Raw genomic sequence first — 112,254 nt, forward strand, 5'->3', positions numbered from 1 at the left:
CCGCGCTGGTGGCCGACAGCTACCGCCGCGCCACCGACTGCGTCGAATCGATCATCCGCGTCGAGCAGATCGACTGCGAATTCGAACGCCTCGACGGCTACCTGTTCAACCCGCACGGCCAGTGGAACGCGGTGCTCGAGAGCGAGTACGCGGTGACGAGCCGCTTCGGCCTCGACGTGCGCCGCTTAGAGCGCGTGCCCGGTCTGCAGTTCGACACCGGCCCGTGCCTGCGCTTTGCGCGCCAGGCCCAGTTCCATCCGCTCAAATACCTGGCCGGCCTGGCGCGCGCGATCATCACGCTCGGCGGGACGATCCACGACCACACCCGCGCGCTCGACGTCGGCGGCGACGCCGTCACGCAGACGGTGCGCTGCAAACAGGGCGCGATCACGGCAGGCGCCGTCGTCATCGCCACCAACGTGCCGTTCATCGACCGCTTCGTCAAGCACGGCATGCAGCAGTCGTACCGCAGCTACGTGCTTGGCCTGCGCGTGCCGAAAGACGCGCTGCCGCGCGCGCTGCTGTGGGATACCGGTAAACCGTACTACTACGTGCGGCTGGCGTCGGCCAGGCCGGACGCCAACTACGAGCTGCTGGTCGTCGGCGGCCAGGACCACCAGGACCCGGCGAGTCCGCCGGCGCAGCAGCGCTACGACGAAATCGAAGCGTGGGCGCGGGCGCGCTTCCCGCTCGCCGGCCAGGTCGACTACGCCTGGTCGGGCCGGGTGATGGAACCGGGCGACGGCATCGCCCTGCTGGGCCGCAATCCGCTCGACGAAGGCAACGTCTTCATCATCACCGGCGACTCCGGCAACGGCATGACCCACTGCACCGCCGGCGCGATCCTCGTCACCGACCAGATCCTCGGGCGCACCAACCGCTGGAGCGAGCTGTATTCGCCCGATCGGGAGCCGTTCCACGGCGGCACGCAACTGCGGTTCGGTACAGGGCCCTGACTACCTCCGCTAGCTACCGCTCGTCTGCCGCGCGGTGATCAAGACGCTTCCTCCTGCAGAGTCATTGCAAACGCATAAGATTGACGATTTAGCCTTAACGAGCAACGAAGCGTATGATTGAGAACAATGGCCAGCATCAATGCTGGCCGGTCTTCATAAGAACTCCGAAAGTGATCGATGCGACTACCAGGCGCTTTGTTCCTAGCGATTTGTTTTCTTCCAGCCGGGCACGCTCACGCCGAGGAATGCGGCATCAACCAAAACACCCTGGACCAGCGCGCTGTCGACCTGGCCAAGCGGCACCCCGGCGGCCGGCTTGACAACCGACATCGCCTGGTCAGCTGGCGCCTGCAAGGTGGCGACGTGCTGTCGGTTCAACACGCCGGCTGCATGGACCTGGTCACCGAGATCCGCGTGACTTTCGGCAGCGGCAAGGCACCGTCCGAATCAGCCGCGATTGCCAGGCTGCTGTCGGCCGTCAAGTCGCGCTGGGATGGCGCCCACGCCGACGCAATCGCGCGGCAAATGTCCGAGGCGGCGCTGGTGCGCACGCAAGTCGGAGCGGGCGCGGTCGAGCTCACGTCCAGCCGGCCGGACGAATCGTCCTATAAGGTAAGGCTGACCGAGCAGTTCGCGGCGGTCAGCTGGCTCGATGGCTGAGCCGATTTCTGCCGCCCTGTCGCGCACCCGCTCTGCTTAAAAAACGGGCAATCGCCGATTTAGTGTATCCTACGTCCATCGCAACAACGGCTCACGCCAACTATGCCAGAGCACCCTAATGACGTCCGCACGGACGCCAAGCAACACCGGTCACTGTTTGAACGCCTGACCGCACTGATCTCCCCAGAGCCCGAAAACCGCGCCGAGCTGCTCGAAGTGCTGCACGACGCCCACGAACGCAGCCTGATCGACGCCGACGCCTTGTCGATGATCGAAGGCGTGTTCCAGGTGTCGGACCTGTCCGCGCGCGACATCATGGTGCCGCGCTCGCAGATGGACGTCATCGACATCAGCAAGCCGATCGAAGAGTGGATGCCCGACGTGCTGCAAACGGCGCACTCGCGCTTTCCCGCCATCGAGGGCGAACGCGACAAGGTCATCGGCATCCTGCTGGCCAAGGACCTGCTGCGCTACTACGCCGAAGAATCGTTCGACGTGCGCGACATGCTGCGCCCTGCCATCTTCATCCCCGAATCGAAGCGCCTCAATGTGCTGCTGCGCGACTTCCGCGCCAACCACAATCACATGGCGATCGTCGTCGACGAATACAGCGGCGTGGCCGGCCTGATCACGATCGAAGATGTGCTCGAGCAGATCGTCGGCGACATCGAAGACGAATACGACTTCGACGAGGAAGAAGACAACGTCCTGTCGATCAAGGAAGGCCAGCTCGGCCCGCGCTGGCGCGTCAAGGCGCTGACCGAACTGGCCCAGTTCAACGAGGAGATCGGCGCCGCGCTGGTCGACGACGACGTCGACACCATCGGCGGCCTGGTCGCCAATCACCTCGGCCGCATGCCGCACAAGGGCGAACTGTTCGACATCGACAACCTGCGCTTCGAAGTGCTGCGCGCCGACGCCCGCCAGATCCACGTGCTGCTGGTCGAACGGCTGCCGCAGGCAGAGGACGAACGCGACTGATGCTGCGCCGGCCACGCGTCTCCGCCCCGAAATACGCCGGAGCGCCGCGCGGCACCGCGTGGCCGATGCTGTGGGCCGCCCTCGCCGGCCTGTGCAGCCTGTTTTCGTTCGCCCCGTTCGGCGCCTGGCCCATCCAGCTGCTGCTGCTCGCCTTCGTGTTCTACCAGGTCGGCATGGATACCTCGGTGCGCCGCGCCACCTGGATCGGCTGGGCCTTCGGGCTCGGTTGGTCGGTCGCCGGCATGCACTGGCTGTACATCGCGATGAACCGCTTCGGCGGGCTGGCCGCGCCACTCGCCGCGCTGGCGATCCTGCTGCTGGCCTCCTACATGGGCCTGTTCGCCGCGTTTGCCACTGGCGCTGCCGCCTGGCTGCGGCGCCGCTGGTCGCTGCCGGTCACCTCGTTCCTGATGCTGGTCCTGCCCGTCACCTGGGCGCTGTCCGAATGGATGCGCGGCTGGGTGTTTACCGGTTTTCCGTGGGCCGCCTCCGGCTACGCCCACAACACCGGTCCACTGTCGGGCTACGCGCCGCTGATCGGCGTGTACGGCATCGGCATGCTCGTCGCCCTGTGCGGCGCCTGCCTGGCGACGCTCACTCAGCGCGCGCGCTGGCCGGCAATGGGCCTGCTGGCAGCGATCATGGCGGCCGGCTTCGGCCTCACCTACATTGAATGGACGCGCCCTCACGGCCAGCCGATCTCGGTGCGCCTGTTGCAGGGTAACGTGGCGCAGGGCGAAAAATTCGAGCCGCAGTACATCAACCGCGCACTGGAGCTGTACCGCTCGATGATCGTCGCCGCGCCGGCCGACCTGATCGCCACGCCGGAAACGGCGATCGTGCTGCCGCCGCAGCAGCTGCCGCCCGGCTACCTCGAAAGCCTCAGGGCATTCGCCCGCGACACCAACAGCAGCCTGCTGTATGGCACGCCGATGGCCGACAGCCCGACCCAGTACGCCAACAGCGTCGCCGGCATCAGCCCGAACGGCCAGGCCTACCGCTTCGACAAGCAGCACCTGGTGCCGTTCGGCGAATTCGTGCCGCCCGGCTTTCGCTGGTTCGTCGACCTGATGCGCATCCCGCTGGGCGACTTCACGCGCGGCGCCAAGATCCAGCCGGCGTTCGCCGTCAAGGACCAGCTGGTGCTGCCGAACGTCTGCTACGAGGACGCCTTTGGCGAAGAAATCGCCGACCAGCTGCGCGCCGCCGCGGCGCCGGCGACGATGCTGCTGAACGTGTCGAACCTGGCCTGGTATGGCGAGTCGGTGGCAATTCCGCAGCACCTGCAGATTTCGCGCATGCGCTCGCTAGAGACGGGACGGCCGATGCTGCGCTCGACCAGCAACGGCGCCACCGCCGTCATCGACGGGCGCGGCAACATCACCGCCGAACTGCCGCCGTTTACCCGCGGCGTGCTCACGGCCAAGGTGCAGGGCATGGCAGGCATGACGCCGTACATTCGCTTCGGTAACCTGGGCTTTCTGTTGCTGGGCGCGCTCGCCCTGGCGGCGGCCTGGCTTTCCGGCCGAAAGTTCCGCAACAACGCTGCCAACGCCGCGTAGTTGCCGCTTAGTTGCCACTTAGTTGCCACTTAGTTGCCACTAAATGATGCCAGTTGTTCTACTTACGTTCCCAGCCGCAGCCCAAAACCGCTAAAATTGGGCGCTTAGCAAACTCACCTACCGTTCGCGCCTGTTGGCGCGGCTTCCAGATCCGATGCTCACATTCCAACAAATTATTCTGACCTTGCAATCCTACTGGGACAAGCAAGGCTGCGCCCTGCTCCAGCCGTACGACCAGGAAGTCGGCGCCGGCACTTTCCACACCGGCACCTTCCTGCGCGCGATCGGCCCGGAGCCGTGGCGCGCCGCGTATGTGCAGCCGTCGCGCCGCCCGAAGGACGGCCGCTACGGCGAGAACCCGAACCGCCTGCAGCACTACTATCAGTACCAGGTGGTGCTCAAGCCGGCGCCGGAAAACATCCTCGACCTGTATCTCGGTTCGCTCGAGGCGCTCGGCCTGGACCTGAAGCAGAACGACGTGCGCTTCGTCGAGGACGACTGGGAAAGCCCGACCCTGGGCGCCTGGGGCCTCGGCTGGGAAGTCTGGCTGAACGGCATGGAGGTCACGCAGTTCACCTACTTCCAGCAGGTCGGCGGCCTCGATTGCAAGCCGGTGCTCGGCGAAATCACCTACGGCATCGAGCGTCTGGCGATGTACCTGCAGGGCGTCGAGAACGTGTATGACCTGGTGTGGACCGAGTGGGAAGAAAATGGCGCTGCCGGCGCTCCGGTGAAAAAGACGCTGTCGTACGGCGACGTCTTCCACCAGAACGAGGTCGAGCAGTCGACCTACAACTTCGAGCACGCCAACACCGAGCTGCTGTTCGCCGCCTTCGCCAACCACGAAGCCGAAGCGAAGCGCCTGGTCGAACTGGCGCTGACCTTGCCGGCCTACGAGCAGATCATGAAGGCGTCGCACAGCTTCAACATGCTCGACGCCCGCGGCGCCATCTCGGTGACCGAGCGCGCCGCCTACATCGGCCGCGTGCGCACCTTGTCGCGCCTGGTCGCGCAGGCCTACTACGATTCGCGCGAAAAGCTGGGATTCCCGATGGCGCAAAGCGCCGCCCGCGAAGCCGCTGAGACCCCGAACACATAAGAAAAGAACCATGAACCAGACCTTACTCGTCGAACTGCTGACCGAAGAACTGCCGCCGAAGGCGCTCGTCAAACTCGGCGCCGCTTTTGCCGCCGGCATCAACGGCGGCCTCGCGTCGCGCGACTTCCTCGACGCCGACAGCGTCGTCACCACCTTCGCCACCCCGCGCCGGCTGGCCGTATCGATCACCGGCGTGCGCGCCACCTCGCCCGACAAGTCGATCCGCGAAAAAGTGCTGCCGGTGTCGGTCGCGCTTGACGCCGACGGCAACCCGACCGCGCCGCTGGCCAAGAAGCTCGCCGCGATGGGACGCGCCGACGTCACCGTTGCCCAGCTGGAGCGCGCCGCCGACGGCAAGGCCGAGAGCTTTTTCTACACCTACACCGCCGAAGGCAGCGCGCTGGCCGGCGGCCTGCAGGCCGCGCTCGATGAAGCGCTGGCCAAGCTGCCGATCCCGAAGCTGATGAGCTATCAGCGGCCCGACGGCGCCACCGTGCAGTTCGTGCGCCCGGCCCATTCGCTGATCGCGCTGCACGGCGAAGAGATCGTTCCCTTGACCGCGCTCGGCCTGGTGGCCGGGCGCACCACGCTCGGCCACCGCTTCCTGTCCGAGGGCCAGCCGATCTCGATCTCGCATCCGGTCAACTACGCCGGCATGCTCGAAAACGAGGGCAAGGTCATCGCCAGCGCCGCCCAGCGCAAGGACGCCATCCGCGCCGCGCTGCTGGAAAAAGCCGGCGCCGACCAGGTGCTGATGCCCGAAGCGCTGCTCGATGAAGTGGCCGCCCTGGTCGAATGGCCAGTGGTGTACGAATGCCGTTTCGAGGACGAATTCCTGGCCGTGCCGCAGGAATGCCTGATCCTGACGATGCAGACCAACCAGAAGTATTTTGCGCTCACCGACAGCGCCGGCAAGCTGCGTTCGCGCTTCCTGATCGTGTCGAACATCGAGACGAGCGACCCGCAGCACATCATCGGCGGCAACGAGCGCGTGGTGCGTCCGCGCCTGTCGGACGCCAAGTTCTTCTTCGAGCAAGACAAGAAGAAGACGCTCGAGTCGCGCCTGCCGATGCTGGCCAACGTGGTCTACCACAACAAGCTGGGCACCCAGGCCGAGCGCACCCAGCGCGTCACGCGCCTGGCCGGCGCGATTGCAAAACGACTCGGCTACGACGTGCTGCTGGCCGAGCGCGGCGCGATGCTGGCCAAGGCCGACCTGCTGACCGACATGGTCGGTGAATTCCCTGAACTGCAAGGCATCATGGGCGCCTACTACGCGCGCCACGACGGCGAGCACGAGGAAGTGGCGCTGGCCGCATCCGAACACTACCAGCCGCGCTTTGCCGGCGACGCGCTGCCGTCGACCGCTACCGGCACCGCCGTGGCGCTGGCCGACAAGCTCGAGACGCTGGTCGGCATCTGGTCGATCGGCCTGCAGCCAACCGGCGACAAGGATCCGTTCGCGCTGCGCCGCCACGCCCTTGGCGTGCTGCGCATGCTGCTCGAAAAGCGCCTGCCGCTGGCGATCAGCGACCTGCTGGCCGACGCGGCTTCAGTGTTCGACTATCGCGCCGCCTTCAAGGATCCGTCCACCGACGTGGCCGCCTTCATCATCGAGCGCCTGCGCGGCATCCTGCGCGAGCGCGGTTTTTCGGCCAACGAAGTCGAAGCGGTGCTGGCGCAGAACCCGGACCGGCTGGACGACATCGTGCAGCGCCTCGATGCCGTCAAGGCCTTCGCCGCGCTGCCCGAGAGCGCGTCGCTGGCCGCGGCCAACAAGCGCATCACGAATATCCTGAAAAAGACCGACGTGGCGATGGGCGCCGTGTCGGCCGAGCTGCTGCAGGTAGAGGCCGAGCGCAAGCTGGCCGCCAGCGTGGCGCGGGTGCGCCCTGAAGTCGACGCGGCGTTCGCCGCCGGCGACTTCACCGGCACGCTCAAGACGCTGGCGCAGCTGCGCGACGACGTCGACGGCTTCTTCAACGACGTCATGGTGATGGACGAGAATCTCGACCTGCGCAACAACCGCCTGGCGCTGCTGTCGCAGCTGCACGCGATGATGAACCGCGTCGCCGACATCTCGAAACTGGCGGCATGAGGAGACTGGCGTGATGAAGATGATCATCCTCGACCGCGATGGCGTCATCAACCACGATTCGCCGGCGTTCATCAAGTCGCCGGCCGAGTGGGTGCCGATTCCGGGCTCGCTCGAAGCGATCGCGCGCCTGAATCAGGCCGGCTACCGGGTGGTGATCGCTTCTAACCAGTCCGGCATCGCGCGCGAGCTGTTCGACATGACCATCCTCAACGCGATCCACCAGAAGCTGCATGCCAATGCGCAGACGGTGGGCGCGACGATCGACGCCATCTTTTTCTGCCCGCACGCGGCGATCGACAACTGCGATTGCAGAAAGCCGAAGGCCGGCATGTTCGAGGAAATCAGCAAGCGCTTCAAGGTCAGCCTGAAGGGCGTGCCGACCGTCGGCGACTCGCTGCGCGACCTGCAGGCAGGCTTCAAGACCGGCTGCGTGCCCTACCTGGTCCTGACCGGCAAAGGCCAGAAGACGTTCGAGACCGGCGGCCTGCCGCCCGGTACCCAGGTATTTGCCGACCTCGCCGCGATGGTCGGCGCGCTGCTCAAGACACCGCTGCCGCCTGCCGGCGGCACCCACTGATTTACCCCCGGAGAAAAGATTTTGTATAAATTTGGCCTGTTCCTGCGTTCCCTGCTGTTTACCGTCGTCATGGTGGTGGCCACCGTCGTCTGGGTCTGCGTGTGCCTGCTGGCCGCGCCGCTGCCCTACAACAAGCGGTTCTGGGTGACGTCGCGCTGGAACGTATTCGTGATCTGGGCCGCCAAGGTAATCTGCGGCATCCACTACCGCTTCAAGGGCCTGGAAAATCAGCCCGACGCCGCAGCCATCGTGCTGTCGAAGCACCAGTCGGCGTGGGAGACCATCTTCCTGCTGCCGAACCTGAAGCGCCCGCTGGTCTACGTCTTCAAGAAAGAAATCCTGTATATCCCGTTCTTCGGCTGGGGCATGGCGCTGCTGCGCATGATCCCGATCGACCGCAAGCAGGGCAAGAACGCCTTCAAGCACGTGGTTGAACAGGGCAAGCGACGTCTGGCCGACGGCCAGTGGATTATCATGTTCCCTGAAGGGACGCGGATCCCGGTCGGCAAGGCAGGAAAATATAAAAGCGGCGGTACGCGCCTGGCCGTGGAAACCAACACGGTGGTGGTGCCGATCGCGCATAATTCAGGTGAGTGCTGGCCTAAAAACTCGTTCCTGAAACGTCCCGGTGTGATCACGGTCTCGATCGGCAAGCCGATATCGCCGCAAAATCATACTCCCGACAGCATGATGCAAGAGGTAGAAAATTGGATAGAATCAGAAATGCGCGTCATTTCGCCCCACGCCTACAGCGCTGGCTGAGCGGGGTCGGCGCACTTATTCGGGCCAATGCGCCGCAACCGAACATGAAGTCACCGAAGATCGACGACCAGCAACTCGAATTATTTGCGCAGGATTTTTTCGCCGCGCTTGAACCGGCCGCGCCGGCACCGCCGCCCCAGGCACTGTTCAAGGCGCCGCCGGCGCCGCCGCGCGTCGTCTTCCCTACCCCGCCGACATCGATCGATACGCCGCTGCGGCGCATCCAGCTCGGCTCCCACGCACTCGACTACCAGCTGCGGCGCTCGACGCGCCGCTCCATCGGTTTCACGATCGACGACGACGGCCTGCGCGTGACCGCGCCCAAACGCGTCACCTTGGCCGAAATAGACAATGCGATCCGCGCCAAGCAGCGCTGGATCCTGACCAAGCTGCATGAACGCGGCGAGCGGCGCGCGCTGCGCCAGCAAAAGCCGCCGGTGCAGTGGATCGACGGCGCACAGCTGCCCTTCATGGGCGGCGACATCACGCTGCGGCTGCAGCCGGCCGAGCGCAGTCACTGCGTGTTCGACGGCGAACTACGCGAGCTGGCCATCGGCGTGGTGCCCGGCTTGTCCGAGTGGCAGCTGCAGGAGCGCGTGCGCCTGTGGCTGCAGTCGGAAGCGACGCGTGTGTTCAGCGAGCGAATGGACCTGTATGCGCCGCGGCTGGGAGTGAGCTACAGCTCGATGACGCTGTCGTCGGCCGGCACCCGCTGGGGCTCCTGCACGGTCGACGGCAGCATCCGGCTGAACTGGCGCCTGATCCACTTTCCGCTGGCGCTGATCGACTACGTGGTGGCGCACGAACTGGCGCACCTGCGCGAGATGAACCACAGCGCGCGCTTCTGGGCGACGGTGGAATCGGTGTATCCGGATTACGACGGCGCCAAGGCGGCGCTGCGCAAGCGCTCGCAGGAACTGCCGGTGCTGTTCCCCGACTGACCGCAGGGATGGTTAGTGCGCCGCTTCCCGCACCCACGCTGCATAGGCGGCCAGGCCGTCGGACTGCTCGCGCGTCAGGCAACGCGCCGGAATCGGCAAGGTGCCGCGCTTTAGCACCATCAGGCGCCCGCGCGCATAGCTGCGGATCGCGCTGACATCTTCCCATCCGATCAAGGTCACGCCGCCAGGTCCGGTGCGCACGATGCCATGCCGGTCGATGGTGAACGCGTAGGTATGGCGCGAGCGCCCTTGGGTGACGAAATGGAAGGCCGACGCCCAGGTGCTTTTGACTAGCATGTACCAGCTGGCGGGCGCGTGGATGCGGCGCCGGCGGATCAGGTGATGCGCGTGCTGCCACATGAAGCTGACGTATTCGAACAAGGAGTAGCGCACCGAAAATTCGAGCGGCATCAGGGCCAGGTCACCGGTGTTATGCAAGGCGGGTATGTCGGCGTGCGGGGTGTCGAGCGTGATCGTATTGCGCTGGTCGTGGTGATGCTGGACCAAAACGGCGATCGGTTTCCGGCTGCCGACCGGCTTTGGATGGTTAAACCGCAGCATGTGACTCCCCGTCAGCCTTCGATGAAGAAGACATGGTAACAAAAATGTTAATAAATCAGGCGCTGTAACAGTTCAAGCGTGCGCGCGGTGGCGCCGCGATGGCGGTTGGCGAAGGCCATGGCGCGCTCGCCCATCGCCTCCCGCACAGCGCCGTCGCGCAGCAGGCTGGCCGCGAGCTTGAGCATGTGATCGGCGTCGTGCACGCGCTGGGCGCCGCCGGCCGCCACCGCTTCGTCGCTGGCCTGTGCAAAGTTGAACGTATGCTCGCCAATGAGGACTGGTTTACCGACCGCGCAGGCTTCGATCAGGTTCTGGCCGCCCAGCGGCAGCAGGCTGCCGCCGATGAAGGCGCAGTCGCTGGCGAAGTAATAGGCGAACATCTCGCCCATCGAGTCGCCCAGCAGGACGTCGACGCCGGGCGCCACCGGTCCCACGTCCGAGCGGCGCGCCAGGGTCAGAGCGCGCGCCTGCGCCAGCCGCGCGACGTCGTCGAAGCGCTGCGGGTGGCGCGGCACGATCAGCAGCAGCATGCCGGGCGGGCGCACCGGCATGCGCTTGAAGGCGTCGAGGATCAGCGCCTCTTCGCCGTCGCGGGTGCTGGCACACAGCAGCACCGGGCGGGCGCCGATGCGCGCGCGCAGCGCTTCGCCGATCGCGTGCGCGCTTGGCGGCACCACCACGTCGAACTTGATGCTGCCGGTGACTTCGACGTTGGCCACGCCGAGCGAGCGCACGCGTTCGGCGTCGGCCTCGGTCTGCGCCGCCACCAGGGAGATCGCGCGCGCGGCATCGGTGAGCAGGCTGCCGAAGCGGCCGGCGCGGCGCAGCGAGCGTTCGGACAAGCGCGCGTTGACCAGCGCCACGCCGACGCCGCGTTCGGCGCACACCGCGATCAGGTTCGGCCACACCTCGGTCTCCATCAGGATGCACACGCGCGGCGTGAAATGGCGCCTGAAGCGGCGCACCATCGACGGCATGTCGTACGGCAGGTAGGACTGCACCAGGCGTTCGCCGTGCCTGGCAAACAGCTCCTTGCCGGTGGCGCGCCCGGTCGGCGTCATGTGGGTCATGACGATGCGGCTGTTCGGGTAGGCCGCCATCAGCGCGTCGACCAGCGGTTCGGCGGCGCGCGTTTCGCCCACCGATACGGCGTGGATCCAGATGGTGTGCCAGCCGGCGCCGAGGTCGCCGTAGTAGCCGAGCCGCTCGCCCCAGTGCTTGCGATAGCCAGGTTCGCGCAGGCCGCGCCACGACAGGCGCGCCAGCACCAGCGGCAGCGTCAGATACCAAAGGGCGGTGTAGGTCGAGCGCTTCATGGCGCCGCCATCAGCCGCGCGGCGGCGGCAGTGACTTCCGGCACCGACGGCGGCGCGCCCTGCTCGCCGAGGTTGACGATGCGCGGCGACCAGTTGCCCTCGGTCTTCCACTTCGGCGAGTCGCAATACAGTTCGATGGTCGGGCGCACGAAGGCGGCGGCGATGTGGGTCAGGCCGGTGTCGACGCCGATTGCCAGCGCGGCGTTGCGCGCCAGCGTCACCGCCTCGTCCATCGACAGTTTCGGCAGCACCACCGCGTTCGGCACGCCGGCGGCGATCAGTTCGGCCTCGCGCTTCTCGCCTTCCGAGCCCCATGCCAGCAGCACCGGCATCGGCGCCAGTGCCAGGCCAGTGGCGATCCAGTTCGCCGCCGGCCACTTCTTGGCCTCGCGCGCGGTACCGTGGAAGAACACCGCGTATGGCGCGGCCGGCATCCATTGCGGGCGGTTCGACAGGTCCGGCGCCGGCAGGCCGAAGTCGGGCGCGCTGTCGACCGGATAGCCAAGCGCGGCGCCGGCCACCAGCCGGCCGCGCGCCACCGCGTGGGTACGCGGATCGAGCTTGATGCTGTCGGTGTGGAAGATGCGCGAGATGCCCTCGTAGCCGGAGCCTTCGCTGCCGTTTGCCAGGCCTACCTTGCGCCCGCCGGGGGCCAGGCGCGCCGCGCCCATGATGATGCCGGTCTTGAGCAGGCCCTGGGTGTCGAACACGTAGTCGTAGCGTTCGGCGCGCAGGGTACGGAAAAAAGCGGCGATTTCGGCGCGCGTGGCTTTGCTGGTGAGGCTCTTGCGCCAGCGCCGCAGCGCGAACGGGATGACCTTGCGCACGTGCGGGTTGAGCCGCACCAGGCTGACGTAGCCCTCTTCCACTACCCAGTCGATCGCCGCGCCCGGATGGCGGCGCAGGATGTCGGCCACCATCGGCAGGTTGTGCAGCACGTCGCCCAGCGACGACACCCGTACCAGCAGGATCTTCAACGGCGTCAAATCGTCAGAACGGCAGTTCGGCGTCGGGCCGCACGGCGACGATCGCGCGCTTGAATTCGGCCTGGATGCGAGCCAGCGATTCGTGCGTCTCGGCCTCGAACCGCATCACCACCACCGGCGTGGTGTTGGACGAACGCGCCAGGCCGAAGCCGTCGGCGTATTCGACGCGCAGGCCGTCGATCGTGATGATCCGCTCGTTGCCCGGGAACGGGTCGGCGCGCAGCTTGTCGATCAGGGCGACGTTCTCGCCTTCGGCCAGCTCCAGGTGCAGCTCAGGGGTGCTAACCGACTGCGGCAAGGCGTTCAGCACGGCCGACGGATCGGCCTCGCGCGTGAGCAGTTCGAGCAGGCGGGCGCCGGAATACAGGCCGTCGTCGAAACCGTACCAGCGGTCGGAGAAGAAGATATGCCCGCTCATTTCGCCGCCCAGCGGGGCGCCGGTCTCGCGCAGCTTGGCCTTGACCAGCGAGTGGCCGGTCTTCCACATCAGCGGCTGGCCGCCATGCCTGGCGATCCATGGCGCCAGGTGGCGCGTGCACTTGACGTCGTACAGGATCTGCGCGCCCGGGTGGCGCGTCAGCACGTCGGCGGCGAACAGCATCATCTGGCGGTCCGGATAGATGATCTGGCCGTCCTTGGTGACGACGCCGAGGCGGTCGCCGTCGCCGTCGAAGGCGATGCCGATTTCGGCGTCGGAATCGCGCAGGCAGCGGATCAGGTCCTGCAGGTTCTCGGGATGGGCCGGATCGGGGTGGTGATTCGGGAACGTGCCGTCGACTTCGCAGAACAGTTCGATGACGTCGCAGCCCATGCCGCGAAACAGGTCGCCGGCGAAGGCGCCGGCCACGCCGTTGCCGCAGTCGACCGCGATCTTGATCGGGCGCGCCAGCTTGACGTCGCCGATGATGCGCTGCAGGTAGTCGGCGCGGATGTCGTGGGTGCTGTAGGCGCCCGGTTCGCCGGCGGCTCCGCTGTCCTCGCGGATGCTGTCGTACAGCGCGGTGATGGTGACGCCGTGAATCGCTTCGCCGGCCAGCACCATCTTGAAGCCGTTGTAGTCGGGCGGATTGTGGCTGCCGGTGACCATGATGCCCGACTGCGCGCCCGTGACCTTGGTGCCGTAGTAGACCATCGGGGTGGCGACCACGCCGAGGTCGATGACGTCGACGCCGGCCGATTGCAGGCCGCGCGCCAGCGCGGCGGCCAGTTCCGGTCCCGACAGGCGGCCGTCGCGGCCGATCACGACACAGCGCTCGCCCTTGGCCAGCACGGCCTGGCCAAAGGCGCGGCCGATCTTGTGCGCCACGCCGGCATCGAGCGTCCTGCCGATCACGCCGCGGATGTCATAGGCCTTGAAAATCGATTTTGAAAGCGCAACCATATTATTGTCTACCTTGAATTAAACGCGGCGTAACGGCAAAAAGCGCGCAGTCCCATAAAACACGGGATCGGCGGCGCCGTCGGGAAGATGGAAGGGTATTGTAGCGGCAAGCGGGGTAGTTGGGAATTGCGTACCCGCCGTTCCTGCCGCTACGGGGCAGCAATTACGTTGAAAACTGCCTGGGCCGGCCGGAATCGGCCTGAAAACGAACTAGACGCGCAGCTTGTCGATCGATTTGCCGCCTTCGACCCATTCCTTGACCCATTTAGGCTGGCGGCCACGGCCGGTCCACTGCTGCGACGAATTGTCCGGATGGCGGAAGCGCACTGCGACCGTTCCGGTCTTGGCGCGGATACCGGCTGCCATCAGGTCTTTCAACGGTACGCCAACACTCTGGGCGATCGCCAGGATTTGCTCGCGTGCTTTCGCCACTTCCAGGTGTTCGCGCTTTTTCATTTCCTGCTTGATCTGATCTTGCAGATTACGCAAATCGCCGACCGACATATTTGACAGATCCATCATCGTTCCTTAAAAGTGGGTTAAACCGGGAATAAGTGAATTCTCACCAATTGTCGCAATATACTACATCCGCGATTAAATGCTAGTCCTTCTTGCGCCAGATAAGCCAGCGTGGCGACTTAAATCGAACGATACGCGCATACAACCACACGTAGCTGACAATAAACAATAAACAGAAAAAAATCAACACGCCGGTATTCCGCCAAAACATCGTCGCCGGAATAACCGCCATCAGCGAGAGCAGCCACAGATACGGCGATGTCAGCGCATTCCGGCGCATCAAGGCGCGCGCTTCCTTGCGCCCCACTGCCCATTGCACGATGCGCCGAAATATCAGGCTGTGCAGGTGAATACCGTCGGGCATCGCGGGCGATTTACCGCGCACGAACATGCGTCGATAAGCCGAGAATACCGTCTCGAATGCGGGATAAATAAGCAGCAGCGCCGCATACCATGTCGATACCTGCGGATTGCGCAACACCAGCAGCAGCGCCAGCTCGGCGAGCATGAAGCCGAGGAAGTAGGCGCCGCCGTCGCCGAGGAATATCAGCCCTACCGGGTAGTTCCAGATCAGGAACCCGGCAGTCGCACCGGCCACCATCAGCGCCGTCACCACGATGAACATATCGCCGACCTGGGCGGCGACATAGGCGAGCGAAATGAGCATGCAGATCGTCACCACGCTGGCCAGCCCATTGAAGCCGTCGATAATATTGACCGCATTGGCAATGCCGGCCACCGCCAGTACCGTCAGCGGCAGCACCAGCCAGGCATACTGGAGCGAAATGGAACCGAACGGCAGATCGATCCGGTCGATTTTCGCTTCGAGCAAGTAATAACCCAGCAGCGCGGCCAGCATGGTTAATATCAGGCGCCGCGTGGCGCTGACATTGCCGGTATAGTCTTCGAGAATCCCGCCGATAAAGGCGATCGACGCGCAGCCCAGCAGCGTTAACATGGACGGGCCCATCGCCGGCACCCGCCAGATCGAAATGAGCGCGCTGATCACCACCGCGACGAAAATCGGCAGGCCGCCAATCCGCGCCACGCTATGCGCGTGGACCCGTTGCACCGCATCGAAATCGGCATCGAGCGCGCGGCCATGCAAACTGACGTGCTTGATTACCAGCAAAGTCAGCAGAGCCGAACAAACAAAGCTCACGAGGAAAGAAAACATTAATTAATCAATATAGGCAAAGACGCGGTCGGATTGCTGTCCCGACCGGAAACGTTGAGGGTCGCTGCTGAAATCGGCAATGCGCGATTGTACCGGATTACGAGTGCCCGTTTAAGCAAGTAATTCAGTGTAAGGGCGCCTCGCCTGGGCAATTTGCGGTAAGTCGGGATTTTCGCGAGGCGGGCATTGCAACGGCGGGGGCCCGCTGCAGGCGCACATTCGGCGCCATTATCCCAGGCACAGCCGCAACGCTTCACGCCAATCGGGTAGCCGGCAAAAGCGCTGCGTGAGGCGTCCGCAGTGCATTACCGAATTGCGCGGGCGGGTCGCCGTCGCCGGCCACTGGTCGCTGGTAATCGGCGCCACCGTGCAATCGATGCCCGCCTCTGCCACGATTGCCTCGGCAAAGCCGTGCCAGCTGGTCTGCCCCGCGCTGGCGACGTGATAGATGCCGCCGTGCTGTTGCCACCAGCCGGGCCCGCCAGCCTGCGCCTGCGCCAGCATCAGCGCGGTGGTGTCGGCGACGCTGCGGCTCCAGGTCGGCGCACCGGCCTGGTCGCTGACGACGCGCAGCGCGGCGCCTTCGGCGGCAAGGCGCAGCATCGTCGTCAGGAAATTGTCGCCGCGGGTGCCGTAGACCCAGCTGGTGCGCAGAATCAGGTGGGCGCCGCCGCCGGCCGCGACGGCCTGCTCGCCGGCAAGCTTGCTCTGTCCATACACATTCAGCGGATTGGCCGCGTCGGTCTCGACGTAGGCGCCCGACTTGTGGCCGTCGAATACGTAGTCGGTCGAATAATGCACCATCGGCGCGCCGAGCGCGGCTGCCTCGCGCGCCAGCAGCCCGGGCGCCTCGGCGTTGATGCGAAACGCCAGCGCCGGCTCGCGCTCGGCGCGGTCGACCGCGGTGTAGCCGGCGGCATTGACGACCATTCCCGGGCGCAGCGTGCGCATGACGTCACGCACCTGGCCGAGGTCCGACAGATCCATCTGCGCGCGCGTGACGGCGACCACCTCGCCCAGAGCCTGCAGGCTGCGCTCGAGCTGGTAACCGACCTGGCCGCTGGCGCCGGTCAGCAGGATTTTCATCGGAACACGTCGGCGTCGGCCAGCAGGCAGCCGGCGCTGTCCTTGGCCGAGACGATCGGCGCGCCGCTGATGGGCCAGTCGATCGCCAGCGCGGCATCGCTCCACAGGATCGAGCGTTCATGCTCGGGCGCCCAGTAATCGGTGGTCTTGTACAGGCACTCGGCGCTGTCGCTGGTGACGACGAAGCCGTGCGCGAATCCCGGCGGCACCCAGACCTGGCGGCGGTTCTCGGCCGACAGCTCGACCCCGACCCAGCGGCCGAAAAACGGCGATTGCGCGCGCAGGTCGACGACGACGTCGAACACGGCGCCGGCGATCACGCGCACCAGCTTGCCCTGCGGCTGGTCGATCTGGTAATGCAGGCCGCGCAACACGTTGCGGGCCGAACGGGTGTGGTTATCCTGGATAAAATTGACGCGCTGCCCCGTCAGTTCATGGAACCGGCGGGCATTGAAGCTTTCAAAGAAGAAGCCGCGGTCGTCGCCGTACACCTGCGGCTCGAATACCAGCACTTCGGGTATGGCGGTGGGCGTCACTTTCATCTCAATACCTCTTCCTGTAGAGCCTGCGGCAGATCGTGACCTGGCGTCGAAGTCGCCAAAAGTGGTCGAAACCGTAATTCTATGTGAAACTTGCGGCCCGACCGCCATTAAAATCGCCAACGCCATGAAAACCTACGCCATCGGCGACCTGCAGGGCTGCGCCCACGAAGCCCAGGTGCTGCTCAACCGAATTGCCGACGACGCCGGCTTTGACGCCGGCGTCGTCTTCGTCGGCGACCTGGTCAACCGCGGGCCGGCCTCGCTGGAGGCGCTGCGCCGAGTGATGGCGCTGTGCGAGGCGAGCGGCGGGCGGATCGAGGCGGTGCTCGGCAACCACGACCTGCACCTGCTGGCGGTCGCCTGCGGCGCCCAGGCGCTGTCGAAATCGGACACCCTCGACGAGATCCTCGCCGCGCCCGACCGCGAACGCCTGGTCGAGTGGCTGCGCCGGCGTCCGCTGGCGCTGCTGGCCGGCGGCCACCTGCTGGTGCACGCCGGCGTCTGTCCGCAATGGAGCTCGGCGCGCACCATCGAGCTGGCCGCCGAAGTGGCGGCGGTACTGCGCGGACCGGACTGGATCGCCTTCCTCGGCCAGATGTACGGCAACGCACCAAACCGCTGGGACGACAGCCTGACCGGCGCCGCGCGCCTGCGCTGCATCGTCAATACACTGACGCGCATGCGCTTCTGCCAGAGCGATGGCACGATGGAGTTCGGTATCAAGGACAGCGGCGGCGCACCGGAAGGATCCGGCCTGCTACCCTGGTTCGACCTGCCGGACCGGCGCACCCGCGGCGAAGTGACGGTGGTGTTCGGCCACTGGTCGGCGATGGGATTGCTGTTGCGTGACGACGTGGTGGGGCTCGACAGCGGCTGCGTGTGGGGCGGCAAACTGTCCGCCGTGTGCCTGGACGATCGTTCGCTGCTGCAGGTGGACTGCCCCGAGTACAAGCCGCACAGCGGCAAGCAGAAAACCTAGGCCAGCGCCCCGGCGATGGCCTGTTGCGCGCCGGCGGCCAGCTCGCGCCGATGGGCGCCGCTGGCGTCGAACGGCGCCAGGCACACCAGGCGCGCGCGCACGGCGCTGCCCGACAGAATCGCCATGATGCTTTGGGCGAAGGTCATGTCGCCGATGAACTCGACCGATGGATGCAGCGCGCCGCCGGCGTCGAGGTATTCGAGCGCGTACGGCTGCACCATCACGCCGGCGTCGATCGCCGCTTCGAACAGGTTGGCGTGAAACGGCAGCAAGGCGCCCTGCAAGGCGGTGGTCCCTTCGGGGAAAAACGCTACCCGCTCGCCCAGGCCAAGACTGGCGACGATACCCTTGAAGGTATGGCGCAGGTCGCGCCGGCTGCCGCGCGCGATGAACACGGTGCCGGCCTGCGCCACCAGCCAGCCGAGCACCGGCCAGGCGCGGATCTCGGACTTGGCGACGAAGCGGCAGGGATACAGCGAGTTGATGACGAAGATGTCGAGCCAGGAGACGTGGTTGGCCACCACCAGCGCATGCTCGAGCGCGGCGCCTTGCTGCTCCAGGCTGACGCCGCAAATAGCAAGCAGGCGGCGCGACCAGACGCGGATGCGCGCTTGCCGGCGCGCGCTGCCGACCCAGGGGAACACCAGAGCGCAAACGGCCAGGCCCTCGGTCAGGTGGAGAAAAATGCGGAACAGGCGAACGGCAGGCTTGAGTTTCAAATGGCACCAATGGGAACAGCTGGTGCAGTCATCGCGCTGCGCAGCAGCGAGGATTCTACCGTCATGCGCGGCGGCGCGCGAATAAAACCGCCGCGCGCCGCCCGCAACTGTGGTGTTTAGCGCTGGTTTGCCAGTTTGCGCTGGTAAGCGACGCGGCCGGCGACGATGGTCGTCATCACCTGCCCCTGCAGCTCGTAGCCGACGAACGGCGTGTGCTTGCCCTGGCTGGCCAGCGCCTTCGCATCGACCGTCCAGCGCGCGGCCGGATCGAACAGCACGATGTCGGCCGGCGCGCCGACGCCCAGCTGGCCGGCCGGGAGGCCCGCCACGCGCGCGGGATCGGCGGTTACTTTGGCCACCGCGCGCGACAGCGCATTGGCGCCGCCCTGCTGCGAGCTGGCGTAGTCGTCGGCCCATTTGAGCGCCAGCGACAGCAGCAGTTCGAGGCCGGTGGCGCCGGGCGAGGCTTCGCCGAACGGCAGCAGCTTCTCGTCGTCGTCGACCGGCGTGTGGTCCGAGCAGATGGCGTCGATGACGCCGTCGTACAGGCCGGCGCGGATCGCCTCGCGGTCGCGCTGGCTGCGAAACGGCGGCGTGACGCGCGCGTTCGAATCGAAAAAGCCGATGTCGGCGTCGGTCAGGTGGATGTGGTGGGCGCCGACGTCGCAGCTGACCGGCAGGCCTTCCTTCTTGGCCGCGCGCACCAGCTCGAGGCCGGCCGCCGACGACATGCGGCACAGGTGGACGCGGGCGCCGGTGGCGCGCACCAGTTCGAAAATCGTGTGCAGCGCGATCGTTTCGGACATCACCGGCACGCCGGCCAAGCCGAGGCGCGAGGCCAGCGGTCCGCTGTGAGCAATGCCGCCGCGGCCGATGTGCGCATCCTGCGGGCGCAGCCAGACGGTGTAGTCGAACGTCTTGGCGTACTGCAGCGCGCGCAGCAGCACATTGGTGTCCTCGACCGGCATCTCGGCCTGGGCGAAGCCGATGCAGCCCGCTTCGGTCAGTTCGGCCATCTCGGTCAGCGCCTGGCCCTTGAGGCCCATCGTCAGCGCGCCGAGCGGATGCACGTGGGCCTGGTTCAGGCCGCGCGCGCGGTGCTTGAGCATCTCGACCAGGCCCGGCTCGTCGAGCACCGGATCGGTGTCGGGCGGGCACACCAGGCTGGTCACACCGCCCTGCATCGCCGCCTGCATTTCCGATTCCAGCGTGGCCTTGTATTCGTAGCCAGGTTCACGCAATCGCGCCGACAGGTCGACCAGTCCGGGCGCGACCACCAGGCCATCGGCGTCGATGCTGCGGTCGGCAGCAAAGCCGACCGGCGCGGCGCCGACGGCCGCCACTTTGCCGCCGTCGATATACAGGTCGCACAGCGCGTCGATGCCGTTGGCCGGGTCGATCAGCCGGCCGTTCTTGATATGTAGTTTCATCCGTGGGTTCCCGCCAAAATGCTCATCACCGCCATGCGGACCGCAATGCCGAACGTCACCTGCGGCAGGATCACCGCCTGCGCGCCGTCGGCCACCGCCGAGTCGATCTCGACGCCGCGGTTCATCGGGCCCGGATGCATGACGATGGCGTCCGGCTTGGCCAGCGCCAGGCGTTCCGGCGTCAGGCCGTAGCTCTTGAAGTATTCCTGCGCCGACGGCAGCAAGGCGCCGGTCATGCGCTCGCTTTGCAGGCGCAGCATGATGATGACGTCGACACCCTTCAGGCCCTCGTCCATGTTGGTAAACACCCGCACGCCCATCTGTTCGAGGCCGCCCGGCAGCAAGGTGTGCGGGCCGATCGCGCGCACTTCCGGCACGCCCAGCGTGGTCAATGCGTGAATGTCCGAGCGCGCCACCCGGCTGTGCAGGATGTCGCCGACGATCGCCACCGTCAGGTTGGTGAAGTCCTTCTTGTAGTGGCGGATGGTGTACATGTCGAGCAGGCCCTGGGTCGGGTGCGCGTGGCGGCCGTCGCCGGCGTTGACCACGTGGACGTGCGACTGGCGCGTGTCGATCAGGTGCTTGGCGATCAGGTAGGGTGCGCCCGACTGCGCGTGGCGCACGACGAACATATCGGCGTGCATGGCCGCCAGGTTGTCGATCGTGTCGAGCAGCGACTCGCCCTTGCTGGCCGACGACGCCGAGATGTTCAGGTTGATGACGTCGGCCGACAGGCGCTTGGAGGCGATCTCGAAGGTGGTACGGGTGCGGGTGCTGTTTTCGAAGAACAGGTTGAACACGCTTTTGCCGCGCATCAGCGGCACCTTCTTGACCTCGCGGTCGGAGATGCCGACGAACGAGGACGCCGTGTCGAGAATGTGGTTGACGATGGACTTCGGCAGTCCTTCGATGGTAAGCAGGTGCTGCAGCTCGCCGTTCTTGTTCAGTTGCGGATTAAGCATTGTCGTCTTCTATGGTGAGCGAGAGTGTGCCTTCGGCGCTGCGCTGCAGGACCAGCGACTGCCGGGCATCGAGCGGAGTTTCGTCGTCGACCCGGACGGCGACGAAATCGGCCGCCACCGGCAGCTCGCGCCCGGCGCGGTCGGCCAGCGCCGCCAGCAGGATGCGCGCCGGGCGGCCGTAGTCGAACAGCACGTTGATCGCCGCGCGCGTGGTGCGCCCGGTGTAGAGCACATCGTCGACCAGCACGATGGTGGCGCGGTCGACGTTAAAGCCGATCTGGGTCGGCTTGACGTCCGGGTGCAGGCCTTTTTTTGCGTAGTCGTCGCGGTAGAACGAGACGTCGATGAAGCCGAGCCGGCCGCGCAGATCGAGGTCGGCGGCGAGCCGTTCGGCCAGCCAGGCGCCGCCGGAGTGAATGCCGACGATGGCGACGTCGGCCGCGCCGGCCACGCCGTCCTTCACCTGGCGCAGCAGGTCCTGGTAGAGGGACTCGGCGTCGAACTGTCTATTGGATGTTGGCATGGTCGTCGAAGTATTGTTGCAAAATGATGGCGGCCGCCTTGGCGTCGATAACGTCGCCGCGTTTGGCGGGGATCACGGCCGACGAGTAGCGCTCGTCGACCAGTTGCACCGGCAGGTTGAAGCGGCCATGCAGCTGATTGGCGAAGCGCCGGCAGCGCAAGGTCATCTCGTGTTCGGCGCCGTCGGGATGGAACGGTTCGCCGACGATCAGGCGGGCCGGGTTCCATTCGGCGATCAGGGCGCCGATCTGGGAAAAGCGGGCGGCGTTGTCGATGGCCTTGACCACCGCCAGCGGCTGCGCCTGGGCGGTCAGGGAGTTTCCCATTGCGATGCCGATACGCTTGATGCCGAAGTCGAAGCCGAAAACTAATTCAACCATCAGGCGTGGCCGGCCTCGAGGGCGAGCATCATCGGGTCGATGCCAAGCAGTTTGATGGCGGCGTTGTAGCGTTCTTCGATCGGCAGGTCGAACAGCACGTGGGCGTCGGCGCCGACCGTGAGCCAGCCGTTGCGGCAGATCTCGTCTTCGAGCTGGCCCGGACTCCAGCCGGCGTAGCCGATCGACACGAGCATGCGCTGCGGGCCGTCGCCGGCGGCGACCGCCTCGAGCACGTCGATCGAGGTGGTAAACGCCACTTCGTCGGTGACCTTCAGCGACGACGAATAGCGCGCGCCAGGCGTGTGCAGCACGAAGCCGCGGTCGTCCTGCACCGGGCCGCCGAACATGATCGGCTCGTTGACGACGGTGGTGCGCAGGCCTTCGGTGAGCTTCAGGTCGATCCGCTCGAACAGGATTTCCATCGTCATGTCGGTCGGCTTGTTGATCACCACGCCGAGCACGCCGTTGTCGTTGTGCTCGCAGATGTAGACCACCGTGCCGCCAAATATTGGATCCTGCATCGAAGGCATTGCGATGAGGAAATGGTTCGCCAGGTTGAATGTCGATGAAGAAGGCGCGCTACTGCTGCCTGGCTCGCCGTTGTGATCGTGCGGCATGCCTGGCATCGGTAGAGTCTTGTCGACTTTGCTTTTCTTCATACGCGTCACTCTCTCTCGGCTCGCTCTCTTGACGTACCTGCTAGTATCCGGATAACAACTGGACTTTTCGATAGTTTACACTGATTTGGCGACGCCACCATTGGAACCATGTTGCCGCGCGCATCTAATACGATGGTAGCGAGCATAATTTCACCCCGGCTTGACCTTGCACACGAGAATGACACCCAACACCACCCTAGTCTGGTTCCGCCGCGACCTGCGCGCATTCGACCATGCGGCACTGCACCACGCCCTGCTTTCCTCGCGTACCGTCTACTGCGCGTTCATCTTCGACGACGACATCCTGGCGCCCCTGCCGCGGCGCGACCGCCGCGTCGAATTCATCCACGCCAGCGTCGCCGAACTCGATGCCGAACTGCACCAGCTTGGCGGTCACCTGATCGTGCGCCGCGGACCGGCGTTGGAGACTATCGCCGCCCTTGCCTGCGAACTGGATGCCGACGCGGTGTTCGCCAACGAGGACTACGAGCCGCAGGCGACTTCGCGCGACGCCGGCGTGGCGGCGGCACTGGCGCGCGACGGCCGCCAGTTCCGCAGCTTCAAGGACCAGGTCATCTTCGAGAAGAATGAAGTACTGACCCTGGCCGGCCAGCCGTTCTCCGTCTTCACGCCGTACAAGAACGCCTGGATCAAGCGCATGGCGGCAGAGCCGCAAAGCCTGGCGCCGTGGCCGATCGAGCCGCACGCGGCGCGCCTGGCGCCGGCGCCGACCGGCCACGCGCTGCCCAGTCTCGCCGACATCGGCTTCGAGCCGACCAACCTGCGCGCGCTTGGCATCACGCCGGGCATGGCGGGCGGCGCGGCGCTGCTGGAAGATTTCATCGGCCGCATCGCCGACTACAACGACACGCGCAACTACCCGGCGGTCAAGGGGCCGTCCTACCTGTCGGTGCACCTGCGCTTTGGCACCGTGTCGATCCGCCACCTGGTACGCACCGTCAACCAGCTCGTCGCCGCCGGCGCCGGCGGGGCCGGTGCGCCAGTGTGGCTGTCGGAGCTGATCTGGCGCGAGTTCTACGCGATGATCCTGTTCCAGCATCCGCGCGTGGTGACGCAGGCATTCAAGCCGGCGTTCGACGCCATCGGTTGGGAAGCCGGTCCGCAAGCCGAGGAAGCATTTGCCGCCTGGTGCGAAGGGCGCACCGGCTATCCGCTGGTCGACGCGGCGATGGTGCAGCTGAATCAGACCGGCTACCAGCACAACCGGCTGCGCATGGTGACCGCGTCGTTCCTGGTCAAGGACCTGGGCATCGACTGGCGCTGGGGCGAACGCTATTTCGCGCTGCAGCTGAACGACTACGACCTGGCGTCGAACAACGGCGGCTGGCAGTGGGCGGCGTCGACCGGCTGCGACGCCCAGCCGTGGTTCCGCATCTTCAATCCGATCACGCAGTCGGAAAAATTCGATCCGCAGGGCCGCTTCATACGGCGCTACCTGCCGCAACTGGCGGGCATGAACGACAAGCAGATTCACGCGCCGTGGCTGGCGGCGCAGCGGCCGGCCGGCTATCCGGCGCCGATCGTCGACCACGCCGAAGCGCGCGCCCGCACGCTGGCGCGCTTCGCCGTCGTCAAGCAGGAACCGAAAGCGGTGGAACCCGGTGCGGGTGCACCGGGGCAGGACTAGGCCGGCATCTCGCGATTGAGCAGGCCGGCGACGGCCGCCAGCAAAATCTCTTCCTGGAACGGCTTGCCGAAGTAGGCATTCACACCCAGGTCGAGCGCATAGTTGCGGTGCTTGTCGGCGGTGCGCGAGGTGATCATGATGATCGGCACCGCCTTGGTGCTGGCGTTGCCGCGGATGTTGCGCGTCAGGTCGAAGCCATCCATGCGCGGCATCTCGATATCGACCAGCATCAGGTCGGGGATGGTCTCCTGCAGGTGTTCGAGCGCATCGACACCGTCCTTGGCCAGGATGACCCGGTAGCCTTCCCGTTCGAGCAGGCGCTGGGTGACCTTGCGAACGGTGAGCGAATCGTCGACGACCATGATGACGGCGGCGCGTGCGGCCGGCACGCTCGGCTCCGGCGTGGCTTCTGGCTGCACGCCATGCTGGTGCGCCTGCTGCGCCCCGTGCAGCGACAACGCCACCGGGTTGAGGATCAGGACGATCTCGCCGGAACCGAGCACGGTCGCTCCCGAGATGCCGATCATGCGCGACAGCTGCGGCCCGATATTCTTGATGACGACTTCACGGTTGCCCAGCACGTCGTCGATCTGCACGGCGAGTCGGTCGACGCCGCTCTTGAGGATCATCACCGGGGACGAACGCTGCGCCGGCGGGCGCGCCGACGCGTCGCCGAGCAGCGAAGGCAGGTAGTGCAGCGCGACCTTCTGGCCCTGGAACTGCACCGAGCCGGCGGCCTGCGCCTCGGCCAGCGCCGCTTCCTTCACCTGCAGCACCTGTTCGACCAGGATCGACGGCAGCGCGTAGGTCTTGCCGCCGCTGGAGGTCAGCACCACCTGGGTCACGGCCAGGGTCAGCGGCAGGTGAATCGTGAAGCGCGCGCCCTTGCCCGCCTCGGAGGCGATCGCCACGCGCCCGCCCAGTGCCTGCGCTTCCGAGCGCACCACGTCCATGCCGACGCCGCGGCCGGCCAGTTCGGTCAGCGTGTCGGCGGTCGAAAATCCCGGTTCGAAAATCAGGTCGGACGCCTCGTGGTCGGAAATGTCGATGCCGTCGGCGAGCAGGCCGGCCGCGCGCGCCTTGGCGCGAATCTTGGCCAGATCCAGGCCGGCGCCATCGTCGGCAAACTGGATCACCACTTCGTTACCCTGCTGGCTGACCTGCACCAGCAATTCGCCCGTTTCGGCCTTGCCGCAGGCGCCGCGCCGCTTGCGCGACTCGATGCCGTGCACGATGGCGTTGCGCAGCAGGTGCTCGAAGGGTGCTGCCATCTGTTCGAGCACGCTGCGGTCGATCTCCACCGAGCTGCCGCGAATGTCGAGGTTGACCCGCTTGTCGAGTTCCTTCGCGCTCTGGCGGGCGACCCGGAACAGGCGCTCGGACAGGCTGGCAAACGGCACCATCCGCACCCGCATCAGGTCGCGCTGCAGGTCGCGCGTCAGGCGCGACTGCTGCACCAGGTCGGCGCTGGCCGCGTCCACCGTGCGGCTCAGGCTTTCGTGGAAGGAGGCGACGTCGTTGACGCTTTCGGCCATCATGCGCGTCAGTTCCTGCAGCCGGGTGAAGCGGTCGAATTCGAGCGGGTCGAACTCGCGCTCGCTGGAAATCGACATGCGCGAGGCGATCTGCGATTCGGCCTGCATCTCGACCTCGCGCAGCTGGCGCGACAAGCGCGCCAGGTTGTCCGAGAAGTCGTGCAGCGACGACTTCAGCGTGCCGACCTGGTTCTCCAGCTTGGAGCGCGTGATCGACACTTCGCCGGCCTGGTTGACCAAGCGATCGAGGATATCGGCGCGCACGCGCACCAGCGCGGTACGGGCCGGCGCGGGGCCGGCGGCAGCGGCAGCCGGGGCGTTCGCCAGCGGCGCCGCCGCAGGCGCGCCGGGAGCCGGCGCCGGCTGCTGCAATTGCTCGAGCAGCAGCAGTGCGTGGTCGTAGTTGGCCAGCAGATCGTCAAAGGCGGCCGGGGTAGAAGTCCCGGCGTGCACCATGTTTTCGATCTGGGTCTCGATGTCGTGGGTGTGCTGGCCGAGGCGCATGGCGCCGGCCATGCGCGCGCTGCCCTTGACGGTATGCAGGATGCGCAGCAAGTTCTGCGCCGGACCGGTATCGGCCGGATTTTGCTGCCACTTGCGCAGGCCGTCGCCGATGGCCGGCATCAGGTCGGCCGCCTCTTCGAGAAATACCGGCAGCAGGTCGGCGTCGAGATCGTCGCTGTAGACCGTTTCCATCGGCGCCGTTATGACGTCCAGCGCGGCCACCGGCGCGGGCGCCGCTGACGGTACGGCGATGACGGGCGCCGCTTGCGGTTCGAGCGCGGATTCCGGCCCGTTCCCGGAGATCAGTTCAGGCGCCAGTTCGGGCTCGTCGCCGGCGTCGTCGTCCACCGGCATCGACAAGGCGCCATCAGGCGCGGCCTGCAGCAGCATCGGCTCGTCGAAGCTGTCGTCGAAGCCGGGGTCGAACAAATGGTCGACCGCTTCGATCGCGGGATCGGCCGGCCGATGCTCGCCGGCCTCTGGTTCCAGGTAGAGCGCGTCGCCGAACCGGTCGGACGCGTCGACCAGCGTGCCGAGCTGCTCGCGCAGTTCGACCAGCTGGGCCACCAGGTCCGGCTGGGCCGGCGGCAGTTCGCCAAGCGCGAAGCGCTGCAGCATCTGGCGGCAGCTTTCGAGCGTGACGTCGAGCAGGTCGCGCTGGGCGTCGTCGAGCTGGGGAGCGGAGCCGACCAGCGTCAGCAGCGCCATCTCGAGGGCGTAGGCGACTTCGCGCAACGCCTTGAAGCCCACCGTGGCCGAGGTACCGGCCAGCGTGTGCGACGCCTTCAGCGCCGCCGGCGAGACCGGCCGCCGCTCATGGCGCCATTCGCCAAAGTCCTGCGTCAGTACCCGCATCAGTTCATCGGTTTCGGCCAGGTAGATGTTATACAGCGGCAGCGGAATTTCGAGGTCGCCGAAGCGGCGGATATTGTCCTCGGCCGGCACGCTGTGGCGCGCCGTGCCAGGAAATTCGATCACCTGGCCGGACGCCGCCGACAGTTCCGCCGCGCTCTCCGGTGCCGGCTCGACGAGGCCGAACGGCTCGTCCGGTTCGTCCGGCTCAGCGGGCAAGGTCATGTCGATGACTTCCGGCTCCTGCTCCTGCTCCGGCTCCTGATGTTGTTGCTGTTCCTGCTGCTGCGCAGCGCCAGGCAGCGCGAATGCGCCGCCGCCCTGCACCGCCGCGGCGGCGGCGACCAGCGCCTCGCTGGAACGCACAGAAGCGCCGCTCGAGGCCAGCTCGTCGACCCAGGCGGCCATGTCGGCGGCGGCAAATTGCAGCAGCGCCAGCAAGTCCGGGCTGGCGGCGCGCGACTCGGACAGCCACGCGTTCATCACCTTTTCCATCGCTGCGCCGCCATCGGCGAACGCGTTCAGGCCGACCATCCGGCCGCTGCCTTTGAGGGTATGGAAGGAGCGCCGCAGCATCGTCAGCGTTTCCTGGTTCGACGGTTCGGCAATCGCGGCCGGCAGCGTCGAGGCGACAAACGCCAGCACCTCCTGCGCTTCCGAAATGAAGATCTCCAGCAGTTCGGCTTCGATCGCCGCTTCGCCTTGCGCCATCGGCGCTGCCGGCGGCGCCGCTTCGGCTGGCGCCGGCGCTGCCGCCTGCTGCGCTTCCGGCTCGACGTCGAACGGCGTGTCGCCAGAGGCCATCTTCTCGAACGGGACTTCGCGGAACATGCCCTCGAGCTGGTCGAAGGTGAAGCGGTTCTTGGCGGCGTCGAAATTTTGCGCCAGCATGTCGATGAAGAAGCCGAGCGCACCGACGTTCTGCGCGATGTTCTGCAGCGCGCCGGCATCGTGTTCGGGCGTGCCTTCGGCGGCGGCGAGCGCGCGCACCGCCTCCTTGACATGCTGGGCGGCGCGCATCGCCTGATCCTGGTCGAGGATCGCCAGCGCGCCTTGCAGCTGGTGCAGCACCGGATCGATCTGCGTCAGCGCCGGACGCCGGCTGGCGTCCGCGTAGTAATCGTCAAGTACCTTCTCGACCTGGCGCAGTCCGGTCTTCATTTCGCCGGCCAGCACTGCCACGGTCTGGCCCTGCTGGATCTGGCGCGACAGGTCGCCCTGCCACTGCGGCGCGTCCGGCGGCGTCTCGCCGGCGGCCAGCGCCAGCAAGCGCGCGCCGACAACTTCGGCGTGCTCTTCGAAATCGGCGGGCAGCTGACGCACCTGGTCGAGGCCATGCTCGACAAACAGCATCGCGGTGGCCATCTCCATGCTGAACTGGTCGCTGCGGCCGGACGCGATCGAGTCGCTGGCGGCGCGGCCAAGTTCGCGCAACAGTTGCGCCAGTGCGGGCGCGCCCAGCTGGTCGCTGGCGCCGGCCAAGGTGGCGAGCGCCTGGTTGAAACTTTGTTCGAGCTTGACGTCGGTCTCCGACGAGACCCGGTCCCAGCCGGATTTGGTCTCGGCCAGTGCGTCCTTGGCAGCCTTCAGCGCCTGCGGATCGATGCGGCCGTAGCGGCGGCTGTCGTAATCGGCCGGCACCACGCCGGCCAGTCCGTAGGCGCGCCGCAGCAGCTGGGCACCCGGGCCCGGCTTGCTGGCGGCGGCGATGAAGAACAGCGCGTCGCGCAGCATCGCTTCGGGCAGGCCGCCCTGCCCTTGCGACAGGCGGCGGATCTGCAGGTTGATCAGGCCGAACAGCTGCTTGACATACAGGTCGCTGGAGAGCTGGCCGTCGGCCACCAGTTCGGCGAAGCTGCGCATGGCCAGCCAGAAGGTGCGCGCCGGCGCATCTTGCTGCGCCTGTTCGACCAGCGCGATCGCGTCGACCAGCGCCAGCGCATGGACGCGCTGCGCTTCGGGGTCGGCGCTTTTCAGGAACGGCAGCAGCGATTTTTCGAAGCGCGTGCGGCATGCCGCGTAGTCCGGCGCCTCCGGCGCGTGGTGCGGCGGCAGCGCGACGCTGACCGACAGGTCGACGAACAGCAGGTCGGACGGATGGATGCGCGCGGCGCCCAGCACTTCCTGCAGCGCGCGGTAATACGGAAACAGGCGCGCCGGCTGCGGCGCGGCGCCGGCAAGGAGTTCGTCGAGGTATTCGACGACGGCCTGGTAGCCTTCGGCCACGGCGGCGCAACTGGCGCCGTTGCAATCGAGGCTGCCGTCGCGCATGCGCTCGAGTGCCTGCTCGGCCGCTTGCGTCATCAGGCCGACGCCTTCGACGTCGACCATCTGCAGCGCGCCATGGGCCTGGTGCAGATGGGTTTTCGCATGCTGCAGCGAAGTGGCGCGGGCATCGGCGCCCTGCGCGGCCGCCTCGTCGAGCGCGGCGCGGGACCGGCCCAGCGCCTCGCGGATCTCACCGATCACCCAGGACAGCGGCCCGGTATCGAATTGCGCTGCGTGCGAAAAATCAGTCATGGTCAGGCGGTCTTTCAGGCGACGACGCGGAAGCGCGACACCGAGTTTTTCAGTTCCTGCGCCAGCATCGTCAGCTGGCGAATCGATTGGGCAGTCTGCATCGTGCCGTCCTGGGTATGTTCGGTCACCGACAGGATGTGCTGGATGTTATGCGCCACCCCGTTGGCCGACGTGGCCTGCAGTTCGGTGGCGAACGAGATTCCCTGGATCAGCTCGGCGAGGCGGTTCGACACGCCCGAGATGTCCGTCAGCGCGGCGCCGGCGGCGTCCGACAGCCTGGCTCCCTCGACCACGCCCTGAGTCGACTTCTCCATTGCGGCCACGGCGTCGTGGGTATCGGTCTGAATGGTGCGCACCAGCGCGCCGATCTGCTTGGCCGCTTCGGCCGAGCGTTCCGCGAGGCGCTGCACCTCTTCGGCCACCACCGAGAAGCCGCGTCCCGCTTCGCCGGCCGATGCGGCCTGGATCGCCGCGTTCAGCGCCAGCACGTTGGTCTGCTCGGTAATGTCGGAAATGAGCTCGGTGATCTCGCCAATCTCCTGCGACGATTCGCCCAGGCGCTTGATGCGCTTCGACGTTTCCTGGATCTGCTCGCGAATCTCGTGCATGCCCTTGATGGCGTTTTCCACCGCGGTCGAACCCTGGTGCGCCGCTGCCACCGACTGGCGCGCCACTTCGGCCGACTCGTTGGCCGACTTCGACACGTCGTTGATCTCGGAAGCCATCTTCAGCACCGTGGCCGACGCGTCCTGAATTTCACGCGACTGCTGCTGGGTCGCGGTGAGCAGGTCGCTTGAAATGTTCTGGGCGTTGGTCGACGCCGACGTCACCTGCTCGGCGGTGGTGGTGACCCGTTCGACCAGCCCGCGCAGCTCCTCGACGGTGTAGTTGACCGAGTCGGCGATGGCGCCGGTGATGTCTTCGGACACCGTTGCGTGCACCGTCAGGTCGCCGTCCGCCACTTCCTGCAGCTCGTTCATCAGGCGCAAAATGGCGGCCTGGTTCTGGTCGTTGGTGGCCTTCGCTTCTTCTTCCTTGGTTTGCGAGAGCAGGCGCAGCGCCTCGGCTTCTTCGCGCCGGCTGTCGGCGCCGCGGGTGCGGTTGCGCGAATCCTGCAGCATCACGCGGCTGATACTGCCGGCAGTGGCGAGCGTGAAGATCGACGACACCACCATCAGCCAGAACCACGCGTCGGTCGAATCCTGGTTGTTGCGGTAGCTCACCTGCACGCCAGAGAGCAGCTTCTTGATTTCTTCGTTCTCGAAGAAGATCGACTGCTCGGCGCCCTTGGCGGCGGTAAAGCGCGGCAGGTTGTCGAGGATCGAGGCGACCAGCTTCTGGTAGGTGTCGAAGCGCGACTTGATGGCGACCAGTTTTTCGCGCATGTCGGGATCGGTGACGGCAGCCAGGCCGAGCGTCGCGCTGCCGGTCAGGAAGCCGTCGATGGTGGCGCGCACGGTGCCGGTATCGCGGCCAAGCTGGAAGGCGGTGTCGGAGCGGATGCGCCCGGAGGTGAGAAATTCGCTGGCGCTGCGCGACAGGCGCTGGGTCAGCATCATCATGCGGCCGATCGCGGCCAGTTCGCGCGCGCTGCCGCCGCGCTGCACTTTCTGGGTCAGCAGCTCGTCGGTCATGGACAGCAGTTCGGGCGACAGCGTATCGAGCTGCCGCAGCGTGCTCTTGAAGCCGATCAGCTCAGGCTTCATCTTGAGGATGGTGCCGGCGGCGTTGTCGGAGCTGACCCACTTGGCGCGCGCTTCGGCCAGCGACCTGGCCATGGCGGCCGACGGCGCCGGGATGCGCTGGCCGGACGAATCGCCGCCGCGCGCGAGCAGATTGAGGTCGCTGGTGAGTTGCAGGCGGCTCTCGTCGAGCTGGGCGAACGCTTCCGGATTGCCCTGGATGGCATTCGGCGCCGCCTTGCCGACCCGCTGCGAGTGCATCAGCGCGTCACTGGCGATCTGCGTCTGGGCCGAGGCGACGACGTTGGAGGCGGAGTTCTGCCACAGCGCGACGATGGTGAGCAGGATGCCGACGACGAAGGCGACCAGCAGGATGCGCAGCTGGCGGGCCAGCGACAGGTGGCCAATGAGCGGCAGCTGCAGGTCCTGCGCCGCTTCGGTCGGCGTACTGGCGGCGCGCTTGCGGCGCATGATGCCGCCCAGGCTGAGCGGACGGGCGGGATCTTCGGCGGGCGCCGCGGCGCCCGCCGGCGCCGGCTCGGCGCGCAGCGGCATTGGCGACGCCACCGGCTGCGGGCCGAACTGGGTATCGGGCGAAGTCAGCGCGACCTCGTGCTCGGGTTTGCCCTTCGGCGAAAATCCCATTGACAGTTTCGACGCGAATCCCATACCAGCTCCCAGTCCCTAAGGTGTGACCACTACATGTAATTAGTTAGATACCGACGTGCAGAAAGCGTTCGTCGCCGACCAGTGCGGCCAGGTCGAGGGCGGTCCAGTCATTGCCGTCGGTGTCACGAAGGCAGTCGCCGGCCGCCTGCATGCCGGCGGCGTGGCGCAGGCCGTACACCCGACCCACCAGCAGGCCGCAGTTAAATCCAAGCGTGCCGGCGAAGGTGACGATGCGGCTGTCGGCGCCGACCTGCGTGTCGCCCAGGCCGAGGTAGCGCGCCAGGTCGATGATGCCGACCAGGTTACCGCGGATGTTGGCCAGGCCCAGGTACCAGGGCTGCGTCAGCGGCACGACGGTGACCGGCGGCAGCGGCACGATTTCGCCGGCCTGGGTCAGGTCGAGCAGGTAGCGGTCGGCGCCAATTTGCACGCCGAGCTGGTTGACGCTGGCGCCGGTGTTGGCGCGCGCGGCCTGCATCCGTTCGAGCAGCTGCACCTGGTACTGGCGCAGGCGGGTGCGGCGCCCGGCCGCGTCAAGCCGGGCCGGCGCGGCAACGCCGTTGTCGCTGGCGGTCATTTCAGGCGGCACCGAGCGTGGCGATCTTGTCGAGCAGCGCCTGCGGATCGACCGGCTTGACGAGGTAGCCGCGCGCGCCCTGGCGCAGGCCCCAGATGCGGTCGGTCTCCTGGTTCTTGCTGCTGCAGATGATGATCGGGACGTTGGCCAGTTCCGGGTCGCGCGCGATCGAGCGCGTCACCTGGAAGCCGTTCGCGCCGGGCATGACCACATCCATCAGGATCAGCTGCGGCTTTTGCGCCTTGATCTGGGCCAGCGCCTCCTCGCCGTTTTCGGCGGTGGTGACGGTGAAGCCGTTCTTGACCAGGATGTCGGTCAGGTAGTAGCGCTCGGTCGGGGAGTCGTCGACGATAAGGATGTTTTGAATGGCCACGTGGCGCTCCTGTTGGTGTCTGGTCAGGCCAAATTGGCCGTATGTTCGCGCACGGCCGCCAGCAAGCTGTCCTTGCTGAACGGTTTGGTGAGGTATGCCGCGGAGCCGACCATGGCGCCGCGCGCACGGTCGAACAGGCCGTCCTTGGACGACAGCATCAGCACGGGGGTGGTGTGAAAGCGCGCGCTTTTCTTGATCAGGGCGCAGGTCTGGTAGCCGTCGAGACGCGGCATCAGGATGTCGCAAAATACCAACGCCGGATGGTGGTCGTTGATCTTTGCCAGCGCATCGAAGCCGTCGTCGGCCAGCACTACCTGGTAGCCGGCCTGGGTCAGGAAGATCTCGGCGGAGCGGCGAATGGTGCTGCTGTCGTCGATCACCATGATCTTCAAGCCGGAGGGTTGCTGCGAGTTCGTCATAGTTAGGTCACTTCAGCATGAATCAGCACGATACCATAGGGCAAGACTTCTGTGCGTTAAATGTTGCAGTGAATCAACTACGACGTCAACTCTTATTTTTGCGCTGTTAGATAACGATCATTAGATCGCCGTCATTTCGAAATCGTCCTTGCGGGCGCCGCATTCCGGGCACGTCCAGTTCATCGGCACGTCGGCCCAGCGGGTGCCGGGCGCGAGGCCTTCGTCGGGCAGGCCGGCCGCTTCATCGTAGACCCAGCCGCAGATCAGGCACATCCAGGTTTGAAATGGCACCGCTGCCGCCTGCGTTGTTTCATTGCTACTCACGTTGAGGATCCTTGTATCTAGTAAAATGCCGAATCAGGTATCTTAATCTACCCGCCGTGCAAATCCAAACAACTCCCCTCATATTAACGTTCGGCGTGTCCGACCCGGTCGGCGCCACCGGCATCCAGGCCGACCTCGCGGTGTTTTCCGCGCTTGGCTGCCACGGCCTGTCGGCCATCACCGGCCTGTTGATCGCCGATACCGCGCGCGTCGAGGACATCGACGAGACCGACGCCGACTGGGTAATCGACCAGGCCCGCGTGCTGCTCGAAGACATGCCGGTGGCCGCCTTCAAGGTCGGCGCCCTGACCAGCATCGAACAGGCGTCGGCGATCGCCGAAATCGTCTCCGACTATCCGGACGTGCCGCTGATCGTCGACCCGTTCCTGTCCAGCCTTCCCGATTCGGGTCTGGCCGACGACGACATGCTGATGGCGATCCGCCAGATCCTGGTGCCGCAGGCGAGCGTGCTGCTGCTGTCGCAGGTCGAACTGGCGCGCATGGCCGAGACGTGGCGCGAAGGCGGCAGCGGCGACATGCTGGCGCAAGACGTCGCCGAACTGACCGGCATGGGCTGCGCCCTGGTACTGGTCACCTGCACCGGTGCCGCCGGCAAAGGAGACAGCGCGACCATCTCGAACACGCTGTTCGACGAAAACGGCGTGGTCGACACCTTCAGCTTCCCGCACTTTGCCGGCCCGTTTGTCGGCGCCGGCAGCACCATGTCGGCGGCGCTGGCAGCGCTGATGGCGCAGGGCCTGGCGCCGCTGGCGGCGGTGCGCGCGGCGCAGGAGTACACGCACGGCGCGCTGGCCCACGCGCAGCGCTTCGGCATGGGCAAGCTGGTGCCGAACAAATTCTTTCGGGCCGCGCCGTTCAGCGCCGCCTGAGCCCTACTTTTCTCTCACGCTTGAATCGTTCAATCATGACTACTGCTTCCACTTCCCAAAACGACATCCTGTTCGAGCGCGCGCAGCTCACCACCCCGGGCGGCGTCAACTCGCCCGTGCGCGCCTTCAAATCGGTCGGCGGCACGCCGCGCTTCATCACGCGCGCAGAAGGCCCGTACTTCTGGGACGCCGACGGCAAGCGCTACATCGACTACATCGGCTCGTGGGGTCCGGCGATCGTCGGCCACGCGCACCCGCAGGTGGTCAAGGCGGTGCAGGACGCAGCCGCGCGCGGCCTGTCGTTCGGCGCGCCGACGCTGGGCGAAATCGAAATGGCCGAGGAAATCTGCAAGCTGGTGCCGTCGATCGAGCAGGTGCGGCTGGTGTCGTCCGGGACCGAAGCGACCATGAGCGCGCTGCGCCTGGCGCGCGGCGCCACCGGGCGCGACAAGATCGTCAAGTTCGAGGGCTGCTACCACGGCCACGCCGATTCGCTGCTGGTCAAAGCCGGCAGCGGCCTGCTCACGTTCGGCAATCCGACGTCGGCCGGCGTGCCGGAGGACTTCGTCAAGCACACCTTGGTGCTTGACTATAACAACGTCGCGCAGCTGGAAGACGCGTTCGAATCGATGGGCGACACCATCGCCTGCGTCATCGTCGAACCGGTGGCCGGCAACATGAACCTGATCCGCGCCACGCCCGAGTTCCTCGGCGCGATGCGCAGGCTGTGCACCGAGCATGGCGCGGTGCTCATTTTCGACGAAGTGATGTGCGGATTCCGCGTCGGCCTGGGCGGCGCCCAGGAACTGTATGGCATCACACCGGACCTGACAGCGCTGGGCAAGGTGATCGGCGGCGGCATGCCGGTGGCGGCCTTCGGCGGCAGCGCGCAGCTGATGCACAACATGGCGCCGATCGGCGCGGTCTACCAGGCCGGCACCTTGTCGGGCAACCCGGTAGCGGTGGCGGCCGGCATGGCGACGCTGGCGCTGGTGCAGCAGCCGGGGTTCTATGAAAAGCTGTCGGCGCAGGCGGGCAAGCTGGTGGCGGGGTTGACGGCGGCGGCGAAGGAAGCCGGCGTGACGTTCTGCGCCGATTCGGTCGGCGGCATGTTCGGCATGTACTTCAGCCAGAATGTGCCGGCCAGTTACGGCCAGATGATGGCGGGCGATAAGACGCGCTTCAATGCGTTCTTCCACGGCATGCTCGATGAAGGCGTGTACTTCGCGCCGGCGGCGTTCGAGGCGGGGTTTGTCTCGGCGATGCACGATGATGCGGTGATCGAGGAGACCTTGGCGGCGGCTCGCAAGGTGTTTGCGCGGCTGGCTTGAGCGGCGGTAGAAGTCGCGGAAGCGGATCACACCACCATAAGAATTAACGTCATCCCCGCGCAGGCGGGGATCCACGCCATCTTTGATCAGACGTGGTAGGAGTTCGCGCCTGCGCGGGAAGTCGGGTCCGCCAATGGCGGGCACGACGGTCTTGGAGCTAACTGCACCGGGGTCTGACCCAGAAAGCGGGTCAGACCCCTTTGGTCAGGCCCTCTTGTCAGCCGACTTTATTTGAGCCAGCCGCGGCGGCGGAAGTACCAGAACGGGGCGATTGCGCTGGTCAGCATCAGCGCGATGGCGAACGGGTAGCCGAAAGGCCATTCCAACTCCGGGAACCACTTGAAGTTCATGCCGTAGATGCTGGCGATCAGCGTCGGCGGCAGGAAGGCAACCGAGGCCACCGAGAACATCTTGATGATCTTGTTCTGGTTGATGTTGATGAAACCGACGGTGGCGGCCATCAGGAAGTTGATCTTATCGAACAGGAACGAGGTGTGGCCGTCGAGCGACTCGATGTCGCGCAGGATCTGGCGCGCCTCTTCGAACTGCTCGGCGTTGAGCAGCCGGCCGCGCATCAGGAAGCTGACCGCGCGCCGCGTATCCATCATGTTGCGGCGGATCCGGCCGTTCAAGTCCTCTTCATGGGCGATCGCGCTCAGCGCCGCGGCGGCGTCTTCGTCGGTGAACTGTTCCTGCAGCACGCGCCCCGAGACTTCTTCGAGATTCTGGTAGATGCCCTCGAGCGCATCGGCCGAATATTCGGCGTCGGTGGCGTACAGGTCGAGCAGCACGTCCATGTAGTCTTCGATCGAGCCGGGCCGCGAGCGGGCGCGCATGCGCACCAGGCGAAACACCGGCAGGTCGTCGGTGTGCACCGAGAACAGCATCTTGCGCGCCAGGATGAAGGCGACGGTGACGACGCGCGACGGGCCGTCGTCTTCCTCGAGCAGAAAATCGGTGCGCAGGTGCAGGTCGCCGTTCTCCGCTTCGTAATAGCGGGCCGACGCCTCGATGTCCTTGACCTCGTCTTCGCCCGGCAGGATCACGCCATAGATGGCCTTGACCCACGCGCGCTCGTCGTCGTTGGGGTCGGTCAGGTCGACCCAGACCGGCTCGACGTTTTCGAGATCCGCGCGCGAAGCGATGGGAACCTGGTTGAGCCGGCCATTCTGTAGGACAAATACATTGATCATGCGAATTCTCGGCCGGATTCAAAACAGCGCAAGTGTACCCGCAAGCATATGTTTAAGTCACCCGGAAACAACAATTTCCCCTTAGCGCAACTGTTTTTCGATGATTTTGTCGATCGCCGGGTCGGACGTCGGCGCGGCGGCCTCTTTCGCCGGCACTTTCGGCGCCTCGAAGCCGCGCGTGTCGGTGATGCGGATCGTCTTGCTGGTCTTGTTGGTGTCGAGGCAATCGGTGTTGGAAATGACGGTCTTGCCGTCGATGACGCACTTGCGCATGGCGCCGGAAGGCGTGCCGGCGACCGTCTGGCGGGCGGCGTCGATGACAGCGGCGGCCTGGCGCGCGGGCGCGGTACCGGTCACCGCGGCGACGCCTTCGGCGAACAGGTTGCGTTCGTGACGCATCGACCAGATCGCCGCCATCGCCACCGCCGCCACCACGGCCGACACAATGGCTACCGATACCAGATTGAGTTCACCGCGCTGGTGCTTGTTCATCGTTGTTTTTCCTTGTTATGGCAGCTCGGCCGAATTCATCCGCATCATGATCAGGGTGGTGCGGCGCGACAGGTAATTGGTGTCGCGGTGGCGGTCGTAATAGCGCGGGTTGGGCAGCATTACCGCCAGCCGCGCCGCCTGCGCCGCCGACAGGCTGGCCGCCGGCACGCCGTAATAGTGGCGCGCGGCCGCCTCGGCGCCGAACACGCCGCGGCCAAACTCGACCACGTTGAGGTAGATCTCGAGGATGCGCTCCTTGCTCATGACCGTTTCGAGCATGAACGCGATGACCATCTCCTGGGCCTTGCGCAGGTAACTGCGCGAGCCGGACAGGAACAGGTTCTTGGCCAGTTGCTGGGTGATGGTGGAACCGCCGCCGACCACTTTCTGCTTCTTGTTATTCTTGGCGTAGGCTTTTTCCAGCGCCAGCCAGTCGACGCCGTCGTGGACGATGAAGTTGGCGTCTTCAGATGCGATCACAGCGCGCTTGAGGTTGGCGGAGATGGCGCGGTACGGCACCCACCTGTGTTCCAGCGCAGCTTTCGGATTTTTCACGCGCAGTGCATCGAGTTGCGCCGACATGAAGCTCGTCATCGATGGATTGAAGCGGGTCCACCAGCAGATCTGCGCAAAAAAAACCAGCTGCAACAGCAGCACCAGCAGCAGCGGGCCGAGCACGATCCACTTGAGCCAGCCGCGGCGTTTGCGCGCGCGCGTCATGCCGCGCGCATCGCCGCGAGCAAGGCTGAAGTTTGGGGGCGTATCCCGCGCCAGACGAAAAACGCTTCGGCGGCCTGTTCGACCAGCATGCCGAGGCCGTCGCGCGCGGTGGCGCCGAGGTCGCCGGCGAAGCGCATGAACGGCGTCGGATCGGCCGCGTACATCATGTCGAGCGCCAGCGTGCCGGCGCCGAACAAGGCCGGCGGCAGCGGCGGCAAGGCGCCGGCCAGGCTGGCCGACGTGGCGTTGACGACGATGTCGAAGCGGCCATCGACGGCGGTGAAGGCGGACGCCGACACCGGCACGCCGTGGCCGCCGAAGGTGGCGGCGAGGTGCTCGGCGGTGGCGACGGTGCGGTTGGCGATGACCAGCTGCGCCGGGCGCTGTTCGAGCAGCGGCAGGATCGCGCCGCGGGCAGCGCCGCCGGCGCCGAGCAGCAGCACGCGCGCGCCCTCGATGGCGAAGCCGGCGTTGCACAAGATGTCGTTGACCATGCCGGCGCCGTCGGTGTTGTCGCCGGCGATGCCGGCATCGGTGAAGCTGAGCGTGTTGACGGCGCCGGCGGCGCTGGCGCGCGCGCTGAGCGTATCGGCAAGGCCGGCCGCGTCGAGCTTGAACGGCAAGGTCACGTTGGCGCCGCGATAGCCGGCGTCACGCAGCGCGCGCACGGTGGCGGCGAACGCGTCGAGCGGGGCCAGGCAGGTTTCGTACGCAAGCTGCTGGCCGGTCTGGCGGGCGAACTCGGCGTGGATGGCCGGCGACCTGCTGTGCGCCACCGGGTTGCCGATCAAACAATAGCGGTCCGTCACTGCGCGGCTCCGACATTGGTGCGCAGCACTTCTTCGCGGGTGAAATTGAAGCGCGTGATGACGATCCAGACGTCGTCCTTGTCGGACGACAGCATGTTTGGCGGGAACTTGCCGAACGGCGCCGAGCGGCGCACGATGGCCAGCGCCGCCTTGTCGAGCGCCGGATTGCCGGAGCTCTTCTTGACCATGACGCCGCCATCCTTGACGTAGATGGTGCCATCCTGGAAAACCGGAATTTCCAGGATCATTTCGCCGTACATCTTGCGCCCGTTCACCTGCGGGAAGTTCAGCGTGCCGATTTCCTCGACGCGCTTTTGCATTGCCTTGTAATACATCGCGTAGCCGACTTCCTGGGTGCTTGGCGAAATGAAGGTCTTCTTCGGCCGCTTGTTCTGTTCGTCGATGACGGTGCTGATCTCGGCGGTTGCGCGGGCGATCGCCTTGCTCGACTCGAGCAGGTCGTTGCCGTTGCGGGCCGGATCGGGCTTGTCCTTTTCGGTGACCGGCGGCGCCCGGTAATTGGTGTTGCGCGCGCGCGTGAGCAGGTTTTGCTGCACCGCCTCGTACTCGGCGATTTTTTTCTGCATCGCCTTCAGGCTGTCGCCGTCCTCGCTCTTGCGCATATCGGGCAGGGGCGACTTCGAGCGGCCGGCATCGGCCTGGCCGCCGCCGTCGAGGTTGGCCTGGGCGATGGCGTCGGCCTTGATCGGCCGGTTGGCGTGCTTGGCGTTGACCAGGATCACCTCGAGGCCGGGGTCGGCCGGCTGCAGCTTGAAGGCATCGGGCGCGACGAACCGCACCGCGAGCAGTGCCGCGTGCGCCAGCACCGAGAAGGTGATGGCGATGACCATGGAACGGTTTTCTAGTAAAGACTTCACGCGGTACCGGGCTTCGAATCTATTGAACTACAGAATGTTGAATTCTAACCCGTCGCCCCGCGGTCAGTGCCGACATTCGGACATTTTGTCGCCCAGCAAGTACAAACGCTGGGGTCAGGTCTGACATTCGGACATCTGGCTGGGGTCAGGTCTGACATTCGGACATTGGGCTGGCTAAAAACGCACATTCTTTGCTCTTAGTCACGGGCGCCCATACTCGACAGAAATTCGTTACTCGTGTTCGCTAAGTCGACTGGCAAATTTGTCCGAATGTCAGACCTGACCCCAGCAATTTGTCCGAATGTCAGACCTGACCCCAGCAATTTGTCCGAATGTCAGACCTGACCCCAGCGTTGTACAGCAGTGTTTTCAGCTTGCCTCGGGCTCGGGCGTGACGACCGCGACGATGCCTTCGGCTTCGACCGCCTCGGTGACCGCGGCCTGGCCGCTGTCTTCTTCTTCGCCGTAGTCGAGCTCGGCATCGGCCGGAATCTCGGCGGCGACTGGAATGTCCAGCAGCCGCGCTTCGATCGTCAGGTCGACTTCGTCCCAGCGCAAAATGTCGAGCTTGACCTGGGCGCCGCGCGCCACCGACGGCATGCCGGGCAGGCGCACGATCAGCGGAATGTCGACCAGCCGCAGCACTTCATCCTTGAGCACGACGGCATCGACCTGGCGCGCCTCCTGCTGGCCGAGCCAGCGCAGGCACCAGTAGCGTTCCATGTTCTGCTGGTGCTCGTTGTAGGCGGCGTACGCGGCGTCGAAGGCGGAGACAATGGCGAACAGGTTGGCGTCGCGCGGCTTGAACGGGGCCACCAGCGGCGCCGTCACGCCGTGCTCGGCGCAGGCGAGGATCTGCCACTGGTTGACCAGGTCGGTATAGCGGCGCAGCGGCGACGTGCTCCACGCGTACTGGTCGACGCCGAGACCCTGGTGCGGCGCGGCATGGGTGACCATGCGCACCTGTAACTTTGCCCCCCAGCCGGCGCCGCCGCCAGTGCCCTGCGAACGGTAGATGCCGGGCACGCCGCTGTCGTGCATCAGCTTGCCCCAAGTGCTGTTGGCAAAGATCATCAGCTCGGCGACGATCTTGTCGAGCGGCGCGCCGCGCTTGCGCCGCACCACCGAGACGACGTCGTCATCGACGTAAAAATTGAAGTCGACCCGGTTGTTCTGCTCGGGCTTCAGGCCAAACGCCTCGCGCTTGAGCATGCGCCCCGCTTCCAGCTGCAGCGCCCACTTCCACAGCAACGCCATCTCGGCCTTGTGCGGATAGTCGCCCTCGCCGCTGGCCAGCGTTTCCTCGTTGACCAGGTCGTCGAGGTCGTTGTGGCGCAGGTTGCTCTTGATGGGCACCATCTCGGCGCGCGTGACGGTCGACACGACGGACCAGTCGGCCGGGTCGAGCGTGGCGTACAGCGACAGCGCCGGGCACGTCTTGCCCTCGGCCAGCGTGAATGCTTCGACAACATCGTCGGGCAGCATGGTGATCTTGTCGCCCGGCATATACACGGTCGACATGCGGCCGCGCGCCAGCTTGTCGACCGGATCGTCCGGGCGCACCGCCAGCGCCGGCGCGGCGATGTGGATGCCGACGCGCACCATGCCGTCGTCTTGCAGCGTGACCGAAAAGGCATCGTCGATTTCGGTGGTGGTAACGTCGTCGATCGAGAACGCGGCGACGGCGGCGGCCGGCAAACCGCTCGGCGTGGCCGGCACCGGCACGCTGGCAAAGCCGGCGCCGCGCGGAAAGTTTTCGAACAGGAAGCGAGCCATGTGAAGCTCTTTCGCCGACTTGATGCCGCCGGTGGTCAGCATCAGCCGCTGCGGCGTCGTGTGCAGCTCGTCGCAAGCGGCCTCCAGCGCCTTGTATTCGATCGAATTCTTGTCGGGCTTGAACAGCAGTTGCTGCACCAGCGGCTGCAGCGCAGGCGGCAGTCGCCCGGCCTTCATCTCTTCGACGTAGGCGGCCTGGATCAGCCCCTGCTGCTTCTTCTTTTCGATGCCGGCCTGGGCCGCGCGCAGCGATTGCTCGGGCGCCGCCTTGTAACGCCCGCGCCCCTTCTTGTAGAAATAGATCGGCGCGCCGTGCAGCGCCAGCACCAGGCCGGCCGCTTCCGGCGCCAGCGGCGCGTGGCCGAAATATTCGGCGCCCAGCTCGGCAAAACCGAACTCTTCCTGGCCGGCCACTTCCCACAGGAATTCGAGGTCGACATCGGCGGCGATCGCCTTGGCGGCGTCCAGCAACTCGGCCGGACCCGGCTTTTCGTACTGCAGCAGCACGTCCTTGACCTTGACCTTGGTGCGTTTGCCGCTTGGCATTTCAACCTGGTAGGCCTCGCCAGCTTGCGACAACACGGTGCCGACCTTGAAATCGCCGGATTCTTCAAAAAATAGATTCATTAGTCAGTTCAGGTTCGTTGTTGATGGCGCTGCAATCAGATCAATTACCGCAGGCAAGAATACTTCGGTGACCAGCAGCGTGCCTTGATGGCGCCGGTACAGGCAGCGGCGCGCATAGTAAACAGTGTCGGGTGTGGCGTCGCCCAGCGCGGCGCGGGCGCGGCGCGCCAGCGGATGGCCGGCGCGCAAGCGCGCAAATTCGAGCTCGCCGCGGCGCACCAGCGGATCGCGGAACAAGGTCGTGCCAAGCGAGCGCTCGCCGAGCCGGCCGAACAGCGGCCAGTCGGTCGCCGTTGCCGACATCGGCACCACCGTATGGGCAAATACCACCGGCTTGCCGTCGCAGCGCAGCAGCACTTCGCGCTCCCACACGCGGCCAGGGCGCGCCATGCCGATCGGGCGCGCTTCGTCGGCCAGGCACAGCGCCACGCGCTGGTGCAGGCGCTGCACGCGAAACGCGCTGCTGAGCGCCGTCAGGCGCGCCGTCAGCGAGCCGCCGGTCGCCAGCCAGCCGCGCATCGCCGGCGCCGGGGCGACGGCGTTGACGTGGCGGTGCCACAGCGCCTGGCGCAGCGACGCGCCTCTCACCGCGCCGCTTCCGGCGTGCAGAAAGCGAGCACGTTGTCGACGTAATCGGCAAATTCGGAAATGGCATGGTCGCTGCCTTCGATCACCTGTTGGCGCGCGCCAGAGTAGTGCGCCACCATGTCGCGGTAGTCGAGCACTTCGTCGCCGGTGGCCGCAATCAGGAAATAGCGCTCCGGGCGGGTAATCTTGTCAACTTTCAGCGCGCGCAGCTCGTCGATGTACTCGCGCCTGAACTCGAACGGCTGGTCCGAATGCCAGGCGGTGGTGACGCCGACGTGCGAGTCGAGGTCTTTCAGCGGCACGATCGCCGGATTGAGCAGTACCGCGCGGCAGCCGAGCCGTTCGGCCAGCCAGGTGGCGTAGTAGCCCCCCAGCGACGAGCCGACGATGGCCAGCTGGCCGGCCGGCACGCCGTCGACCAGCGACAAGGCCAGGTCCATCGCCTGCCGCGGCGAAGCCGGCAGCTGCGGACAGACCAGCTCGCCGGCGCGGCCGAGTGCTTCCATCCTGCCTGCCACCACGCGCGCCTTGTACGACGCCGGCGACGAACGGAAGCCGTGCAAATACAGAATCATTTCGCCAGCGCCTCGAGCAGCCGCTGGTGCACGCCACCGAAGCCGCCGTTGCTCATCACCAGGATATGGTCGCCCGGCTGGGCGGCCTGGACGATGGCGTTGACGAGGAAGTCGAGCTGATCGAAGCTGTGGGCGATCGCGCCGAGCGGCTTGAGCGCGTCGGCCAGGCTCCAGCCGAGCGCCTGCTGGCTGCCGAAGCCGAACACCAGGTCGGCTTCCTTCAGGCTGCCGGGCAGCGCGTCTTTCATGGCGCCCAGTTTCATTGTGTTCGAGCGCGGCTCGAGCACGGCGAGGATGCGGCCTTCCTGGCCAATCTTCTGGCGCAGGCCGCCGACGGTGGTGGCGATCGCCGTCGGGTGGTGGGCAAAGTCGTCGTAGACGGTGACGCCGTTGACGACGCCGCGCACTTCCATGCGCCGCTTGACGTTGTCGAAGCGGGTCAGCGATTCGGCCGCCTGTGCCACCGGCACGCCGACGTGGCGCGCCGCCGCGATCGCGGCCAGCGCATTGGAGCGGTTGTGGCGCCCGGTCAGGCCCCACTGCACGGTGCCGACTGGCTCGCCATTGAAGACAACGTCGAAGTTGCCGTCCTGGTGCTCGAGCATGCTCCAGTTGACCTGGTCGCTGGCGCCGAAGCTTTCGTGCTCGCTCCAGCAGCCGCGCTTCATCACGCGCTTGAGCGATGCTTCGTCGCCGTTGACGACCAGCCGGCCGACGCCGGGGACGGTGCGCACCAGGTGGTGAAACTGGGTTTCGATGGCGCCGATGTCGGGAAAGATGTCGGCGTGATCATATTCGAGATTGTTCATGACCGCCGTCTTGGCGTGGTAATGGACGAACTTGCTGCGCTTGTCGAAGAACGCGGTGTCGTATTCGTCCGCCTCGATGACGAAGAAATCCGAATCGGTGGCGCCCGACAGGCGCGCCGACACGCCGAAGTTGAGCGGCACGCCGCCGATCAGGAAGCCGGGCGAATAGCCGGCGTCTTCGAGGATCCAGGCCAGCATCGCCGAGGTGGTGGTCTTGCCGTGCGTGCCGGCCACGGCCAGCACCCACTTGTTGCGCAGGATGTGCTCGCCGATCCACTGCGGGCCCGACATGTACGGCAGGCTGCGGTTGAGGATTTCCTCGACCAGCGGATTGCCGCGCGAAACCACGTTGCCGATCACATACAGGTCGGGATTGAGGGCGATCTGCTCCGGGCCGAAGCCCTGGATCAGTTCGATGCCCTGTGCTTCGAGCTGGGTGCTCATCGGCGGGTAGACGTTGGCGTCGCAGCCAGTGACGCGGTGGCCGGCTTCCTTGGCCAGGACCGCAAGGCCGCCCATGAAGGTACCGCAAATGCCGAGGATATGAATATGCATGGTGAGGGCGGCGCCAGGGAGCCTGGTCGCTCAGAAAAGTCGAATACGCGATTTTACCTGACCCGCCGGCATTTCCCGTTCCAGAGTATCATCTCCCTCATGACGCCCGCCCCGAACCACGACCAGAATCTTGCTCTGCTGCGCGCCGAAATAGCCGCGCGGGCAGCGCGCCTGATCGCCGAGGACGGCGCCGACTACGCCACCGCCAAGCGCAAGGCGGCGCGTCTGGTCGCCGGCGACGACCCGGCGCGCCCCAACCTGCTGCCCGATAACGCCGAGATCGAGGAAGAAGTGCGCAAGTACCAGGCACTGTTCCTTGGCGCCAGCCAGCCGGCCCAGCTGCGCCGGCTGCGCGCCCTCGCCCTGGAGGTGATGGAGCAGCTCGAACAGTTTCGCCCCTATCTCACCGGCGCGGCGATGAACGGCACCGCCGGCGAGCACGACGACGTGCACCTGCAGCTGTTTGCCGACAGCGCCAAGGACGTCATCATTTTCCTGCTCGATCGCGATGTTAATATAGAGATCTCGGAGACGCCGCATTTCAAGGGCGGCCGCCACGACCCGGTGGAAACGGTAAGTTTTCACTGGCGCAAGCAGCAGGTGCATGCCGAGTTGTACGAAATGAATGACCTGCGCGGCGCGCTCAAGCCGCGCGCCGATGGCCGGCCGCAGCGCGCCGACATCGACGCGGTGCGCGCCATGCTGGCCGACGCCTCCAACGACGACCCAACCGAGAACTGAAACAGCATGAACAAGAGCAATGTCCTTTTGATTGGCGCCGTTGCGCTCGCATTCGGCGTCATCGGCGCCATGGTCGGCATCAACCGCCAGCCGCCGGCGCCGGTGACCCAGGTGGCCGAGCCGACCGCGGACGGCTCGCCGCACGGCGCCGTCGGCGCGCTGTATGCACAGACGATGAACGACGCGGCCGGCGCGCCGCAGTCCTTGTCGAAATGGAAAGGCCAGGCGATGATCGTCAACTTCTGGGCGCCATGGTGTGCGCCATGCGTGAAAGAAATGCCGGAGCTGGCCGAACTGGCCACAGAACTAAGCAAGAAGAATGTCGCGGTGATCGGCATCGGCATCGATTCGCCCGCCAACATCGCCACGTTTGCCGCCAAAGTGCCGGTGTCGTATCCACTGTACGTGGCGGGCATGAGCGGCACCGACCTGTCGCGCCAGTTCGGCAACACGGCCGGCGGCCTGCCGTATACGGTGCTGATCGGCGCCGATGGCCAGGTGCGCAAAACCTATCTCGGCCAGCTCAAGTTCGACGAATTGCGCGCCGACCTGGCCAAGCTGTAGGCTTGCGAACGGTCTTCCTTTTATGTGAGGGAAATTTAATCCCTTGCCAATCCACGATGTTGGCGGCAAAATGCCTGACTTTCGCGTCATTCTCTACCGTCAACCATGGTAAAAAAGCTCCTGCTGCTCAATGGCCCGAACCTCAATTTGCTGGGGACCCGCGAGCCTGCGGTGTATGGCGCCGAGACGCTCGCCGACGTTGAACTTGCCGCAACCGCCCAGGCAGCCGCGGCCGGCGCGACCCTGGCCTGCTTCCAGAGCAACCATGAGGGCGCGCTGATTGACCGCATCCACGCCGCCAAGGCCGAGGGCGTCGACGCGATCGTCATCAATCCGGCGGCACTGACGCACACCAGTGTCGGTCTGCGCGACGCCTTCTCTGCCGTTGAGATACCGTTCGTGGAAGTACACATCTCGAATATCTTTAAGCGTGAAGAGTTCCGCCATCATTCCTACCTGTCCGCGATCGCCATCGGCACCATTTGCGGACTGGGGACTGACGGGTATCGTTTTGCCATCGACTTCGCGCTCAAAAAGCGTTAATCTTCGTCAATTTCATGCATCTGCGCGGTTCGCCACTATCCGGGCGCGCCGCTTACCTTTAAAACCACAATAATTCCAAGGGGTTTCACATGGATCTACGAAAACTCAAGACTTTAATCGACCTGGTCGCCGAATCGGACATCGCTGAACTCGAAGTGACCGAAGGCGAAAGCAAGGTTCGGATCGTCAAATCCTCCGCAATGCCCCAAGGCCAGATGATGATGATGCAGCCGCAAGGCATGCAGCAGCACTACGCCGCACCGAACCACGCCAGCGCCCCGGCCGCCGAACCGGTCGCCGTCGCCGCCGAGCCGACCGGCCACGTCGTCAAGTCGCCGATGGTCGGCACGTTCTATCGTTCGTCCGCGCCAGGTTCGCCGGCGTTCGTCGAAGTGGGCTCTTCCATCAAGGAAGGCGACACCCTGTGCATCATCGAAGCGATGAAGCTGCTCAACGAAATCGATTCGGAAGTGTCCGGCATCGTGACCAAAATCCTGGTTGAAAACGGCCAGCCGGTCGAATTCGGTCAACCATTGTTCGTGATCGGCTAAGCACCCTCGCACCAGCGCTGCCCGCAAGCGGCCGGCGCGCGCGGCGATCCTGACTCTTATATGCTGTTCCCGGCTCGCGCCGGACTTCACAGAAACACCGAACCTACCATGTTTGAAAAAATTCTCATCGCCAACCGAGGTGAAATCGCGCTGCGGATCCAGCGCGCGTGCCGCGAAATGGGCATCAAGACGGTCGTCGTGCACTCCGAAGCGGACAAGGACGCCAAGTACGTCAAGCTGGCCGACGAGTCGGTCTGCATCGGCCCGGCGGCGTCCTCGCTCAGCTACCTGAACATGCCGGCGATCATCAGCGCCGCCGAAGTGACCGATGCCGAAGCGATCCACCCCGGCTACGGCTTCCTGTCGGAGAACGCCGACTTCGCCGAACGGGTCGAAAAATCGGGCTTCGTCTTCATTGGCCCGCGCTCCGAGTCGATCCGCCTGATGGGCGACAAGGTGTCGGCCAAGCAGGCCATGATCCGCGCCGGCGTGCCATGCGTGCCGGGCTCGGAAGGCGCGTTGACGGACGATCCGAAAGAAATCATCCAGACCGGGCGCAAAGTCGGCTATCCGGTCATCATCAAGGCGGCCGGCGGCGGCGGCGGGCGCGGCATGCGCGTGGTGCATACCGAGGCGGCGCTGCTCAACGCGGTGGCGATGACGAAGACGGAAGCCGGCACCGCGTTCGGCAATCCGGAAGTGTATATGGAGAAGTACCTGGAAAATCCGCGCCACGTGGAAATCCAGATCCTCGCCGACGAACACAAGAACGCCGTCTGGCTGGGCGAACGCGACTGCTCGATGCAGCGCCGCCACCAGAAGGTGATCGAGGAAGCGCCGGCGCCGGGCATCCCGCGCAAACTGATCGAAAAGATCGGCGACCGCTGCGCCGAAGCGTGCCGCAAGATCGGCTACCGCGGCGCCGGCACGTTCGAGTTCCTGTATGAAAATGGCGAGTTCTATTTCATCGAGATGAACACGCGCGTGCAGGTCGAGCATCCGGTCACCGAAATGATCACCGGCATCGACATCGTGCAGGAGCAGATCCGCATTGCCTGCGGCGAAAAGCTGCGTTTCCGCCAGCGCGACATCATGCTGTCGGGCCACGCGGTCGAGTGCCGCATCAATGCCGAAGACCCGTTCAAGTTCACCCCGTCGCCAGGGCGCATCACCGGCTGGCACGTGCCGGGCGGCCCGGGCATCCGCGTCGATTCGCACGCGTACGCCGGCTATTACGTGCCGCCGCATTACGATTCGATGATCGGCAAGGTCATCGCCTATGGCGCCACGCGCGACCAGGCGATCCGCCGCATGCAGATTGCGCTGTCGGAAATGGTGGTTGAAGGTATCCTCACCAATATTCCGCTGCACCGCGAGCTGATGGTCGATGCCCGCTTCATCGAAGGCGGCACCAACATCCACTACCTCGAGCAGAAGCTGGCCAACAAGCCGGACCTGCCGAAGGAAAAGGCGCTGGGCAGCAAGTCGGAAGCCAAGGTAGAACAATGAGCTGGACCGAAGTCGTCATCGAAATCGCGCGCGATAACGCCGAGGCCCTGTCGGATGCCTTGATGGAAGCGGGCGCGCTGTCGGTGTCGGTGGAAGACGCCGACGAAGGCACCGACCAGGAAAAGCCGCTGTTCGGCGAGCCTGGCATGGAGCCGACCGAAGCGGCGTGGGAACACAGCCGCGTCGTCGCGCTGACCGATGTCGACGCCGACCAGGCCGCCATCGTCGCGGAAGCTGCCGCCAGCATCGGCATGGCCAAGGCGCCGGCGTTTACCACGCGCGCCGTGGCCGACGAAGACTGGGTGCGGCTGACGCAGTCGCAGTTCGCCCCTATTCACATCGGCAAGAACATCTGGGTCGTGCCGAGCTGGCATGAAGCACCCGATCCGGCCGGCCTGATCCTCGAGCTCGATCCCGGCCTGGCGTTCGGCACCGGCAGCCATCCGACCACGCGGCTGTGCATGGAGTGGCTGGAAGCGCATCCGGCGCCGGGCCAGTCGGTACTCGACTACGGTTGCGGCTCCGGCATCCTGGCGATGGTGGCCAAGAAGCTGGGCGCCGGCGACGTCGCCGGTGTCGACATCGATCCGCAGGCGATCGAGTCGGCGCGCGACAATGCCGCGCGCAACAATTGCGAGATCGATTACTACCTGCCGAACAGTTTTGCCGTGGCCGCCAAGCCGCAGCATGCGACCGGCAAGTTCGACATCGTGGTGGCCAACATCCTGTCGAGCCCGCTGAAACTGATGGCGCCGATGCTGTCGGGCCGGGTGGCGCCTGGCGGCGCGCTGATCCTGTCGGGCGTGCTGGCGCGCCAGGCCGAGGAAGTGGCGGCGGCGTATGCCCCGTTCATCAAGCTCGGCGTCTGGGCGGAGCAGGATGGCTGGGTCGCGCTGCACGGCGTGCTCGGCAGCGACAGCGTTCCCACGGCACGCTCGGACAGCGCGCAATAAAGGGATGGCGCTCGCCACTATCTGCCCCCACTGCAACACCATGTTCCGGGTCGCCTCGGATCAGTTGAAGTTACGTGGGGGCATAGTGCGCTGCGGCGCGTGCAACGAAGTATTCGACGGCAACGCCGCGCTGGTCGACGCCGCCGCACGCCAGGCCGACCAGCCGGCGCCTGCTGAAGAACCGGCTCCTCCCGCTCCCCCTGCTGATCCTGCCGAATCATCCGCGAGCGCGGCCTTCGACGCCGAAATCGCCGAGATCGAGGCGAAGGAAACCGAGCAGGTTGAAGAGCCCGTCTTTACGCTCGACTTCGACACCACGTTCGACCCGTTCGGCATTCTGCCGAAACAGGAGCCGGAGCCGGAGCCGGAACCCGAGCCTGAGCCCCAGCCCGAGCCCGAGCCCGCGGTCGACGAAGAAATCGTCGCCCTGCCCGCACCCGACGACGACGAGCCGATCGAGCCCCCCGTTCACGACGACAATCCCGATTCGATCGCGCCATTCCTGATGCGCGCCTCGGCCGCGGCCGAACCAAGCGCGCCGGCCGCGCCGGAGCTGCCGGCCGCCGCATCCACCACCGCGCGCCGCGCCGCCAAGCGCAACAAGGCCGCCCGAGCGGCGCCGCTGGCCGTGCCGGCCGAAGTAGTCGACGCGCGCGATGACGAGCCGGCCAGCGACGAGCCTGAGTTCGTCCGGCGCAGCCGCCTGCAGGAGCAAAGCGGGCGCAACCGACGCATCGTCATGGCGATCGCCTCGGTCGTGCTGCTGCTGGCGCTTGCCGCGCAGGCAGTGACGACGTTTCGCAATGTGCTGGCGGCGCGCTTCCCGCAGACCAAGCCGGTGCTGTCGGCGAGTTGCGCCGTGTTCGGCTGCAAGGTCGAGCTGCCGGCACAGATCGACACCCTGAGCGTCGAGACCGGCGAGCTGCAGTCGCTCGGCGGCAATGCCTTCAGCTACACCACGCTGCTGCGCAATCCCGGCAGCTTGGCGCAGGCCTGGCCGCACATCGAACTGGCGCTGACCGACGCCAACGACAAGCCGCTGGTGCGGCGCGTGTTCACGCCGGCGCAGTATCTGCCGCCGGCGGTTGCCGCGGCAAAGGGTTTCGGCCCGCGCACCGAGCAACCGGTCAAACTGTTTTTCGAGCTGAACCAGATCAAGGCATCCGGCTACCACATCGCCATCTTCTACCCATAAGGCAAAAAAATGAACAAGACTACCCTGATCTGCGGTTCCCTCGCATTCGACAAGATCATGCAATACAACGGCCGCTTCTCCGAGGCGCTGCTGGCCGACCAGCTGCACAAGGTCAACGTCTCGTTCCTGGTGCCGACCTTGCGCACCGAATACGGCGGCTGCTCGGCGAACATTGCCTACAACCTCAACATGCTCGGCGGCGACCCGCTGATCATGGCAACCATCGGCCAGGACGGCGGCGAATACCTCGAGCGCTTCGAGCAGCTCGGCATCGCCACGCGCGCCATCCGCAAGATCGGCCACGCCTACACCGCCCAGTGCTTCGTCACGGCCGACCTCGACAATAACCAGATCAACGCCTTCCACCCGGGCGCGATGCAGTTCTCGCATGAGAACAACGTTGCCGACTGCGGCGCGCTGCGGGTGGCGATCATCGCCCCTGACGGCCGTGACGGCATGCTCAAGCACGCCACCGACTGCGCCACGCAGAATCTGCCGTTCATGTTCGATCCAGGCCAGCAGTTGCCGATGTTCAGCGGCGCCGAGCTGATCGATTTCATCAACAAGGCCAGCTACGTTGCCGCCAACGATTACGAATTCGAGATGCTGATGGACCGCACCGGCCTGACCCTGGCCGACATCGCCTCGCGGCTGGAAGCGCTGATCGTCACGCGCGGCGAGAATGGCTCCGAAATCTACACCGACGGCAAGCGCTTCGATATTCCGTGCGTAAAACCGGCGGCGGTGGTCGACCCGACCGGCTGCGGCGACGCCTACCGCGCCGGCCTGCTGTTCGGCATCGCCAACGACTTCGACTGGGAAACGACCGGCCGCCTGGCCAGCCTGATGGGCGCGTTGAAGATCGCGCACCAGGGCGGCCAGAACCACGTCTTCACCGCTGCCGAAGTGGCCGACCGCTTCGAAAAAGAGTTCGGCTACCGGTTCTAAGCGCAGCCCGCGCCCGAACAGCCGTCGCTTCCGCCATTGGCGGAAATGACGCCTCGCGCAAGCGGGGATGACGGCGCTTGATTGTGCGGTTTTGTCGACTACGGCGCGAGCAGGCGGACGGCATCGTCCACCGTCAACCCGGCAGACTTCACTTCGATCAGCTTGCGTTTATTGGTCAGCCCGTGCGTGATCGTCACCGCACTGCGGGGCACGGACAGCGCCGCGGCCAGGTACTTGACCAGGGCCTCGTTGGCCTTGCCTTCGATCGGCTGCGCCTGCAGCTTGAGCTTGAGGGCGTTGTCGAGCACGCCGACCACTGCCGTCTTCTTCGCGTTCGGCGTGATCTGCACCGCCAGCCTGATGCCGGCCGGCAGCGGCGAACACCAGCCGGGGCTCACCGGAAGCCGAACGCCATGCCCACCAACAGTTGCGCGATCTGCAGCAGGATCAGCGCCACCAGCAGCGACAGGTCGAGCCCGCCGAGCAGCGGCACCACCTTGCGCAGCGGACGCAGCAGCGGGTCGTTGAGGGCCCGTACAAGCGGCGCCAGCGGCGCGTGCGGATTGACCCAGCTGAAGATCGCTTCGACGATCAGCAATGCCATGAAGCCATAGATGATCCAGTTGAGGAAGCGGTACAGCGCCATCAGGAACACGGTCTGTCCCGGCATGCCGGACAGAAACAGCACCGAGGTGGCGAGGCATACCACCAGAAACGCGCCGATCAGGCTGGCCCAGTCGTAACCGCCGACGCCAGGCACGAGGCGGCGCAGCGGGCGCACCAGCCAATCGGAAAGGGTAAAGGTAAATTGCGCCACCGAAGCGGGTGGCCGGACACGAATCGCCTGCATCCAGAAACGAAGCAACAAGACGCCGCCGAGTACGGTAGCGATGGCGTCCACGATCAACTGGAGAATACTGAGCACGACGACTCCTTAAAAAAAAACCGCTGTGTGAAACGTGTCACACAGCGGTATTTTGCCTGATCCAGGCGCAGCTGCCTATTACGGACGGCTGCTGGTCGGGAAAGGCCATGCTGCTGCTGGAGCCAACACGGTTTTCGCTGCCGGCGCCGGCGCTGGAGCTGCTGCGGCTGGTGCCGCCGCTGGAGCTGCTGCTGGTGCTGCTGGCTTCGGCGTTGCTGCCGCCTTCGGTGCTGCCGGCTTTTTAGGCGCAGCCGCTTTTTTCACCGCTGGCTTGGCTGCAGCTGGTGCTGCCGGCGCTGCCATTGGCTTGGCTGCAGGTGCAGCCTTAACGGACTTTTTTGCTGCTGGCTTAGCCGCCACCTTTTTTGCTGCTGGCTTTGCTGCTGCTTTCGCTGCTGGCTTTGCTGCTGCTTTAGTTACTGCTTTAGTTACTGCTTTTTTTGCGACTGGCTTTGCTGCTGCTTTCTTGACGGCTGCCTTTGGGGCGGCTTTCTTCGCTGCTGCTTTTGGTGCTGCTGCTTTTGGTGCTGCTTTTGGTGCGGCTTTCTTTACTGCTGCTTTTGGAGCGGCTTTCTTGACGGCAGCTTTTGGAGCGGCTTTCTTGGCGGCGGCTTTAGGAGCGGCCTTCTTCGCTGCTGGCTTGGCTGCGGCTTTTTTCGCTACTGGCTTCGCTGCTGCTTTTGGAGCTGCTTTCTTGGCGGCTGCTTTTGGAGCGGCTTTCTTGACGGCGGCTTTAGGAGCGGCTTTCTTCGCTGCTGCTTTAGGAGCTGCTTTCTTGGCTGCTGGCTTCGCCGCGGCTTTTTTCGCTACTGGCTTGGCTGCTGCTTTTGGAGCGGCTTTCTTTGCTGCTGGCTTGGCTGCTGCTTTTTTAGCGGCCGGCTTTGCTGCTGGCTTGGCGGCTGCTTTTTTAGCGGCTGGCTTTGCTGCTGGCTTGGCTGCTGCGGTCGCTTTTTTCGCTACCGGTTTGGCGGCTGCTTTCGCGGCTGGCTTGGCGGCGGCTGCCGGTTTCTTTACTGCTGGTTTCTTTGCGGCTGTTGCCATTTGAGTTCTCCTTCATCTGCGATGGGAAAAATACGCTAAGGTTAAAACCCGTCCGACCCGTATAGTGGTCAGGCGAATTATTCATCGGCACAAACGTCCTGCGTGTTTATGCTAATGAATTCGGCACCAGCTGAACTGCTGCATCTCCTCACGATTGCAGCACTTCAGCCATAGTCATCGGATCTTCACGACGACAAAATCGGTGTTACCAGTGCGCTGTTCACATCCCAGAAGCGCCCAACCGCGAAACGAAAAAGCCGCCATGCCTGAACATACAATCAGGCAGGGCGGCTCAGTTTGTGCGATGAGGTCAAGTGCATATCCGTTGAATCAGCGTCCCATTTAGATCGGTTTGTTTGCCGGCGTGCGCGCGAAAAATCGGCGCATTCACGTTTCGACAAATTCAATCACGTAAAGTACACGAAAACCTTGTCAGTGCGCAACTGCCACACTCCTTTTTCGCATCCTTTTTTTAGATGGGAACGCCCGACATGCACGTCGCGCGTTTTAAAAACATCGCCAAGGCGGACCTATTCCCAGTTCAGTGCGCCGCCAGTTTGGTACTCGGTGACGCGCGTCTCGAAGAAGTTTCGTTCCTTCTTCATGTCGATCATTTCGCTCATCCACGGGAACGGATTTTCTTCCTGCGGGAACAGCGGATCGAGGCCGATCTGGACCGAGCGGCGGTTGGCGATAAAGCGCAGGTAACCCTTGAACATCGATGCGTTCAAACCGAGCACGCCGCGCGGCATCGTGTCTTCCGCATACGCGTATTCGAGGTCGACCGCCTTGAGGAACAGCACCTTGATCTCTTCGCGGAAAGCCGGTGTCCACAGCAGCGGATTTTCCATCTTGATCGTGTTGATCAAATCGATCCCGAAATTGCAATGCATTGATTCGTCACGCAAAATGTACTGATACTGTTCCGCCGCACCCATCATTTTGTTCTGCCGGCCGAGCGCCAGGATCTGCGTAAAGCCGACGTAAAAGAACAGCCCTTCCATCAGGCAGGCGAACACGATCAGCGATTTGAGCAAGGTCTGGTCGTTCGCCACGGTGCCGGTGGTGAAGGCCGGATCGGTCAAGGTATTGATGAACGGGATCAGGAATTCGTCCTTGTCGCGGATCGATTTGACCTCGTTATAGGCGTTGAAAATCTCCGCTTCATCGAGTCCGAGCGACTCCACGATGTACTGATAAGCGTGCGTGTGGATCGCCTCTTCGAACGCCTGGCGCAGCAGATATTGGCGGCATTCCGGCGCCGTAATGTGGCGATAAGTACCGAGCACGATGTTGTTGGCGGCGAGCGAATCGGCGGTGACGAAGAAGCCCAGATTTCTTTTCACCAGACGACGCTCGTCATCGGTCAAACCGTTGGGATTTTTCCACAACTCGATGTCGCGCTGCATGTTGACCTCTTGCGGCATCCAGTGATTCGCACAACCGGCCAGGTATTTATCCCATGCCCATTTGTACTTGAATGGCACCAGCTGGTTGACGTCGGTCTTGCCGTTGATGATGCGCTTGTCGTCCGCGTTCACACGCTTGGCGACCAGCTCGGCATCGACCGGCGCTTCCGCCGCTTGCGGCAGACGCGCCGCTGGTGCGCTGGAGGTGTCTTCGTCCCATGACAACATAATGAATTCCTTCTTGATGGTGTGTCGTTCACGCGCTAGAGCGCGTGTGATGTGATTGGTGCTGCCAATTGCCAAACCGGGGGCTCGGCGCCCCCAGACCCGACGCTTACTGGCAGGCTTCGCATTCCTCGAAACCGTCGTCGCCCGGACGCAGGTAGCACGCCGCGCCGTCGGCTTCCGCCGCGGCCGCTGCCGCCGATGCTGCCGCGGCCGCTTCAGCCGCCGCCACCGCGCCCTGGGCGCTGGCCGACATGCCGCCGTCGACCGCCACCGCGTTCAGCGCGCCGGTCTTCGACGTCGACTTCTCCATGTGCGTCGCCGCCATGGTGCGCAGGTAATAGGTGGTCTTGAGGCCGCGCAACCATGCCAGCTTGTACGTCTCGTCGAGCTTCTTGCCCGACGCGCCGGCCATGTAGATGTTCAGCGACTGCGCCTGGTCGATCCACTTCTGGCGGCGCGATGCAGCTTCGACCAGCCAGCTTGGCGATACTTCGAAGGCGGTGGCGTAGATGTCGCGCAGGTCTTGCGGGATGCGGTCGATCTTGGCCAGCGAACCGTCGAAATACTTCAGGTCGGCAATCATGACTTCATCCCACAGGTCGCGCGCCTTCAGGTCGCGCACCAGGTACGCGTTGATCTCTGTAAATTCGCCCGACAGGTTCGATTTCACATACAGGTTCTGGAACGTCGGCTCGATGCAGGCCGACACGCCGATGATGTTCGAAATCGTCGCCGTCGGCGCGATCGCCACGCAGTTCGAGTTGCGCATGCCGAACTGCTTGATGCGATCGCGCACCGGGGTCCAATCCATTGCCGACGAGCTATCGACTTCGAGGTAGCCGCCGCGCTCTTCGGCCAGCAAGGCCACCGAATCCTGCGGCAGGATGCCGCGGTCCCACAGCGAACCTGCGTACGACTCGTAGCGGCCGCGTTCTTCGGCCAGCTCGGTCGAGGCCAGGTAAGCGTAGTAGCACACCGCTTCCATCGACGTATCGGCAAAGGCCACCGCGTCGTTCGAGGCGAACGGAATGCGCATCATGTGCAGGCAATCCTGGAAGCCCATGATACCCATGCCGACCGGGCGATGGCGCATGTTTGAGTTGCGCGCTTTCTCGACGGCGTAGTAGTTGATGTCGATGACGTTGTCGAGCATGCGCATTGCGGTGCGCACGGTCTTCTGCAGCTTGACCTTGTCAAGCTTGCCTTCTTTCATGTGCGCCGGCATGTTTACCGAACCGAGGTTGCAGACGGCAATTTCCGACTCGTTCGTGTTGAGCGTGATCTCGGTGCACAGGTTCGAGCTGTGGACGACGCCGACGTGCGATTGCGGCGAACGGATGTTGCACGGATCCTTGAAGGTGATCCATGGGTGGCCCGTTTCGAACAGCATCGACAGCATCTTGCGCCACAGGTCGAGCGCGGCGATCTTCTTGAACACGCGGATTTCGCCGGCCGCCGCTTTCGCCTCGTATCCGGTGTAGGCCAGTTCGAACGCCTTGCCGACCTTGTCGTGCAGGTCCGGCGCCTCGGATGGCGAGAACAAGGTCCAGTCGCCCTTTTCCATCACGCGCTTCATGAACATGTCCGGAATCCAGTTGGCGGTGTTCATGTCGTGGGTGCGGCGGCGGTCGTCGCCGGTATTCTTGCGCAGGTCGAGGAATTCCTCGATGTCCATGTGCCACGTTTCCAGGTAGGCGCAGACGGCGCCCTTGCGCTTGCCGCCCTGGTTGACCGCGACGGCGGTGTCGTTGACCACTTTCAGGAACGGCACCACGCCTTGCGACTTGCCGTTGGTGCCCTTGATGTGAGCGCCGAGCGCGCGCACCGGGGTCCAGTCATTGCCCAGGCCGCCGGCGTACTTGGCCAGCAGCGCGTTTTCCTTGATGGCGTCGTAGATGCCCTCGAGGTCGTCCGAGACGGTGGTCAGGTAGCAAGACGACAACTGCGAGCGCAAGGTGCCCGAGTTGAACAGGGTCGGTGTCGAGCTCATGAAGTCGAACGACGACAGCAGGTGGTAGAACTCGATGGCGCGCGCTTCGCGGTTTTCTTCGCGCAGCGACAGGCCCATCGCCACGCGCATGTAGAACGCCTGCGGCATTTCGATGCGGACATCGCGCACGTGCAGGAAATAGCGGTCGTACAGGGTCTGCAGGCCGATGTAGCCGAACTGCAAGTCGCGGTCGGCGACCAGCGCCTTGGCCAGCTTGGCCAGGTCATAGGTGGCCAGCACCGGATCGAGCAGCTCGTTGGCGATGCCCTTGGCGATGTATTGCGGGAAGTACTCTATATAGTGCGCCGCCGCTTTTGCCTGCGGCACTTCCTGGCCGAACACTTCCTTGCGAATCGTGTGCAGCAGGATGCGGGCCGTCACTTGCGAGTAGGCTGGGTCCTTTTCCATCAGCGCGCGCGCGGCCAGGATGGCCGACTTGTGCAGCTCTTCGACCGGCACGCCGTCGTACAGGTTGCGCACGGTCTCGGCGAGGATGGCGTCGGCGTCGACGTGCTTTTCCAGGCCGACGCAGGCGGCGTTGATCAGGTCACGGACCTGGTTCAGGTCCAGTGCGCGGCGCTCGCCGTTCTCGAGCACGTGGATCTGCGGCGCGGCGACCTGGGCGGAGGCGCCCTGCGCTTCCTTGGCCAGGCGGCGCTCTTCCATGTGCTTGGCGCGGTACAGCACGTAGGCGCGGGCGACGTCGTGCTCGCCGGAGCGCATCAGCGACAGTTCGACCTGGTCCTGCACGTCTTCGATGTGGAAGGTGCCGCCGCCCGGATGGCGGCGCACCAGGGCGGCGACGACGCTGGCGGTCAGCTGCTCGACCAGGTCGCGCACGCGCGCCGAGGCCGCGCCCTGGCCGCCGGTGACGGCGAGGAACGCCTTGGTCACGGCGATGGCGATCTTCGATGGTTCGAACGCGACGACAGCGCCGTTGCGGCGGATGATGCGGTAGTCGCCATGCGACGCGATCTCGGCCGCTGCCGCGTCTGCGGGAGCCGTCGAACCTGGGGTGACGTGCAGCGAATTGGTGGAATTGTCTTGTGATGTTTGCATTGAAGCTCCCGGGGACGGCATGCAGTCGTGCTGCAGCCTTGTTATCAAGTAGACCGGCGGCGAGGCCGATCGATCAACAAATAAAAAAGCAAAAAAAATACCCTGCCAACCGTTGCGCACTGTTGGCAAACGACGTTAAACATGGGTTGAATACGCTGGTCAGAAACCGGTCCGAGCTGCTGGACGGTGTACAAAACTGTGCCAGGGGAAGATCCCCCTGTACCACTACATCTAGTCATAAGCGCTTGAGTGAGACTAATTGTAGTGCCTGGCCGCACCTCACGCAATACATTTCGGACACCATTGGATACTAAATATTTGATATTTTTTTCGGTGTGGAGGCTTGACATTTTTCGGTGCGGAAAGCACGCCGACCAGCCGGTGAGCGGGCACTAACACTGCATCATTTGCAGGCAGGTTTGCGCCGCGCTGGTGCGCCGGGCGCGCGCGATGGCGCCGGCGTCAGGCGCCGGCCGTCGCATATTGCGCTGGCGAAAAAGCAACAACTTATTGCTCAGGTTCCTGAATGTCGAGCTTTTGCATCTGGTAGCGCAATTGGCGAAAGCTGATGCCGAGCAGTTGCGCGGCCTGGGTGCGGTTGAACTGGGTCTGGGCCAGCGCGCGCAGGATGATGTCGCGCTCGACCTGCACCAGGTAGTCGGGCAGATTGTTCGGCAACGCGTCGGGGCCGAGCGTGGCCGGCGCCGGCGCCGGCGCTGGCGCGGCCACCTGGTTGGGCGCCACCTCCGCCGGCGCGCTGACCTCGGCCACGCGCGCGCTCTTGAGCGACAGGTCGGCCACCTCGATGACGCCGTCGTTGGCAAACGCCAGCGCGCGTTCGAGCACGTTCTCCAGCTCGCGCACGTTGCCGGGGAATGAATAGGCGCACAGCGTGTCGAGCACCTGGGCGCCGAGCGCCGCCTTCGGGCCGCCGCCGGCCAGCCGCGCCAGGATCGCATCGGTGAGCACGCCGAGGTCGGCGAGCCGCTCGCGCAGCGGCGGCAGCGCCAGCTCGATCACGTTGAGCCGATAGAACAGGTCCTGCCTGAACTTGCCCGTTTCGACGCAATGGGCCAGGTCCTGGTGGGTGGCGCTGATGATGCGCACGTCGACCGGCTCCTCGGCGGTGGCGCCGATCTTGCGCACGCGCCGTTCCTGGATCGCGCGCAGCAGCTTGACCTGCATCGCCAGCGGCAGGTCGGCCACTTCGTCGAGCATCAGGGTGCCGCCGTTGGCCGCCTGGAAGAAGCCGTCGCGCTCGTCGGCCGCGCCGGTGAAGGCGCCCTTGCGGTAGCCAAAGAACTCCGCTTCCATCAGCGCTTCCGGAATGGCGCCGCAGTTGACGGCGATGAAGGCACGCGCCGCGCGCGAACTCTGGGCGTGGATCTCACGCGCGGCCAGCTCCTTGCCGCTGCCCGATTCGCCCGTGATGGCAATCGGCGCCATCGAGCGCGCCAGGCGCGCGATCTGCGCGCGCAGCGCCTGCATCGCGGCGGAGGCGCCGATCAGCCGGCTGGGCGCAGCCGCGCCGGCGGCCGGCGGCGCCGATCCCGGGCTGCTCAGGCGCAGCGCCGAGCGCACCATCACGCGCAAATCGTCCAGCACCACCGGCTTGGAGACGTAGTCGAAGGCGCCGGCCTTGAGCGCCACCACCGCGTTGTCGGCGCTGCCGTACGCGGTGACGACGGCGATCGGCGTGCCTTTGCCGCTGGCCGCCACTTCGCGCACCAGCTCGAGGCCAAGGCCGTCGGGCAGGCGCATGTCGGTCAGCACCAGCGCGTACTCGTTGGCGGCAAACAGTGCGCGCGCCTGGCCAAGCGTTTCGGCGCAGTCGACGTCCAGGCCCATCCTGACGAGCGTGATGTCGAGCAGTTCGCGCAGGTCCGCTTCGTCGTCGACGACCAGGATGCGGGGTGAAGTCATGATGTGGCCTTTCGGTTGCTCGGTTTCATACCAGGTGCTTGCATCATACGGCCCACGGCTGCGCGAAGGTGATGACGAACCTGCCGCTGGCCTTGCGCAGGCCGAACGCGCCGGGATCGATGCGGTATTCGTAATCGAGCATGGCGTCGTTGTTCAGGCACAGCTCGCGCGCCAGGTACAGGCCCAGGCCGGTGCCCTTGCTGGAGGTGGTGTAGAACGGCTCAAACAGGTGGGCGCGCACTTCCGGCGTGATGCCGGGGCCGTCGTCCTGCACGTGCAGTTCCATCCGTCCGGGGCCGTCGCCGACGACGAACAGGCGGATCGAGCCTGGCGTGGCGCTGGCGTAGCGGATCGCGTTGGTGAGCAGGTTGACCACCACTTCGCGCAGGTGCAGCGCGTCGAAGCGCACCGGCGACTTGCCGGTGGCGCCGACCCAGATCATATCGTCGGGCAGCGCGTGGGTTTCCTGGAACTCGGCGCGGATCTCGGCGAGGAACGGCGCCAGGTACAGCGGCTCGGAGTGCGGCTGCACCTTGCGCGAGAGCTGCAGGATGTCTTCGACCATGCGGTTGACGCGGGCGACGTTGTCGCCGACGATCTTGAGCAGGCGCGCGTGCGACGGCTCGGACAGGTCTTCGGCCAGCAGCGAGGTGGCGTGGCCGATCGCCGACAGCGGGTTGCGCACCTCGTGGGCGATGCTGGCGGTCAGGCGCCCCATCGACGCGAGTTTCAGTTGCTGCGCCTGGTTTTCGATGGCGGTGACGTCCTGCAGGAAGATGACGCAGCGTTCGGTGGCCTGGTCGGGCGTGTCGACGCGCGCGAAGCGCAGCTTCAGGTGCGCGGCCAGGTCGGGACGCACGCTGCGCAGCAGCGGTCCGGCTTCGGCGCCGGCTTCCTGGCCCGGCTTGACGGTGACGAAGGCGCCGCCGGCCTCGCCGCCGGCCCCTTCCAGCGGCAGCTTGAGCCAGGCGCCGAACGCCTGCGCGATCGGGTCGAGCGGCGCCACTTCGGCCAGGCGGAAGTCGCAGCCTTCGCCGGCCAGCGCCAGCATGCGCTGGGCCGCCGGATTACTGGTAAATACCTGGCCGTCGTGGCCGACGACGAGGATGCCGTCGCCGACATCGGCCATGACGATGCGGTTGATCGCCTGCTGGATCTTCAGGTCGGCGCCGCGGCGCGCCGCCAGGTCTTCCTGGCCGATCAGCTTTGCCGCCAGCCGGCTCACCAGCAGCACCACGGCGAAAAACGCCGCGCCGAACACGCCCGACTGCAGCAGCGGCGTGTCGCCGTCTTTCACATACGTGCTCCAGGCGCTTTCGCCGATCAGGAACAGCGTCACGATCGAAGCGGAAAACAGCGCCAGCACCAGCGGCGCCAGGATGGCGGCGCCGGCCAGCGGAAACAGGTACAGGATCGCCAGGCCGCTGCGCACGCCGCCGCCGCTGACATACAGCAGCGAGATGACGGCCAGGTCGAGCGCGATCTGGGCGCCCAGCTGCAGCATGAAGCGGCGCCGCCAGTAGACCGTCAAGACACCGAACAGGAATGCCGCGGCGAGGTACGCGACGCACGTTTCGGCGTACAGGTGCTGGCCGGCGCGCGTGTCGAAGGAGAGGTACAGCAGCAGCACGATGGCGATGACGATGCGCGTCGCCGTCAGCGTCTGCAGCGAGCGCCAGAAGGTATCGCGCGATTGGACCGACAGCGCCTGCCAGCGTGCCATCGGCTACTTGGCCGGCAGCCGCACGTGGGCCGGGCTGCAGTAGTCGAGGCCATCGGCGCGCACCGCTTCCGATTGCGGGAAATGCACGCCGCAGTGGGCGCAGCTGGTCATCGTCTCGATCGCCGGCGGCGGCGACGGCGCCTTCGGCGGCGTCAGGCCGGCCGAACGGATCTTGCTGCGGATCGCCCAGATCACCAGGATCGCCAGCGCCACCCAGAACAGGAAGCGCATCATGCCAGGCCCCGGTGCAGTACCACTTCGAGCACGAACCGGCTGCCGACGTAGGCCAGCACCAGCGTGGCGAAGCCGGCCAGCGTGAAGCGCAGCGCCGTCTTGCCGCGCCAGCCGCGCCACCTGCGCCCGGTCAGCAGCGCCGCAAACAGCAGCCATGACAGCAGCGCGAAGACGGTCTTGTGATCCCACTTCATGACGGCGCCGAACAGCTGTTCGGAAAACACGATGCCCGACAATACAGTGAGGCTGAGCAGCACGAAGCCGATGCGGATCAGGCGAAACAGCAGCTTTTCCATCGTCAGCAGCGCCGGCAGCTGGTCGAGCGCGCCGCCGAGCCAGTTCGGCGCCGGGCTGCGCGTGTGCAGGCGCGACTCCTGCAGCGCCATCAGCACGGCGTGGAAAGCGGCGATCGTCAAGGTGCTGTAGGCCAGCATCGCGACGGCGATGTGCCAGCCGAACGCCGGCGCCTGGCCCTGCAGCTGGAACACGCTGCCGGGAAACAGCGCCGGCAGCGCGGCGGCGGCGGCCGCGCACGGCATCACCAGGCGGCGCAGGCCGTCGAGCGCGAAGTTGCGGTTCTCCAGCCAGTACGCGGCCACCGACACCCACAGCGCGGCCGACAGCATGATGGCAAAGCCGACGCGCAGGCCGCCCGGCGTGCGCATGTCGAACCACAGCGCGGCGCCGTGCAGCAGCCAGGCGGCCGCGGTAACGGCCGAAATCAAGCCGCCCTGGCGGACCGGCACCAGGGCGCACACCGCGTACAGCAGCATGGCAACTAAAAAGAAATAGGTTTGCATCGGCTAAGTTTACACTATCGGCGCGCCGCCGGTGCCCCAGCCGGAGTCCAACCCGACTATATATACAGGCGCAACGCTGGTGTCAGGTCTGACATTCGGACATTCGCGCGCGAATGTCCGAATGTCAGACCTGACACCAGCGTGTCGGCGCCCGCCGTCCATGAGGTAAAATGCTTCACTTCCGGCGCTACGCCGCCGCTTGCCCACGCTTCGATCCAGGTTTGCCATGCTAGATAACTTAACCCAACGCCTTGCCAAGGTCGTCAAGACCATGCGCGGTGAGGCGCGTCTGACCGAAACCAATACCGCGGAGATGCTGCGCGAAGTGCGCCTGGCCCTGCTCGAGGCCGACGTCGCCTTGCCGGCGGTGCGCGAATTTATCAGCCGCGTCAAGGAAAAGGCGCTCGGCGAAGAAGTCATCGGCTCGCTCAGCCCAGGCCAGGCGCTGGTCGGCGTGGTGCAGAAGGAACTGGCCGCGCTGATGGGCGCCGACCTCGGCCCCGAAGCGTCGCAGCTGAGCTTTGCGCAGCAGCCGCCGGCGATCATCCTGATGGCCGGCCTGCAAGGTGTCGGTAAAACCACCACCGTCGGCAAGCTCGCCAAGTACCTGCGCGAAGAGAAGAAAAAGAAAGTGCTGACCGTCTCGGCCGACGTGTATCGCCCGGCCGCGATCGCCCAGCTCGAATCGGTGACCAAGCAGGTCGGCGCCGACTTCTTCCCGAGTTCGGCCACCGACAAGCCGGTCGACATCGCCCGCGCCGCGCTCGACTGGGCCAAGAAACACTACCACGACGTGCTGATCATCGACACCGCCGGCCGCCTCGGCATCGACGAGGCGATGATGGCCGAGATCGCCGCGTTGCACGCCGCGGTCAAGCCGATCGAAACGCTGTTCGTCGTCGACGCCATGCTCGGCCAGGATGCGATCAACACGGCCAAGGCGTTCAACGACGCGCTGCCGCTGACCGGCATCGTCCTCACCAAGCTCGACGGCGACTCGCGCGGCGGCGCCGCGCTGTCGGTGCGCCACATTACCGGCAAACCGATCAAGTTTGCCGGCGTGTCGGAAAAGCTCGACGGCCTCGAAGCGTTCGACGCCCAGCGCATGGCCAACCGCATCCTCGGCATGGGCGACATCCTGGCGCTGGTGGAAGAAGCGCGCAAGGGCGTCGACACCAAGGCGGCGGCCGACCTGGCCAACAAGATCAAGGTCGGCGGCAAGTTCGACATGAACGACTTCAAGTCGCAGCTGGGCCAGATGAAGAAAATGGGCGGCATGGCCAGCCTGGTCGACAAGCTGCCGGCGCAGTTCCAGCAGGCCGCCGGCGGCGCCAACATGGACCAGGCCGACAAGCAGGTGCGCCGCATGTGCGGCATCATCGACTCGATGACGCCGCAAGAGCGCGCCAAGCCTGAGCTGATCAAGGCCACCCGCAAACGCCGCATCGCCGCCGGCGCCGGCGTCCAGGTGCAGGAAGTAAACCGCATGCTGGCGCAGTTCGACCAGATGCAAAGCATGATGAAAAAGCTCAAGGGCGGCGGCATGATGAAGATGATGCGCGGTATGAAAGGCATGATGCCGGGCATGCGTTAAGCCATTTCAGCCGATAAAAAGCCGGCCGGCGGATCTGTTCCGCGGCCGGCTTTTTTTATTCGATTTCACCTCTGGGAAGCCGGCTTTGCACCAGGGTAGCGCCTGAACCGCGAATTTCGCTTGTATTAGAGTGAAAAATTTCGAAAAACACTTGCAACAACAGTAAAAGCCCACCAATATAAGCCGTGCGATCAATTGCGCAATTTCCCATGTGTTCGTTAAGGAGGCTCGAAGATGGCAACAGCCAAAAAAACCCCAGCAGCAGCTCCAGCAAAAAAAGCGGCAGCCAAGCCAGCAGCAGCGGCAAAGCCAGCGGCTAAAAAAGCAGCTCCAGCAAAGGCCGCGGCGCCAAAAGCAGCCGCAGCGAAGAAAGCACCAGCAGCACCACGCAAGCCTAACGCCGCCTTCATGAAGGCGATGACTCCGTCCGATACGCTGGCCGCAGTGGTTGGCGCGACCCCGCTGCCACGCACCGAAGTCACCAAAAAAGTGTGGGACTATATTAAAAAGCTCGACCTGCAAGACGCTGCAAACCGTCGCATGATCAATGCCGACGACAAGCTCAAAGCGGTCTTTGGCGGCAAAGCCCAGGTCTCCATGTTCGAAATGACGAAACTCATTTCCGATCATCTGAAATAAAAACAGCTTGGTTGTAACGACCGAATTGAAAAAAGGCCCCGGTTGCGACACCGGGGCCTTTTGTTTTTAGATCGTCATCGCAGTTAATTAATACTTGGCTAATTCGAAGTTCACTGCGCCGGAACCGCTACCATTTATGCATCACCGTAATCAGCGAGTAATCAGCGGCGTCGCTGGCGCCATTTCCCACTTCTTCCACGCCGCTAAAACCGCATTCGGATACTGCGGCTTGCCGCGGCTGCCGTTGTAGCGGCCCAGCGCCAGGTACAGGTTGCCCGCCTCCATCTCGATGTACATGCGCAAAATCGCGCAGCCGTAGCGCAGGTTGGTCTGCATGTGGAACAGCTTGCTGCGGTCGCTGTCGCCGATCACCTTGGCCCAGAACGGCATCACCTGCATGTAGCCGCGCGCGCCGACCATCGATACGGCGTACTTGCGATACGCCGATTCGACCTGGATCAGCCCCAGCACCAGCCCCGGATCGAGTCCGGCGCGGGTGGCCTCGTACCAGGCGGTGGCGAGGAATTCGGTACGCAACTGCGCATCGGGCAGCTTGCGCTTGAGGCGGTCGGACATCTGCGCCAGCCATTGCTGGTAGCGCAGCCGCGCCGCCTCGTCGCGAAACACCGGCTGCGGCGGGCGCGCATCCTTGATGGCGTTGGCCAGCGCCAGCCGCACTGAGTCGGCCAGCGCCTCCTCCTTCTGGTTGCCGGCATGCGCGGCGGCGCTCGCGGCCAGGCTGGCCGCGAGCAATACCCTGACCAGCCAAGTCATCCGGCTCACTGGCTCAGCTTGCCCTTGATGAACTCGACCATGCCGGCCACCGGCACGGCGGTCGCCGCGGCATCGCGCCGGCCCTGGTATTCGAGGTTGCCCTCTTTCAGGCCGCGCTCGCCGATGACGACGCGGTGCGGCACGCCGATCAGTTCCCAGTCGGCGAACATGGCGCCCGGACGCAGGCCGCGGTCGTCGACGATGACGTCGACGCCGGCCGCCTGCAAATCGGCGTACAGCTTCTCGACTTCGGTCTTGACCATCTCGCTGCGGTCCATGCCCATCGGGCACAGCACCACTTCGAACGGCGCGATCGCGGTCGGCCAGACGATGCCCTTGTCGTCGTAGTTCTGCTCGATGGCGGCGCCCAGGATGCGCGTCACGCCGATGCCGTAGCAGCCCATCTGCAATGGCGCCGGCTTGCCGTTTTCGTCGAGGAAGGTCGCCTTCATGCTTTCGGAGTAGGCGGTGCCGAGCTGGAACACGTGGCCCACTTCGATGCCGCGCTCGATTGCCAGCACGCCCTTGCCGTCCGGCGAAGCGTCGCCTTCGACGACGTTGCGCAGGTCGGCCACCAGCGGCTCGGCGACATCGCGTCCCCAGTTGGCGCCGATGTAGTGGAAATCCTTGTCGTTGGCGCCGCAGACGAAGTCGGCCATGTTGGCGACGCTGCGGTCGGCAACCACGGTGACCGGCTGCTTGGTGCCGATCGGACCCAGGTAGCCGGGCAAGGTGCCGTAGCACAGCAGGATTTCGGCTTCGGTGGCGAAGCGGTGGTTGGCCAGGCCGGGCACCTTGCCGACCTTCACCTCGTTCATTTCATGGTCGCCGCGCAGCAGCAGCATCCAGTTTTCGGTCGTCTTCTTGCCGTCGACTTCCTTCTCGACCACCAGGGCGATCGTCTTGACGGTCTTCGACAGTTCTATGCCGAGCAACTGCGCCACCTGCTCGCACTTGGTGGTGCCTGGCGTCGACGTCTTGGTCAGTTCCTGGCCTGGGGCCGGACGGCTGGCCGCCAGCGGCATCGCTTCGGCCGCTTCCATGTTGGCGGCAAAGTCGGACGTCGGGCAGTACACCAGGGCGTCTTCGCCGGTGCTGGCGATGACGTGGAATTCGTGCGAACCGGTGCCGCCGATGGCGCCGTTGTCGGCCGCCACGGCGCGGAACTTCAGGCCGAAGCGGGTGAAGATGGCGGTGTAGGCGTCGAACATGACCTTGTAGGACGCTTGCATGCCGGCCAGGTCGCGGTCGAACGAGTAGGCGTCCTTCATGGTGAATTCTCGCCCGCGCATCAGGCCGAAGCGCGGCCGGCGCTCGTCGCGGAACTTGGTCTGGATGTGGTACAAGTTCAGCGGCAGCTGGCGGTACGACTTGATCTCGGTGCGCACGACGTCGGTGATGACTTCCTCGGACGTCGGCTGGATCGCGTATTCGCGGCCGTGGCGGTCTTTGACGCGCATCAGTTCCGGGCCCATCTTGTCCCAGCGGCCGGTCTCCTGCCACAGCTCGGCCGGCTGGACCAGCGGCATCAGCAGTTCGATGCCGCCCGCCTTATTCATCTCGTCGCGAATGATCGCTTCGACCTTGCGGATCACCCGCAGGCCGGTTGGCATATAGGTATAGATGCCCGAACCGAGGCGCTTGATCATCCCGGCGCGCATCATCAGCTGGTGGCTGACGATCTCGGCGTCGGAAGGCGCTTCTTTTTGAGTTGAAATAAAAAATCGGGAGGCACGCATATCGATGAATTCTTTTTAAAAAGAGAGAGTTATAATCAACCTAATTTTAAAGGATTAGCTGGCCGATGCGTCCAATCTTTATACAAATGGGTCCGATTAAGCCGCTCCCGCCGTTTTCGCGCGTCGAAAACCTGGTGGGTGCGGGGATTTGTGGGTAAAAAAATAAGAGGCACGCGCTGAGCAGAAAGTTTCGAGAGGTGCACTATGCTCGACCGTGAAGGGTTTCGGCCCAACGTCGGCATCATCCTGCTGAACGCCCAGAACGAGGTGTGGTGGGGCAAGCGGGTGCGCGAGCACTCGTGGCAATTCCCGCAAGGGGGAATCAAATACGGCGAAACGCCGGAGCAGGCGATGTACCGCGAGCTGGAAGAAGAAATCGGCTTGCGGCAAGAACACGTCAAGATCGTGGGGCGCACCCGCGACTGGCTGCGCTATGAGGTGCCGGATCATTTCATCAAGCGCGAAATTCGCGGGCATTACCGCGGGCAAAAGCAGATCTGGTTCCTGCTGCGCATGGTCGCGCGCGACAACGACGTCAACCTGCGTCTGACCGACCACCCCGAGTTCGACGCCTGGCGCTGGCACGACTACTGGGTGCCGCTCGACTGCGTGATCGAGTTCAAGCGCGACGTCTACCAGCGCGCCTTGCAGGAACTGTCGCGCTTTCTGACGTGGCCGGCTGCGGGCGGCCACACGCACGAGCGGCGCCACACGGCGCGCTACCTGCGCCAGCCGCATGCGCCGCGGCAGGCGGCGCAGCCGGATACGGCTGCCGCCGAGCCCGATTGCGCGCCGGTGCCGCAGCTGGCGCTGGCGCCGGCGAAGGACTAGCCGGCACTTGAAGTCGGCAAAAAGGCGGCGTGTCATCACGCCGCTTTTTTTCGCCCCGGCATTGCAAAGTTGATATTTTTTCCTGAAATGCAAGTTAGAATGCGTGTCTGTTCAACTTGTGCGGGATGACCATGACGATGCGGGCGTTGTGCGCGATGGAGCTGCTGCTGCTGGCAGCGCCGTTTGCCGTTGCTGCGGACACGCCGGCATGCCGCTATGTGCCGGTTGCGACGGTCGAGTTGCGCGGCGACGGCGCGCTCTGGCAACCGTTGGTCGACGGCACGATCAACGGCAAAGCGGCCGTCATGCTGTTCGATACGGGTGCGTACCAAAGCAAGCTGCTCAAGGACTCGGCCGACAAGTTCGGGCTGTCGCTGCTTCAGACACGCGGGTATTCGGTCGGGATCGGTGGCGTGTCGAGCAACTACGTCGCCGAGGTCAAGGACTTCTCGGTTGGCAATGCGCACAGCGGCAAGGTCAACATGAGCGTGCTTGGCAACATGGGCCGGCGCATGCCGTTCGACGCCATCGTCGGCGCCGACTTCGCGCTGCAAATGGACCTGGAGATTTCCCTCGCCGAGCGGAAACTGAAGTTTTACCGTGCGAGCGACTGCGACGACACGTTCCTGGCGTACTGGAGTGCCGACGCGATGGAGATCCCGTTCGGCGGCACCGACACCGGCCACCCGACGCCGCGCATCATCGTCGACGTCAACGGCACCAAGCTCGAGGCCATCATCGACACCGGCGCCAGCGCCACCGGCATGACGCGCGCCGCGGCCGAGCGGGCCGGCATCCGCGTGGGCGATGCGAACGTGCACACGCTCGGCAAATCGGTCGGCGTCGGCGCCAAGCGCATCGACACCTGGCAGGTCGAGGTCGACTTCACGATCGGCAGCGAGACGATCCGCAACGCCAACATCGGCATCCACGACGATCCGCCGCAAGGCAACAACATCGGCATGCCGGACATGCTGATCGGCGCTGATTTCCTGCGCGCGCACCGCGTCCTGATTTCCATGAGCCAGCGGCGCGTGTATGTGTCGTATTTGGGCGGCGAGGTGTTTCGCAAACGGCGCATTCGCTGACCGGCTGCCGGCAGAGCGGGCTGGGAAGCCGGTTTTGGCCGGACACTTATGCAACATTAAAGTTGTTGCGCCGGGCTGAAATTGCCATCCAAACCACCTTCCTGAACACGCCGGCGCAACGGGCGAGCGCGACAAGCGGAAGGCAATGCTGGAAGAGCTGCGCAGCAAGTGCGCCAGGCCGCCGCCTGGAGCGCCTGGTTGGCGCGCGCCAACCGGCACGCGCTACAATGGCGGCTTCGTTCCTGCCCTCACAATCGCCATGTTCAATCCGTCGTCCAATGACGTCCGCCGCTTCTTCTGCGAAGTGTTCCGCAAGCAACGCGCCGGCGAAATCCTTAGCCCGATGGAGGCCATCGCCGGCGACTGGATCGCCGGCCATCCGGAGTATGCCGACGAGTTGTCCGACGCCGACGCCGCCGTTGCGCGCGACTACTCGGTCGAAGGCGGCAAGACCAATCCCTTCCTGCACTTGTCGATGCACCTGTCGATTTCCGAGCAGGTGTCGGTCGACCAGCCGCGCGGCATCCGCGACGCCATCAACGCGCTGATCGGCCGCGTCGGCCAGCACGACGCCCACCACCACATCATGGAATGCCTCGGCGAGATGATCTGGAACTCGCAGCGCGACGGCACGCCGCCCGACGCCGACGCCTATGTCGAGTGCGTGCGCATGCGCTAACCACGCGGTACAACTCCGCCAGGGTCCGCCGGGGTCAGGGTCCGCCGGGGTCAGTGCCGGCAATCGTACACGGCCTCATCTTTTCCAACGGGGTGAGTGCCGGCAACCGTACACGGCCTCATCTTCTCCACCGGCGTCAGTGCCGGCAATCGTACACGGCCTCATCTTAGCGAACGCTTCTATTGCCGAGGCTGTGTACGATTGGCGGCACTGACCCCGTGGCATGGCACTGACCCCGTGGCATTGCCGGCACTGACCCCGTGGCGGGTGGGTATCGCTATTGCCGAGGCTGTGTGCGATTGCCGGCACTGACCCCGCTCGGGGATCAGGCGAAAAAAATCCCTTCGGGCCGGCGACGGCGGAAAGGATTTTTTACGTGCCGTCCGGAGACGGCGGCAATCAGCGGTGGGTGACCAGGCTCGAAGGCAGGCTCGACAGGTAGGCGGCGATGTCGACGATGTCCTTGTCCGACAGCGGCTTGACCTGGCCGGCCATGATCGGGTTGGCGCGACCGTTCGGGCCGTCGCCGCGCTTGTACGTCTTCAGCGCGTGCGCCAGGTAGTCGGCGTGCTGGCCGGCCAGCTTTGGATAGCTCGGGTCGATCGATTTGGTGTAATCGGCGCCGTGGCAGGCTGCGCAGTTGTACTTCTTGGCCAGCGCTTCGCCGTTGGCGATGTTGCCGCCGGCAGCAGCGTTGAACGAGACGACGCAGGCGGCCAGCGCAATAATCAGTTTTTTCATGGTGCTGTCCTTATTTCTGCGCAGTGTTGGAAGGCTGCTGCGCGTAGTACGCGGCAACATCGGCGATGTCCTGGTCAGACATGCTCAGCGCGATACCGCGCATCGTCGGATGCTTGCGCTCACCCTTCTTGTAGCCCTGCAGCGCGTTTTCGATGTACTTGGCGGACTGGCCGCCGATCATCGGTACCCGGAACACTTCCGGGAACGTGGCCTTGTAGCCGGGAATGCCGTGGCAGCCGATACACATTTCAACCTTGGCCGCGCCGGCCTTTGGGTTTCCAACGATGTCCGCCGCTGCGGCGACATTGAAACTGCCGGCGAGCACGAGAAGTGCGAAGATTTTTTTCATGGTTGCAATGGTAAGGGGATAATCGGTTCCGGCCGTGCAAAACGTACAACTTGCACTATCAACCTACAATTTTAACCCAAGACCGCATTGCAGTCCAGATTCAAAGTGTCGCCCTGCCGGCTTCGCGCAGTTGGCTTATACTCGAAACAATTCCATTTTCCGGCATCGACTCCCATGACCGCACATCATCAACCGCTGCCCCGCTTCGAGGGATCCGACAGTTACGTCGCCACTGCCGACCTGAAGCTGGCGGTCAACGCTGCCCTGACCTTGCAGCGCCCATTGCTGATCAAGGGCGAGCCTGGCACCGGCAAGACCATGCTGGCCGAGGAAGTGGCCGCCGCGCTGAACATGCCGCTGATGCAGTGGCACATCAAGTCGACCACCAAGGCGCAGCAGGGCCTGTACGAATATGACGCGGTGTCGCGCCTGCGCGACTCCCAGCTCGGCGACGAACGGGTGCGCGACATCCACAACTACATCGTCAAGGGCGTGCTGTGGCAGGCATTCACGGCGCCCGAGCCGGTGGTGCTGCTGATCGACGAGATCGACAAGGCCGACATCGAGTTCCCCAACGACCTGCTGCGCGAACTGGACCGGATGGAGTTCTACGTCTACGAAACGCGCGAAATGGTGGTGGCGAAACATCGGCCGCTGGTGATCATTACCTCCAACAACGAAAAAGAGTTGCCGGATGCGTTCCTGCGCCGCTGCTTCTTCCACTACATCAAGTTCCCCGACAAGGACACGATGGAGGCAATCGTCAAGGTGCACTACCCGACGCTCAAGCAGGACTTGCTGGCGCAAGCGCTGCAAAGTTTCTATGAGGTGCGCGACGTGCCGGGCCTGAAGAAGAAGCCGTCGACGTCCGAATTTCTCGACTGGCTCAAGCTGCTGCTGGCCGAAGACATCGGCCCGGAGGCGCTGCGCAGCAAGGACACCAAGTCGGTAGTGCCGCCGCTGCACGGCGCGCTGCTCAAGAACGAACAGGACGTGCACCTGTTCGAGCGCCTGGTGTACATGTCGCGCACCAACCGCTGAGCAACATGATCGAGGTTCAAGCAGTCACCCTGAAACTGAACGGCGTTCGCCTCGAGCCGCTGGCGCCGGCGCACGCGCCTGGCCTGCGCGCCGCCGCCGAAGACGGCCAGATCTGGAAGCTGCGCGTGACGTGGGTACCGGGGCCGGAGCAGGTCGACGACTACATCGGCGCCGCGCTGACGATGCCGAACCGGCTGGCGTTCGCCGTGATCGATGACGACAGCGGCGCCGTCATGGGCACCACCAGCTACCACGACATCATGCCAGAGATCGACCGCGTCGAAATCGGCCACACCTGGTATGCCAAGAGCCGCCAGCGCAGCGGCGTCAACACCAGCTGCAAGCTGATGCTGCTGGCGCACGCCTTCAACACGCTTGGCTGCGAAGTGGTCGGCCTGCGCACCGACAACCTGAACCACGCCTCGCAGGCGGCGATCGAGCGGCTCGGCGCGCACAAGGACGGCGTCATCCGCCACCACGCTGCGCGGCGCGACGGCAGCGTGCGCGACACCGTCATCTACAGCATCTTGCGCGGCGAATGGCACGGCATCGAATCGGCGCTGCGCGACCGGCTGCAGCTGCACGCGGGGGCCTAGCATGCTGATCGATTTCTTCTACACGCTGAAGGACGCCAAGATTCCGGTGACGATCAAGGAATTCCTGACCCTGCTCGAGGCGATGGAAAAGAACCTGATCGGCCAGTCGATGGACGACTTCTATTACTTGTCGCGGCTGGCGATGGTCAAGGACGAGGCGCATTTCGACAAGTTCGACCGCGCCTTTGCGCAGTACTTCAAGGGCATCAACGGCGCCTTCGAGAACAACAGCGCGATTCCGCTCGACTGGCTGCTCAAGCGCATGGAGCGCGAGCTCACGCCCGAACAGAAGGCGGCGCTGGAAAAATTCGGCTACGACAAGCTGATGGACCGGCTGAACCAACTGCTGAAGGAGCAGAAAGAGCGCCACGAAGGCGGCAGCAAGTGGATCGGCACCGGCGGCACCTCGCCGTTCGGCAACGGCGGCACCAATCCGGAAGGCATCCGCATCGGCGGCGCCGGCGGCAACCGCACCGCGGTCAAGGTGTGGGAGCAACGCTCGTACAAGGATTACGACGCCGAGCGCGAGCTTGGCACGCGCAACATCAAGGTCGCGCTGCGGCGGCTGCGCAAGTTCGCCCGCGAAGGCGCCGAGGACGAACTGGCGCTGGACGCGACCATCCGTGCCACCGCCAGCAATGCCGGCTGGCTCGACATCAAGATGCAGCCTGAGCGCAAGAACAAGATCAAGGTGCTGATGCTGTTAGATGTCGGCGGCAGCATGGACGACCATATCGAGCGCACCGAGGAACTGTTCTCGGCGGCCAAGACCGAATTCAAGAACATGGAGTTCTACTATTTCCACAACTGCGTCTACGACTATCTGTGGAAGAACAACCGGCGCCGCCAGGCCGAGCGCTTTCCGACCTGGGACATCCTGCGCAAGTATCCGGCCGACACCAAGCTGATCTTCGTCGGCGACGCCACCATGAGTCCGTATGAAGTGCTGCAGCCGGGCGGCTCGGTCGAGTACAACAACGAAGAAGCCGGCGCCGCGTGGCTGGCGCGCTTTTGCAACGCGTTTCCAAAATTCATCTGGCTCAATCCCGAGCCGGAGCCCGTGTGGCAATACCGCCAGTCGATCTCGGTCATCAAGCAAATCATGAACAATCGCATGTTCCCGCTGACCATCGACGGCCTCGAGCGCGGCATGCGCTTGCTGAGCAAGTAACAGCAGGGGTATGACGGGGACGCCGAGTCCCGATTCTTCTTTTAGGGTCAGACCCCGGATTCACTAGCGTCAACTAGGCCCGGGGACAGACCCCCAACTGAACAATCGGGGTCGGTCCCCTCGATCGGCGTCTGATCCCATCAAACGTGCGCACCGTGCGCCTCTTGTAGAATCGCCCAACCGCTTACCACGCGAAGGACCCACATGTCCGATCTGTTGTCGATACTTACCAGCCTGGCCTGGCCGCTCGCTGTCGCCGTGGCCTGGCTCGCCGGTGAATTCGGCCAGCGCTGGACCGGTTTGCCGCGCGTCTCCTTCTACGGCCTGGTCGGCTTCGCACTCGGCGCTGCGCAAATTGGCGTGCTGCCCAAGCCGGAAGGCGGCGCCGTGCTGTTGCTGGCCGACATAGCGTTCGCGCTGATGCTGTTCGAACTGGGCTACCGCATCAACCTGCGCTGGCTGCGCACCAATCCGTGGATCGGCATCACCGGCCTGGTCGAGTCCGCCGCCACCTTCGTTGCCGTCTACTACGTCGCCCTCGCCTTCAGCAGCGCCCAGCTGACGGCGCTGATGCTGGCGTCGCTGTCGATGGCGACGTCGCCGGCTACGCTGGTGCGCGTCATCAACGAGCAGCGCAGCTCCGGCCAGGTCACCGAGCGGGTGATGCACCTGGCCGCGCTCAACTGCGTGCTGTCGGTGTTCGCCTTCAACATCGTGGTCGGCTTCTGGCTGTTTCACAGCTCGGACGACCTCGCCCACGCCACCCTCAACAGCCTGGTCGTGCTGGCGCTGTCGGCACTGACCGGCGCCGCCACCGGCATCGTCGTGCCGGGCTTGCTGCGCGCGCTCGGCAACTTGGCGCAGGACGCCACCGTCGCGTTCGCGCTGTCGGTGATCCTGCTGGTATCGGTCACCTACACCTTTCAGCTCTCGCCCGTGGTCGCCGCGCTGGCGTTCGGCCTGACCGCGCGCCACCGCCGCGTCACGTTCGGCCAGGCGCAGCGCAACTTCGGCGCCCTCGGCGAATTGCTGGCGGTACTGCTGTTCGTGTTCGCCGCCTCCACCCTCGACTGGCGCGACGTGTTGTCCGGCGGCGCGATGGCGCTGGCCATCATCGCCGTGCGGCTGCTGACCAAGACGGCCGGCGTGGCCGCTTTCTCGCACCTGTCGGGCATCTCCTGGCGCAAGGGCGCGCTGACCGGACTCGGCCTGGCGCCGCTGTCGATCTTCGTCGTGCTGCTGCTCGAACACGCACGCCAGGCCGGCATGCTGATGGCCGAGCCGGTGCGCGCGCTGGCCGCCGTCATTTTGCTGCTCGAACTGTGCGCCCCCATCATCTTGCAGCGCGCCCTGATCTGGGCGCGCGAAACACCGGAGCAACACCATGGCTCTTGAACCGTTTGCCAAGTCCGAGGCGCTGACGTTCGGCGTCGAACTCGAGCTGCAGCTGGTGAGCCTGTCGGACTTCGACCTGACCGCCGCCAGTCCCGACCTGCTGCACCTGCTGGGCAAGAAGCCCTTCCCCGGCAATGTCACGCCGGAAATTACCGAGAGCATGATCGAGATTAATTCGAGCGTGCAGGCCAGCCACGGGCCGCTGCTGGACGAACTGCACCTGATCCGCAACACGCTGGTGGCCGCCGCCGACACGCTCAACATCGGCATCTGCGGCGGCGGCACCCATCCTTTTCAGCACTGGTCGCAGCAGAAGATTTATCCGAAGCCGCGCTTCCAGGAACTGTCGTCGCTGTACGGCTACCTGGCCAAGCAGTTCACCATCTTTGGCCAGCACGTGCACATCGGCTGCAGCTCCGGCGACGACGCCATGTTCCTGCTGCACTCGCTGTCGCGCTATGTGCCGCACTTCATCGCACTGTCGGCCTCGTCGCCGTTCGTGCAGGGGCGCGACACGCTGTTCGATTCGGCGCGGCTGAACTCGGTGTTCGCCTTCCCGATGAGCGGGCGGGCGCCGTTCTGCCTGCGCTGGGACGACTTCGCCAACGTCTACTACGCCAAGATGGAAGCAACCGGCATCATCAAGAGCATGAAGGATTTCTATTGGGACATCCGGCCCAAGCCCGAGTACGGCACCATCGAGCTGCGCGTGTGCGACACCCCGCTGACGGTCGAGCGCGCCGCGGCGTTGGCCGGCTACCTGCAGGCGCTGTGCCGCCACCTGCTGCAGCGCATCGAGCCGGCGCCGGTCGAGGATGACTACCTGGTCTACAATTACAACCGGTTCCAGGCGTGCCGCTTCGGGCTCGACGGCGCCATCACGCATCCGAAAACCTACCAGACGATGTCGTTGCGCGAAGACATCTTGAAGACGCTGGCGGCGATGGCGCCGCACGCCGAGGTGCTGGGCAGCACGGTGGCGCTGCGGCACCTGCAGGCTGCGGCCGACGGCGCCAGCGATGCGAATTACCTGCGCCAGCAATATGCGGCGGAAGGCAGCTGCGAGGGGATGGTCGATTCGGCGATCCACCGCTTCCGCGGCTAAGAGGTCTGCCCGCTAGAACCGGGTTTCGCGGGCGGCGCGCAGGAATTCGTCGAGGATCGGCGTGCAGTCGAGCAGCTCCTGGCCGCCGGCGCGGTGGAACTCGGGATGCCATTGCAGCCCCATCACAAAATCGGCGCGCTGGTAGCGGATCGCTTCAACAATGCCGTCCGGATCGGACATTGCCTCGACGACGATGTCGCGCCCGAGCTCCTTCACCGCCTGGTGGTGGATCGAATTGACGACTGGCCGCTGCTGCTTCGGGAACATCTTGCCCAGCGACGAGCCGGGCGGGAACACGATCGAGTGGCGATGGGCATCGTAGTCCGAGTGCACGTGCGCCAGCGCCTCCGGCACGTTGGTGGCGACGTCCTGGTACAGGCTGCCGCCGAAGGCCACGTTGATCAGCTGGCAGCCGCGGCAAATGCCCAGCACCGGCTTGCCCGCCTCGACGAATTCGTGCAGCAGTTCGAGTTCGTACAGGTCGCGCGCGCGGTCGCCGCCCCACTCGGGCCGGGTGGCCGCTTCCGAATAGGTTTGCGGCGAGACGTCGGCGCCGCCCTGCAGCACCAGGCCGTCGAGGTGGCGCGCATAGTGGCGCAAGGTGATGTTGCTGGGATGGAGCAGGCCGTTGGTATTGACCGTCGGGATCATGAACACCAGCACGTCGCGCGACATCACCCACTGGGCGATCGACTCTTCGAGGTATTGCAGGTTCTTCGAACGCAGGCCGGTCGAGCCGGCCTCCGGATGGAAGATGCGCGCCGACACGCCGATGTTGAGGGTGCGGCGCATGAAGTCGCGGCCGAAGCGGTCGCGCATCGAGCGCCAGCGCGACGAGATGACCCGCCCGGCCAGCGCCAGTGGCGTGTCGTGGCTGCGTTGATAAGGCGGGGTGCGCGCACCGCGGCCGATGTCGTGCTCGCGGGCGCGGCGGTCGGGAACGCGTGCCGGCGGGCCGTCCGGTTCAGGATCGGCGCGCCGCTCGGTGATAAGGGGATCGGGCTTGTCGGTGTCTGCCATTCCTCAACTATAGCGCCCCTGCCGCGACGCACGATTTAAATTCGTAACAAAGTCGCGCAGGCAAGTGGCAAACAACTAGGGCAGCGACATCAGCTTCTTGATCGCCGAGCACAGGTGGCGGTCGGCGACCGGCTTGTCGAGCATGCCGCGCACGCCGACTGCGCGGGCGCGCGGCGCGTCGTAGCGGAAGCTGCGCCCGACCAGGAACACCACCGCGGTGCGCTCGGCCGTCGGCAAGCCCTTGACGTCGGCGCACAGCCGGTACGGGTCGACCTGCGGCGTCGAGGTATTGATCATCAACACCGACACCGACGTCTCGTCGCACAGGCGCAGCGCGGTGCCGGCGCTGTCGGTCCATTCGACCGGCAGGCGGCGCGCGCCGAGCACCCTGGCGACGTGGTCGCGGAAGGCGCCGCCCTTGTCGACGATCAGGATGGCGCCGGCCGGCGGTTCCTTGCGTTTTTGCTCGATCAGCGCCGGATCGGTCAGGTCCAAGTCCAGGCGCGGGCGGCGGCGCCGCTCGATCACCACCGGCAGCTGGCCGCGCGCGGTCAGCTGCGCCAGCGTCTGCGCGCGCCTGGCAATCAGGTGCGCCAGCAGCTGGTGCATGCGCACCGTGTCGATCGGCCGGGCCAGCTGGGGGAAGGTGAAGGCGGCCGCGGCCTGGCCGACCAGCAGCGCGGGTGTCAGGTCGGTGGGACTGGCGGCCGACAGGCGGGTCAGCGCCAGCAGGTCGTCGGCGTCGACGATATACAGGTCCGGCTCTTGCAAACTGTCGTCAAGCAGGCAAAAATACGACGGCCCCGCGGCCGGCGCCTGTGCCAGCGCGGCGCGGACCTGGGCGGCCTCTGCTGCATCGAACCCGATCAGGCGCACGGCAAACGGATATTTTGGAGAATGCATTTTTTGCATCGAAAAACACCACTGGGGAGAAGGCTGCGGCCAGCTGGCGCGCCTGCCGTATGAATCTAACCACAATCGCGCGCGCTGGCAAGTGGAATCATTCTCGCCAAGTTCTGCCTTTTCCGCGCGACAAGATAGAATGCGCAGGCATCCGCATAAATGAAAACCAGTATGGCCACTAAAAAACCCGCATCCGACTACAGCGAATCATCGATCCGCGTCCTCAAGGGACTCGAACCTGTCAAACAGCGCCCGGGCATGTACACCCGGACCGAAAATCCGCTGCACATCATCCAGGAAGTGATCGACAACGCCTCCGACGAGGCGCTTGGCGGGCATTGCCACAACATCGGCGTGACGATCAACGTCGACGGCTCGATCACGGTCGAGGACGACGGCCGCGGCATCCCGGTCGGCCTGCACCCGGAAGAAAACGTGCCGACGGTTGAAATCGTCTTTACCCGCCTGCACGCCGGCGGCAAGTTCGACAAGGGTTCGGGCGGCGCCTACGCGTTTTCGGGCGGCCTGCACGGCGTTGGCGTGTCGGTCACCAACGCGCTGTCGTCGCGCCTGGAGATCACTGTCTGGCGCAAGGAGCCCGACGGCAACGGCCTGCACCACCTGGTGTTTGCCGACGGCGACGTCATCGAGCCGCTCAACTCGCGCCCTGCCCCGCGCGACGGCAAGAAGTCCGGCACGCGCGTGACTGCCTGGCCGAATCCGAAATATTTCGACTCGCCGACGATCTCGGCCGTCGAGCTGCAGCGCCTGCTGCGCTCGAAAGCGGTGCTGCTGCCTGGCGTGACCGTCACCTTGACGACGGCCAAGACCGGCGACGTGCAGAGCTGGAAGTACGAGGAAGGCCTGCGCGGCTACCTCAACGAGATGCTGGCGCAAACCACCGGCGGCGGCGAGACCGTCATTCCCGTGTTCGAAGGCGCGCAGTACGCCAGCGCCGAGTCGGAAGGCTTTGCCGAGGGCGAAGGCGCGGCGTGGGTGGTGGCCTGGACCGAGGAAGGCGCGGTGGTGCGCGAATCGTACGTCAACCTGATTCCGACGTCGAACGGCGGCACCCACGAATCGGGTCTGCGCGACGGCCTGTATGGCGCGGTGAAGAACTTCGTCGAGATGCACTCGCTACTGCCGAAAGGGGTCAAGCTGCTGCCCGAAGACGTGTTTGCGCGCGTCTCGTTCGTGCTGTCGGCCAAGGTGCTCGACCCGCAATTCCAGGGCCAGATCAAGGAGCGGCTCAACTCGCGCGACGCGGTGCGGCTAGTATCGACCTTCACCAAGCCGCCGCTCGAAGTGTGGCTGAACCATCACGTCGAATACGGCAAGAAGCTGGCCGAACTGGTCATCAAGCAGGCGCAGTCGCGCCTGCGGTCGCTGCAAAAAGTCGAGAAGAAGAAATCGTCCGGCGTGGCGGTACTGCCCGGCAAGCTGACCGACTGCGAATCGTCCGACATTGCGCGCAACGAGATTTTCCTGGTCGAGGGCGACTCGGCCGGCGGCTCGGCCAAGATGGGGCGCGACAAGGAATTCCAGGCCATTTTGCCGCTGCGCGGCAAGGTGCTCAATTCCTGGGAGACCGACCGCGACCGTCTGTTTGCCAACAACGAGATCCACGACATCGCGGTGGCGATCGGCGTCGACCCGCACAGCCACGGCGACAGCCCCGACCTGTCGGGCCTGCGCTACGGAAAGATCTGCATCCTGTCGGACGCCGACGTCGACGGCTCGCACATCCAGGTGCTGCTGCTCACCTTGTTCTTTAAACATTTCCCGGCCCTCTTCACCAATGGCAACATCTGCATCGCGCGCCCGCCGCTGTTTCGCGTCGATGCGCCGGCGCGCGGCAAGAAGCCGATCCAGAAGCTGTACGCGTTGGATGCCGGCGAGCTGGTGGCGATCGAAGACAAGCTGCGCAAGGATGGCGTGAAAGAAGGCGCGTGGGGCATATCGCGCTTCAAGGGCCTCGGCGAGATGAATGCCGAGCAACTGTGGGAGACGACGATGAACCCCGACACGCGGCGCCTGTTGCCGGTTTCGCTGGGCAGCTTCAACCACGTCGACTCGTCGGCGCGCTTCAACATGCTGATGGGCAAAGGCGAAGCCGCCGCCCGCCGCGCCTGGATCGAAGAGCACGGCAACGAAACCGAAGCCGACATTTAAGCGCCAAAAAAATCGGGGTCAGACCCGTTTGTTCGCCTCCCGATCGTGACGAACACCGAACAACAAACGGGTCTGACCCCGATTTAATTTGCCCAGAATGACACGTGCGGCGCGAGGCAAGGGCCGTTTTTCAAACACCCGAAAAAAATCGGGGTCAGACCCGTTTGTTCGCACGCGCAAAGCGAGAATGGCCGAATAACAAACGGGTCTGACCCCAAATTGAATTGAATAATTATGTCATCACAAGCAACCTTATTTGATGTGCCGCCGGCGCCGCCAGGCGGCGAAGCGCCTCCGCCGCCACCGCCGCCGCACGACCTGGCGCCGCCACCACCGCCGCCACCGGGCGACGATGGCGACTGGCTGACGCTGTCGACCTTCGCCGAGCGCGCCTACCTCGACTACGCCGTGTCGGTCGTCAAGGGCCGCGCGCTGCCGGACGTGTGCGACGGCCAGAAGCCGGTCCAACGCCGCATCCTGTATGCGATGAATGAACTCGGCCTGGGCCCGACCGCCAAGCCGCGCAAGTCGGCGGCCGTGGTCGGCGACGTGCTCGGCAAGCTGCATCCGCACGGCGACCAGTCGGTCTACGACGCGCTGGTGCGCATGGCGCAGGACTTTTCGCTGCGCTATCCGCTGATCGACGGCCAGGGTAACTTCGGCTCGCGCGACGGCGACGGCGCCGCGGCAATGCGCTACACCGAGGCGCGCCTGACACCGATCGCGCGCCTGCTGATGGACGAAATCGACCAGGGCACGGTCGACTTCCAGCCGAACTACGACGGCTCGACGGTCGAACCGAAAACGCTGCCGGCGCGCCTGCCGATGGTGCTGCTCAATGGCGCCTCCGGCATCGCCGTCGGCCTCGCCACCGAGATCCCGTCGCACAACCTGGCCGAAGTGGCCAGGGCGGCGGTGGCGATGATCCGCGACCCGAAGATCACCCACGCCGAGCTGATGGCGATCATCCCCGGCCCGGACTTCCCGGGCGGCGGCCAGATCATCACGCCGGCGGCGCAAATCGCCGAGATGTACGCCACCGGCCGCGGCAGCATGAAGGTGCGCGCGCGCTGGAAGATCGAGGAGCTGGCGCGCGGCCAGTGGCAGGCGGTGGTCACCGAACTGCCGCCGGGGACGTCGTCGCAGAAGGTGCTCGAAGAGATCGAGGAGCTGACCAACCCGAAAATAAGGATGGGCAAGAAGGCGCTGTCGCCTGAACAGCTGACGATGAAGCAGACCATCCTAGGTTCGCTCGACACGATCCGCGACGAATCGGGCCGCGCCGCGCCAGTGCGCCTGGTGTTCGAGCCGAAGTCGAAGAACCAGGACCAGGGCGAGTTCATGCTGATGCTGCTCGCGCATACCTCGCTCGAGTCGTCCAATTCGATCAACCTGGTGATGATCGGCGGCGACGGCCGCCCACGCCAGAAAGGCCTGGGCGACATCCTGCGCGAGTGGGTCGAATTCCGCTTCATCACGGTCAAGCGCCGCACCGAATTCAAGATGGGCAAGGTCGACGACCGCATCCACATCCTCGAAGGGCGCGAGGCGATCCTGCTCAACATCGACAAGGTCATCAAGATCATCCGCAATTCGGACGAGCCGAAGGCGGCGCTGATCGCCGAATTCCGCCTGTCGGACCGCCAGGCCGAGGACATCCTCGAGATCCGCCTGCGCCAGTTGGCGCGCCTGGAAACGATCAAGATCCAGCAGGAGCTGGCCGAACTGCGCAAGGAGAAAGCGACGCTGCAGGACATCCTCGAGAACCCGTCGACGATGAAGCGCGTGATCATCCGCGAAATCGAAGCCGACGCCAAGGCGTTCGGCGACGTGCGCCGCACCCTGATCGAAGAAGCGCAGAGAGCAGTCTCGGAGCAGAAGGTCATCGACGAACCGGTCACCGTGATCGTGTCGGAAAAAGGCTGGGTGCGCGCGCGTACCGGCATCGGCCACGACGCCGCGCAGTTCACCTTCAAGGCGGGCGACGCGATGTACGCCGCGTTCGAGTGCCGCACCGTCGACACGCTGCTCGCCTTCGGCGACAACGGCAAGGTGTATTCGGTGCCGGTGGCGGCGCTGCCTGGCGCGCGCGGCGATGGCGTGCCGATCACCACGCTGGTCGACCTGTCGGGCGGCGCGCGCATCCTGAACTACTTTGCCGGCAGCGCGCAGACGCAGCTGGTGCTGGCGTCGTCCGGCGGCTACGGTTTCGTCTCGAAGGCGGGCGACATGGTCAGCCGCCTGAAAGGCGGCAAATCGTTCCTCACGCTCGACGCCGGCGAAGTGCCGCTGCCGCCGCGCGTGGTCGGCGACAAGGCCACCGCGATCGCCTGCCTGTCCGAAAAGGGACGCGTGCTGGTGTTCGGCATGAACGAGATGAAGGTGCTCACCAACGGCGGGCGCGGCGTGATCCTGATGCACCTCGAGCCGAAAGAGAAACTGCTGGCAGTGCAGCCGATCACGCAGAAAGGCGTCAACGTGATCGGCACCTGGGCCGGCTCGAAGCCGCGCGTGGTGGAGCTGTTCGCATCAAGCCTGGAGCCGCACTTCGGCAAGCGCGCGCTCAAGGGCAAGGCGCTGGTGCAGAAGGTCAAAGCGGTGTCGCTGGCGATGCGAACTACGGAGTCGGACGCGGGCTGATTGCGCCTGCATCGTCGACATGCGGCTGCATGATGTCGGCGATTCTGAGTCGTTCAAGGTAAGCGCGACAGATTGTCGTCGGTGGACCAGAACTACCTGCACGACGGACACCGTCTCGGCAGCAAACACGATGCCGCTATTGGCGCAAAGTCGTTCGGCGCTAGCGGTTTGGGCGGGGGGCGACGCTGAGGCCGCGTCGGCCGACGGTACGCGGTCCGTGGCGCCGGTTCGATCACGGACTTTCCGCCAGTAAAAGCATCGGCGCTGACGGAATTTTCAGGGTGCCGGCTTACAATATCCTCTTCTCAAAAATTCGTAACGAATCGCGTGACAAGCAACCAGGGCTACCAGCTAAGCAGATTCCCGCCGCCACACTGTCGAAAAAATTCCCGCTGCTGACAGCACGTTGTCAGTAGCTCTTCGTCATACTTGCTCGTGCAGCACTTTTTCGACCGTGAATTGGAGAAAACCATTATGCGCGCAATAAACAAGGTAGGCGGCTATATCGAGCTGGCCCCGTTCAAAGCTAAAGATGGCGTGACTGACGCCGCGATCCTCAATGCTGTCGATACCATGCAGGCAACGATGCGAACCTTCTCCGGCTTTTTGCGCCGGGAAACCTTGAAAATGGAGGACGGCAATTGGCTTGACATCGTTCTGTGGCGTGACAAGGTCAGCGTCGAAGCGGCGATGGAACAAATGCATGGTAGCCACGCATGCCAGGATTTTTTTGCATTGATCAACGAGACTGGCGTGCCGATGTCATTTGGCGGTGTAATGCGCTCGCACAACGCGTAAGTAGTCAGGAAAGGAGAGGCGCATGCGCAGGGACGACCGACTGTTCAAGCTGGTGCAAGTCCTACGCTCACGGCGCCTGACTACTGGCACCCAGCTGGCTGAACGTGTGGCCTTGCGCACGGTGTACCGCGACGGCCGTGATCTGCAACTCTCTGGCGCAACGGTAGCTGGAGAGGCGGGCGTGGAATCCACGCTGTCCGAGCGTATCGATATACCGCCGCTGCTGTTTTCGCGCGAAGAGCTTGTGGCCCTGCGCTTCGCGCTTGCGCGTCGTGCAGCAATGGACCGACCAAAAAGGTGCAGATTGCGGCGCAAAGCGCGCTAGAAAAAAGATATGGCTGAACCCTGACCGCCGGGTGCGCGCTGCGGCGAGACTTCCGCGATTTTCGCGTTGGCCGCATCGTCTCTCTCAAGCTCCCGGGTGACGCCTACCTCAGCCAACCCGGTCAAGGAGAAAAGGAAAATGACAAAGAACCCTACTTTGCGCATCCGCGACTTGAAGGGCTTGGGACCGCGCAGCGAAGAGATGTTCGCGCTAGTCGGCATCCGCACGGTGGAGAAATTCCTCGCAACCGATCCATATGTACTGTACGCCAAGCTAAAGCCGGTAGTGCCGGGGCTAAACGTGGTGGCGATCTACGCCTTGATCGGCGCGCAGGAAAACCGCCATTGGCTGGAGGTTAAGCGGGAGCTGCGCGGCGAAATCCTGCTGCGCTTGGACATGATGGGACTGACGTCGAAGAAGCCGTCGCGGCGAAAATAAGATCAGTGCCGTTTGCTCACCAGGCCAAATTCCGCTGGTTTTGGCTCGCAACCCCGATGACGGAAATTTCGGCGGTTCCGCCGGGAGCGCACGGCGCACGCTTCTGGACTGCACGTGAGAATCTGCGCGGTGCTGATGGCCGAGGCCTGCAACACGGGACCGGAGCCGCTGATGCGCGGCGACGTCCCGGCGCTCAAGCGCGAAATGTTGTCCTGGGAGGACCAGAACTACCTGCGCGACCACACCATCACGGCGGCGAACACCATGCTGGTCTCGGCATAGAGCCGTGACCCAAGATATCGGCGGCGCGATCGCCAGATTGTTGAGAGAAAATAGCAGCCGGACCAATAGCTCGCGCGTTGACGCATCCGGCTGCATGTTCCTCTGACCGACTGTCGCTCCGGGCAAAAAAAAAGACAGCTCGCGCTGTCCTTTTTTTACCGCGGGCCGAATTACTTGGCAGCGGCTTTCTTCACGTCAGCAGCTGCTTCAGCTTTCTTTTCGGTGGTCTTGGCGGCGGCGACAGCTTTGTCGGCCTTCGCTTCGACGACAGCTTTTTCAGCTTTTGCGTCGGCTTTGACCATCGTCTTTTCAGCTTTCAGGTCAGCTTTGGCGACTTTGGTGTCGGCCTTGGCTTCTGCTTTCATTTTGTCTTCAGCATCGGCCTTGACGACTTTTGCAGCTGCGTCAGCTTTGGTTTTTTCAGCTTTAGCGGCTGCTTTAGCTTTCTTTTCTTCGGCTTTAGCCAGTGCTTTTGCTGCTTTTTCGTCGGCTTTGGCGACGTCTTTGGCTTCAGCAGCTTCGGCTTTCACAACGGTCTTTTCAGCTTTCACGACAGCTTTGGTCACAGCTGGGGTTGCCGGAGCGGCAGCAGGAGCTTGTGCGTACACCGAAGTAGCGAACAGACCAGCGATCAGGGCAGCGAGTACTTTATTCATGGTGTTTCCTTTAGGTGATGAGTGGGGTTCTGGACGTTGTGGGCCGGGCCTGGTCAGGCGACAGTCCGATCGTCTTCTTTCATTTCTCGTCCGAAACTTTCGCAAGGGAACGAGGCAAGAATATGACGGTTCAACAACATGGTCAGTACGCTACCGTACACACATGACCTCGCTGTTCCCTCCCTAAACGTGGCACAGCGGTAGTCGGTTGACACGCGGCCATATTTACATTGATGCCAGCAATCACCCTACTTTCGACCGCCCGCACGGGCGTAGAGGTCGATAATGGTGCTGATGCCGTCCTGGCAGACGTTACAAAAAGTTTCACTTCGGTCAAACATGATGCACTGCATCTCGGAGCGGTAGTAACCGGTCGCCTCGTAGTTGGCCCCTTCGAAGGCACCGACGGCATGCCGGTGCGGCGCGGGCGAAAACAAGGCGTTGGTGTGCGCCAGGTCTTCGCGAAACAGCGCGCTCATCTCCGACTCCGGCCGGTTCGCCTTGCGCAGCGCCGCCCGGCGTGCCTGGTAGGCGCGCGAGTTTTCCTCGTAGGTCGCTTTCGGCCACGGCGTCGGCAGCGGCGTGCCGGCCTTGACGTGCCGCTTCCATTTCAGCTTGGCCGGGTCGCGCAGCGCCGTCACGTTCGGCTCCCACGGCTCGACGCGGGCGCCGCCCGTTGCGTAGGCTACCGGCGACGTGTAGTACTCGTCGGCCAGGCCGGCGAAATGGTGGCCGAATTCGTGCACGAACAGGTAGTTGGCCCAGTCGTTGCCAGCCGCCGCGGTGCTGAACTGGCCGAAGATGCCGCCGCCGCCGTAGGTGTCGTTGTTGACCAGGATTTCGATGAACTCGTACGGCGCGTGCTGGGCGATGTCGCGCAGCGCGCGGTTGTCGAGCGTGAGCACATAACGCTCGCTGCCGAAAATATCGTAGCGGCTGCCCAGCGCCGACGCGCGGTGCACGCCAGTCGACGGGCGCGACACGCCCGACTCCTGGGTCGGCACCGCCATGCCCCAGACGTTGAAGTCGGCCGCGCGCTCGCGAAACGGCGACACCTTGAACAGGTGATCGGCCAGGCGCCGCGCGTCGGCTTCGAACTTCGGCATGTCGGCGGCGGTGTAGCCGTCGCCGAGGATCAACAGGTCGACCTTGTTCGGCGACGGACCGCTGACCCGGATCGGGATGGTCGGCGCCGGCGCCGGCGCCTGCTTGCGGACTACCTCGGGCGCGGCGCTGTCGACGTCGACGCTCCACACCACCGAGAACTGGTTGCGCTCGTCGCGCTTGAGGATGCGCACCCGCACCGGCTTGTCCTGCTGCGGAAAGCGCACCGACTCGTGGAAGCCGCGGCTCATCCTGATCGCTTCGTCGGTGGTGCGCCACTCGCCGAAGATGGTGGAGAAGCCGCGCGAGTACAGCAGGTCGCCGGTCTTGGCGTCGACCACTTCGACGCGGTTCTGGCCGCGGTCCGTGTTGTCGAGGTTTTGCGCCAGGTTGCCGGGCCATGGCAGCGGTTCGACCAGCACGCGCTCGATGGCGTAGGTGTCGGACAGCGCGTTGCCGCTGTGGAGGTAGTCGACGCGGATGGTGGCCGGCGCCTGCGCGTGGGCCAGGCCGGCGGCAGCCAGCGCCAGCGCGCCAGCCAGGTAACGTAACAGGGACACGGCCATGGGTACTCCTCGCGGGATTAAGAATGAGCAGCATTGTAATCCCGGCCGCGAGGCCATCAACGTATTAGAAACGTAAAACCAGGGAACCTCCGCGGAAACGACGCTGTACGATTAGTCGCGGCCGTTTTGCGCCACGCGGCCGCGCTCCTGCTTGTACTGGTACAGCGGCAGCCGGATCTGGATCGGCCGGATGTCGAGCCTGACGTTGTAGACCGAGTAGGTCTCCGACGCGGCCGACAGGTAGCCGACGCTGTCGCGGTCGCGGCTGAAGCGGAACTCGAAGCCGAGATCGGGCTGCACGCTGCGCGGACTACCGAGCGTGAGGCCGATCGCTTCCGGCTGGTCGCTGTCGATCAGCTTGCCCATCAGGTCGACCACCGTCGTGTTGCCGAGGATGTCGGCATTGAACAGCGGCTCGCGATAATACGGCCTGGCCGGATCGAGCTTGCCGTCGGCTTTATCGGCCGACGGCGTGAACGCGCCGCTGGCGATGTTGAAGCGGTCGCCGCTATCAAGATAGCTCACCTTGGCGTTCGACAGGTTGAACGCGCCCGGCTCGGTGCTGGCCGAGCCCAGGTCGATCAGCAGCGCGCCCTTGTAGCCGATCACCTCGACCTCGCGCGTCGGGCCGACCACCATCGCGGTGTTCTCGTCGATGCCCAGTCCCAGCTTGTAACCCTTCTTGAGCATGGCCGGCAGCATCCGTGCAAAGCGCCCGCGCACCAGCAGGTGCTGGTCGATGAAGACGTCGTCGCCGATGAAGCCGAGTCCCGGCGCAATCTCCTGGCCTTCGGCCACGCCCTGCTTGAGGGTAGCCAGCACCGTCTTCGGCTCGTCGAACATGGTGCTGCTCATGATGGCGGCGCCGGCGCTGGAGCCGGCGATCACGCCGCCCTTGCGGTACATGTCCCACAGCGCTTCGAGCACCAGCGAATTGCTGCCGTCGGGGCGGATCAACGCGCGCGTGATGCGGCCCTGGTCGCCGCCGGCGAAGTAGGCGCCGCCGGCGCTGCGTACCTGCGCGGCGAGCTTCGAATCGTCGGCCGCGGCGAGGTAATCGGTGCCGGCCAGCTTGACCGCGACCGGGATGAAGAAGGCGTCGGCGCCGTAATGGTCGAGCAGCCCCATATTGAATTTGGCGGCCTTTTCGGGACTCGCCGACGCCGACGCGAACACGGCGATGCGGGCCCCTTCGCCGCCGGCCAGCTTGACGATGCGCTCCCAGACAGCGGCGTTGTCGGCACGCAGGGCGCCGCCGATGATCACCAGCGAACCTTTGGGACTGGCCGGCGCCGGCGCCGCCTGCGCGCTGGCGCCAGCGGTCAGGGACATCACCAGCGCGACGCGGCAAAGGAGGGAGAACATGATGCTTCCTTCAAAAAAAAGTGAGCAGTTCGCTCACCCGTCGGCCTCGCAGCTGTCAGCGCCGCGCTGGTGCAGGAGGTGCACTCAGGCGCAGGCGCGGCGGCCACGTTTGTCCGTGTTAGTCGGGTCATAGCCTATTGTGAAATATACACTTCGCCGAAGAAGCACGTCGCCATGCTCAGCACACCTAGGTTACTCGCCGCCATGACCGGCTGTTTGCCACTGCGCAAACCATCCAATAGCGGCCGAGCTATGTAGTTACGTCGCCTCCCGCCGCGCGCGTGCGGCCTTGTCGATCCGCCAAGAGATATGCCACACTGTGCGCTGATCCTTAACACCAGGCACCAGGCACCATCATGCAAGCACACCGACAGCAGATTTCCACCACCGCGGGCGGCGGCAGCTACCAGCTGGCCAGCTTCCACTTCGGCACCCCTGGCCTGGGCAAAAAGGTCTACATCCAGGCGGCGCTGCACGCCGACGAAGTGCCCGGCATGCTGGTGTCGCAATTCTTGCGCACCGAACTGACGGCGCTCGAAGCGCAAGGCAAGGTGCTCGGCGAGATCATCCTGGTGCCGGCGGCCAATCCGCTCGGCCTGGCGCAGGCTATCCATGGCGCGCCGTTCGGCCGCTTCGACTTGTCGACCGGCACCAACTTCAACCGCGCCTACAAGCACGTTGCCGACGACCTGAAGGTGTCGCTTGACGGCGAGCTCGGGCCGGACGCCGCGGCCAACGTCGCGCTGCTGCGCGAACACGCCCGCGCGTCGGTGGCGAACTGGCAGCCGACCACCGATGCCGAAGCGCTCAAGAAGATTTTGCTGGGGATGGCGATCGACGCCGACATCGTGCTCGACCTGCATTGCGATAACGAAGCCGTGGTGCACATCTATACCGGCACGCCGCTGGCCGACGCGGTGGCGCCGCTGTCGGCGCTGATGGGCGCGCACGCGGTGCTGCTCGCGCTCGAAGCGGGCGAAGAGCCGTTCGATGAAGCGTGCAGCCGGCTGTGGTGGGATCTTGCCGCCCACTTCGGCCCGGCGTTCCCGATTCCGCCGGCCTGCCTGTCGACGACGGTCGAACTGCGCGGCGAGATGGATGTCGGCTACCAGCTGGCGCAACAGGATGCGCACGCGCTGCTGCAGTTTCTCGGCCACAGCGGCGTCATCGACATCGCGCTCGAGGCGCTGCCGGCGCCGCTGTGCGCGCCGACGCCGCTTGAAGGCGTCGAGCCGATCGTCGCGCCGCATGCGGGCGTGCTGGTGTTTCTCAAGCAGCTGGGCGACGTCGTCGAAGCGGGCGAGGCCATCGCCGACCTGATCGATCCGGTCAGCGGCGAGGTGAGCACGCTGCGCCCGACGGTGCCTGGCGTGTTCTTTGCCCGCACCGCCCATCGCCACCTGCTGCGCGGCATGGCAGTCGGCAAAATCGCCGGGGCGAAGGCGTTCCGCGCCGGCAAGCTGCTCAGCTCCTGAGCGCTGGCTGGCGGCGCGCTACGACACGTAGATGTTCGGGAAGTAGCGTTCCATCAGCGTTTCCGGCCGCTGCGGCGGGGCGAAGCCGAACTTTTCGTACAGGCCGTGGCAGTCGCCGGTGGCCAGCGTGAAGCGGCGCAAGCCTTGCAGGCTGGGGTGGTTCATCACCGCCTCGAGCAGCTCTTCGGCGAAACCGCGGCCGCGATATTCGGGTATGACGAACATGTCGACCAGGTTGCCGAAGGTGGCGAAATCGGTCACCACCCTGGCGAAGGCGACCTGCCGGCCATCGACATAGCCGCCGAAGCAGAGCGAGTTTTCGATCGCCCGGTCGACGATGGCGCGCGAGATGCCCACCGCCCACGACGACTGCTCGCTGAGGAACCGGTATATCAGCGGAACGTCGAGCTCCGACCGGTCTGTATTGATCTCAAAACTGGACATTAAAGTCATCCTGCAAAAAAACCAATTCTACCGTCGTTTGCGTCGCCCGGATTGGCAGAATAGCGCTTCGCGCAAAAGAAATTCGGCTTCGTTGACGCAGCAGAAGATTCGGTCAGCGGCTTTTCACGTAGCGGGCGCCAGTGGTCCGATCAACGGCGGGGGCCGGTGGCCAAATCAACTTTGGCGACGGCCTTGCGGTGAGCGAGCCTCCACACCCATCCATATTCGGCCATTTCCCCTCGAAAGTCACGCCCAGCCTCCTTCCTTGTTTATAATCAGGTAAATCACATAGGCCTCACATCATGACCGCACAATTCTCCAACAAGGGCGAAGCCTGGTCGGCGCGCTTTTCCGAACCCGTCTCGGACCTCGTCAAACGCTACACCGCCTCGGTATTTTTCGACAAGCGCCTCGCCATGGTCGACATCGAAGGCTCGCTGGCGCACGCCGAAATGCTGGCCGCGCAAGGCATCATCAGCGCTGCCGACCACGCCGAAATCGAGCGCGGCATGGCCCAGATCAAAAGCGAAATCGAAGCCGGCAGTTTCGAATGGTTGCTCGACCTCGAAGACGTCCACCTGAATATCGAAAAGCGCCTGACCGAGCTGGTTGGCGACGCCGGCAAGCGGCTGCACACCGGCCGCTCGCGCAACGACCAGGTCGCAACCGACATCCGCCTGTACGTGCGATCCGCCATCGACGACATCGTCCTGCTGCTGCAGTCGCTGCGCGGCGCCCTGACCGACCTGGCCGAGCAGCACGCCGACACCATCATGCCGGGCTTTACCCACATGCAGGTGGCGCAGCCGATCACCTTCGGCCACCACATGCTGGCCTACGTCGAGATGTTCGGCCGCGACGTCGAGCGCATGCAGGATGCGAGGAAGCGCGTCAACCGCCTGCCGCTCGGCGCCGCCGCGCTGGCCGGCACCACGTTCCCGATCGACCGCGAACGCGTCGCCCGCACGCTCGGCTTCGACGACGTCTGCCACAACTCGCTCGACGCCGTCTCGGACCGCGATTTTGCGATCGAGTTCTGCGCCGCCGGCGCGCTGGTGATGATGCACATCTCGCGCATGTCGGAAGAACTGGTGATCTGGATGAGTCCCCGGGTCGGTTTCATCGACATCGCCGACCGCTTCTGCACCGGCTCGTCGATCATGCCGCAAAAGAAAAACCCGGACGTGCCGGAACTGGCGCGCGGTAAAACCGGCCGCGTCTACGGTGACCTGATGGGTCTCCTGACCCTGATGAAGGGCCAGCCGCTGGCCTACAACAAGGACAACCAGGAAGACAAGGAGCCGCTGTTCGACACTGTCGACACCGTCGTCGACACCTTGCGCATCTTCGCCGACATGGCCGGCGGGATCACCGTCAAGCCGGAAGCGATGCGTGCGGCCGCGCTGCAGGGCTATGCCACCGCGACCGACCTGGCCGACTACCTGGTGAAAAAAGGCCTGCCGTTCCGCGATGCCCACGAAGCGGTGGCGCGCGCGGTGCGCGCCTGCGACGACGCCAAATGCGACCTGTCGGAAATGTCGCTCGAACGGCTGCGCGACTTTTCGCCGCTGATCGGCGACGACGTCTTTGCCGTGCTCACGCTCGAAGGTTCGGTTGCCGCGCGCGACCATGTCGGCGGCACCGCGCCACGCCAGGTACGCGCCGCCATCGCGCGCGTTCGCGGCCAGCTGGCCGACTAACGAAATCAGGAGACGTCCATGTTCATGTCCATCTCGCGCGCGATCGATAAGCTCAACGAAATGATCGCCGGCGCCGTCAGCTGGGCGCTGCTGATCGCGGTGATCATCTGCACCGGCAATGCGCTGGTGCGCTACACCTTCAATTTGAGTTCGAACAGCTGGCTCGAGATCCAGTGGTACCTGTTCGCGGCGGTGTTCATGCTGGCCGCCGCGCACACGCTCAAGCGCGACGAGCATGTGCGCATCGACGTCGTCACCAGCCACTTCTCGAAACGCACCCAGGTCTGGATCGACCTGTTCGGCTACCTGCTGTTCCTGCTGCCGGTGTGCCTGATCGTCATCTACTACGGCATCCCGTTCGCGCGCTACTCGATCAACACCGCCGAGATGTCGAGCAGCGCGGGAGGCCTGATCGTCTGGCCGGTCAAGCTGCTGGTGCCGTTCGGCTTCGTGCTGCTGCTGCTGCAGGCATTCTCCGAGATCATCAAGCGCATCGAGTTTTTGGCCGGCCGCATCGACGGCCACGAATTCGCCAAGCACGTCACCACGCCGGAACAAGAAATCGAAGCGATCAAGTCGGCCAACCAGCTGTAACGCACGATCGCACAATAACAAAGTACCCGGGGACACATGGAACAATTCATCATCGCCAACCTCGCGCCCATCATGTTCGGCGCGCTGGTCATCTTCCTGCTATCGGGCTTTCCGGTTGCGTTTTCGCTGGCCGCCAACGGCCTGTTTTTCGGCTTCGTCGGCATTGAACTGGGCCTGCTCAAGCCGGAACTGCTGCAGGCGCTGCCGAACCGGATCTTCGGCATCATGTCCAATGACACGCTGCTGGCGATCCCGTTCTTCACCTTCATGGGCCTGATCCTCGAGCGATCGGGGATGGCCGAAGACCTGCTCGACACCATCGGCCAGCTGTTCGGCCCGATCCGCGGCGGCGTCGCCTACGCGGTCATTTTCGTCGGCGCCCTGCTCGCCGCCACCACCGGCGTGGTGGCCGCATCGGTCATCTCGATGGGCCTCATTTCGCTGCCGGTGATGCTGCGCTATGGCTATGACAAGCGGCTCGCTTCCGGCGTCATCGCCGCTTCCGGCACGCTCGCGCAGATCATTCCGCCGTCGCTGGTGCTGATCGTCATGGCCGACCAGCTGGGCCGCTCGGTCGGCGACATGTACCGCGCCGCCTTCGTGCCTGGCCTGCTGCTGACCGGGATGTACGCCGGCTATGTGCTAGCGCTGTCGATCCTGCGCCCGACCTACGTGCCGGCGCTGCCGCTCGAAGCGCGCAACCTGCGCGAACCGAATGGCGACAGCGGCGTGCGCTCGCTGCTGGTGCTGGTGACGGCGACGGTGGCGATCGGCTACGGTTTTAATATGTGGTACGGCGCCACGCATCCGACCATGCCGGGCGACGAACTGGGTATCTTTGCCGCCGCCGTGGCGATCGGCGTGGCGTTCGTGTTCGCGCTGGCGAACCGCTACCTGAAGCTGAACCTGTTGTCGCGCATGGCAGAGAAAGTCGTGTTCGTGCTGATTCCGCCGCTGGCGCTGATCTTCCTGGTGCTCGGCACCATCTTCATCGGCATGGCCACGCCGACCGAAGGTGGCGGCATGGGCGCGGCCGGCGCCATGCTGCTGGCCATTGCCAACCGCCGCCTGAACTGGAGCCTGGTGCGCCAGGCGATGCATTCGACGACGCGGCTGTCGGCGTTCGTCATCTTCATCCTGATCGGTTCGACCGTGTTTTCGCTGGTGTTCCGCGGCGTGAACGGCGACCTGTGGGTCGAGCACCTGCTGACCAGCCTGCCGGGCGGGACCACCGGCTTCCTGGTGGTCGTCAATATCATGTTCTTCCTGCTGGCGTTCTTCCTCGACTTCTTCGAGCTGGCATTCATCCTGGTGCCGCTGGTGGGCCCGGTGGCCGAGAAGCTTGGCATCGACCTGATCTGGTTCGGCGTGCTGCTCGGCGTGAACATGCAGACCTCGTTCATGCACCCGCCGTTCGGCTTCGCACTGTTCTACCTGCGCTCGGTGGCGCCGAAGGAAGTGAAGACGTCCGACATCTACTGGGGCGCGATTCCATTCGTGGTCATCCAGATCATCATGGTGACGCTGATCATCGTCTTCCCGCAACTGGTGTCGATCGAGAAGAAGATCGACATGAAGGAGCAGCTCGAGCTGAAGATCGACGTGCCGGTGCAGGAAGAGGCGCCGCCGCCGTCGTACGATCCGGGCGGCTGAAGAATGCGCTCCTGAAATGCAAACTGGCTGCCCGAAGGCAGCCAGTTTTGTTTCAGCGACTGCCTGTGCCGCTTAATTATTCAACAGCACCTGGGCGATGATGCCGGTGGCGATTGCCGCCAGCACGTAGTCGTTGTTCGCCTGCACCCAGTGGTAGCCGCGCGGAGGCGTGCTCAGGTGGCGTCCGCGCCAGTCGTTGACTACGTAGCGGCTTCCGCGGTATTCCTGCGGCAGGTAGGCGCCGCGGCGCATTTCGTGGCGATAACCGTTGTGGCGGGCGCCGTAGTAGGCCTGGTTCGAATGACCGTAGTTGCTGCCGCGATAGCGGTCGTCGCGGTCACGGCGGTCGTTGCGATCGTGGCGGTCATGGCGGTCGCCACGGTCATTACGGTCGCCACGACCCTGGTAACGGTTCTGGTCGTCGCTGCGCTGCACGTGCTGGTTGCGATCGTTGCCGGAGTCGTAGCGCTGCGCGAAAGCGGGAGCACTTGCCATCATGCACACGGCCATCAGGCCCGAGATAACAGTTTTGGTGTTCATAAGGATCCCTTGGTAAGTTAAACGGAGGACATCCGCTTTGCTGCACTAACGAATCCATTAGACCTTTTTATTTGCCGCCGATCTATGGCGTCCTAGTAAGCGACGTTACAAGACGTATCTGACTGTCAAGTCAGTAATTACAACCGTCGTGGCGAGAAGCTGGTGTCTTGATCCCAAAACCCTCCAAAACCCCCGGGGTCAGTGCCGGCAAACGCACACGGGCCCATCAGTTGCCGAGGCGCCGGCGCTTAGCGACGAGTTCGTGTACGAATGCCGGCACTGACCCCGCTGGATAGACGTTGTTGAGAACAGCTATTGCCACGCAGTTTCAGAAAAAAAGCCAGGGTCAAAAGCAAGGGTCAGTGCCGGCAAACGTACACAGGCACATCCGTTGCTGAAGGTACCGGCCCTTAGCGACGAGTCCGTGTACGTTTGCCGGCACTGACCCCGCTGGAGAGTTAGCCTTAGCGACGAGTCCGTGTACGTTTGCCGGCACTGACCCCGCTGGAGCGTTGTGATGAACAGCTATTGCCAGGCCGTTTCGGCGATTACGCCGAGGCCCTGGAAGACCGGCCGGCAGAAGAAGTAGCCTTGCATCAGGTCGATGCCGGCGTCGCGCAGGAAGTCGCGCTCGGCCGCCGTTTCGATGCCTTCGGCCACTATCCGGATGCCCAGCTCGCGGCACATCGCGGTGATCGCCCGCACGATGGCCTGGCGCGGCGCGCTGCTGTCGATGCCGCGCACCAGGTCCATGTCGATCTTGATGATGTCGGGCTGGTAGTCGGCCAGCAGATGCAGCCCGGCATAGCCGGCGCCGAAGTCGTCGATCGCGGTCTGGAAGCCGAATCGCTGGTACTCACGGAAGATGGTCATCAGGTGCGCACGGTCGCGCACCCGCTCGCCCTCGGTCACCTCGAAGATGATCTGCTCGACCGGGAAATTGTGCGCGCGCGCCGCTTCCAGTGTGCTGCGGATGCACACCTCCGGCCGGAATACGGCATTGGCAAGGAAGTTGATCGACAGCCGTTCGCGCATGCCGAGCCGGGCAGCACCGGTAACCGCCTTCACCCGGCACGCCTGGTCGAAGCGGTAGATATTCGCCGGCGTCACCTGCGACAGCACGCTGGCGGCCGATTCACCACTCGGCCCGCGCACCAGCGCCTCGTGGGCGTAGATGGTGCGGCTGGCGCAATCGACGATCGGCTGGTATGCATACTCGAACTCGAACCCGACGGGTTCGCCATCGCGGCAGCCTGAACAAGCAGTTTCCGCAGCCTGCTGTACCAACGCCGGCACGATATGAATCATTCAATGCCTCTTCTTTAACCAACAATGTTAGCGGAGCCGCTACCGAAAGGCGCAAACTATTGTATAGCACACATACTTACAAATTGCCCGTTGGCATCTTGAACGCGTTGATCTACCATTAGTTCAGCTTGCTTACTTCACCAACCTGGGCGCCCCATGGAAGAGATCGAATCGACAACCGAGTCCTTACTCGAGCGCGACAGCGCCGTGCCGGCCCGTGGACTTGCCGCCATTGTCGGCGGCGCCCTGGTCAGCGCCTGCGGCGGCGGCGGCGGCGCTTCCTCGCCGGCGCCGACGCCATCGCCTTCCCCAACACCAGCGCCGACTCCCGTGCCGCCGCCGGCCGAAACCATCACGCCAGCGCAGGCGTCGCGTTTCCTGGCGCAGGCCTCGATGGCCGCGACGCGCGAGCAGATCGCCCGCGTGCAGGCCGTCGGTTACGCCGGCTGGCTCGACGAGCAGTTCGCGCTGGCGCCGTCCGCTTCGCGCTGGGACTGGCTGGTGTCGAAGGGACTCGACGCGCTCACCAACAAGAACGGCGAGGCCGGCGCCGATCCCGTCATCTGGCGCCACATGCTGACGTCGCCCGACACCTTGCGCCAGCGCGTCACGCTGGCGCTGTCGGAAATCCTGGTCGCGTCGGTGTCCGGCTTCAACGGCGGCTGGAAAGCGTTCTCGGCGGCCGCCTACCTCGACCTGCTCGAAGGCCAGGCGTTCGGCAACTACCGCACCTTGTTGCAGCAGGTCTCGACCAGCGCGCCGATGGGCGAATACCTGACCTTCCGCGGCAACCTGAAGGCCAACGCCGGCACCGGCGCGCTGCCCGACGAAAACTATGCGCGCGAAGTGATGCAACTGTTCACTATCGGCCTGGTGCAGCTGAACCTCGACGGCACGGCGAAACTGGTGGCCGGCGCGCAACAGGAAACCTACGGCCTGGACGACATCGGCGGCCTGGCGCGCGTGTTCACCGGCTGGAATTACGATCTGGCCGGCGGCGACACCAACACGCCGGCCTTCAAGAAGCGGCCGATGGCGGTGACCTCCTCGCGCCACGAGACCGGCAGCAAGACCTTTCTCGGCACCACGATTGCGGCCGGCACCAGCGGCGACGACAGCCTGCGCATCGCGCTTGACACTATCTTCGCGCATCCGAACGTGGCGCCGTTCATCGGCCGCCAGCTGATATTGCGGCTGGTGTGCAGCAACCCGAGCCCGGCCTACGTCACGCGCGTGGCGAGCGTGTTCAACAACGATGGCGCCGGCGTCAAGGGCAACCTGAAGGCGGTGGTCAGGGCAATCCTGCTCGACGATGAAGCGCGCAACGCCGCGCGCACGGCCGATCCGGCCTTCGGCAAGCAGCGCGAACCGATCCTGCGGCTGGCGGCCTGGGCACGCGCGTTCAAGGTCACGTCGTCCGGCAACGCCTGGAACATCGGCAACACTTCCGATCCGGCCAGCCGCCTCGGCCAGAGCCCGCTGCGCGCGTCGAGCGTGTTCAACTTTTTCCGGCCGGGCTACATTCCGCCCAATAGCGCGATCGGCAGCGCGGGCCTGGTGGCGCCGGAGTTCCAGATCACCAACGAGTCGAGCGTGGTCGGCTACGTCAACTTCATGCAGAACGCCGTCAGCCGCGGCATCGGCGACGTCAAGGCCGACTACAGCACCTTGATCCCGCTGGCCGACAATCCGCAGGCCCTGCTCGACGAGCTGAACCTGCTGCTGGCGGCCGGCCAGCTGTCGGCCGCAACTGTCGCGCTGATGCGCGGCGCGCTGGCCACCATGGCGTCCGGCACCGATGCGGCACGCCTGAACCGGGTACACGCGGCGCTGGTGCTGGTGCTGGCCGCGCCCGAATTCATCATCCAGAAGTAAGGACACCGCCATGCACAACAATCAATCGCGCCGCGCCTTTCTCAAGCGCGCGTCGGCACTGTCGGTAGCGGGCGTCGCCGCGCCGTGGGCCCTGAACCTGGCGGCGATGGCCGAAGCATCCGCCGCCACGGCGAGCGACTACAAGGCGCTGGTGTGCGTGTTCCTGTACGGCGGCAACGACTACGCCAACACGCTGGTGCCGTACGACGGCGCCAGCTACGCCGCCTACCAGCAGATGCGCCCGAGCTTCGCCTACGCCCACGCGGCGCTGTCGCCAACCGTGCTCAAGCCATCGGCCACGCCGCTCGACTCGTCCGGCACGGCGCACACCTACGCCTTGGCGCCGGAACTGGCACCCTTGCTGCCGCTGTTCGATGCCGGCCGGTTGGGCGTGATCCTCAATGTCGGCACCTTGGTGCAGCCGACCACCAAGCTGCAGTACACCAGCAAGTCGGTGAAGCTGCCGCCAAAACTGTTTTCGCACAACGACCAGCAGTCGGTGTGGCAATCGTCGTCACCGGAAGGGGCCACGTCGGGCTGGGGCGGGCGCATCGGCGACCTGTTCGAAAGCGGCAACGGCAACGCCACCTTCACCTGCGTCAACGTGTCCGGCAATGCCGTCTTCATGTCCGGCAAATCGGCGGTGCAGTACCAAGTGTCGACCGGCGGCTCGGTACCGCTGGCCGGGCTGAAGGCGCCGTTGTTCGGTTCGAGCGCGTGCTCGGAGGCGCTGCGCACGCTGGTCAGCCAGCCGCGCGCGCACTTGCTGGAGCATGAATACAGCCGCGTTACCAAGCGCTCGATCGACGCCGACACCGTGCTGACCGGGGCGCTCGCATCGAGCCCTGCGCTCGCCACCGCCTTCCCGGCCGGCAACAACCTGGCCGACCAGCTGAAGATGGTCGCGCGCATGATCTCGGCCGGCCCGGCATTGGGCGCCAAGCGGCAAGTATTTTTCGTCTCGATGGGCGGCTTCGATACGCATGACGCCATGCTGACAGCGCATCCAGGCTTGCTCGGCGGCGTGGCCGGCGCACTGGCCGCATTCCAGCAGGCGACAGTCGAACTCGGCCTGGCCGACAAGATCACGACGTTTACCGCGTCCGATTTCGGCCGCACGATGAGCGGCAACAACGACGGCTCCGACCACGGCTGGGGGAGCATGCATTTCGTCATGGGTGGCGCGGTCAAGGGCCAGCGCTTCTACGGCACCGCGCCGGTTGTCGCCAATGGCGGGCCGGACGATGTCGGCCAGGGCCGGCTGCTACCGACCACCTCGGTCGACCAGCTGGCGGCCACGCTCGGCAAGTGGATGGGCGTGTCCGACAGCGACCTGCTCGGCATGTTGCCAAGCCTGGTCAACTACAACGCCAGCGCGCGCAATCTCGGTTTCGTCTGACTGTTGCGGTCCCGGTTACAAACCGCGCATATTCACGCCGCAATAAGCGCTACCATCGGCTTGCGAGGGCAACCGCCTTCGCTTTTTTGAGGTCAACATGCCGCTGCCGCGCTACATCGCTCCATTGGTTTTCATGCTGGGCGCCGCGGTGCCGCCTACCGGCGCAACCGCGCAGTCACCCGCCGAACAGGAAGTTTTGCAAGCTGTCGCGCCATTGGCGTCGCGTCAAGGCGCGATGCTGACGCTGAAAATAGCCGGCAACAAGCGCGTCCAGCTACGCTCAAAGAACGGCTGCGACGAAGGTCCCGACGATTGCCTGATCTATGAGCTGCTGGGGCTATCGCCCGATCGGCGGTTTTTTATTGTCGAGATGCGGGCGTACGAATCTGTTACCCAGGTCTGGATCGCCAGGGCAAGCGGCAAGCGGGTCGACGTGTACGCCGAAACGCATGTGTCGCCAGATGGGACGCGCATCGTTACCGCAAATCCATCCGAGTACGGCAGCACGAACGGCGTCTTCCTATGGGACGTTTCCGAACGCGGCCTGACGGAACGATTTCGTTTCGAGCCGGACGAGTACGCGCTGTACAGCTTCGTGCGCTGGAGAAACCGGGATAGCGTCGACCTGATGAAGGTCGCGCACGCCGACGCAACCCTGTGCCCCGCTTCGCAACTGATGGAGTCGCCGGCGCAACTGGTGAGGGTCGGTGGCAAATGGGTGCTACACGATCGCATCGACCGGCAGGCGGTGTCCTGCCAGTGACGCGGTCAGGCTGTTAGCGCAGTCCGCCGGCGCTGACGAAATACTTGCGCGCGTGCGCGAGCAGCTCGCCATTGCTCGGATGATCGACCGTCTCGACAGCCTTGATCTTCTCGGCCAGGGCCGGCATGGTCGCGGTCAGATGGCTGACAAATACGGTTTTTTCCTGGGCAGGGCCAACCACCAGGATCTGCTGTGCGTCCGTCAGGGCAGCGGCGATGTCGTCGAAGAAACGCGTGTTGTCGTCTTCGTTGGCATGGGTGTCGCCGTGGCGCTGGTGCGGATGCGGATGGGTCGAGTGGGTCTTCATCGACTCCGAATCGGCTGCATCGGCGTTGAAATGAATGACTTGCGCTTTGGTATGATCGATCCAGACGACGGCGTTATTGAATGACATGATTTCTTTCGTGGTGTAGCTTGGGGTGTGGTGACGTCGCAGCGGCGTAAAAACAGCCGTGGGAAGAAATGCCGCCCCGCCTGTTCGGCGTAGCGGCAACCCCACCATACTAAGCGCATGCCGCCTTCTGATCCGTTCGGTACCACACACCAGCGTGGCCGAACGGACAACAATTTCTTTGATTGGAGTGATCTTGATGCGCATGCAGAACTTATTCATTGCCGCCCTGCTCGGCTTTTCCACCCTAAGCCAGGCCCAGGCGCAATCGCCGAACAAGCCGACGCCCGAACAGATGCAGACGACGCTGGACGCCGGCATGGTGTCGATGCTGCCGATGCTGGCGCGCATGTCGGAAGTGCAGATGGAGGCACAGGTCAAGTTTGCGGCGCGGCCGGAGACGGCCGAGCGCATCGCCACGTTCAAGAAAAACCTGTTCGACGCGCTGCGCAGCAAAGGCTTTACGGCCGAGCAGGCGATGCAGATCACCAATTCGACGCCGCTGCCGACGATGTCAGCGCTCGGCAAGTAAAGTCGCCCCGTCCTAGCCGAGCGTGTCGTCCCAGATGTTGCGCGCCCAGTTCATCGCATACGTGCCTTCCAGTTCGCTGGCGCCGGCCGACACGCCGCCCGAACCGGGCACCACCAGCAGCGTCTTCCTGGCCGCATCGTAGGCGTGCACCGACGCCACGTGGATCACTTCGCGGTCGTTGACGAAGCTATAGCAGGTATTGGTCAGCATCGGCGCCGGGTTCGGCGCGCGCCCGCTCAGCAAGTCCACCACCGCGCCGGCGCACACCTTGGCGTGCTGGTTCGCCATGTGCGCCGACTTTGGCATCAGCGGCGCGGCCTGGATGGCGTCCCCCAGCACGTGCACGTTTTTTACCTGCGTCGATTCGAACGTCAAGAAGTCGACTTCGCACCAGCGCTTGCCGACGCCGGCGTCGATGGCGATGCTGCCGGCGCGCTGCGGCGGGATCACGTTCAATACGTCCGCGCTGACCTTGTCGCCCAGCTCGGAGATTGCGGTGCCGCTGGCCGCGTCGACGTCGACCGCATGAAAGCTTGGCCGGTATTCGATAATGCCGGCAAAGCGCGTCGCCCAGATTTTCTTGAACAGCGCGCCCTTCGACACCACGTCTTCGTTGGCGTCGAGGATCAGCACCTTCGACTTCGGCTTGGCGACGCTGAAGTAGTGCGCCACCTGGCAGGCCCGCTCGTACGGGCCGGGCGGGCAGCGGTACGGCGCCGGCGGAATCGTCAGCGCGAACACGCCGCCGTCAGGCATCGCCTGCAGTTGCGCGCGCAGCGCCGCGGTCTGGGCGCCGGCCTTCCAGGCGTGCAGCACGCGCTCCTGCGCGCCTTCCTCTTGCATGCCGGGCAGCTGGTCCCACAAAAAATCGACGCCGGGCGAGAGCACCAGCCGGTCGTAGCGCAGCGACTGGCCGCCCGCGAGCAGCACCGATTGTCTGGCGGCGTCGATGCGCTCGGCGCGGTCGCGCACGATGCGCACGCCCTGCGCCGCCAGCGCCCCGTAACCGAGCGTGATGTCGGCCATCGACTTCGAGCCGCCCAGCACCAGGTTCGACAGCGGACACGACACAAAAGCGGCGTTCGGCTCGACCAGGGTGACGTCGATCGCACCTTCGCTCCACAGCCGGATATATCTGGCGGCAGTCGCGCCGCCGTAGCCGCCGCCGACCACCACCACGTGGCGCCGGCCGCCAGCGCCGATGCTGGCGCAGCCGGCCAGCGACACCAGTGCGCCGATGCCGCCGATGAACTGGCGCCGCCTCACTTGCGCCGCTCCGCCGGCTGCGCCGCCAGGTAGGCGGCGATCAGTTCGATCTGTTCGTCGCTGTAGCCCTTGGCAATCTGCTGCATGATGGTCGCATCGCGCGTGCCGGCCTTGAACGCGCGCATGCTGTCGGCCAGCGCGTCCTTCGGCTGCCCGGCCAGCCTTGGCAGCACGCCGCCGCTGCCTGCGCCGGCGGTGCCGTGGCAGGCCGCGCAGCTGGCATACAGCCGCTGCCCATTGCCGGCGGCATGCGACGCCGCGGCGGCAGCGCACAGCATCAGGAACGCGAGTAGTTTCATATCAGGTCCTCCATTACGGCCGCACGCCAGGCGCTTCCAGTTTCATCCCCTTGTCGCGCGCCGCCAGGTACACCTCGAGGTCGACCAGTTCCTGCGCATTGAAGGCGGGGACTTCGGCGCGCACGCCGCTCATGCAGTTGCGCAGCCGCCGCTGCAGCGATCCCATGCCCTGCCATTCGAGCCGGTAGATCGGATAGGCCAGCGCGTGCCCCTGCGGGATGGTGCTGCCGCCCAGGCGGTTGCCCGCATTGCTGTCATGGCACTGCGCGCACGACAGGTTCAGCTGGCCGATGCGCTGGGCGAACAGGCGCTGGCCGCGCTCGCGCGCCGGCTGCAGGCGCGGGTCCGCCGGCGGCGCCTGCGGCATGCCGCGCGACTGCAAGGCGATGTAGCTTTCGATGCCGAGCAGCTCTTCGCTCTCGGCGCGCAGGGGCTCGGCCTGCTGCTGATTGACGCGGCACTGGTTGATCCTCTGCCCCAGGTTGAGCGCCGCCTTCGTGCGCGTGTCGAACGCCGGATAACGCGCCGCCACGCCGCGCATGCTGACCTTGGCGTCGCCATGGCAGCCGGCGCACGACTGCTCGCTGCGGCCGGCCTTGCGCAGCCACAGCGCCTCGCCGCCGCCGACCCACAGCATGGCCGGGTTCTGGGTGTCGTCGCGCTGCATCGCCTGCGTCGACGGGTTCATGAATTCGGCGCCGGACTTGCGCGTGTCGCCGGCATGCACCAGCGCGGCGCACAGCAGCAGGACCATCACACCCAGGCGCGCCGGCATGATTACGCCGCCACCGTGATCGGCATGGTTGCGGTCTGCGCGAAGCCGCGGTCGCCCTCCCATTTGAATTCGAGCGCGCCACTGTCGGTGGCCACCGTGTAAAAGGCGATGTACGGATTGGCCGAGATGGCCGGATGCAGTTCGGCCGCGAAGACAACCTCGCCGTTGTAGCGGCAGGTGAAGCGGCGGATGATGTCGCGCGCCAGCACCTTGCCGTCGGCGCCTGGCCGAAAGCCCGTCTCCATCGGATGGGCGATCAGGACGCGGATCTCGATCACCTCGCCGCGTTTGGCGGTGGCCTGCATGTGGATCAGGGCGCGCGCCATTTATGCCTCGCCTTCGATGCAGGCCGCCAGCGCCACCACCACGTCGGCGCTGTGCATCCAGCAGCTGCCGTCGCTCATGCGCGCCAGGGCCACCAGCTTTTGCGAGGTGGCCATGCGGATGCGGGTGGAAACCTGGGCCCTGCCGGCGCGCGGTCCGAGCGTGAACACCGCCACGCCGGTTTCGGGATTGCGTTCGTTGAAGATCGCGATCGCGGCGACATGGTCGGCGGCGGTCATCGGGCTGTCGACCCGCACCGCGACTGGAACGGTGTTGCCGTTGTCGACCAGGGTGGCGACCTCCAACGTGACCCTGCCGACCTTGGGCGCGGCGCCGCCGGTAAAGGCGTTGATCGCGGCCGCCATTTCTTCCGGCGTGGCGGCGGCCGGACCGACGAGGGCCAGCGCGCCCAAGCCCGCGAGTACCTGGCGGCGGCGCTGGTCGATCATGGCGCCGTCCTCAGGGTTTGCAGGTAAGCGACAACGTCTTCCACCTGCTGGGCCGAGAGGATGGTCTGGTTTTGCAGGGCGGCCGGCGTGCGCGCAGCACTGCCGGGCTTGAAGTACGACGGCATGATGGTCCCCGGATTAAAAGTACTGGCGTCGACCATCCGCATGCGCAGCTGGGCGGCCGACCAGCGCGCGCCGGCGCCGTGCAGCGGCGGCGCCAGGTTGCCCTGGAAGCGCTCCTCCGGAATCGGCCCGCTGTGGCACAGCAGGCACAGGCCCAGCTGGCGGTTGGCGACGATCGCCCGCCCGCGCACCGCGTCGCCAGGTTCGGCGGTGAGCGGCGCGGCGATGCCGCTGGCCTCGGCCCGCACCGAGGCGCAGGCAAACCACAGGCCAGCGAGCACGCGCACGGCTTACGCCTTCAGGCTGTGGTTCTTCAGCGGCAGGTCGCGCACCCGCTTGCCGGTGGCCGCGAAGATCGCATTGAGCACCGCCGGCGCCGCCACGGCGATGGTCGGTTCGCCCACCCCGCCCCAGAAGCCGCCCGACGGCATCACGATCGTCTCGACCTTCGGCATGTCGGCCATCGTCATCACCGGGTAGGTGCTGAAGTTGTCCTGCTCCATGCGGCCGTTCTTCAGCGTGCACTCGCCAAACAGCGCCGCCGACAAGCCGTACGAGAACGATCCCTCGACCTGGTACTCGATCTGCTGCGGATTGACCGCGTGGCCGCAATCGGTGGCCGCGACGATGCGATGAATCTTCAACTTGCCGTCCTTGCTGACCGAGACCTCGGCGCAGGCGGCGACGTAGCTGCCGAAGCCCATCGTCTGCGACAGCCCGCGGAACACGCCCTTGGCTGGCTTCTTGCCCCAGCCGGCGAGCTCGGCGACGGCGTTCAGCACCGCCAGGTGTTTTGGACTATTCGCCATCAACTTGCGGCGCAAGGCCAGCGGATCCTGCCTGGTGGCGTGCGCGATCTCGTCGATGAAGCATTCGAGGTAGACGGCGTTCTGGTTCAGGTTCACGCCGCGCCAGAAGCCGGCCGGCACCGGCGGGTTGCGCATCGCATGGTCGACCAGCAGGTTGGCGAAGGTGTAGCCGATCGACGCTTCCGGCCCCGGCGCATTCAGTCCCTGGAACACGACCGGGTCCTTGCCGTCCTTGATCGACTGCGGCGACACCGACGCCAGGATCGACTGGCCCGAAATGCGCATGTGCAGGCCGGTGATTTCGCCCTTGGCGTCCAGGCCGGCCGTCATCTTGCACTGGGTGACCGGGTGATAGCGGCCATGCAGCATGTCTTCCTCGCGCGACCAGATCAGTTTGACCGGCGTGCCGGGCATCGCCTTGGCGATTTCAACCGCCTGGCGCACCCAGTCGTGCACCGCGCCGCGGCGACCGAAACCACCGCCCAGGTGCAGCTTGTAGACTTCGCACTTGGCCGGCGGCAGGCCGGCCGCTTCGGCCGCCGCTGCCAGCGCGGCTTCGCCGTTCTGGGTCGGCGTCCACACTTCGCAGCGCTCCGGCGTCCAGCGCGCGGTCGCGTTCATCGTCTCCATCGTCGCGTGGTTCTGGTACGGGTACGAATACACCGCTTCGACCTTGCGCACCGAGGCGGCAATCGCCGCGCGCGCGTCGCCATTCTGGTTGCCGACCACCGCGTCGGTCGCGTCCAGCCCGGCCTTCAGGGTGGCGGCGATGTCGGCGCTCGAGAGTTTGGCGTTAGGTCCTTCGTCCCAGACGATCGGCAAGGCCTCGAGCGCGCTGCGTGCACGCCACCAGGTGTCGGCCACCACCACCACGGCGCTGTCGCCGATCTGCAGCACCTTCATGATGCCGGGACGCTTTTCGATCGCGGCGGCGTCGAAGCTTTTTACCTTGCCGCCGAAAACCGGACAGTCCTTGATGGCGGCGTTGAGCATGCCGGGCATCGTCAAGTCCATGCCGTAAATCTGCGAGCCGTTCGTCTTGCTGACGGTGTCGAGCCGCGCCAGGCGCTTGCCGGCCAGCTTCCAGTCCTTCGGGTCCTTCAGCACGATGCCGGCGGCGGCCGGCGGCGCCAGCTTGCCGGCGGCGACGGCGACCTTGCCGTAGCTGGTCTTGCGCCCGGTCGGCGTGTGCGTGATGACGCTGGCGGCGGCGACGCATTCGGACGCCAGCACCTTCCATTCGGCGGCCGCGGCCTGCACCAGCATCGTGCGCGCGGCGGCGCCGCCCTTGCGCACATACTCGTGCGACTCGCGCATGCCGCGGCTGCCGCCGGTCGAAAAGCTGCCCCACACGCGGTTGCGCGCCAGGCTCTGGCCTGGCGTCGGATATTCGGTCGTGACGCGGCTCCAGTCGGCATCGAGCTCCTCGGCCACCAGCTGGGCCAGGCCGGTCAGGGTGCCCTGCCCCATCTCGGAACGGGCGATGCGGATGACGATGGTGTCGTCCGGCTTGACCACCACCCAGGCGTTGACCTCGGGGGCGTCGGCGGTCTGCGCCGAGGCGAACGGGATGTGGAAGGCGAACACCAGGCCGGCCGCGCCGGTGGTCTTCAGGAAGCCGCGGCGGTTCATGCTTTGCTCCCGGCGATACGCTCGATCGCGAGGCCCGCGCTCTTGACGTCGCCGCCCTTGGCGACGACCTTGATGGCGGCGCGCACGCGGTTGTAGGTGCCGCAGCGGCAGATGTTGGTCATCGCGCTGTCGATATCGGCGTCGGTCGGTTTCGGTTTCTGCTTGAGCAGCGCGGCGGCGGCCATGATCATGCCGGACTGGCAGAAGCCGCACTGCGGCACGTCGAGCGCGGCCCAGGCCTTCTGCACGGGATGCGAGCCGTCCTTCGACAGGCCTTCGATGGTGACGATTTTTTGCGCGGCGGTGACGGTCGACACCGGCCGCACGCAGGTGCGGGTCGGCTCGCCGTCGATGTGCACGGTGCAGGCGCCGCACTGGGCGATGCCGCAGCCGTATTTGGTGCCGGTCAGGCCAAGCTGCTCGCGCAGCACCCACAGCAGCGGCGTGTCGTCCTCCGCCTCGAATTCACGCACCGTACCGTTGACGTTCAGCTTCGCCATGCCACGCTCCTGTTGGAATTATATTTGGGGACAACCGTTCGGATACTACACGGGTTTTTTGGCGTATGCACGAGCTCGATGCGGCGGTATTTACACGTCGCGCGTTAGCCGTCGATCAGCCAGTCGCACGGCTTTCCCACGCCGCCGCGCGGCAAGATGCTGCGGATCAGGACCGACTGGCGGTCGACGCCGCACTGCCCGACCGGGAACCCAGGTCGACCCAGTCGCAAGGAGTTCTCCGGATCACGAGCCTAGGACAAATATAGAAGACTGGCATTTTTCATTTATGGCTATCGGCAACAGCCGGGGCAGACATCACCCCTGCCGGTTGCGCCGACGGTGTGCGGAGAAGGCGCACCGAGTAGCCGTTTCTGCCAGCTTCCTTGGCCGCGTACAAGGCCTTGTCCGCTTCCTCCATGAAATCGCCGACCGCGCCAACGCTCCCCATGTCGACCGCAATGCCGACGCTGGACGTGACCGTCAGCACGAGGCCGCCGACAAGAAAATCGGGACGAATGGCGTCCAGCATCTTCGTCGCCAGGCCGGCAGCCTCATCGTGGCTGCCGAGATGCTCGAAAATAACCACGAACTCGTCTCCCGCCAGGCGTGCCACTGCGTCGGTAATCCTCACGCAATTTTTGAGCCGCTTCGCAAACTCGACCAGCACCTGGTCGCCGACGCCGTGGCCGTAGGTATCGTTGATCTGCTTGAAACGGTCGATGTCGAGGTACGCAAGGCCAAGGCCGCGCCGGCTCCTGCGCGCCCGTTCCAGCGCCGCCGCAAAAATCTCGTCGAACATGCGGCGGTTGTGAATGTCCGTCAGCGGATCGGTGCGGGTTAGTTTCACCAGGTTGTTTTCTGCGTCGCGCCGCTGTTGCGAAAGATTGAAAAAAGCGCGACTCAGTTCACCGAATTCATCCTTGCGTGCGACATCGAAAACGTCGATGTCCTTGCTTCCTTCGGCGATACGCGCAACGTGCTTGCGCAGGGCGCCGAGCGGTCGCAGCAAGCGCAGGATAGCCAGCCACCCAATTAGCCCGGCGGCGGCGGCGACCGCCGCCGACGCGACCATCGCGTTCTTGCGCATGTCGATCAACGGTGCAAACGCTTCGTCGACTGGATACACCGCGCCGATGATCCAGTCGGTTTGGCGCAAACGTTTGTACGTAATCAGGGAAACTATGCCGCGCTTGGACTTGCCATCGAGGGTGCCTTCGAAACCGTTCATAGCAGCCAGCGTCGACGGCACGACGCCTCCGGCCTCGTCCTTGACGTTGTTCAGAATGCGCTGTTTGTCCGGATGATGAATAATCGTACCGGTTGTCGTCAACATGAACAGATAACCGGTGCGACCCGATTTGAGCGCTTCGAGCTGGCCGAAGAAGCGTGGCCGCTGCAGGTCGATCGCGCCGCCGATAACGAACAACAGCTTTCCGGCCGCGTCATACACCGGCTCGGTAACCACCACCACCGGCTTACCGGACAGCGTGCTCCTGAACGGGTGCGAGACCAATCCCTCATGAGCGGCCACCGTGTCGATGAAATAGTCGCGCTTGCTGAAATCCCCGACGGCGCGGCGATCGTTGAGATTGGCAATCAGTTTTCCCGACTTGTCGAGCGCGATTACATTGAAAAATTCATCGCGCAGACTGCCGTGCGCTTCAAGAAACCCCTGGATAGCCGACGGTGCGCCGATATCGGCGTAAACCAGTTGCTCGCGCAAGGCCGCCAACAAGCTTTTCTTGGACACCAGGTCCTCGTCAATGTAGGCCGCTGCGCTCGACAGCAATGCAAACTGCTGGTCTCCCACAACCGACCGCATCTGGCGTTCCGCCAGGTGCAGAGAGACGTAAGTGACCAATCCTGCCGCCAGCAGGACAAGGAACACTACTACGACGGTGATTCGAGCTTTGAGCGAACCAATACTGGCGAACGTCTTGATCATCGAGCCATCATACTCGCTTCATCACGAGGGTCAGGATGTCGTAGCTGGCCACCAGTTCGTCGTTCTGGTTGGTGACCTGCACGTCCCACGCCACCACGCCCTGGCCGACGCCTTTTTCGTCGGTGCGGTTGCGGTCGACCTTGCGCTTGCAGGTCAGGCGCGCGCGGATGGTATCGCCGATCGCAACAGGCGTAATGAAGCGCAGGTTGTCGAGGCCATAGTTGGCAAGCACGGGACCGGGCGCCGGCGAGACGAACAGCCCGGCCGCCGCCGACAGCACGAAGTAGCCGTGCGCGATGCGTTTGCCGAACTGCGAGTCCTTCGCCGCGATGTCGTCGAAGTGCATGTAGAAGAAGTCGCCCGAGATGCCGCCGAAGGCGACGATGTCCGCTTCGGTGACGGTGCGCCGGTGCGTCAGCAGCGAGTCGCCCATCTTCAGGTCTTCGAAATACTTGCGGAACGGGTGCAGGTCGCTTTCCTGTACCGCGGCGCCGCGCACGTATTCGCCCGTGACGGCGGCGAGCATCGTCGGCGAGCCTTGCAGCGCGGCGCGCTGCAGGAAGTGGCGCACCGCGCGGATGCCGCCGAGCTCCTCGCCGCCGCCGGCGCGTCCCGGACCGCCGTGCTTGAGCTGCGGCAGCGGCGAGCCGTGGCCGGTCGAATCGACCGCCGCCTCGCGCTCGAGCACAAGCACGCGGCCGTGGTACGCCGCCAGGCCCGGCACCGCGCGCGCGGCGATCATCGGATCCTTGGTGCACAAGGTCGACACCAGGCTGCCCTTGCCGCGCGCGGCCAGCGCCACCGCTTCCTCGATGCCCGAATAGGTCATCATCGTGCTGACCGGGCCGAACGCCTCGACGTCGTGCACCGCATTGTTGACCATCGCGTTACGGCACAGCAGCAAGGTCGGCGCGAAGAAGGCGCCGCCGGCGCTGCCCTCGCCGACCGGCGCAAAGCCATGGCTGGCGTCGAAGATGACTTCATTGCCCTCGGCGAGCATGGCGACACGCTCGCCGACGTCGCGGTGCTGGTCCATCGACGCCAGCGCGCCCATGCGCACGCCTTCGACCTTCGGGTCGCCGACGACGATTTTCGACAGCCGCTCGCGCAGCCGCTCGGCGACCGCGTCGACCCGGTTTTCCGGCACGATGATGCGGCGGATCGCGGTGCACTTCTGGCCGGCCTTGCCGGTCATCTCGCGCGCCACTTCCTTGACGAACAGGTCGAATTCGGGATCGTCGGGCGTCACGTCCGGGCCCAGGATGGCGCAGTTGAGCGAATCCGCTTCGGCGGTGAACGGCACCGAGTTGGCCAGCAGGTTCTTGTTCGAGCGCAGCATCATGGCCGTATCGGCCGAACCGGTGAAGGTGACGACGTCGGCGCCATTCAAGCGGTCGAGCAGGTCGCCGGTGCTGCCGATGACGAGCTGGATGCTGCCGTCGGGCAGAAGGCCCGATTCGTGCATCATGCGCACCACCGCCTCGGTCAGGTAGCTCGTCGCGGTGGCCGGCTTGCCGATGCACGGCATCGCGGCGAGAAAACTCGGCGCGAATTTTTCGAGCAGGCCCCAGATCGGGAAATTGAACGCGTTGATGTGCACCGCCAGGCCGCCGCGCGGCACCAGGATGTGGGTGCCGGCGAAGCCGCCGCGCTTGCCCAGCGCGATGGCCGGGCCTTCGTGCAGCACGTTCGACGACGGCAGCTCGCGGCTGCCCATGCTGGCAAAGGCGAACAGCGTGCCGATGCCGCCTTCGACGTCGACCCAGCTGTCGGGACGCGTGGCGCCGGTGTGGTGCGAGATTTCGTACAGCTCTTCCTTGCGGCCCATCAGGTAGGTCGCCAGCGCCTTCAGGCGTGCCGCGCGGGTCTGGAAGTCGAGCGCCATCAAGGACGGCACGCCGGTCTTGCGG

Annotated in this window: 108 protein-coding genes and 1 pseudogene (2 of these 109 running past the window's edge); 47 read left to right on the forward strand and 62 right to left on the reverse strand. The window is 65.0% G+C overall.

The genetic code is table 11. The features are described from left to right. Positions 1–956, forward strand: the 3' portion of a protein-coding gene (locus tag CR105_RS03335; RefSeq protein WP_229413602.1) for an NAD(P)/FAD-dependent oxidoreductase. 280 nt of this gene lie to the left of the window's left edge; 956 of the gene's 1,236 nt are visible here — the last part of the coding sequence; its start codon lies beyond the left edge, outside the window; it ends in the stop codon at positions 954–956. Positions 957–1,157: 201 nt separating this feature from the next. Here the strand turns inward: CR105_RS03335 and CR105_RS28185 are convergent, their stop codons facing one another. Next, a complete protein-coding gene (locus CR105_RS28185; RefSeq protein WP_180288073.1) occupies positions 1,158–1,334 on the reverse strand; it encodes a hypothetical protein in 177 nt (58 codons plus the stop codon). On the opposite strand from CR105_RS28185, the gene CR105_RS27710 reads away from it, so the two are divergent. The 8 genes from CR105_RS27710 (at position 1,320) to CR105_RS03375 (ending at position 9,636) form a co-directional block, all read left to right on the forward strand. Continuing rightward, the gene (locus CR105_RS27710) at positions 1,320–1,616 is read left to right on the forward strand and encodes a hypothetical protein (RefSeq protein WP_131021607.1); all 297 of its coding nucleotides are present in this window, start codon (positions 1,320–1,322) and stop codon (positions 1,614–1,616) included. The genes CR105_RS28185 and CR105_RS27710 overlap by 15 nt on opposite strands. Before the next feature lie 102 nt (positions 1,617–1,718). Then, positions 1,719–2,597 carry a CorC family transporter gene (locus CR105_RS03345; protein WP_099787027.1) on the forward strand — a complete coding sequence of 293 codons (879 nt, stop codon included), beginning with the start codon at positions 1,719–1,721 and terminating at the stop codon, positions 2,595–2,597. Further along, the gene (gene lnt / locus CR105_RS03350; RefSeq protein WP_099787028.1) at positions 2,597–4,159 is read left to right on the forward strand and encodes an apolipoprotein N-acyltransferase; all 1,563 of its coding nucleotides are present in this window, start codon (positions 2,597–2,599) and stop codon (positions 4,157–4,159) included. The genes CR105_RS03345 and lnt overlap by 1 nt, the downstream gene beginning before the upstream one ends. A gap of 154 nt (positions 4,160–4,313) precedes the next feature. Then, positions 4,314–5,258 carry a glycine--tRNA ligase subunit alpha gene (glyQ, locus tag CR105_RS03355; RefSeq protein ID WP_099787029.1) on the forward strand — a complete coding sequence of 315 codons (945 nt, stop codon included), beginning with the start codon at positions 4,314–4,316 and terminating at the stop codon, positions 5,256–5,258. Positions 5,259–5,268: 10 nt separating this feature from the next. Further along, on the forward strand, positions 5,269–7,356 hold the full coding sequence (gene glyS / locus CR105_RS03360; RefSeq protein ID WP_099787030.1) for a glycine--tRNA ligase subunit beta: 2,088 nt from the start codon (positions 5,269–5,271) through the stop codon (positions 7,354–7,356). A 13-nt stretch (positions 7,357–7,369) separates the two neighbouring features. Beyond that, complete coding sequence (gene gmhB / locus CR105_RS03365; protein ID WP_099787031.1) at positions 7,370–7,933, forward strand: D-glycero-beta-D-manno-heptose 1,7-bisphosphate 7-phosphatase; 564 nt, start codon at positions 7,370–7,372, stop codon at positions 7,931–7,933. Between the two features lie 21 nt (positions 7,934–7,954). Further along, positions 7,955–8,695, forward strand: coding sequence for a lysophospholipid acyltransferase family protein (locus tag CR105_RS03370; protein WP_229413604.1), 741 nt, complete (start codon positions 7,955–7,957; stop codon positions 8,693–8,695). A 44-nt stretch (positions 8,696–8,739) separates the two neighbouring features. Then, the gene (locus CR105_RS03375; protein WP_099787032.1) at positions 8,740–9,636 is read left to right on the forward strand and encodes a M48 family metallopeptidase; all 897 of its coding nucleotides are present in this window, start codon (positions 8,740–8,742) and stop codon (positions 9,634–9,636) included. Positions 9,637–9,648: 12 nt separating this feature from the next. Here the strand turns inward: CR105_RS03375 and CR105_RS03380 are convergent, their stop codons facing one another. The 8 genes from CR105_RS03380 to rfbC all read right to left on the reverse strand — a co-directional run bounded on the left by CR105_RS03380 (position 9,649) and on the right by rfbC (position 17,204). Next, positions 9,649–10,197 (reverse strand): YcxB family protein, encoded by a 549-nt coding sequence (locus CR105_RS03380; protein WP_229413606.1) that lies wholly within the window; start codon positions 10,195–10,197, stop codon positions 9,649–9,651. A gap of 47 nt (positions 10,198–10,244) precedes the next feature. Further along, the gene (gene waaA, locus CR105_RS03385) at positions 10,245–11,513 is read right to left on the reverse strand and encodes a lipid IV(A) 3-deoxy-D-manno-octulosonic acid transferase (RefSeq protein WP_099787033.1); all 1,269 of its coding nucleotides are present in this window, start codon (positions 11,511–11,513) and stop codon (positions 10,245–10,247) included. After that, positions 11,510–12,490 (reverse strand): lipopolysaccharide heptosyltransferase I, encoded by a 981-nt coding sequence (gene waaC / locus CR105_RS03390; RefSeq protein ID WP_099787034.1) that lies wholly within the window; start codon positions 12,488–12,490, stop codon positions 11,510–11,512. The genes waaA and waaC overlap by 4 nt, the downstream gene beginning before the upstream one ends. A gap of 13 nt (positions 12,491–12,503) precedes the next feature. Further along, entirely contained in the window at positions 12,504–13,880 is a 1,377-nt protein-coding gene (locus CR105_RS03395; RefSeq protein ID WP_099787035.1) for a phosphomannomutase/phosphoglucomutase, read from the reverse strand. Between the two features lie 210 nt (positions 13,881–14,090). Continuing rightward, a complete protein-coding gene (locus CR105_RS03400) occupies positions 14,091–14,399 on the reverse strand; it encodes an H-NS histone family protein (RefSeq protein ID WP_099787036.1) in 309 nt (102 codons plus the stop codon). Between the two features lie 82 nt (positions 14,400–14,481). Continuing rightward, positions 14,482–15,576: an MraY family glycosyltransferase gene (locus CR105_RS03405; protein WP_099787037.1), complete on the reverse strand. Its 1,095-nt coding sequence runs from the start codon at positions 15,574–15,576 to the stop codon at positions 14,482–14,484. A gap of 228 nt (positions 15,577–15,804) precedes the next feature. After that, on the reverse strand, positions 15,805–16,662 hold the full coding sequence (gene rfbD / locus CR105_RS03410) for a dTDP-4-dehydrorhamnose reductase (protein ID WP_099787038.1): 858 nt from the start codon (positions 16,660–16,662) through the stop codon (positions 15,805–15,807). Next, on the reverse strand, positions 16,659–17,204 hold the full coding sequence (gene rfbC, locus CR105_RS03415; RefSeq protein WP_370660665.1) for a dTDP-4-dehydrorhamnose 3,5-epimerase: 546 nt from the start codon (positions 17,202–17,204) through the stop codon (positions 16,659–16,661). Before rfbC ends, rfbD begins: the two co-directional genes overlap by 4 nt. A 124-nt stretch (positions 17,205–17,328) precedes the next feature. Between rfbC and CR105_RS03420 the strand changes: the two genes are divergently transcribed. Next, complete coding sequence (locus CR105_RS03420; RefSeq protein WP_099787039.1) at positions 17,329–18,183, forward strand: symmetrical bis(5'-nucleosyl)-tetraphosphatase; 855 nt, start codon at positions 17,329–17,331, stop codon at positions 18,181–18,183. Here CR105_RS03420 and CR105_RS03425 read toward each other — a convergent pair. From CR105_RS03425 to CR105_RS03450, 6 genes are all read right to left on the reverse strand, one after another. Beyond that, positions 18,180–18,902 carry a lysophospholipid acyltransferase family protein gene (locus tag CR105_RS03425; RefSeq protein ID WP_099787040.1) on the reverse strand — a complete coding sequence of 241 codons (723 nt, stop codon included), beginning with the start codon at positions 18,900–18,902 and terminating at the stop codon, positions 18,180–18,182. The two genes, CR105_RS03420 and CR105_RS03425, sit on opposite strands and share 4 nt — an antisense overlap. 116 nt (positions 18,903–19,018) lie before the next feature. Continuing rightward, positions 19,019–20,332 carry a dihydroorotase gene (locus CR105_RS03430; RefSeq protein ID WP_099787041.1) on the reverse strand — a complete coding sequence of 438 codons (1,314 nt, stop codon included), beginning with the start codon at positions 20,330–20,332 and terminating at the stop codon, positions 19,019–19,021. Next, positions 20,329–21,294: an aspartate carbamoyltransferase catalytic subunit gene (locus tag CR105_RS03435; protein ID WP_099787042.1), complete on the reverse strand. Its 966-nt coding sequence runs from the start codon at positions 21,292–21,294 to the stop codon at positions 20,329–20,331. Before CR105_RS03435 ends, CR105_RS03430 begins: the two co-directional genes overlap by 4 nt. Continuing rightward, positions 21,287–21,817 (reverse strand): bifunctional pyr operon transcriptional regulator/uracil phosphoribosyltransferase PyrR, encoded by a 531-nt coding sequence (gene pyrR / locus CR105_RS03440; protein WP_099787043.1) that lies wholly within the window; start codon positions 21,815–21,817, stop codon positions 21,287–21,289. Before pyrR ends, CR105_RS03435 begins: the two co-directional genes overlap by 8 nt. After that, positions 21,801–22,196, reverse strand: a complete 396-nt coding sequence (gene ruvX / locus CR105_RS03445) for a Holliday junction resolvase RuvX (protein ID WP_099787044.1) — start codon at positions 22,194–22,196, stop codon at positions 21,801–21,803. Before ruvX ends, pyrR begins: the two co-directional genes overlap by 17 nt. After that, positions 22,196–22,855: a YqgE/AlgH family protein gene (locus CR105_RS03450; protein ID WP_099787045.1), complete on the reverse strand. Its 660-nt coding sequence runs from the start codon at positions 22,853–22,855 to the stop codon at positions 22,196–22,198. Before CR105_RS03450 ends, ruvX begins: the two co-directional genes overlap by 1 nt. Before the next feature lie 178 nt (positions 22,856–23,033). Here CR105_RS03450 and CR105_RS03455 point away from each other — a divergent pair, with 178 nt between their 5' ends. Next, positions 23,034–24,503, forward strand: coding sequence for a cryptochrome/photolyase family protein (locus CR105_RS03455; RefSeq protein ID WP_099787046.1), 1,470 nt, complete (start codon positions 23,034–23,036; stop codon positions 24,501–24,503). On the opposite strand, the gene CR105_RS03460 is transcribed toward CR105_RS03455, so the two are convergent. From CR105_RS03460 to CR105_RS03485, 6 genes are all read right to left on the reverse strand, one after another. Continuing rightward, a complete protein-coding gene (locus CR105_RS03460; RefSeq protein WP_099787047.1) occupies positions 24,500–29,914 on the reverse strand; it encodes a hybrid sensor histidine kinase/response regulator in 5,415 nt (1,804 codons plus the stop codon). The two genes, CR105_RS03455 and CR105_RS03460, sit on opposite strands and share 4 nt — an antisense overlap. Positions 29,915–29,928: 14 nt before the next feature. Then, positions 29,929–32,241: a methyl-accepting chemotaxis protein gene (locus CR105_RS03465; protein WP_099787432.1), complete on the reverse strand. Its 2,313-nt coding sequence runs from the start codon at positions 32,239–32,241 to the stop codon at positions 29,929–29,931. 67 nt (positions 32,242–32,308) lie between these two features. Next, entirely contained in the window at positions 32,309–32,842 is a 534-nt protein-coding gene (locus CR105_RS03470; RefSeq protein ID WP_099787048.1) for a chemotaxis protein CheW, read from the reverse strand. Between the two features lies 1 nt (position 32,843). Next, positions 32,844–33,215 carry a response regulator gene (locus CR105_RS03475; protein ID WP_099787049.1) on the reverse strand — a complete coding sequence of 124 codons (372 nt, stop codon included), beginning with the start codon at positions 33,213–33,215 and terminating at the stop codon, positions 32,844–32,846. Between the two features lie 23 nt (positions 33,216–33,238). After that, positions 33,239–33,634: a response regulator gene (locus CR105_RS03480; RefSeq protein WP_099787050.1), complete on the reverse strand. Its 396-nt coding sequence runs from the start codon at positions 33,632–33,634 to the stop codon at positions 33,239–33,241. Between the two features lie 120 nt (positions 33,635–33,754). Further along, positions 33,755–33,958 carry a rubredoxin gene (locus CR105_RS03485; protein ID WP_370660666.1) on the reverse strand — a complete coding sequence of 68 codons (204 nt, stop codon included), beginning with the start codon at positions 33,956–33,958 and terminating at the stop codon, positions 33,755–33,757. 56 nt (positions 33,959–34,014) lie between these two features. Here CR105_RS03485 and thiD point away from each other — a divergent pair, with 56 nt between their 5' ends. Together thiD and hemL are read left to right on the forward strand one after the other, a co-directional pair. Further along, positions 34,015–34,848 carry a bifunctional hydroxymethylpyrimidine kinase/phosphomethylpyrimidine kinase gene (thiD, locus tag CR105_RS03490; RefSeq protein ID WP_099787052.1) on the forward strand — a complete coding sequence of 278 codons (834 nt, stop codon included), beginning with the start codon at positions 34,015–34,017 and terminating at the stop codon, positions 34,846–34,848. Between the two features lie 35 nt (positions 34,849–34,883). Beyond that, positions 34,884–36,179: a glutamate-1-semialdehyde 2,1-aminomutase gene (hemL, locus tag CR105_RS03495; protein WP_099787053.1), complete on the forward strand. Its 1,296-nt coding sequence runs from the start codon at positions 34,884–34,886 to the stop codon at positions 36,177–36,179. Between the two features lie 227 nt (positions 36,180–36,406). On the opposite strand, the gene corA is transcribed toward hemL, so the two are convergent. The 9 genes from corA to mpl form a co-directional block, all read right to left on the reverse strand. Then, positions 36,407–37,372, reverse strand: a complete 966-nt coding sequence (gene corA, locus CR105_RS03500; protein WP_099787054.1) for a magnesium/cobalt transporter CorA — start codon at positions 37,370–37,372, stop codon at positions 36,407–36,409. A gap of 81 nt (positions 37,373–37,453) precedes the next feature. After that, entirely contained in the window at positions 37,454–37,864 is a 411-nt protein-coding gene (locus CR105_RS03505) for a DUF4124 domain-containing protein (protein ID WP_229413608.1), read from the reverse strand. A gap of 15 nt (positions 37,865–37,879) precedes the next feature. Next, positions 37,880–38,584 carry a monofunctional biosynthetic peptidoglycan transglycosylase gene (gene mtgA / locus CR105_RS03510; RefSeq protein ID WP_099787055.1) on the reverse strand — a complete coding sequence of 235 codons (705 nt, stop codon included), beginning with the start codon at positions 38,582–38,584 and terminating at the stop codon, positions 37,880–37,882. Then, the gene (gene aroE / locus CR105_RS03515; RefSeq protein WP_099787056.1) at positions 38,581–39,393 is read right to left on the reverse strand and encodes a shikimate dehydrogenase; all 813 of its coding nucleotides are present in this window, start codon (positions 39,391–39,393) and stop codon (positions 38,581–38,583) included. The genes mtgA and aroE overlap by 4 nt, the downstream gene beginning before the upstream one ends. Beyond that, complete coding sequence (locus tag CR105_RS03520; protein ID WP_099787057.1) at positions 39,390–40,244, reverse strand: energy transducer TonB family protein; 855 nt, start codon at positions 40,242–40,244, stop codon at positions 39,390–39,392. The genes aroE and CR105_RS03520 overlap by 4 nt, the downstream gene beginning before the upstream one ends. Before the next feature lie 396 nt (positions 40,245–40,640). Next, positions 40,641–42,674: a ribonuclease catalytic domain-containing protein gene (locus tag CR105_RS03525; RefSeq protein WP_099787058.1), complete on the reverse strand. Its 2,034-nt coding sequence runs from the start codon at positions 42,672–42,674 to the stop codon at positions 40,641–40,643. Positions 42,675–42,677: 3 nt separating this feature from the next. After that, positions 42,678–43,262 carry a chorismate--pyruvate lyase family protein gene (locus tag CR105_RS03530; RefSeq protein ID WP_099787059.1) on the reverse strand — a complete coding sequence of 195 codons (585 nt, stop codon included), beginning with the start codon at positions 43,260–43,262 and terminating at the stop codon, positions 42,678–42,680. Then, a complete protein-coding gene (locus tag CR105_RS03535) occupies positions 43,259–43,837 on the reverse strand; it encodes a YqiA/YcfP family alpha/beta fold hydrolase (RefSeq protein ID WP_099787060.1) in 579 nt (192 codons plus the stop codon). The genes CR105_RS03530 and CR105_RS03535 overlap by 4 nt, the downstream gene beginning before the upstream one ends. Then, entirely contained in the window at positions 43,834–45,201 is a 1,368-nt protein-coding gene (mpl, locus tag CR105_RS03540; RefSeq protein WP_099787061.1) for a UDP-N-acetylmuramate:L-alanyl-gamma-D-glutamyl-meso-diaminopimelate ligase, read from the reverse strand. Before mpl ends, CR105_RS03535 begins: the two co-directional genes overlap by 4 nt. Positions 45,202–45,300: 99 nt before the next feature. Between mpl and CR105_RS03545 the strand changes: the two genes are divergently transcribed. The 8 genes from CR105_RS03545 to CR105_RS03580 all read left to right on the forward strand — a co-directional run bounded on the left by CR105_RS03545 (position 45,301) and on the right by CR105_RS03580 (position 52,205). Beyond that, positions 45,301–45,942, forward strand: coding sequence for a hypothetical protein (locus CR105_RS03545; RefSeq protein WP_099787062.1), 642 nt, complete (start codon positions 45,301–45,303; stop codon positions 45,940–45,942). Positions 45,943–45,948: 6 nt separating this feature from the next. After that, entirely contained in the window at positions 45,949–46,506 is a 558-nt protein-coding gene (locus tag CR105_RS03550; RefSeq protein ID WP_099787063.1) for a TlpA family protein disulfide reductase, read from the forward strand. 105 nt (positions 46,507–46,611) lie between these two features. Further along, the gene (gene aroQ, locus CR105_RS03555) at positions 46,612–47,049 is read left to right on the forward strand and encodes a type II 3-dehydroquinate dehydratase (RefSeq protein ID WP_099787064.1); all 438 of its coding nucleotides are present in this window, start codon (positions 46,612–46,614) and stop codon (positions 47,047–47,049) included. Positions 47,050–47,138: 89 nt separating this feature from the next. Continuing rightward, entirely contained in the window at positions 47,139–47,600 is a 462-nt protein-coding gene (accB, locus tag CR105_RS03560; RefSeq protein ID WP_099787065.1) for an acetyl-CoA carboxylase biotin carboxyl carrier protein, read from the forward strand. A gap of 108 nt (positions 47,601–47,708) precedes the next feature. Next, entirely contained in the window at positions 47,709–49,109 is a 1,401-nt protein-coding gene (gene accC / locus CR105_RS03565) for an acetyl-CoA carboxylase biotin carboxylase subunit (protein WP_099787066.1), read from the forward strand. Further along, positions 49,106–50,062, forward strand: coding sequence for a 50S ribosomal protein L11 methyltransferase (gene prmA / locus CR105_RS03570; RefSeq protein ID WP_099787067.1), 957 nt, complete (start codon positions 49,106–49,108; stop codon positions 50,060–50,062). The genes accC and prmA overlap by 4 nt, the downstream gene beginning before the upstream one ends. Positions 50,063–50,066: 4 nt before the next feature. After that, positions 50,067–51,257, forward strand: a complete 1,191-nt coding sequence (locus CR105_RS03575; RefSeq protein ID WP_099787068.1) for a DUF3426 domain-containing protein — start codon at positions 50,067–50,069, stop codon at positions 51,255–51,257. A gap of 9 nt (positions 51,258–51,266) precedes the next feature. Next, complete coding sequence (locus tag CR105_RS03580; protein WP_099787069.1) at positions 51,267–52,205, forward strand: carbohydrate kinase family protein; 939 nt, start codon at positions 51,267–51,269, stop codon at positions 52,203–52,205. Between the two features lie 98 nt (positions 52,206–52,303). Here CR105_RS03580 and CR105_RS28790 read toward each other — a convergent pair whose 3' ends face one another. Both CR105_RS28790 and CR105_RS28795 read right to left on the reverse strand, forming a co-directional pair. Further along, entirely contained in the window at positions 52,304–52,603 is a 300-nt protein-coding gene (locus CR105_RS28790; protein WP_099787070.1) for a DUF167 domain-containing protein, read from the reverse strand. Continuing rightward, on the reverse strand, positions 52,600–53,130 hold the full coding sequence (locus CR105_RS28795; protein WP_267873878.1) for a YggT family protein: 531 nt from the start codon (positions 53,128–53,130) through the stop codon (positions 52,600–52,602). The genes CR105_RS28790 and CR105_RS28795 overlap by 4 nt, the downstream gene beginning before the upstream one ends. A 107-nt stretch (positions 53,131–53,237) precedes the next feature. Between CR105_RS28795 and CR105_RS28190 the strand changes: the two genes are divergently transcribed. Both CR105_RS28190 and CR105_RS28195 read left to right on the forward strand, forming a co-directional pair. After that, on the forward strand, positions 53,238–53,375 hold the full coding sequence (locus tag CR105_RS28190) for a hypothetical protein (RefSeq protein WP_180288074.1): 138 nt from the start codon (positions 53,238–53,240) through the stop codon (positions 53,373–53,375). A 62-nt stretch (positions 53,376–53,437) separates the two neighbouring features. Continuing rightward, positions 53,438–54,175, forward strand: coding sequence for a hypothetical protein (locus CR105_RS28195; protein WP_180288075.1), 738 nt, complete (start codon positions 53,438–53,440; stop codon positions 54,173–54,175). Positions 54,176–54,701: 526 nt separating this feature from the next. On the opposite strand, the gene CR105_RS03600 is transcribed toward CR105_RS28195, so the two are convergent. The 6 genes from CR105_RS03600 to CR105_RS03625 form a co-directional block, all read right to left on the reverse strand. Next, complete coding sequence (locus CR105_RS03600) at positions 54,702–55,808, reverse strand: ribonucleotide-diphosphate reductase subunit beta (RefSeq protein ID WP_180288076.1); 1,107 nt, start codon at positions 55,806–55,808, stop codon at positions 54,702–54,704. Positions 55,809–55,914: 106 nt separating this feature from the next. After that, positions 55,915–58,857 (reverse strand): ribonucleoside-diphosphate reductase subunit alpha, encoded by a 2,943-nt coding sequence (locus tag CR105_RS03605; RefSeq protein WP_099787073.1) that lies wholly within the window; start codon positions 58,855–58,857, stop codon positions 55,915–55,917. A 507-nt stretch (positions 58,858–59,364) separates the two neighbouring features. Then, complete coding sequence (locus CR105_RS03610) at positions 59,365–60,780, reverse strand: sigma-54-dependent transcriptional regulator (RefSeq protein ID WP_099787074.1); 1,416 nt, start codon at positions 60,778–60,780, stop codon at positions 59,365–59,367. A gap of 43 nt (positions 60,781–60,823) precedes the next feature. Continuing rightward, entirely contained in the window at positions 60,824–62,503 is a 1,680-nt protein-coding gene (locus CR105_RS03615) for a sensor histidine kinase (RefSeq protein ID WP_099787075.1), read from the reverse strand. A 3-nt stretch (positions 62,504–62,506) separates the two neighbouring features. Further along, positions 62,507–62,737, reverse strand: a complete 231-nt coding sequence (locus tag CR105_RS03620) for a PP0621 family protein (RefSeq protein ID WP_099787076.1) — start codon at positions 62,735–62,737, stop codon at positions 62,507–62,509. Then, positions 62,734–63,537: a cytochrome C assembly family protein gene (locus CR105_RS03625; RefSeq protein ID WP_099787077.1), complete on the reverse strand. Its 804-nt coding sequence runs from the start codon at positions 63,535–63,537 to the stop codon at positions 62,734–62,736. The genes CR105_RS03620 and CR105_RS03625 overlap by 4 nt, the downstream gene beginning before the upstream one ends. Before the next feature lie 226 nt (positions 63,538–63,763). Here CR105_RS03625 and ffh point away from each other — a divergent pair, with 226 nt between their 5' ends. Together ffh and CR105_RS03635 are read left to right on the forward strand one after the other, a co-directional pair. Beyond that, positions 63,764–65,131, forward strand: coding sequence for a signal recognition particle protein (gene ffh, locus CR105_RS03630; protein ID WP_099787078.1), 1,368 nt, complete (start codon positions 63,764–63,766; stop codon positions 65,129–65,131). A gap of 234 nt (positions 65,132–65,365) precedes the next feature. Further along, a complete protein-coding gene (locus tag CR105_RS03635; protein ID WP_099787079.1) occupies positions 65,366–65,770 on the forward strand; it encodes an SWIB/MDM2 domain-containing protein in 405 nt (134 codons plus the stop codon). Positions 65,771–65,920: 150 nt separating this feature from the next. Here CR105_RS03635 and CR105_RS03640 read toward each other — a convergent pair whose 3' ends face one another. Both CR105_RS03640 and CR105_RS03645 read right to left on the reverse strand, forming a co-directional pair. Next, positions 65,921–66,544: a lytic transglycosylase domain-containing protein gene (locus tag CR105_RS03640; RefSeq protein ID WP_099787080.1), complete on the reverse strand. Its 624-nt coding sequence runs from the start codon at positions 66,542–66,544 to the stop codon at positions 65,921–65,923. A 5-nt stretch (positions 66,545–66,549) separates the two neighbouring features. After that, positions 66,550–68,283: a proline--tRNA ligase gene (locus tag CR105_RS03645; protein WP_099787081.1), complete on the reverse strand. Its 1,734-nt coding sequence runs from the start codon at positions 68,281–68,283 to the stop codon at positions 66,550–66,552. Positions 68,284–68,487: 204 nt separating this feature from the next. On the opposite strand from CR105_RS03645, the gene CR105_RS03650 reads away from it, so the two are divergent. The 3 genes from CR105_RS03650 to CR105_RS03660 all read left to right on the forward strand — a co-directional run bounded on the left by CR105_RS03650 (position 68,488) and on the right by CR105_RS03660 (position 70,881). After that, a complete protein-coding gene (locus tag CR105_RS03650) occupies positions 68,488–69,114 on the forward strand; it encodes an RNA pyrophosphohydrolase (protein ID WP_099787082.1) in 627 nt (208 codons plus the stop codon). Positions 69,115–69,245: 131 nt separating this feature from the next. Beyond that, positions 69,246–70,202: a retroviral-like aspartic protease family protein gene (locus CR105_RS03655; protein WP_180288077.1), complete on the forward strand. Its 957-nt coding sequence runs from the start codon at positions 69,246–69,248 to the stop codon at positions 70,200–70,202. A gap of 259 nt (positions 70,203–70,461) precedes the next feature. Next, the gene (locus CR105_RS03660; RefSeq protein WP_099787435.1) at positions 70,462–70,881 is read left to right on the forward strand and encodes a DUF1841 family protein; all 420 of its coding nucleotides are present in this window, start codon (positions 70,462–70,464) and stop codon (positions 70,879–70,881) included. A gap of 399 nt (positions 70,882–71,280) precedes the next feature. Here the strand turns inward: CR105_RS03660 and CR105_RS03665 are convergent, their stop codons facing one another. Both CR105_RS03665 and CR105_RS03670 read right to left on the reverse strand, forming a co-directional pair. Continuing rightward, on the reverse strand, positions 71,281–71,622 hold the full coding sequence (locus tag CR105_RS03665; protein ID WP_099787084.1) for a c-type cytochrome: 342 nt from the start codon (positions 71,620–71,622) through the stop codon (positions 71,281–71,283). A 10-nt stretch (positions 71,623–71,632) separates the two neighbouring features. Then, a complete protein-coding gene (locus CR105_RS03670; protein ID WP_099787085.1) occupies positions 71,633–71,971 on the reverse strand; it encodes a c-type cytochrome in 339 nt (112 codons plus the stop codon). A 174-nt stretch (positions 71,972–72,145) separates the two neighbouring features. Here CR105_RS03670 and CR105_RS03675 point away from each other — a divergent pair, with 174 nt between their 5' ends. The 5 genes from CR105_RS03675 (at position 72,146) to CR105_RS03695 (ending at position 77,279) form a co-directional block, all read left to right on the forward strand. Beyond that, the gene (locus CR105_RS03675; protein ID WP_099787086.1) at positions 72,146–73,012 is read left to right on the forward strand and encodes an AAA family ATPase; all 867 of its coding nucleotides are present in this window, start codon (positions 72,146–72,148) and stop codon (positions 73,010–73,012) included. Positions 73,013–73,017: 5 nt separating this feature from the next. Further along, positions 73,018–73,608 (forward strand): GNAT family N-acetyltransferase, encoded by a 591-nt coding sequence (locus CR105_RS03680; RefSeq protein WP_099787087.1) that lies wholly within the window; start codon positions 73,018–73,020, stop codon positions 73,606–73,608. Position 73,609: 1 nt separating this feature from the next. Continuing rightward, on the forward strand, positions 73,610–74,779 hold the full coding sequence (locus tag CR105_RS03685; RefSeq protein WP_099787088.1) for a vWA domain-containing protein: 1,170 nt from the start codon (positions 73,610–73,612) through the stop codon (positions 74,777–74,779). A 204-nt stretch (positions 74,780–74,983) separates the two neighbouring features. Then, positions 74,984–76,174 (forward strand): cation:proton antiporter, encoded by a 1,191-nt coding sequence (locus CR105_RS03690; protein ID WP_099787089.1) that lies wholly within the window; start codon positions 74,984–74,986, stop codon positions 76,172–76,174. Beyond that, the gene (locus tag CR105_RS03695; protein ID WP_099787090.1) at positions 76,164–77,279 is read left to right on the forward strand and encodes a YbdK family carboxylate-amine ligase; all 1,116 of its coding nucleotides are present in this window, start codon (positions 76,164–76,166) and stop codon (positions 77,277–77,279) included. The genes CR105_RS03690 and CR105_RS03695 overlap by 11 nt, the downstream gene beginning before the upstream one ends. A 12-nt stretch (positions 77,280–77,291) precedes the next feature. Here the strand turns inward: CR105_RS03695 and CR105_RS03700 are convergent, their stop codons facing one another. Beyond that, the gene (locus tag CR105_RS03700) at positions 77,292–78,299 is read right to left on the reverse strand and encodes a gamma-glutamyl-gamma-aminobutyrate hydrolase family protein (RefSeq protein ID WP_099787091.1); all 1,008 of its coding nucleotides are present in this window, start codon (positions 78,297–78,299) and stop codon (positions 77,292–77,294) included. A 75-nt stretch (positions 78,300–78,374) separates the two neighbouring features. Continuing rightward, the gene (locus CR105_RS03705) at positions 78,375–79,202 is read right to left on the reverse strand and encodes a response regulator (protein WP_099787092.1); all 828 of its coding nucleotides are present in this window, start codon (positions 79,200–79,202) and stop codon (positions 78,375–78,377) included. A 171-nt stretch (positions 79,203–79,373) separates the two neighbouring features. Between CR105_RS03705 and CR105_RS03710 the strand changes: the two genes are divergently transcribed. From CR105_RS03710 to CR105_RS03735, 6 genes and pseudogenes are all read left to right on the forward strand, one after another. Next, a complete protein-coding gene (locus tag CR105_RS03710; RefSeq protein WP_099787093.1) occupies positions 79,374–81,374 on the forward strand; it encodes a DNA topoisomerase IV subunit B in 2,001 nt (666 codons plus the stop codon). 234 nt (positions 81,375–81,608) lie between these two features. Next, positions 81,609–84,014 carry a DNA topoisomerase IV subunit A gene (parC, locus tag CR105_RS03715; RefSeq protein WP_099787094.1) on the forward strand — a complete coding sequence of 802 codons (2,406 nt, stop codon included), beginning with the start codon at positions 81,609–81,611 and terminating at the stop codon, positions 84,012–84,014. 474 nt (positions 84,015–84,488) lie between these two features. Further along, positions 84,489–84,812 (forward strand): hypothetical protein, encoded by a 324-nt coding sequence (locus CR105_RS03720; protein WP_131021606.1) that lies wholly within the window; start codon positions 84,489–84,491, stop codon positions 84,810–84,812. Between the two features lie 22 nt (positions 84,813–84,834). Next, entirely contained in the window at positions 84,835–85,137 is a 303-nt protein-coding gene (locus CR105_RS03725) for a hypothetical protein (protein ID WP_099787096.1), read from the forward strand. Between the two features lie 138 nt (positions 85,138–85,275). After that, positions 85,276–85,575, forward strand: a complete 300-nt coding sequence (locus CR105_RS03730; protein ID WP_180288078.1) for a TfoX/Sxy family DNA transformation protein — start codon at positions 85,276–85,278, stop codon at positions 85,573–85,575. Positions 85,576–85,659: 84 nt separating this feature from the next. Further along, positions 85,660–85,854 (forward strand): annotated as a pseudogene (locus tag CR105_RS03735) (Tn3 family transposase); the annotation flags it as partial. Between the two features lie 173 nt (positions 85,855–86,027). Here CR105_RS03735 and CR105_RS03740 read toward each other — a convergent pair. From CR105_RS03740 to CR105_RS03750, 3 genes are all read right to left on the reverse strand, one after another. After that, positions 86,028–86,513, reverse strand: coding sequence for a hypothetical protein (locus CR105_RS03740; RefSeq protein WP_099787098.1), 486 nt, complete (start codon positions 86,511–86,513; stop codon positions 86,028–86,030). Positions 86,514–86,761: 248 nt separating this feature from the next. Continuing rightward, entirely contained in the window at positions 86,762–88,183 is a 1,422-nt protein-coding gene (locus CR105_RS03745; protein ID WP_099787099.1) for an IgA Peptidase M64, read from the reverse strand. Positions 88,184–88,294: 111 nt separating this feature from the next. Beyond that, positions 88,295–89,548 carry a cyanophycinase gene (locus CR105_RS03750; RefSeq protein ID WP_229413610.1) on the reverse strand — a complete coding sequence of 418 codons (1,254 nt, stop codon included), beginning with the start codon at positions 89,546–89,548 and terminating at the stop codon, positions 88,295–88,297. Positions 89,549–89,904: 356 nt separating this feature from the next. Here CR105_RS03750 and CR105_RS03755 point away from each other — a divergent pair, with 356 nt between their 5' ends. Beyond that, on the forward strand, positions 89,905–91,023 hold the full coding sequence (locus CR105_RS03755) for a succinylglutamate desuccinylase/aspartoacylase family protein (protein WP_099787100.1): 1,119 nt from the start codon (positions 89,905–89,907) through the stop codon (positions 91,021–91,023). Positions 91,024–91,041: 18 nt separating this feature from the next. Here CR105_RS03755 and CR105_RS03760 read toward each other — a convergent pair whose 3' ends face one another. Continuing rightward, entirely contained in the window at positions 91,042–91,467 is a 426-nt protein-coding gene (locus CR105_RS03760) for a GNAT family N-acetyltransferase (RefSeq protein ID WP_229413612.1), read from the reverse strand. Positions 91,468–91,769: 302 nt separating this feature from the next. On the opposite strand from CR105_RS03760, the gene argH reads away from it, so the two are divergent. From argH to CR105_RS03775, 3 genes are read left to right on the forward strand one after another with little or no spacing between them, the layout of a single operon-like run. Further along, positions 91,770–93,167, forward strand: a complete 1,398-nt coding sequence (gene argH, locus CR105_RS03765; protein ID WP_099787102.1) for an argininosuccinate lyase — start codon at positions 91,770–91,772, stop codon at positions 93,165–93,167. Between the two features lie 18 nt (positions 93,168–93,185). Continuing rightward, a complete protein-coding gene (locus tag CR105_RS03770; RefSeq protein ID WP_229413614.1) occupies positions 93,186–93,761 on the forward strand; it encodes a TRAP transporter small permease subunit in 576 nt (191 codons plus the stop codon). 36 nt (positions 93,762–93,797) lie between these two features. Next, a complete protein-coding gene (locus CR105_RS03775) occupies positions 93,798–95,414 on the forward strand; it encodes a TRAP transporter large permease (protein ID WP_099787103.1) in 1,617 nt (538 codons plus the stop codon). Positions 95,415–95,486: 72 nt separating this feature from the next. Here the strand turns inward: CR105_RS03775 and CR105_RS03780 are convergent, their stop codons facing one another. Continuing rightward, entirely contained in the window at positions 95,487–95,954 is a 468-nt protein-coding gene (locus tag CR105_RS03780) for an RcnB family protein (RefSeq protein ID WP_131021605.1), read from the reverse strand. A gap of 525 nt (positions 95,955–96,479) precedes the next feature. Beyond that, a complete protein-coding gene (locus CR105_RS03785; RefSeq protein WP_099787105.1) occupies positions 96,480–97,262 on the reverse strand; it encodes an EAL domain-containing protein in 783 nt (260 codons plus the stop codon). 156 nt (positions 97,263–97,418) lie between these two features. Between CR105_RS03785 and CR105_RS03790 the strand changes: the two genes are divergently transcribed. From CR105_RS03790 to CR105_RS03800, 3 genes are all read left to right on the forward strand, one after another. Next, positions 97,419–99,137, forward strand: a complete 1,719-nt coding sequence (locus CR105_RS03790) for a DUF1800 domain-containing protein (RefSeq protein WP_099787106.1) — start codon at positions 97,419–97,421, stop codon at positions 99,135–99,137. A 10-nt stretch (positions 99,138–99,147) separates the two neighbouring features. Beyond that, on the forward strand, positions 99,148–100,536 hold the full coding sequence (locus CR105_RS03795) for a DUF1501 domain-containing protein (protein WP_099787107.1): 1,389 nt from the start codon (positions 99,148–99,150) through the stop codon (positions 100,534–100,536). Between the two features lie 97 nt (positions 100,537–100,633). Further along, positions 100,634–101,299 (forward strand): TolB-like translocation protein, encoded by a 666-nt coding sequence (locus tag CR105_RS03800; protein ID WP_099787108.1) that lies wholly within the window; start codon positions 100,634–100,636, stop codon positions 101,297–101,299. A gap of 13 nt (positions 101,300–101,312) precedes the next feature. Here CR105_RS03800 and CR105_RS03805 read toward each other — a convergent pair whose 3' ends face one another. Further along, positions 101,313–101,897, reverse strand: coding sequence for a hypothetical protein (locus tag CR105_RS03805; RefSeq protein ID WP_229413616.1), 585 nt, complete (start codon positions 101,895–101,897; stop codon positions 101,313–101,315). Here CR105_RS03805 and CR105_RS03810 point away from each other — a divergent pair. Continuing rightward, positions 101,896–102,222, forward strand: coding sequence for a hypothetical protein (locus CR105_RS03810; protein ID WP_131021604.1), 327 nt, complete (start codon positions 101,896–101,898; stop codon positions 102,220–102,222). The genes CR105_RS03805 and CR105_RS03810 overlap by 2 nt on opposite strands. Positions 102,223–102,234: 12 nt before the next feature. Here CR105_RS03810 and CR105_RS03815 read toward each other — a convergent pair whose 3' ends face one another. The 11 genes from CR105_RS03815 to paaZ form a co-directional block, all read right to left on the reverse strand. Next, on the reverse strand, positions 102,235–103,488 hold the full coding sequence (locus CR105_RS03815; RefSeq protein ID WP_099787111.1) for an NAD(P)/FAD-dependent oxidoreductase: 1,254 nt from the start codon (positions 103,486–103,488) through the stop codon (positions 102,235–102,237). Then, positions 103,485–103,787: a c-type cytochrome gene (locus CR105_RS03820; RefSeq protein WP_099787112.1), complete on the reverse strand. Its 303-nt coding sequence runs from the start codon at positions 103,785–103,787 to the stop codon at positions 103,485–103,487. Before CR105_RS03820 ends, CR105_RS03815 begins: the two co-directional genes overlap by 4 nt. A 13-nt stretch (positions 103,788–103,800) precedes the next feature. Further along, complete coding sequence (soxA, locus tag CR105_RS03825; protein ID WP_099787113.1) at positions 103,801–104,562, reverse strand: sulfur oxidation c-type cytochrome SoxA; 762 nt, start codon at positions 104,560–104,562, stop codon at positions 103,801–103,803. Between the two features lie 2 nt (positions 104,563–104,564). After that, the gene (gene soxZ, locus CR105_RS03830) at positions 104,565–104,888 is read right to left on the reverse strand and encodes a thiosulfate oxidation carrier complex protein SoxZ (protein ID WP_099787114.1); all 324 of its coding nucleotides are present in this window, start codon (positions 104,886–104,888) and stop codon (positions 104,565–104,567) included. Then, positions 104,889–105,335 (reverse strand): SoxY-related AACIE arm protein, encoded by a 447-nt coding sequence (locus CR105_RS03835; protein WP_099787115.1) that lies wholly within the window; start codon positions 105,333–105,335, stop codon positions 104,889–104,891. It lies immediately after the preceding gene. After that, positions 105,332–105,745 carry a sulfur oxidation c-type cytochrome SoxX gene (soxX, locus tag CR105_RS03840; protein ID WP_099787116.1) on the reverse strand — a complete coding sequence of 138 codons (414 nt, stop codon included), beginning with the start codon at positions 105,743–105,745 and terminating at the stop codon, positions 105,332–105,334. The genes CR105_RS03835 and soxX overlap by 4 nt, the downstream gene beginning before the upstream one ends. 3 nt (positions 105,746–105,748) lie before the next feature. Next, entirely contained in the window at positions 105,749–107,899 is a 2,151-nt protein-coding gene (locus tag CR105_RS03845; protein ID WP_099787117.1) for a xanthine dehydrogenase family protein molybdopterin-binding subunit, read from the reverse strand. Further along, the gene (locus tag CR105_RS03850) at positions 107,896–108,399 is read right to left on the reverse strand and encodes a (2Fe-2S)-binding protein (protein WP_099787118.1); all 504 of its coding nucleotides are present in this window, start codon (positions 108,397–108,399) and stop codon (positions 107,896–107,898) included. The genes CR105_RS03845 and CR105_RS03850 overlap by 4 nt, the downstream gene beginning before the upstream one ends. A 104-nt stretch (positions 108,400–108,503) precedes the next feature. Beyond that, positions 108,504–108,629, reverse strand: a complete 126-nt coding sequence (locus CR105_RS29220; RefSeq protein ID WP_267873879.1) for a hypothetical protein — start codon at positions 108,627–108,629, stop codon at positions 108,504–108,506. Positions 108,630–108,679: 50 nt separating this feature from the next. Continuing rightward, a complete protein-coding gene (locus tag CR105_RS03855) occupies positions 108,680–110,344 on the reverse strand; it encodes a diguanylate cyclase domain-containing protein (RefSeq protein ID WP_099787119.1) in 1,665 nt (554 codons plus the stop codon). Between the two features lie 7 nt (positions 110,345–110,351). Further along, positions 110,352–112,254, reverse strand: partial view of a phenylacetic acid degradation bifunctional protein PaaZ gene (gene paaZ, locus CR105_RS03860; protein ID WP_099787120.1) — the 3' portion only. It continues 149 nt past the right edge of the window; 1,903 of the gene's 2,052 nt are visible here — the last part of the coding sequence; its start codon lies off the right edge, out of view — the gene reads right to left on this strand; its stop codon occupies positions 110,352–110,354.

This window comes from Massilia eurypsychrophila (assembly GCF_002760655.1).
Lineage (GTDB): Bacteria > Pseudomonadota > Gammaproteobacteria > Burkholderiales > Burkholderiaceae_D > JAFCUW01.

What these genes read in the sequence shown, in the direction of transcription:
- CR105_RS03740 (WP_099787098.1), bottom strand. Translation starts at nt 86,513, where the DNA reads ATGAATAAAGTACTCGCTGCCCTGATCGCTGGTCTGTTCGCTACTTCG.
- CR105_RS03405 (WP_099787037.1), bottom strand. Translation starts at nt 15,576, where the DNA reads ATGTTTTCTTTCCTCGTGAGCTTTGTTTGTTCGGCTCTGCTGACTTTG.
- CR105_RS03430 (WP_099787041.1), bottom strand. Translation starts at nt 20,332, where the DNA reads ATGAAACTACATATCAAGAACGGCCGGCTGATCGACCCGGCCAACGGC.
- CR105_RS03725 (WP_099787096.1), top strand. Translation starts at nt 84,835, where the DNA reads ATGCGCAGGGACGACCGACTGTTCAAGCTGGTGCAAGTCCTACGCTCA.
- CR105_RS03685 (WP_099787088.1), top strand. Translation starts at nt 73,610, where the DNA reads ATGCTGATCGATTTCTTCTACACGCTGAAGGACGCCAAGATTCCGGTG.
- CR105_RS03820 (WP_099787112.1), bottom strand. Translation starts at nt 103,787, where the DNA reads ATGAAACTACTCGCGTTCCTGATGCTGTGCGCTGCCGCCGCGGCGTCG.
- CR105_RS03465 (WP_099787432.1), bottom strand. Translation starts at nt 32,241, where the DNA reads ATGGGATTTTCGCCGAAGGGCAAACCCGAGCACGAGGTCGCGCTGACT.
- CR105_RS03640 (WP_099787080.1), bottom strand. Translation starts at nt 66,544, where the DNA reads ATGACTTGGCTGGTCAGGGTATTGCTCGCGGCCAGCCTGGCCGCGAGC.
- gmhB (WP_099787031.1), top strand. Translation starts at nt 7,370, where the DNA reads ATGAAGATGATCATCCTCGACCGCGATGGCGTCATCAACCACGATTCG.
- CR105_RS03635 (WP_099787079.1), top strand. Translation starts at nt 65,366, where the DNA reads ATGGCAACAGCCAAAAAAACCCCAGCAGCAGCTCCAGCAAAAAAAGCG.
- corA (WP_099787054.1), bottom strand. Translation starts at nt 37,372, where the DNA reads ATGATCAATGTATTTGTCCTACAGAATGGCCGGCTCAACCAGGTTCCC.
- CR105_RS03810 (WP_131021604.1), top strand. Translation starts at nt 101,896, where the DNA reads ATGCAGAACTTATTCATTGCCGCCCTGCTCGGCTTTTCCACCCTAAGC.
- mtgA (WP_099787055.1), bottom strand. Translation starts at nt 38,584, where the DNA reads ATGACGCGCGCGCGCAAACGCCGCGGCTGGCTCAAGTGGATCGTGCTC.
- CR105_RS03650 (WP_099787082.1), top strand. Translation starts at nt 68,488, where the DNA reads ATGCTCGACCGTGAAGGGTTTCGGCCCAACGTCGGCATCATCCTGCTG.
- lnt (WP_099787028.1), top strand. Translation starts at nt 2,597, where the DNA reads ATGCTGCGCCGGCCACGCGTCTCCGCCCCGAAATACGCCGGAGCGCCG.
- CR105_RS03700 (WP_099787091.1), bottom strand. Translation starts at nt 78,299, where the DNA reads ATGGCAGACACCGACAAGCCCGATCCCCTTATCACCGAGCGGCGCGCC.
- CR105_RS03580 (WP_099787069.1), top strand. Translation starts at nt 51,267, where the DNA reads ATGAACAAGACTACCCTGATCTGCGGTTCCCTCGCATTCGACAAGATC.
- CR105_RS03345 (WP_099787027.1), top strand. Translation starts at nt 1,719, where the DNA reads ATGCCAGAGCACCCTAATGACGTCCGCACGGACGCCAAGCAACACCGG.
- CR105_RS03525 (WP_099787058.1), bottom strand. Translation starts at nt 42,674, where the DNA reads ATGAATCTATTTTTTGAAGAATCCGGCGATTTCAAGGTCGGCACCGTG.
- CR105_RS03535 (WP_099787060.1), bottom strand. Translation starts at nt 43,837, where the DNA reads ATGATTCTGTATTTGCACGGCTTCCGTTCGTCGCCGGCGTCGTACAAG.
- accC (WP_099787066.1), top strand. Translation starts at nt 47,709, where the DNA reads ATGTTTGAAAAAATTCTCATCGCCAACCGAGGTGAAATCGCGCTGCGG.
- CR105_RS03705 (WP_099787092.1), bottom strand. Translation starts at nt 79,202, where the DNA reads ATGCATTCTCCAAAATATCCGTTTGCCGTGCGCCTGATCGGGTTCGAT.
- CR105_RS03470 (WP_099787048.1), bottom strand. Translation starts at nt 32,842, where the DNA reads ATGACCGCCAGCGACAACGGCGTTGCCGCGCCGGCCCGGCTTGACGCG.
- hemL (WP_099787053.1), top strand. Translation starts at nt 34,884, where the DNA reads ATGACTACTGCTTCCACTTCCCAAAACGACATCCTGTTCGAGCGCGCG.
- CR105_RS03730 (WP_180288078.1), top strand. Translation starts at nt 85,276, where the DNA reads ATGACAAAGAACCCTACTTTGCGCATCCGCGACTTGAAGGGCTTGGGA.
- CR105_RS03780 (WP_131021605.1), bottom strand. Translation starts at nt 95,954, where the DNA reads ATGAACACCAAAACTGTTATCTCGGGCCTGATGGCCGTGTGCATGATG.
- CR105_RS03550 (WP_099787063.1), top strand. Translation starts at nt 45,949, where the DNA reads ATGAACAAGAGCAATGTCCTTTTGATTGGCGCCGTTGCGCTCGCATTC.
- parC (WP_099787094.1), top strand. Translation starts at nt 81,609, where the DNA reads ATGTCATCACAAGCAACCTTATTTGATGTGCCGCCGGCGCCGCCAGGC.
- CR105_RS03610 (WP_099787074.1), bottom strand. Translation starts at nt 60,780, where the DNA reads ATGACTTCACCCCGCATCCTGGTCGTCGACGACGAAGCGGACCTGCGC.
- glyQ (WP_099787029.1), top strand. Translation starts at nt 4,314, where the DNA reads ATGCTCACATTCCAACAAATTATTCTGACCTTGCAATCCTACTGGGAC.
- ffh (WP_099787078.1), top strand. Translation starts at nt 63,764, where the DNA reads ATGCTAGATAACTTAACCCAACGCCTTGCCAAGGTCGTCAAGACCATG.
- CR105_RS03600 (WP_180288076.1), bottom strand. Translation starts at nt 55,808, where the DNA reads ATGTTGTCATGGGACGAAGACACCTCCAGCGCACCAGCGGCGCGTCTG.
- CR105_RS03455 (WP_099787046.1), top strand. Translation starts at nt 23,034, where the DNA reads ATGACACCCAACACCACCCTAGTCTGGTTCCGCCGCGACCTGCGCGCA.
- CR105_RS03665 (WP_099787084.1), bottom strand. Translation starts at nt 71,622, where the DNA reads ATGAAAAAACTGATTATTGCGCTGGCCGCCTGCGTCGTCTCGTTCAAC.
- CR105_RS03460 (WP_099787047.1), bottom strand. Translation starts at nt 29,914, where the DNA reads ATGACTGATTTTTCGCACGCAGCGCAATTCGATACCGGGCCGCTGTCC.
- CR105_RS28190 (WP_180288074.1), top strand. Translation starts at nt 53,238, where the DNA reads ATGCTGCTGCTGGAGCCAACACGGTTTTCGCTGCCGGCGCCGGCGCTG.
- CR105_RS03395 (WP_099787035.1), bottom strand. Translation starts at nt 13,880, where the DNA reads ATGGTTGCGCTTTCAAAATCGATTTTCAAGGCCTATGACATCCGCGGC.
- CR105_RS03375 (WP_099787032.1), top strand. Translation starts at nt 8,740, where the DNA reads ATGAAGTCACCGAAGATCGACGACCAGCAACTCGAATTATTTGCGCAG.
- CR105_RS03785 (WP_099787105.1), bottom strand. Translation starts at nt 97,262, where the DNA reads ATGATTCATATCGTGCCGGCGTTGGTACAGCAGGCTGCGGAAACTGCT.
- CR105_RS03800 (WP_099787108.1), top strand. Translation starts at nt 100,634, where the DNA reads ATGCCGCTGCCGCGCTACATCGCTCCATTGGTTTTCATGCTGGGCGCC.
- CR105_RS03520 (WP_099787057.1), bottom strand. Translation starts at nt 40,244, where the DNA reads ATGGTCATCGCCATCACCTTCTCGGTGCTGGCGCACGCGGCACTGCTC.
- CR105_RS03655 (WP_180288077.1), top strand. Translation starts at nt 69,246, where the DNA reads ATGACGATGCGGGCGTTGTGCGCGATGGAGCTGCTGCTGCTGGCAGCG.
- CR105_RS03675 (WP_099787086.1), top strand. Translation starts at nt 72,146, where the DNA reads ATGACCGCACATCATCAACCGCTGCCCCGCTTCGAGGGATCCGACAGT.
- soxZ (WP_099787114.1), bottom strand. Translation starts at nt 104,888, where the DNA reads ATGGCGCGCGCCCTGATCCACATGCAGGCCACCGCCAAACGCGGCGAG.
- CR105_RS03400 (WP_099787036.1), bottom strand. Translation starts at nt 14,399, where the DNA reads ATGGATCTGTCAAATATGTCGGTCGGCGATTTGCGTAATCTGCAAGAT.
- CR105_RS03380 (WP_229413606.1), bottom strand. Translation starts at nt 10,197, where the DNA reads ATGCTGCGGTTTAACCATCCAAAGCCGGTCGGCAGCCGGAAACCGATC.
- CR105_RS03505 (WP_229413608.1), bottom strand. Translation starts at nt 37,864, where the DNA reads ATGAACAAGCACCAGCGCGGTGAACTCAATCTGGTATCGGTAGCCATT.
- CR105_RS03790 (WP_099787106.1), top strand. Translation starts at nt 97,419, where the DNA reads ATGGAAGAGATCGAATCGACAACCGAGTCCTTACTCGAGCGCGACAGC.
- glyS (WP_099787030.1), top strand. Translation starts at nt 5,269, where the DNA reads ATGAACCAGACCTTACTCGTCGAACTGCTGACCGAAGAACTGCCGCCG.
- CR105_RS03710 (WP_099787093.1), top strand. Translation starts at nt 79,374, where the DNA reads ATGGCCACTAAAAAACCCGCATCCGACTACAGCGAATCATCGATCCGC.
- CR105_RS03720 (WP_131021606.1), top strand. Translation starts at nt 84,489, where the DNA reads ATGCGCGCAATAAACAAGGTAGGCGGCTATATCGAGCTGGCCCCGTTC.
- pyrR (WP_099787043.1), bottom strand. Translation starts at nt 21,817, where the DNA reads ATGCCAACATCCAATAGACAGTTCGACGCCGAGTCCCTCTACCAGGAC.
- CR105_RS03435 (WP_099787042.1), bottom strand. Translation starts at nt 21,294, where the DNA reads ATGCTTAATCCGCAACTGAACAAGAACGGCGAGCTGCAGCACCTGCTT.
- CR105_RS03605 (WP_099787073.1), bottom strand. Translation starts at nt 58,857, where the DNA reads ATGCAAACATCACAAGACAATTCCACCAATTCGCTGCACGTCACCCCA.
- CR105_RS03845 (WP_099787117.1), bottom strand. Translation starts at nt 107,899, where the DNA reads ATGAACCGCCGCGGCTTCCTGAAGACCACCGGCGCGGCCGGCCTGGTG.
- CR105_RS03625 (WP_099787077.1), bottom strand. Translation starts at nt 63,537, where the DNA reads ATGCAAACCTATTTCTTTTTAGTTGCCATGCTGCTGTACGCGGTGTGC.
- aroQ (WP_099787064.1), top strand. Translation starts at nt 46,612, where the DNA reads ATGGTAAAAAAGCTCCTGCTGCTCAATGGCCCGAACCTCAATTTGCTG.
- CR105_RS03855 (WP_099787119.1), bottom strand. Translation starts at nt 110,344, where the DNA reads ATGATCAAGACGTTCGCCAGTATTGGTTCGCTCAAAGCTCGAATCACC.
- CR105_RS03545 (WP_099787062.1), top strand. Translation starts at nt 45,301, where the DNA reads ATGACGCCCGCCCCGAACCACGACCAGAATCTTGCTCTGCTGCGCGCC.
- CR105_RS03695 (WP_099787090.1), top strand. Translation starts at nt 76,164, where the DNA reads ATGGCTCTTGAACCGTTTGCCAAGTCCGAGGCGCTGACGTTCGGCGTC.
- CR105_RS03575 (WP_099787068.1), top strand. Translation starts at nt 50,067, where the DNA reads ATGGCGCTCGCCACTATCTGCCCCCACTGCAACACCATGTTCCGGGTC.
- CR105_RS03645 (WP_099787081.1), bottom strand. Translation starts at nt 68,283, where the DNA reads ATGCGTGCCTCCCGATTTTTTATTTCAACTCAAAAAGAAGCGCCTTCC.
- argH (WP_099787102.1), top strand. Translation starts at nt 91,770, where the DNA reads ATGACCGCACAATTCTCCAACAAGGGCGAAGCCTGGTCGGCGCGCTTT.
- mpl (WP_099787061.1), bottom strand. Translation starts at nt 45,201, where the DNA reads ATGCATATTCATATCCTCGGCATTTGCGGTACCTTCATGGGCGGCCTT.
- CR105_RS03690 (WP_099787089.1), top strand. Translation starts at nt 74,984, where the DNA reads ATGTCCGATCTGTTGTCGATACTTACCAGCCTGGCCTGGCCGCTCGCT.
- CR105_RS03760 (WP_229413612.1), bottom strand. Translation starts at nt 91,467, where the DNA reads ATGTCCAGTTTTGAGATCAATACAGACCGGTCGGAGCTCGACGTTCCG.
- prmA (WP_099787067.1), top strand. Translation starts at nt 49,106, where the DNA reads ATGAGCTGGACCGAAGTCGTCATCGAAATCGCGCGCGATAACGCCGAG.
- CR105_RS03755 (WP_099787100.1), top strand. Translation starts at nt 89,905, where the DNA reads ATGCAAGCACACCGACAGCAGATTTCCACCACCGCGGGCGGCGGCAGC.
- rfbD (WP_099787038.1), bottom strand. Translation starts at nt 16,662, where the DNA reads ATGAAAATCCTGCTGACCGGCGCCAGCGGCCAGGTCGGTTACCAGCTC.
- CR105_RS03805 (WP_229413616.1), bottom strand. Translation starts at nt 101,897, where the DNA reads ATGCGCATCAAGATCACTCCAATCAAAGAAATTGTTGTCCGTTCGGCC.
- CR105_RS03745 (WP_099787099.1), bottom strand. Translation starts at nt 88,183, where the DNA reads ATGGCCGTGTCCCTGTTACGTTACCTGGCTGGCGCGCTGGCGCTGGCT.
- CR105_RS03615 (WP_099787075.1), bottom strand. Translation starts at nt 62,503, where the DNA reads ATGGCACGCTGGCAGGCGCTGTCGGTCCAATCGCGCGATACCTTCTGG.
- rfbC (WP_370660665.1), bottom strand. Translation starts at nt 17,204, where the DNA reads ATGAAAGTGACGCCCACCGCCATACCCGAAGTGCTGGTATTCGAGCCG.
- CR105_RS03450 (WP_099787045.1), bottom strand. Translation starts at nt 22,855, where the DNA reads ATGAAGAAAAGCAAAGTCGACAAGACTCTACCGATGCCAGGCATGCCG.
- waaA (WP_099787033.1), bottom strand. Translation starts at nt 11,513, where the DNA reads ATGAAGCGCTCGACCTACACCGCCCTTTGGTATCTGACGCTGCCGCTG.
- CR105_RS03750 (WP_229413610.1), bottom strand. Translation starts at nt 89,548, where the DNA reads ATGTTCTCCCTCCTTTGCCGCGTCGCGCTGGTGATGTCCCTGACCGCT.
- CR105_RS03620 (WP_099787076.1), bottom strand. Translation starts at nt 62,737, where the DNA reads ATGATGCGCTTCCTGTTCTGGGTGGCGCTGGCGATCCTGGTGATCTGG.
- CR105_RS03770 (WP_229413614.1), top strand. Translation starts at nt 93,186, where the DNA reads ATGTTCATGTCCATCTCGCGCGCGATCGATAAGCTCAACGAAATGATC.
- CR105_RS03850 (WP_099787118.1), bottom strand. Translation starts at nt 108,399, where the DNA reads ATGGCGAAGCTGAACGTCAACGGTACGGTGCGTGAATTCGAGGCGGAG.
- accB (WP_099787065.1), top strand. Translation starts at nt 47,139, where the DNA reads ATGGATCTACGAAAACTCAAGACTTTAATCGACCTGGTCGCCGAATCG.
- CR105_RS03420 (WP_099787039.1), top strand. Translation starts at nt 17,329, where the DNA reads ATGAAAACCTACGCCATCGGCGACCTGCAGGGCTGCGCCCACGAAGCC.
- CR105_RS03835 (WP_099787115.1), bottom strand. Translation starts at nt 105,335, where the DNA reads ATGATCGACCAGCGCCGCCGCCAGGTACTCGCGGGCTTGGGCGCGCTG.
- CR105_RS03680 (WP_099787087.1), top strand. Translation starts at nt 73,018, where the DNA reads ATGATCGAGGTTCAAGCAGTCACCCTGAAACTGAACGGCGTTCGCCTC.
- CR105_RS03670 (WP_099787085.1), bottom strand. Translation starts at nt 71,971, where the DNA reads ATGAAAAAAATCTTCGCACTTCTCGTGCTCGCCGGCAGTTTCAATGTC.
- CR105_RS03660 (WP_099787435.1), top strand. Translation starts at nt 70,462, where the DNA reads ATGTTCAATCCGTCGTCCAATGACGTCCGCCGCTTCTTCTGCGAAGTG.
- CR105_RS03795 (WP_099787107.1), top strand. Translation starts at nt 99,148, where the DNA reads ATGCACAACAATCAATCGCGCCGCGCCTTTCTCAAGCGCGCGTCGGCA.
- CR105_RS03775 (WP_099787103.1), top strand. Translation starts at nt 93,798, where the DNA reads ATGGAACAATTCATCATCGCCAACCTCGCGCCCATCATGTTCGGCGCG.
- soxA (WP_099787113.1), bottom strand. Translation starts at nt 104,562, where the DNA reads ATGCCGGCGCGCCTGGGTGTGATGGTCCTGCTGCTGTGCGCCGCGCTG.
- CR105_RS03480 (WP_099787050.1), bottom strand. Translation starts at nt 33,634, where the DNA reads ATGACGAACTCGCAGCAACCCTCCGGCTTGAAGATCATGGTGATCGAC.
- ruvX (WP_099787044.1), bottom strand. Translation starts at nt 22,196, where the DNA reads ATGGTTGAATTAGTTTTCGGCTTCGACTTCGGCATCAAGCGTATCGGC.